Raw genomic sequence first — 113,936 nt, forward strand, 5'->3', positions numbered from 1 at the left:
ATTCGGGCGGAATTGGCCGAGCGCGGCATCGAGGCCAAGATCGTGCGCAACGGCTCGCGCGGCGCCTATTTCCTCGAGCCGATGGTCGAAGTGGCAACAGCTAATGGCCGCGTCGCCTACGGGCCGGTGAAGCCCTCCGACGTCAAAAGCCTGTTCGACTGCGGGTTCCTCACCGGCGGCCACCACAAGCGCTGGCTGGGTGCGCCGGACAAGATCCCGTTCCTGGCCAAACAGACGCGGCTGACCTTTGCGCGTTGCGGCGTCACCGATCCGCTGTCGCTCGATCACTACAAGGCGCATGGCGGGCTGAAAGGCCTGCAGAATGCAGTGGCCATGACGCCGGCCGACGTCGTCAAGCAGGTGACCGAGTCCGGGCTGCGCGGTCGTGGCGGCGCCGGCTTCCCGACCGGCATCAAGTGGAAGACCGTGCTCGATACGTCGGCCGACCGCAAATACATCGTCTGCAATGCCGATGAAGGCGATTCCGGCACGTTCGCCGACCGCATGATCATGGAAGGCGATCCGTTCGTGCTGATCGAAGGCATGGCGATCGCCGGCATCGCCACCGGCGCGACCAAGGGCTTCATCTATATCCGCTCCGAATACCCGCATGCGGTGGCGGTGATGCAGAAGGCCGTCGAGATCGCCCGCAAGGCCGGCGTGCTCGGCATCAATGTGCTCGGCTCGGCCAATTCATTCGACATGGAAGTCCGCGTCGGCGCCGGTGCCTATGTCTGCGGCGAGGAGACCGCGCTGCTCGACAGCCTCGAAGGCAAGCGCGGACAGGTGCGGGCCAAGCCGCCACTGCCGGCGCACAAGGGCCTGTTCGGCAAGCCGACGGTGATCAACAACGTCATCTCGCTGGCCTCGGTGCCGGTGATCATGGACAAGGGCGCCGCCTTCTACAAGGATTTCGGCACGGGCCGTTCGCGCGGCACCATCCCGATCCAGATTGCCGGCAACGTCAAGTATCCCGGTCTCTACGAGGCCGCATTCGGCATGACGCTGGGTGAGATCGTCGACGATATCGGCGGCGGCACGGCGACCGGGCGTCCGGTCAAGGCGGTGCAAGTGGGTGGCCCGCTCGGCGCCTATTTCCCGCGCGCCCTGTTCGACACGCCGTTCGACTACGAGGCGTTTGCCGCCAAGGACGGACTGATCGGCCATGCCGGCATCGTCGTTTTCGACGACAGCGCCGACATGCTGAAGCAGGCACGCTTTGCCATGGAATTCTGCGCCATCGAGAGCTGCGGCAAGTGCACGCCCTGCCGCATTGGCTCGACGCGCGGCGTCGAGGTGCTGGACCGGCTCGCCCAGAACGTCGAACCGGAAAAGCAGATCGCGCTGGTCACCGACCTTTGCAACACGATGAAGTTCGGCTCGCTTTGCGCTCTCGGCGGCTTCACCCCATATCCAGTGATGAGTGCACTCAACCATTTCCCGGACGACTTTCGGCCGACGCCGGTCGCCGAAGCAGCGGAATAGGAGCGGACAGGCATGAACGCGGCATTCGACATCAAATCGCTGGTCCAGGAAATCGACTACGGCACACCCGCCTCTGAAGCGGAACAAAAGGTAACGCTGACCGTCGACGGCAAGTCGGTAACGGTGCCGGCGGGGACCTCTATCATGCGCGCTTCGATGGAAGCGGGCGTCGAAATCCCGAAACTCTGCGCCACCGACATGCTGGACTCGTTCGGCTCCTGCCGCGTCTGCCTCGTCGAGATCGATGGGCGCGGCGGCACGCCGGCCTCGTGCACGACGCCGGTCGGCGAAGGCATGGTCGTGCATACACAGAGCGACCGGCTAGACGCCATTCGCCGCGGGGTGATGGAACTCTACGTCTCCGACCACCCGGCGGCGTGGGGCGAGAAGGCCGGCACCGGCGCCAGCGAGTTCGACAAGGTCGCCAGGACGGTCGGCCTGACCGAGAACCGCTATGGTGTGGACGGCCGCAACCACGTCAAACAGGAAAACGGAGTGGCGCCCGGCCATGGCTCGCTGACCATCGACTACATCGCCCGCGATGAATCGAACCCGTATTTCACCTACGATCCGGCGCAGTGCATCGTCTGCTCGCGCTGCGTGCGCGCTTGCGAAGAGGTGCAGGGCACGTTTGCGCTGACCATAGAGGGACGCGGCTTCGAATCCAGGGTCTCGGCCGGCATGCACGAGGCGTTCGTCGATTCCGAATGCGTGTCGTGCGGGGCCTGCGTGCAGGCCTGCCCGACCGATGCGCTGAGGGAAAAGACCGTGCTGGCGAAAGGCCTGCCCGAGCGCTCGACCGTCACCACCTGCGCTTATTGCGGCGTCGGCTGCTCGTTCAAGGCCGAGGTCAAGGGCGACGAGGTCATCCGCATGATGCCCTACAAGGCAGGCAAGGCTAACCACGGCCACTCCTGCGTCAAGGGCCGCTTCGCCTATGGCTACGCGACGCATAAGGACCGGATCCTGAAGCCGATGATCCGCGAGCGGGTCAGCGATCCGTGGCGCGAAGTGTCGTGGGAAGAGGCGCTCACCCATACGGCGAATGAATTCCGCCGCATCCAGTACCAGTACGGCCGCACCTCGATCGGCGGCATCACCTCCTCGCGCTGCACCAACGAGGAGACCTACCTCGTCCAGAAGCTGGTCCGGCAGGGCTTCCGCAACAACAATGTCGACACCTGCGCCCGCGTCTGCCATTCCCCGACCGGCTATGGCCTCGGCCAGACCTTCGGCACCTCCGCCGGAACGCAGGACTTCGATTCGATCGAGCAGACGGACGTGATCCTGCTGATCGGCGCCAATCCGACCGATGCGCATCCGGTGTTCGCCTCGCGCATGAAAAAGCGCATGCGCCAGGGCGCCAAGCTGATCGTGCTCGATCCGCGCCGCACCGACATCGTGCGCTCGGCCCATGTCGAGGCGCAGTTCCATCTGCCGCTGAAGCCGGGCACCAACGTCGCCATGCTGACCGCGCTCGCCCATGTCATCGTCACCGAAGGCCTGTTCGACGAGGCTTTCATCCGCGAGCGCTGCGACTGGGACGAGTTCCAGGACTGGGCATCGTTCGTGGCGCTGCCGGAAAACAGCCCGGAGGTTGTCGGCCAGCTCGCCAATGTCGATCCCGATGACATACGCGGCGCAGCGCGGCTCTACGCCCGCGGCGGCAACGGCGCGATCTATTACGGCCTCGGCGTGACCGAGCACAGCCAGGGCTCGACCACCGTCATCGCCATTGCCAACCTCGCCATGGCGACCGGCAATATTGGCCGGCCGGGCGTCGGCGTGAACCCGCTGCGCGGCCAGAACAATGTGCAGGGCTCCTGCGACATGGGCTCGTTCCCGCACGAGCTTCCCGGCTATCGCCACATTTCAGGCGACGCCGTGCGCGCCATCTATGAGAGCCTGTGGGGCGTCAAGCTCGACGACGAGCCCGGCCTGCGCATCCCCAACATGCTGGACGCCGCCGTCGACGGCTCGTTCAAGGGGCTCTATGTGCAGGGCGAGGACATCCTGCAGTCGGACCCCGACACCAAGCATGTCGCCGCCGGCCTTGCCGCGATGGAATGCGTGGTCGTGCACGACCTCTTCCTCAACGAGACGGCCAACTACGCGCATGTCTTCCTGCCCGGCTCGACCTTCCTCGAGAAGGACGGCACCTTCACCAATGCCGAGCGCCGCATCAACATGGTGCGCAAGGTGATGGAGCCGAAATGCGGCTATGCCGACTGGGAAACGACGCAGGAGCTCGCCAAGGCGCTCGGCCTCGGCTGGAACTACACGCATCCGTCTGAGATTATGGACGAGATCGCCAAGACGACACCGAGCTTTGCCGGCGTTTCCTTCGACCTTCTCGACCGGGTGGGCTCGGTGCAGTGGCCCTGCAACGAGAAGTCGCCGGAAGGCACGCCGATCATGCATATTGGCGGCTTCGTGCGCGGCAAGGGCAAGTTCATCCGCACCGAATACGTCGCGACCGACGAAAGGACCGGACCGCGCTTCCCGCTGCTGCTGACCACCGGCCGCATCCTGTCCCAATACAATGTCGGCGCGCAGACCCGGCGCACCGACAACGTCGTGTGGCATAGCGAGGACCGGTTGGAGATCCATCCGCATGACGCCGAAAATCGCGGCCTGCGCGACGGCGACTGGGTGCGGCTGACCAGCCGCTCCGGCGAGACGACGCTGCGCGCGCTGATCACCGAGCGGGTGTCGCCGGGCGTCGTCTATACGACCTTCCACCATCCCGACACCCAGGCCAACGTCATCACCACCGACTTCTCCGACTGGGCGACCAACTGCCCGGAATACAAGGTGACCGCGGTGCAGGTGGGCGCGTCCAACGGCCCGTCGGAATGGCAGCGCGACTATGACGAGCAGGCAAAGCAAAGCCGCCGCATCGCGAAGTTGGAAGCGGCGGAGTAGTCCTTGACCGCGCGCCGCAAAGCCATTGCGCAGATCTCGCGCCTCGCGCGCCGCGCGGGCGGCACCGCGGCCGCCAACCGGATGGTGCCGGAAGAGACGCCGGTGGCGTTCTCCTTTGCCGGCACCACGCATGCGGTGATGATGGCAAGCCCGGCTGATTTCGAGGATTTCGCGCTCGGCTTCTCGCTGACCGAAGGCATCATTGCCTCGCCGGACGAAATCGAAGCCATCGAGGTCGAGGATCACGGCGCCGGCATCGATATCCAGATCAGGCTGAAGGACAGCGCCAACACCCGCTTCGAGGCGCGGCGCAGACGGCTGGCCGGCCCGGTCGGCTGCGGGCTGTGCGGCATCGAATCGATCGAGGAAGCAATGCGCTCGGTCGAGCCTGTCGGTGCGTCGAAACTTACACTTCAGGCCGATGACATCGTCCGCTCAGTCAAGCTTTTGTCGAAGCTGCAGCCGCTGCACGCCGAAACCGGCGCGGTCCACGCCGCCGGCTGCTATATGCCCGGCAAGGGCATCGTCATGGCGCGCGAGGATGTCGGCCGCCACAATGCGCTGGACAAGCTGGCCGGCGCGCTGGCCAGGGCCGGTATCGACGGCGCCGGCGGTGCGGTCGTCGTCACGTCGCGCGTTTCGGTCGAGATGGTGCAGAAGACCGCGGCGATCGGCTCGGCCGTTATCATCGCCGTCTCGGCACCGACGGCACTTGCCATCCGCACCGCAGACGACGCCGGGATGACGCTGGTGGCGCTGGTGCGCGGCGACGATTTCGATATTTTCACCCATCCTGACCGCGTGGTTTCCGGAGTTGCCAAGCATGTCGCATGACGAAGGCCACCTCATGAGCACCAGCGAAAAGCTGGTTCGCATGGCCAACCAGATCGCCGCCTTTTTCCACTCCAAGCCGCGCGAGCAAGGCATTGCCGGCGTCGCCGAGCACATCAACAAGTTCTGGGAGCCGAGGATGCGCCGGCAATTGTTCGAGATGCTGGACAGCGGCGACGAAGGGTTCAACGAGCTTGTGATCGCGGCCGCGCCCAGGATCAAGCGGCCGGGCGCGCCGGAGGGCGCAGGTTTTAGCGTCGGCGGAGCAAAGGCCGAGACCGCCGGGTCACGGAAGTAGCTTTACGAAGGCCTATTCGCTTTCACCCTCCAGCGCCGGCACCGACACCCCGGCAAGCTCCGCTGCCAGCAGCCGCGCAGCACCGGCGCGCGCGATCCTCAGCATCAGCGCCTTGCGCGTCGCCGCCGCCATCCGGTGTTCGGGCGCATCGCGCAAAATCTCGGCACCATAGCCGTCCGAGAGAATGAAGCCGCATTCCTCCGGAAAGATTTCGGAAGGCACGCCGGGATGCGTGGCGAAGAAGAAGCGGTCGGAATGCAGCCGGTAGTCCGGCCATTTGCGGTCGACCCTGAAATCCTCGACCGAGGATTTGATCTCGATGATCCAGATGTCGCCCTGGCGGGTCAGCGCTACGAGGTCGGCGCGGCGCCCGGTGGCCAGCGACAGTTCGGGCAAGACATGCGCGCCCATCTGTTTGAGCAGCCGCTGCACGCCACGCCTGACCAGCATGGCGCGCTCCGACTGGCGGCCGTCGATGAGCGGGTTGAGGGGTAGAGGTGAGATGATCGGCATGGCCGCACCATGCCAGATTTTGTTCACGGTTTGAACCCGGTTTTTGCGGGCGACTGTATGGTTGACAAACCCAAGGTGCGGATTCGTTAAGGACGAGACAGGCCGGCACCGATTTGACTCGCTAATCCCTGACTAAAGCGTACTGAAGGAACGTCGCTGGCCAATTTGAACGGGCGCCTGGCGCTTGGAAGAGTCGATCACGCTTTCGCCCCACAAGGGAAAAGCAAATGTCACACGACACTTCAATCGATTCCAGGCAGCTTTCAATGCTCGCTACCGTGCTCAAAGGCTACTGCGACGAAGCTGGAATCCCCGAATGGCACCCCGCACGGCAACACTTCGGGCGGCGTCTCATGAGCCTGTTCCAATCCGGAGTAATTGAGCCTGACGCTCTGAAAGCCAAGATGAACGATGGCTATGAAGATTGGCTAGGCGAGATCGGCGCAACCGGTCCTTTCATACCGCCCAAACTATCGTCCGAAGACCGTCTCGTAGGCGACAATATCTTGCCCGGATCGGATCGTAGAGGCAGACCAGCAGGCTGACGCTACCCACCCTTAGGGGTCCCTTAGGGGGGACACGAAAACGCCGCTCGACCGGAAGGGAGCGGCGTTTACCAAGTGTGGTGTCCTACTCTAGACGAAACCCCGATTGGTCGGGGCCGTCGGATTCGCACCGACGTTTCCAGCTTGTTCGCTATCATTTTGTAGATAGTGATCGCCCATCGTCCTTACAAGCGCCATCGGCGCTACCCAGCCGTAGGGGAATGGCTAGGCGATTACCTGGCTGACAAACCTATCTGCAAAATACTGTGGAGCGGTCGCCACAAGGCCCGCTCTTCCACAAGGCGGGCCGCTCGCGTTATGAATGCGGTTCCTACTGGTGAGGGGAGCTATGTTTTCGCGAGGCGTCGCGGTTGATCTAATATTCACCGCTGCATGCCCGATAGTGGTCGCAGCGTAATCAAAAAGGTGGCGAAGCATGGTTACTGAGAATGCAAGTTTGACGGTCGAGCAGACTAGGCTCAATAGGATGCTCACGCGGGGCGTCGTATTTTCCGTCATTTGGCTCGCCGGTTTCGGGTCTTCTTATGCACTCTATCAGGGGCTTCTGGCGCGACGGATGATAAAAATGAATCCCGTACTTCGGGGAAATGGCCGCGCCTGGTGGTGCATCATTGTGGGAGGGCTTGGGGCCGCAGTCTTATGTGCGATAGTTGGCGCCGGCATTTTCAACGCCATGACACAACCCTAGGTCTGCCGATCCGGTGTGGGGCCATATTGATGTGTAGGTCCCGTTCAATGAGTGCTTCCGGCGTCATCCTCCCATCGTTGGCCGTCATTTTCCGCCCGCAAGTTTGAAGCTTGCTGATTCATATCCTGTTCTGTCGCCGGGCCGCCCCAGATATGGCAACTCAGATTTGCCATTGTCATCGACCCAGCCCTCTAGCTAACCGGAATCATGCCCTCCAGAGCAATGATCCTCGTCTTTGCGCAGCGTTCGCGGATGACTTTGAGGCGGCCGTATTCCGGAGAGTCGTACCATGCCAGGAGGGACGCCATATCAGGGAATTCGACAATGACGAGGCGATGAGGTTCCCAATCGCCTTCCAGAACTTTGGTGGCTCCGCCGCGAGCGATGTACCTGCCCCCGTAGCGGGCTTCGGTTGCCGGCACGTCACGGCGGTATTCCTCGAAAACGGCGGCGTCGGTGATGTCGACATCGGCAATGAGATATGCGGCCATTGACTTTACTCCCCTTGGGAAAGGCAATTGAAACAGGTCTATTAGCGGTCCCGCAACTAAGCCACCGGTACTACGCCTCGGAAACGGACTCGCGTTCTCCCGGATTGGGGCGCTTAACTGTCTTGGTGGGGGCAGCTCTGGGAGGAGACGAACCATGCCGATGTATCTCACGCGATTCAGCTACAGGCCCGAAACCTGGGCGCGCTTGATGGATAATCCCGAGGATAGACGCGAGGCTGCCCGTTCTTACATCGAGTCGGTCGGCGGCAAGCTGCACGGGTTCTGGTATGCCTTCGGAGAGTACGATGGCTGGAACCTGTGGGAGGCGCCGGACAATGTATCCATGGCATCCGTCATGCTCGCCATCGGTGCGGGAGGCGCGCTCAGCTCGTACGAGACCACCGTCCTGTTAAGTGTCGAAGAGACGATGGAGGCGCTGGGGAAAGCCAAGTCGATCCGGTATCGCCCACCGGGATCGTGACCGCCGCCCGCGCTTTGCGGAGTGTCGAAGGCTGGGCAACGCTTGCTCTGGAACGGCGCACGTTCCTACACCTTTGCGCAAAAAATGTCCGCTGCACCCTCTTGGCAGCGCCGGCAGCTTGCGCTTTCAATGTCGGCCACGGGTTTTGTTACGAGGAGCACAGCATGACGGAAGATGACGACCGGAAATCGGCGACGCCGGAGGAAATCCGCTCGGCCATCAAAGGATGGGCGGTGCTTGGGGCAATCATCGTTGCCGTGTTTGGTGCCGCCTACGTCATGATCGATAGTTGAATGGCCGACGCTCCTGGTCGCCCCGATGGACGCCTGAAAAGATCGGCACGGTCCTTGGTGCATTGGTGGTGATCGGCACGTTCGGGCTTCTGGCCTGGACCGTACTTCGCGGCGTCCTTTATTAGACCCGGCCCGTCAGGATTATCTCCTGCAGCGGCCGCGTCTCAGGCCGATCTCCTCGAAGGGGCGGATGGTCTTGGCCGGCAGGCCAGAGCGCCGGGCAGCGCCACCGACGTTCACGGCGATTTCCTCGTCTCCGGCTCTTGTTCTTGCCCATTGATTTTGCAGCATAATCCTGCGGGGGCTGTTGCCGAAATGCCATAGTCGCAGGTTTACCAGCACGCAAGCCCAAGGATATAGGCATCGCCCGCTTGGCAAGCAAAGCAAATGCCAGCATGAATGAAGATGAAAAAAGCGGCCGACTCGAGCCGCTGTTGTTTGGGCAGGCATCGGACCTTTTCATGCGCATGAAGTCACTTGCAATCGTCGCGGCCCTGGCGCTGTCGACGGCTGTCGCCGGTTGCAGCACCATCGGCTCGCAGATCTTCACCAACAATTACGGCGCGGTGACCGACGCCGGCTATCACCTGCCGCGCGTTCCGATCGAAAAGGTGCCGTTCAAATACCGCCGGCAGATCGTCGATTACGACACCAAGGAAAAGCCGGGCACCATCATCGTCGATACGCAGAACAAGTTCCTCTATTTCGTCATGGGCGACGGCGAAGCGATGCGCTACGGCATCGGCGTCGGCCGTGAGGGTTTCGAATGGCACGGCACCGCCCATATCGCGCTGAAGCGCGAATGGCCGACCTGGACGCCGCCTTCGCAGATGATCAGGCGCCAGCCGGAGCTTGCCAAGTTCGCCGGCGGCATGGAGCCGGGATTGAAGAACCCGCTCGGCGCGCGCGCCATGTACCTGTTCAACAAGGGCGGCGACATGGGCTACCGCCTGCATGGCAGCCCGGAATGGAATTCGATCGGCAAGGCGATGTCGTCGGGCTGCATCCGGCTGATGAACCAGGACATTATCGACCTCTACGACCGCACCTCGGTCGGCGCCAAGGTCATTGTGATATAAAACCCTTATACGCGGACCGTCTAGGCAACAACACAGACGTCGCAAACAGAAAACCGGGCACTTTGGCCCGGTTTTTTGTTGTCTATCGACGTTGACGATGAAACGGCGCGTCAGGAGACCTGTTCGACGTGCTGCACTTCCGGCACAAAGTGCCGGAGCAGGTTCTGGATACCGTGCTTCAGCGTCGCGGTCGACGACGGGCAGCCGGCGCAGGCGCCCTTCATGTGCAGGAACACGGTGCCGTTCTCGAAACCGCGGAAAGTGATGTCGCCGCCGTCCTGGGCCACCGCCGGGCGCACCCGCGTATCGAGCAACTCCTTGATGGTGACGACCAGCTCCTCGTCGGCCTTGTCGTAGAATTCGCCGGTCTGGCTGGTCTCGGCGGCGGGGCCGCCTTTGGCCATCACCGGCGCGCCGGACATGAAATGCTCCATGATGGCGCCGAGGATAGCCGGCTTCAGATGCTGCCAGTCGGGGCCGTCCTTGGTCACGGTGATGAAATCGTAGCCGAAGAAGACGCCGGTGACGCCGGGGATCTCGAACAGCCGGCCGGCCAGCGGCGAAGCCGTCGCGGCACTGTCGGCATCGCGGAAATCGGCGGTGCCTTCTTGCAGCACTTCCTTGCCGGGCAGGAATTTCAGCGTCGCCGGGTTTGGCGTCGACTCGGTCTGGATGAACATGGCCGTCTCCGTGCCCGTTTCGGGCAGCTAGTTTGGAATAATTCTAATTAGGCTTTATCCGCCCGACATTCAAGCGAAAGGCATCGCGGGAACGGCTGGCGGGCGGAATGTTTTGCTAACTCGCTGAAACGATTGGAGATGTGTTGAGATTCAGGTCAGGCCGAGTCGAAAATGGTGGGTTCCGAGAACCGGAGCGGAGCGTACTTTTGGGTACGTGAGCACCGGAAGCGGAGGAAGCCGCCATTTGCAGGCCGGCCTCACCTGAATATCAGCACATCTCAGGCGAGGCTGTCGATCTCCTCGTCCGACAGGTTCTGCGGCACCACCGTGACCGGGATGGGAAAGGCGGCGCCCTTGCCGGCGACCGCGCCGACCAGCGGCCCGGGTCCTTCCTTGCCGGCGCCTGCCGCCAGCACCAGGATGGCGATGTCCTGGTCTTCCTCGATCAGCTTGTGGATCTCTTCGGTCGGCTTGCCCTCGCGCACCACCAGCTCCGGCTCGATGCCGAGCTTCTGGCGCACCTTGTTGGCGTAGCTGTCCAGTGCGGCGCGCGCCGTGGCGTTCGCCTCCTCGCGCATGATCTTCTCGACGCCCAGCCAGTGCTGGAAATCATCCGGCTCGATGACATAGAGCAGCACCAGCACGCCGCCCGTGCTTTGCGCCCGCTTCGAGGCGTAGGCGACGGCGCGCTCGCATTCGGGCGTGTCGTCGATGATCGCCAGGAACTTGCGGCGATGACCGGCTTCGCGGCTGAGGCGTTTGGAGACCATATTCACCCTGTTCGATGGTTTCGGTCGCAATCTGCCACCGCCACAGCCCGCCCGCAAGCGACCGGCGGCTGTGGCGATATTGGTGCAGCTCAGCCCTGCAGCAGACCGATAATGTCGCGCACGGTCTTCATCGTCGCTTCGGCCAATGCGCCGGCACGCTCGCCGCCATCCCGCAGCACCGCGTCGACATAGGCGCGGTCGCCGGAGATGCGGCGCATCTCGCCGGCGATCGGCGCCAGCTTTTCCACCGCAAGGTCGGCCAGTGCCGGCTTGAACACCGAAAACTGCTGGCCGCCATATTCCGTCAGCACCGCCTCTTTCGATATTTCGGCGAGGCCGGCATAGATGCCGACGAGGTTTTCCGCTTCCGGCCGGCCGGCAAGCCCGTCCAGTTCGCCGGGCAAAGCCTCCGGATCGGTCTTGGCCTTGCGGATCTTCTTCGAAATGGCATCGGCATCGTCGGTCAGATTGATGCGCGACAGGTCCGACGGGTCCGACTTCGACATCTTCTTCGAACCGTCGCGCAGCGACATGATGCGCGCCGCTGGGCCGCCGATGACCGGCTCGGTCAGCGGGAAATAGCCGTTCACCGTCTCCTCGCCGACCTGCATCTCGACGCCGACGCCAAGCGCTGCGATGCGGTCCGAAAAGTCGTTGTTGAATTTCTGCGCAATGTCGCGGGTCAGTTCCAGATGCTGCTTCTGGTCGTCGCCGACCGGCACATGGGTGGCGCGGTAGACGAGGATGTCGGCGGCCATCAGGGAGGGATAGGCGAGCAGGCCGAGCGAGGCGTTCTCGCGGTCCTTGCCGGCCTTGTCCTTGAACTGCGTCATGCGGTTCATCCAGCCGATGCGCGCCACGCAGTTGAAGATCCAGGCAAGCTCGGCGTGCTGCATCACCCGTGACTGGTTGAAGACGATGTGCTTGGTCGGATCGATGCCCGAGGCGAGAAACGCCGCGGTGATCGAACGCGTCTGGTCCTGAAGATCCTCATGGACGAGCTGTGCGGTCAGCGAATGCAGGTCGACGACGCAATAGATGCAGTCGGAGGTGTCCTGCAGGGCGACGAATTTCTTGATGGCGCCGAGATAGTTGCCGAGATGCAGATTGCCGGTTGGCTGAACGCCGGAAAAGACGAGCGGCTTGAAGGGGGACTGGTTGAGGTCGGTCATGGTGTTTCCCTGGCTTGTGGAGGGCCGTTTCGCGCGCGGCGAAAGTCTTGCGACGGCGCGCTTATGGACGAGAGCGAGGAGACGATCAAGAGGGGCGTTGGCCAGGGCGCGCAGGGCTTTGGCCTTGGCCGAACAGAAGGCTGTTTGAGGGGATGGCGCCGACCAGAAACAAAAACCCGCCTCGGCGGGCGGGTCGCTGGAGCCAATTAGCACCATACCGAAATTAGTAGCATAGCTGCCGGCACAAAGCAAGAACAAAATTGGCGCTGACGAATTTTCCGCCTCATGAATCCGGAGATTGCTCCTTGACCGGCTGGGATCCCTTCCGGCCGATATTGCGGCGGATCATGCCGAAATCTGCGCCGCCGATGGCGAAGGCGGTGACGAAGTAGAGCAGCGCCCCGCCGGCGACCAGCGCAAGCAGGGTTACCGCCTTGATCACCAGCGGCGAGCCGGAAGCCAGCCTTGCGGCGAACCAGTGCTCGGCAAAATAGAGCGCCGCCGCCATCACCGCCGCCGACAGCACCAGCCGCGGGATGCGTTTCATGAGCGGCACGTCGCGGCCCCAATGGCCGCGCCGGATCAGTACGGCGAGCAGCATCGCCGCATTGACCCAGCCGGCGACGGCGGAGGCAACGGCAATGCCGGGCGCGCCCATCGTCGGAAACAGCGTCAGTGCCGTCGTAATGTTAATCGCCACCGAGATGGCGGCGAAAATCATCGGCGTGCGCGTGTCCTCGCGGGCGAAATAACCAGGGGTGAACGCCTTGATCAGCACGAAGGCCGGCAGGCCGAGGCCGAAGATCGCCAGGATTGCCGCGACCGTCGGCGTCGAATTGTTGGCGGCAAAGGCGCCGCGCTCATAGACCAGCCGCACGATCGGCTCGGACATGACCAGCAGTGCGGCGGCCGCCGGCAAGGTCATGAACAAAGTGAACTCGACCGAGCGGTTCTGCAGATTGGCCGCCTCGACCAGATTGCCCGATTTCAGCGCCCGCGACAGTTCCGGCAGAAGCACGATGGCGACGGCGACGCCGACGACGCCCAACGGCAGCTGGTAGACGCGGTCGGCATAGGCCAGCGACGACACGGCGCTGTCCTGCGCCGACGCGATCGCCGTACCGATCAGCTGGTTGATCTGGGTGATGCCGCCAGTGATCGCCGCCGGCAGCGCCAGGATCAGCAGCCGCTTGACGTTCGGCGTCATCTTCGGCCGCCGGAAGCCTATCGAAATGCCGGCATGGCGCACCGCCGCCCAGACGATCGCCAGCTGCACCAGGCCGGCCGCCAGCACACCCCAGGCCAGACCGAAACCGACGGTGCGCGCATCCGAACCCTTGTACCAGGCATAGGCAAGCACGGCGATGAGGATGACGTTGAGGAACACCGGCGCCACCGCGGCAGCGAAATAGCGGCGCAGCGAATTCAGCATGCCGGCCATCATGGCGCCGAGCGACATGCAGATCAGGTAGGGGAACATGACGGTCGCCAGTGCCACCGTCGTCTCGAATTTTCCCGGCGTGTCGGCAAAGCCCGGTGCCACCAGGTAGCGCACGATCAGCGGCATCGCCAGTTCCATGGCGATGGTCAGCGCCAGAAGCGCCGTGAACAAGACGCCGAACACCTCTTCGGAAAAGCGCTTGGCGCCGTCGGTGCCGTGCGTCTCGATCTCCTTGGCGAACAGCGGCACGAAGGCGGCATTGAAGGCGCCTTCGGCGAACAGCCGGCGAAAGGTGTTGGGGAACTGGAAGGCGGCGTTGAAGGCGTCGGCGATCGGCCCGGTGCCGAGTGCGGCAGCCATCAGCATCTCGCGGCCGAAACCGAGGGCGCGGCTCATCAGCGTGCCGGAAGCGACCGTGGCGAATTTCTTGACAAGGCTCATGCGCTTGAAGACTGCCTGTGCGATTGGGGCAAATGGAAGGTAACAGTCACTCGGCGGCCGTTTTGGTCTTGCCGCGCTCGGACGCCGTGCCATCGAGCACCGCGATCAGCCTGTTGCGGATGGTCGCCGTACGCGACGGGCTGTCGATCTTCTGGCCGGTAAGATCGGTGACGTAGAACGTGTCGATGACCTTTTCGCCGAAGGTGGTGATGTGGGCCGAGGCGATGTCGAGCGACAGGTCCGACAACATGCCGGTGATCTCCGACAGAAGCCCCGGCCTGTCCAGCCCCTCGACCTCGATCACCGAGAAACGGTTCGACAGGGTGTTGCGGATCTCGGCGCGTGGCGGGATGCGAAAAACCTTCGCGCCGCGCCGTGGTTTGGTGCGCTTCTCGATCATTTCGGGCAGCCAGCTCTTGCCCGACAGCACGTCCTCGATCAGCCGGCCGACGCGCTCGGCACGGCGGCGCTCGTCCTCGTCGCGGTCGAACTCCCTCGAGATCAGGATGGTGTCGAGCGCGCGGCCGTCCGAAGTGGTGAAGATCTGCGCGTCGACGATGTTGCCGCCGGCCGCAGCACAGGCGCCGGCAATCACCGAAAGCAGGCGCGGATGGTCCTGCGCCAGCACGGTGATCTCGGTCACCGCCTCGAACTGGTGGGTTTTCACCATTGTGGCGAGCTTCTTGCCGGCATGGTCGGCCTCGCGGATGAATTCGGCATGGCGGAGCTGGTCGGGAAGATCGACCGCCAGCAGATAGTTCTCGTAGTGCTGGCCGACATAACGCTTGCGGGCCTTTTCCGGCCAGTCGGCAAGCGCCTCGGCCAGTTGCTCGCGCGCCGCCGCAGTCCGTTTGGCGCGCGACACCTCCGAAAACCCGCCGGTCAACAAAAGCTCGGTCTCGTAGTAGAGCGTGCGCAGCAACTGGCCTTTCCAGCCGTTCCAGACCCCCGGCCCGACGCCTCTGATATCGCAGACGGTAAGCACAAGCAGCATCTTCAGCCGTTCGACCGACTGCACGATGGCGGCAAAATCCTCGATCGTCTTGCGGTCGTTGAGATCGCGGGTCTGTGCGGTCATCGACATGACGAGGTGGTTCTCGACCAGCCAGGCGACCGTTTCGGTGTCGGCCGGCGAGAGCCCCATATGCGGGCAGATGCGCCGGGCGATCCTGGCGCCGGCTTGCGAATGGTCTTCCGGCCTGCCCTTGGCGATGTCGTGCAGCAGCACGGCGACATAGAGCGCCTCGCGGCTCTTCTTCAGCCCTGGCATCAGCGAATGGGAAAGCGGATGGACCTTTTCACCGTCGCCGCGTTCGATCTCGGCCAGCACGCCGATGCAGCGGATCAAATGCTCGTCCACGGTGTAGTGGTGGTACATCGAGAACTGCATCATGGCGACGATCTTGCCGAAGTCAGGGATCAGCTTGGCAAGCAGTCCGGCCTCGTTCATGCGCCGCAGATTGAGCTCGGCGTTGCGGTCGGAGGTCAAGATGTCGAGGAACAGCCGGTTGGCCTCCTCGTCGCGCCTGAGCGCCTTGCCGACGAGGCCGAGCGAGCGGGTCAAAAGCTTCAGCGCATCGGGGTGGAATTCCAGGCCGTGCTTGTCGGCAAACCAGAACAGCCTGAGCAGGTTGACCGGGTCGCGCTCGAACACCTCGTCATCGGCAATGTTGATGCGGTGGTTGTCGACGATGAAATCAGCCGTGCCGGCGAGCTTGCGCTTGCGCCGCGAAAAGGTGAGGAAAATGCGGTTGAAGCCCGGCACATGCTTGGCCTGCTCCTCCTCGAGCGCGGCGCAGAAAATGCGGGTCAGGTCACCGACGTCCTTGGCGACCAGGAAGTAGTGCTTCATGAAGCGTTCGACCGCCGACAGGCCGGGATGGGTGGTGTAGCCGAGCCGCTCGGCGATGTCGCGCTGGATGTCGAAATGCAGCCGCTCCTCGGCCTTGCCGGTGAGGAAATGCATGTGGCAGCGCACGGCCCACAGGAAGTCCTCGGCCTTCTGGAATTCCCGGTATTCGGCGTCGGTAAAGACGCCCTTGTCGACCAGTTCCTCGCCGGTGCGCACCCGGTAGAAATATTTGGCGATCCAGAACAGCGTCTGCAGGTCGCGCAGGCCGCCTTTGCCGTCCTTGACGTTGGGCTCGACCAGGTAGCGGCTCTCGCCGGCCTTGGCGTGACGCTCGTCGCGTTCGGCGAGCTTGGCCTGGACATATTCGGGCCCGGTGGTGCGCACCACCTCGTGGTCGAAGCGCTGCAGAAGCTCGTCATAGAGCTTTTGCTCGCCCCACAGGAAACGCGCCTCCAGGATCGAGGTGCGGATGGTGATGTCGGTGCGCGACAGCCTGAGGCATTCGTCGATGTTGCGGGTGGCGTGGCCGACCTTCAGGCCGAGGTCCCACAGCATGTAGAGCATATATTCGACGATCTGCTCGCCCCATGGCGTCTGCTTGTAGGGCAGCAGGAACAGCAGGTCGATGTCGGACCCCGGCGCCAGCGTGCCGCGGCCATAGCCACCGACGGCGACGACCGCCATGCGCTCGGCCGATGACGGGTTTTTGACTCGATAGACATGGGTGGCAGCGAAATCGTAGAGCGCGCGGATGATCTCATCCATCAGATGCGACAGCCGGGCGGCGCAGGCGGTGCCGCTGCCGTCGTCCATCAGCATGCGTTCGGCGATCGCGCGGCCGTCGGCGAGCCGGCTTTTGAGCAGCTTGAGAACGCCGCTGCGCGCGGCCTTGCCCGAACCATCGCCTGCCGTGGCCGCGGTCAGTTCGGTCATCTCGCGGCGCAAGGCTTCGCCGTCGATTAGTTCCTCGAGCTTCAGGGATATTCTTGCCATAAATGCCGTTCGGCCTCGCCGTTTCGGCGGCGTCTATAGCGCGTTTTCGCGGCGCTGGGTATGGGGCGGACGGACGCGTTCTCCACGGCCGCCGACAGGACGATCATCTCGCGCCCGCGGTCGGTTCGGCTAGGGCTTAGGCGCGAAAAATAGAAAACAGCCCTTGACCTTCCAGTTACTGGAAGCACTACCTCCGCCCCAACATCGAAATACAGGGGCTTTCGGCATGACGCATTCCGATCACCATCATCACGCCCATGGCAATTGCTGCTCGGCAAAGGGCGCCTCCTCTGCTGCAGACGCCGTCGTCCGCGATCCGGTCTGCGGCATGACCGTCGATCCGGCCGCCGGCAAGCCGACGGCCGAGCATGGCGGCCATCGCTATCATTTCTGCAGTGAAAGCTGCCGTTCGAAATTCGTCGCCGAACCCCAGAAATATCTGACCGCAACCGATCCCGTCTGCGGCATGAGCGTCGACCGCGCCACGGCCAGGCACTTCTTGCGGCACGAGGGCCAAGGCTTCTATTTCTGCTCCGCCGGTTGCCAGGCGAAGTTCGAGGCCGAGCCGGCAAAATATCTCGGCGACAGGCCGGCGCCGCAGGCGATGCCCAAGGGCACGCAATACACCTGCCCGATGCATCCCGAAATCATACGCGACAAGCCCGGCTCCTGCCCGATCTGCGGCATGGCGCTGGAGCCGATGGGGGTGCCGACCGGCGACGAGGGTCCGAACCCCGAACTGGTCGACTTCACCAGGCGCTTCTGGGTGAGCGCGGTGCTGTCCGTGCCGTTGCTGGTCATCGCCATGGCACCGATGCTCGGCCTGACGTTCCAGGCCTTCATCGATGACCGTGCGAAGGTCTGGCTGGAACTGGCGCTGGCCAGCCCGGTGGTGCTGTGGGCGGCATTCCCGTTCTTCCACCGCGGCTGGGATTCGATCCTCAATCGCAGCCCCAACATGTGGACGCTGATTTCGCTCGGCGTCGGTGCCGCCTATCTCTACAGCGTCGTCGCCACACTGTTTCCAGGCCTCTTTCCGCACCAGTTCCGCGGCCATGACGGCACCGTGCCGGTCTATTTCGAGGCGGCGGCGGTAATCGTCGCGCTGGTATTCCTCGGCCAGGTGCTGGAATTGCGCGCCCGCGAGAAAACCGGCTCGGCGATCCGTGCGCTGCTCGACCTCGCGCCGAAGACGGCGCGGCTGATCGGCTCGGACGGTTCCGAAAACGACGTGCCGCTCGAAACCGTCAAGGCCGGCGACCGCTTGCGTGTCCGGCCTGGCGATGCCGTGCCGGTCGACGGCATTGTGCTCGAAGGGCGTTCTTCCATCGACGAATCGATGATTACAGGTGAGCCGCTGCCGGTCGAAAAGACCGAAGGCGACAACCTCACCGGCGGCACGCTCAACAAGAACGGCTCGCTGATCATGCGCGCCGAAAAGATCGGCGCCGAGACGACGCTGGCGCGCATCGTCGAGCTGGTCGCCAAGGCGCAGCGTTCGCGCGCGCCGATCCAGGGGCTGGCCGACCGCGTCTCGTTCTACTTCGTCCCGGCCGTCGTGCTGGTTGCCGTCATTGCGTTTATCGCCTGGGCGATCGTCGGACCGGAACCCAGCCTGGTCTTTGCCATCGTCTCGGCGGTCTCGGTGCTGATTATCGCCTGTCCGTGTGCGCTCGGCCTTGCGACGCCGATGTCGATCATGACCGCCACCGGGCGCGGCGCGCATGCCGGCGTGCTGATCAAGGAAGCGGCGGCGCTCGAACGCTTTGCCTCGGTCGACACCCTGATCGTCGACAAGACGGGAACGCTGACCGAAGGCCGGCCGCGACTGACCGACGTCGTTGCCGTCGAAGGCATGGCACAGGACGAGCTGTTGGCGCTCGCCGCTGGGCTGGAAAAAGGCTCGGAGCATCCGCTGGCCGAGGCCATCGTCGAAGGCGCCCGCGAACGCGGCTTGAAGGTTGCCGACGCGAGCGGTTTCGATGCAATCACCGGCAAGGGTGTTTCTGGCACGGTCTCGGGACAGAAAGTGGCGCTCGGCAATGCCGCAATGATGGCCGATCTCGGCATCGATACCGCATCGGTCCAGGCCAGCGCCGAGGCGCTGCAGGCCGACGGCAAGACGGCGATGTTCGTTGCCGTCGGCAACAGGCTCGCCGGTCTCGTTGCCGTTGCCGACCCGATCAAGGCGACCACCGCCGAGGCGATCAAGGCGCTGCATGACAGTGGGCTGAAAATCGTCATGGCGACCGGTGATAACGAGCGCACCGCCAAGGCCATCGCAGCCAAGCTCGGCATCGACGCGGTGCGTGCCGGGCTCTTGCCCGAACAGAAGAACGCGCTGGTCGAGGAGTTGCGTGCCGGCGGTGCCGGCGTCGCCATGGCCGGCGACGGTGTCAACGATGCGCCGGCACTTGCCGCCGCCGATGTCGGCATCGCCATGGGCACCGGTGCCGATGTTGCGGTCGAAAGTGCGGGAATTACGCTGGTCAAGGGCGATCTCAACGGTATCGTCAGGGCTCGCACGCTGGCTCGCGCAACGATCCGCAACATCCGCCAGAACCTGTTTTTCGCTTTCCTCTACAATGTGCTTGGCGTGCCGGTAGCTGCCGGCGTGCTCTATCCGCTCACCGGCACGCTGCTGTCGCCGATGATCGCGGCGGCGGCGATGAGCCTGTCTTCGGTCTCGGTCATCGCCAACGCATTGCGGCTCAGGACGTTGAAACTCTGAGTAAACCTTCCAGATAGACCCTGTTCGAAAAAGGAGACGATGAATGACCTTGGCCAAGAAGATCGTGCTTTTGATGATGGCGGCGGGAATGCTGCTTGCCGTTTTCCTCGAAAGCGTTCCGGCACAAGCCGAGGAGATGAAGCACGACATGGGCGCAATGGGCGCGCAAAGCCCCTCGACCGAGGGCTACAAGGCGGCGATGGACAAGATGCATACCGACATGATGGCGATCGAATATTCCGGCAATGCCGATGTCGATTTCGCCCGCGGCATGACCCCGCATCACCAGGCGGCCATCGACATGGCCAAGATCGAGCTCGCCAATGGCAAGGATCCGGAAATGCGCAAGCTGGCCGAAGCAGTGATCGCCGCGCAGCAAGCCGAGATCAAGCAGATGCAGGACTGGCTCGCCGCCCATCCGGTGAAGTAGGCGTCACGCTATCAGAGCGAATCCGGGGAAGAGGCTTCACCTGGATTCGCTTTGGCGGCTATGATGTCGCCTGACTGGAGCATGCCATGCCATCGACGATACGAACGACCACCCTGCCGTGCGGCGAAGCCGTGCGGGTGCTCGGCCAGGGCACCTGGAAGATGGGCGAAGACGCTCGCCGCCGTGCCGACGAGGCCAATGCCCTGAAGCTCGGGCTGGATCTCGGCATGACGCTGATCGACACCGCCGAAATGTATGCCAGCGGCGGCGCCGAGGAGGTGGTGGCGGAGGCCATCGCCGGGCGCCGCGACGAGGTTTTCCTGGTCTCCAAAGTGCTGCCGTCCAATGCCTCGCGCACCGGCGTGAAACGGGCCTGCGAGAACAGCCTGAGGCATCTCGCCACCGACCGCATCGATCTTTATCTGCTGCATTGGCCGGGCAGCGTGCCTTTGATGGAAACGGTAGAGGCGTTCGAAGCGTTAAAGGCAGCCGGCAAGATCCGCCACTGGGGCGTCAGCAATTTCGATACCGGCGAGATGGAGGAGCTGGTCCGGTTGCCGGCCGGCGGCAATGTCCAGACCAACCAGGTGCTCTACAATCTGTCGCAGCGCGGCGTCGAGTTCGATCTCGCCCCGTGGAGCCGGCAACGCGGCATGCCGCTGATGGCCTATTCGCCGGTCGATCAGGGGGTATTGGCGCGCAACGCCAGGTTAGATGCCATCGCCGATCGCCACGGTGCGACGCCGGCGCAGATCGCGCTTGCCTGGGCGATGGCGCAGGACGGGGTGATCGCGATTCCCAAAGCTAGCCGCCCGGAGCATATCCGGCAGAATGTCGCGGCGTTGGACATCGAGCTCACGAGCGAAGATTTCGCCGAAATTGACCGCGCCTTCCCGCCGCCGAGGCGGAAGTCGGGCCTGGCGATGATTTGAGGGGGAAGCTGCCGATCTCCCCCCTCGTGGGGGAGATGCCCGGCAGGGCAGAGGGGGGCGTGAAGGATCGCTAACCTTTCGGTCAAAACCTATGCGCGCAGAAGACCTACGCAACCATGCACGTGCAATCGATGGACAGGTCTGAGGGACAGCGCCCCCCTCTGTCCTGCCGGACATCTCCCCCACGAGGGGGGAGATTGGCGGTTTCGGCGACGCCGCTCCGATTGCAGAAGCACTACTTCCCAGCCATCCCCTTCAGCCGGTACAGCGCTTCCAGCGCCTCGCGTGGCGTCATCTCGTCGGGATTGATCTCCGCTAGCGCTTCACCCAGCCCATTACTCTTCGCCGGCTTCGACGCTTCCCGCTTCGCCGCCACGGAAAACAGCGGCAGGTCGTCGACCAGGCGGTTGGCCTTGCCCGAAACCTCGCCGGCTTCAAGCTGGTGCAGCACTTCCTTGGCCCGGCCGACGACGGCTTCCGGCAGGCCGGCCAGCCGCGCCACCTGGACGCCGTAGGAACGGTCGGCGGCACCCTTGCCGACCTCGTGCAGGAAGACCACGTCGCCTTCCCATTCCTTGACCCGCATGGTGACGTTGGAGAGCCGCGGCAGTTTTCCGGCGAGCGCCGTCATCTCGTGGAAATGCGTGGCGAAGATCGCCCGGCAGCGGTTTTTCTCGTGCAAATATTCGACCGCCGCCCAGGCGATCGACAGGCCGTCGAAGGTGGCGGTGCCGCGGCCGATCTCGTCGAGGATGACCAGTGCGCGTTCGCCGGCCTGGTTGAGGATCGCCGCCGTCTCGACCATCTCGACCATGAAGGTCGAGCGACCGCGCGCCAGGTCGTCGGAGGCGCCGACCCGCGAAAACAGCCGGTCGACGACGCCGATATGGGCTGATGCCGCCGGCACGAAGGAGCCGGTCTGGGCAAGGATGGCAATCAGCGCGTTTTGCCTGAGGAAGGTGGATTTGCCGCCCATATTGGGACCGGTCAGCAGCCAGATCGCGCCGGCCTTAGCATCGCCTTGCGGCGACAGATCGCAATCATTGGCGACGAACGGGCCTTCGCCGGAACGCCGCAGCGCCTGTTCGACCACCGGATGGCGTCCACCGGCAATCTCGAAGGCAAGGCTCGCATCGACCAGGGGGCGGCACCAGGCCTCGCTTTCGGAAAGCAGGGCAAGTGCGGCCGAAACGTCGAGCACGGCGAGCGCTTCGGCGCCGGCGCGGATCCTGTCGGCCTGGCCGACGACTTCCGCCGTCAGCGCCTCGAAGGCGGCAAGCTCGATCGCCAGCGCCCGGTCGGCGGCGTTGGCGATCTTGGTTTCCAGTTCTGCGAGTTCCGTGGTGGTGAAGCGCATGGCGTTGGCCATCGTCTGGCGATGGATGAAGCGCGCCTTGGCGCCGTCGCTGCCGGTCATCAGCGCATGGTGATTGGCGGTGACTTCGATATAGTAGCCGAGCACATTGTTGTGCCTGATCTTCAGCGAGCGAATGCCGGTCTCGTCGATCAGCGAGCGTTCCAGCCCGGCGATGACCTTTCGCGACTCGTCACGCAACGCCCGCATCTCGTCGAGTTCGGCGTGGTAGCCGGAACGGACGAAGCCGCCGTCGCGCTTGAGCAACGGCAGCTCGTCGCCGAGCGCCTGTGCCAGATGCGTCGCCAGCTCACCGGGCAGTGCCTTGATAGCTCCCAACGCCGCGGTCAGTTCGCCCGGCAAGGCGGTTTGCCCGAACAGTTCGGCGATGGCGCCGGCCGCTTCGAAACCGGCGCGCAGCGCGCCGAGGTCGCGCGGGCCGCCGCGGTTGAGCGCCAGCCTGGACAGCGCGCGCGGCATGTCGGCGACGCTCTTCAGGCTTGCCCGCACCGCCTGGCAGAGGCGCGTCTCGGAGCGGAAGAACGACACCGAGTCCAGCCTTGCTGCGATTGCCGCCGGGTCGGTCAGCGGCGCCATCAGCCGGTCGGCGAGCAGCCTTGCGCCGCCACCGGTCACCGTGCGGTCGATCGCCTTGAACAGCGACCCGTCGCGGCTGCCGGACAGCGTGCGCAGCAGCTCCAGATTGGCGCGCGTCGCCGGGTCGATGAACAGGGTCGAGCCCTGCTCCTCGCGCTGCGGCCGCGACAGCGGCGGCCGCTCGGCTTTCTGCGTCTTCTCGACATAGGCGACGACGCCTGAGATCGCCGACAGCTCGGCGCGCGAAAATGTGCCGAAACTGTCAGGCGTCGCCACCTCGAAGAAGCGGGCGATACGGCCGGCAGCGGATGCCGAATCGAACAGCGACGGCGGCTGCGGGCTGGCGACGCGGCCGAGCACGTCAAATACCGGTTTCAGCTCCGGGTCGTAAAACACCGGCTCGGCGACGATCAGCTCGCGCGGGTCGACACGGAAGACATCGGCGAGCAGCCGGTCGGCGGTGGTTTCGGCGACGCGGAAGACACCGGTCGAGATCTCGATCCAGGCCAAGGCGAAAGCGTGATCACTGCTGCCGCCCTTGACCCGTCCCAGCGCCATCAGAAAACTCGATTCCGACGGCGCCAGCAGTTTGTCCTCGGTGATGGTGCCTGGCGTCACCAGCCGGACGACGTCGCGGCGCACCACCGATTTGCCGCCGCGCTTCTTCGCCTCGGCCGGATCCTCGATCTGCTCGCAGACGGCGACGCGGAACCCCTGGCCGATCAGCTTCTGCAGATAATCGTCGGCGGCATGCACCGGCACGCCGCACATCGGGATGTCGAGCCCCTGATGCTTGCCGCGCTTGGTCAGCACGATGCCGAGCGCCCGGCTCGCCTTCTCGGCATCGTCGAAGAACAGCTCGTAGAAATCGCCCATGCGGTAGAACAGCAGCGAATCCGGGTTCGCCGCCTTGATCTCGATATACTGCTCCATCATCGGCGTCGCCGGCGCGAAGGCCGGCGTGGCGTTGTCGCTTCGAATGGGCGTCTCGTCGTTCAAGAAGCTGCTTCCAAAATTTTCCAAGCCATGCTTGGCGGTTTACAGCGGCGAAGTGTAGCCTTAATCCCGAACCTTCCACAAAAGAAAGCATGCGCACCTATTGCAAGCGGTGCCGTACGGGCGAGGAAACCAAAAGTACCATGGCCAAGAAAACCGAAAGCAACGGGCCCTCCGTCAGCGCCCAGGAGGCATTGGAATTCCATGCAATGGGGCGTCCGGGCAAGCTGGAGATCGTCGCTACAAAACCAATGGCGACGCAGCGCGATCTCAGCCTTGCCTATTCGCCGGGCGTCGCCGTGCCGGTTCTCGCCATCGCCGAGGACCCGAGCCGCGCCTTCGACTACACGGTTCGCGGCAACATGGTCGCCGTCATCTCCAACGGCACCGCCATCCTCGGCCTAGGCAATCTCGGCGCGCTGGCCTCGAAGCCGGTGATGGAAGGCAAGGCGGTGCTGTTCAAGCGCTTCGCCGACGTCGATTCGATCGACCTCGAGGTCGATACCGAGGATGCCGACGAATTCATCAACTGCGTGCGTTTTCTCGGGCCCTCCTTCGGCGGCATCAACCTCGAGGACATCAAGGCGCCGGAATGCTTCATCATCGAGCAGCGGCTGCGCGAGCTGATGGACATACCGGTCTTCCATGACGACCAGCACGGCACCGCCATCATTTCGGCCGCCGGCCTGATCAACGCGCTGGAGGTCACCGGCCGCGACATGAAGACCACCAAGATGGTCTGCAACGGCGCGGGTGCTGCCGGCATCGCCTGCATCGAATTGATGAAGGCGATGGGCTTTGCGCCAGAAAATATCATCCTGTGCGACACCAAGGGCGTCGTCTTCCAGGGCCGCACGGAAGGCATGAACCAGTGGAAATCGGCGCACGCCGTGAAAACCGGCGCGCGCTCGCTGGCCGAGGCGCTGGACGGCGCCGACGTGTTCCTCGGCCTCTCGGCCAAGGGCACGCTGACCACCAAGATGGTGCAGTCGATGGCCAAGAACCCGATCATCTTCGCCATGGCCAATCCCGACCCCGAAATCACGCCGGAAGAAGTCGCCGAGATCCGCACTGACGCCATCATGGCGACCGGACGGTCCGACTATCCCAACCAGGTCAACAACGTGCTTGGCTTCCCCTACATTTTCCGAGGCGCGCTCGACGTGCGGGCGACCACCATCAACGACGACATGAAGATCGCCGCCGCCCGGGCGCTGGCGGAACTGGCGCGCCAGGACGTGCCCGACGACGTCGCCGCCGCCTACCAGGGAAACCGGCCGAAATTCGGCCCCAACTACATCATCCCGGTGCCGTTCGATCCGCGGCTGATATCGGCGATCCCGATCGCGGTCGCCAAGGCGGCGATGGACTCCGGCGTCGCCCGCAAGCCGATCCTCGATCTCGACCGCTACGCGCAGGAGCTTTCCGCCCGCCGCGACCCGATCGCCTCGACGCTGCAGCGCATCTACGACCGGGTGCGCCGCCAGCCCAAGCGCATCGTCTTTGCCGAGGGCGAGGAGGAGCAGGTGATGCGCGCCGCCGTCTCCTATGTGAACCAGCGGCTCGGCACCGCCATCCTGCTCGGCCGCGACGACATCATCAAGGAAAACGCCAGGAACGCCGGCATCGACCTCGGCAAGCAAGGCATCGAGATCATCAATGCGCGGCTGTCGCGGCGCAACTCGGTCTACACCGATTATCTCTACGAGCGCATGCAGCGCAAAGGCTTCCTGTTCCGCGACTGCCAGCGGCTTATCAACAACGACCGCAACCATTTCGCCGCCTGCATGGTGGCGCTGGGCGATGCCGACGGCATCGTCACCGGCGTTACCCGCAACTATTCGACGGCGCTCGACGACATCCGTCGCGTCATCGACGCAAGGCCCGGCCACTGCGTCATCGGCGTGTCGATCGTACTGGCGCGGGGTCGCACCGTGCTTGTCGCCGACACCGCCGTGCACGATATGCCGAATGCTGTCGAGATCGCCGACATCGCCGAGGAGGCCGCCGGCTTCGCCCGCCGCATGGGCTACGAGCCAAGGCTCGCCATGCTCGCCTATTCGACCTTCGGCCATCCGCAGGGCGAGCGCTCCGAGCGCGTCCAGGAAGCGGTGCGCATCCTCGACAAGCGCCGCGTCGATTTCGAGTATGACGGCGAGATGGCCGCCGACGTGGCGCTCAACGCCCGCGCCATGGCGCAGTACCCGTTCATCAGGCTGACCGGCCCCGCTAACGTGCTGGTCATGCCGGCCTTCCACTCGGCCTCGATCTCGACCAAAATGCTGCAGGAGCTCGGCGGCTCGACCGTCATCGGCCCGCTGCTGGTCGGCCTGAACAAGCCGGTTCAGATCGTTTCGCTGAATGCGAAGGATAGCGACATAGTGAATATGGCGGCGATTGCGGCGTACAGCGCGGGGGCTTGAGAGAGCGCGTAGCGGCAGCGCCTCTTCCTTCTCCCCTTGTGGGAGAAGGTGGCCGAGCGAAGCTCGGTCGGATGAGGGGTGTTCCAGCCTGGCGCCGGCAGCACTCCGTCCAACACCCCTCAACCGTCTCGGCGCTTCGCGCCGATCCACCTTCTCCCACAAGGGGAGAAGGGAAAGAGGGGTCGCTACACCAGCCCTGCCTGCTCGGCCTCGCGGCGCAGATTCTGGCGTGGCCTTGGGCCGATCTGCTGGATGACCAGCCCGGCCGCCAGCGAGCCGAGATCGCCGCACTGCTTCAGGCTGCGGCCTTGCGTATAGCCGTAGAGGAAGCCGGCGGCGTAGAGATCGCCGGCGCCGGTGGTGTCGACCAGCTCGCGAATCCTGGTCGCCTCGATGGTGACGGTCTCGTCGCCGCGGACGATGACCGAGCCCTTCTCCGAGCGGGTGACGGCCGCGATCTTGCAGTCCTTGCGGATCTGCGCCAGCGCCTCGTCGAAGGAAGCGGTCTGGTAGAGCGACTTGATCTCGTGGCTGTTGGCAAAGACGATGTCGACGGTGCCGGAGCGCATCAGGTCGAGGAACTCGTCGCGGTAGCGGTCGACGCAGAACGAGTCCGACAATGTCATCGATACTTCGCGCCCGGCGGCGTGGGCGAGCTTGGCCGTCTGCCGGATCGCTTCCTTGGCGCGCGGCGGGTCCCATAGATAGCCCTCGAAATAGGTGACCGCGGCGCCCGATGCCTTGTCGGGTTCGACGTCCTCTGGGCCGAGCTCGATGCAAGCGCCGAGATAGGTGTTCATCGAGCGCTCGCCGTCCGGCGTGACGAAGATCATCGAGCGCGCCGTCGGCGGTTCGCCGTTGAGTGGCCTGGTGTCGAAGGCGACGCCCTGGGCATGGATGTCATGCGCGTAGATTTCGCCGAGCGCGTCGTTGGAGACCTTGCCGAAGAAGGCGGCGCGGCCGCCGAAGGAGGCGACGCCCGCCGCCGTGTTGCCGGCGCTGCCGCCCGAGGCTTCAATGGCCGGGCCCATGCGGCTGTAGAGCAGTTCGGCGCGCCGCGTGTCGATCAAATTCATCGCGCCCTTGATTATGCCGTTGGTTTCCAGGAACGCCTCGTCGCACTGGGCGATGATGTCGACGATGGCATTTCCGATACAAAGCACGTCATAGTCCGGCATCAATTCATGTCTCCGCCAAAAAACCACCGGCTTTCTGCCACGCCGGGCGCGGGCGGGTCTAGCGGTTTGATGCGGCTTTGCCTAGTCGCCAATGCGGCGATCCGACGAATGTCAGTATAGCGACCATCGTTGGATGGCGGCCGAAGCATTTCCCGCGTGCCTGGCTTACAAGCATGATGAGCGATGCCCAGAGGTTCCCGCCGGCCATGTCCATGAAAACCGACACCAGGATCGAGCTGGTGCTGCTCGCCATATTGGCGCTGCTGTGGGGCGCATCCTACAGCTTCATCAAGATCGGCGTCGCGACGATCCCGCCGGTGACGCTGATCGCCGCGCGAACCCTGATCGCGGGTGGCATCCTGTTCGCCCTGATCCGCTGGCGCGGGCTGGCCTTGCCGGGTGATGCCGCAAGCTGGCGCCGGTTTGCATTCCAGGCATGCCTCAACAGCGTCGTGCCGTTCACGCTGATCGCTTCGGCCGAGCGCTCGCTGGACGCCGGGCTGGCCACGATCCTGAATGCGACCTCGCCGATCTTCACCTTCTTGCTGACCGCCCTCGTCACCCGCCACGAACCGGCGACCATGCGCAAGCTGTTCGGCGTCGCGGCGGGAATAGCCGGAATATGCCTCGTTGTCGGCGCCCCGGCGCTTGGCGGCCTCGGACAGCAATTACTGCCGCAACTTGGCGTGGTCGCGGCGACGATCTGCTACGCCGGCGCTGCCGTTTTCGGCCGCGGCTTCAGGGGGCTCGACCCGATGGTGCCGGCCGCCGGTTCGATGCTCTGCGGCGCCGCGATGCTGATCCCGTTGAGCCTTGCGTTCGACCGGCCATGGACCCTGGCGCCATCGACAGCTTCGGTCCTTGCGCTGCTCGGCCTTTCGGTGTTTTCGACCGCGCTGGCCTTCTCAATCTATTTCCGCCTCCTCCATACGCTGGGCTCCGTCGGCACTACCTCGCAAGCCTATTTGCGGGTGCCGATCGGCGTCGCTATCGGAGCCGTGTTCCTTGGCGAAAGCCTTGGTCCGAGCGCGTGGTGGGGAATGGCCCTGGTCGTCGCCGGCGTGGCGGCGATGACCATTCCCCAGGCGAAGGTCGCGCGCTAGGCGCTTGCAGCCTGCGCTGTCGCCGCCTATTCCGGAGATATCAGCCACGAGCACGTTTGACATGCAATTGGAAACGCCGTGATCCTCGACGCCGCCCGCGCCACCTTGAGCCGGCTGTTCTCGCCCGAATTCCGTTCCGTGTTCGTGAAGACGCTGGGGCTGACCTTGCTGGCGCTGGCGGCGCTGTGGTTCGGGATCAAGAGCCTGTTCGACTGGCTGGCCTGGCCGTGGATCGATGCATGGCTGCCCAGCCTGCCATCCTGGGCCGGATGGCTGGGCGCCGTCGTCGCCGGCGTCGGCCTTGCGCTGGGGCTGGCGCTTTTCATCGCGCCGGTGACGGCGATCATCGCCGGCCTGTTCCTCGACGACGTCGCCGAGACGGTCGAGCGAACCGACTATCCCGACGATCCGCCCGGACGCGCCGTGCCGGCGCTGCGCTCGCTGGTGCTGGCGATCAGGTTCTTCGGCGTCGTCATCCTCGGCAACATCGTCGCCCTGCTGCTTCTGCTGGTGCCGGGCATCAACATCGCCGCTTTCTTCGTCGTCAACGGTTATCTGCTCGGGCGCGAGTTCTTCGAGTTCGCCGCCATGCGCTTTCGCCCGGAGGCCGAGGCCAGGGCGTTGCGCAGAAAGCACGCGGTCACCGTGTTCCTGGCCGGGCTGGTCGTCGCGGCCTTCCTCGCCGTGCCGCTGCTCAACCTTCTGACGCCGCTGTTCGCCGCCGCCATGATGGTGCATCTGCACAAGGCGATCTCGGCGCGGGAAAGGAGCTAGCGCAGCAGAAAGCCGCGCCCCAGCTCGTCGTCGTCCTCGACGATGAATTCGGCTCGGCCTGAGTAATAGGCGCGGCCGCCGACGCGGGCGATGATGGCATCATGCGGCCCGGCTGTGGCCGTGCGCGCGACGGCGCCGGAAAAGCGCGAGCCGGCGATGCTCTCGAACAGCCGCGTCCGGCCAATCTCGATCTGGCCCTTGGCGTGCATGGCCGCCAGCCGCGCGGTGACGCCCGAGCCGGTCGGCGAACGGTCGACCTCGGCCTCGGCGAAAACGCAGATGTTTTTGGTCGGCGTATCGGAGAACGCATCCCGTCCGTCGGTCAGGATGGTGCCGTAGAGAAAGGCGAGATCGGCATGGTCGGGATGCGACAGCGGCAATTCGGCCTTGAGCTTGTTGGTCAGCGCGGTCGCCGCATCGACGAAATCGCGGACGCGGTTCCTGCCGAATTCCAGCCCGAACTGACGGCAATCGGCGAGCGCATAGAAGGCGCCGCCATAGGCGATGTCGAAGCCGACCGGACCGTAGCCCGGCAGCTCGATCCGCCGGTCGCGGGCGAACAGAAACGCCGGCACGCTTTCGAAGGACACCGCACCGGCCTTGCCATCCCTTACCTCGACCGCAGCCGAAATCAGCCCGCATGGCGCCTCGATATTGACGGTCGTCAGCGGCTCGCGTGGCGCCACCAGCCGCTCGTCGACGGCGTAGCGGCCGAGCGCGACGATGGCGTGGCCGCACATCGTCGAATAGCCCTCATTGTGCATGAACAGCACCGCGAGGTCGGCGCCCGGCAGGTCGGGCTCCACCAGTAGCGCGCCATACATGTCGTAATGGCCGCGCGGCTCGAACATCAGGATCTTTCTGAGATGATCGAGATGGTCGCGCACATAGGCGCGCTTTTCGAGGATCGTGCCCTTGGGAATGTTGGGGTAGCCGCCGGTGACGATCCGCAACGGCTCACCGCCGGTGTGCATGTCGACGACGGTGAGCGTCATTCGCCGGCCCCGACCTAGGCTGAAGATTTGGCAAACAGCGCCTGCAGCTTGCCGAACGGCATGGCGGCGCGGGTGAAGCCGAAGGTGCCGTCCTGCTGGATCTCGCGCGCCGCGGTCTCCAGCATGCCGAAGGCGAAATTGGTGAGCCATGGGCCGAGCGAGACGCGCTTTACCCCCGCCATGGCAAGGTCGGCGATGGTGAAGCCGGGCCTGGCCATGACGTTGACCGGCTTGGTCAGCGCCGAGCAGACGGTTCGCACCATCTCAATGTCGCCCAGCCCCGGCGCATAGAGCACGTCGGCGCCGGCCTTCTCGAAGGCCTGCAGCCGCTTGATCGTATCGTCGAGGTCGGGCTTGCCCCACAGAAAATTCTCGGCCCGCGCGGTGAAGACGAAATCGCGTTTCAGCGCCCGTGCCGCTTCCGCCGCAGCCGCGACGCGCTCGACGGCATGCGTAAAATCATAGATCGGCTTGTCGGGCTCGCCGGTATGGTCCTCGATCGAGCAGCCGGCGAGGCCAGCCGCCTCGGCGGCGAAGATGGTCTCGCCGGCACTTGTCGCGCTATCGCCCTTGCCCTTTTCGAGGTCCGCCGAAACCGGCAACCCGGTCGCCGCCGACACTTCACGGCAATGATGGATCATCGCTTCGAACGTCACCGCGCCATCGGGCAGGCCGCGCGAAAAGGCAAAGCCGGCGCTGGTCGTGGCCAGCGCCTTGAAGCCGAACGAGGCCAAGAGCTTGGTCGTGCCGACGTCCCAGGAATTGGCCATCACGAAGATCGAGGCATGCAGGTCGCGAAGAATCTTGCCCTTGTCCATGGATGCTCCCCTCTAGTGCAGAATGTGAGGCAAATTCTAGCCCGGCGGAAGGCGCCGGGCAAACAAATGCGGTTGGCTCAGAAGCGTTTGGCGTTCTCATCTGCCAATCGGTCCAGCGCATCGGAATCCTTGACGTAGTGCGAAGCGTTTTTGTCCCAATGGTAGGTGACGGAAATGTCGCGCGAAGACGCCTCTGGCGGTGGCTGGCCGTCGCAGCTTTCATCGCCCGGCAGCGTCGCGTCGGTCACCGTGACCTTGATGGCTGCATAGGGCTGGCCGTCGGTGATCGCCTGGAAGGCCGCATTCTGCGTTCTCCTATGGGTGCAGACGTTTTCGTCGAACGTATAGATCATGTCGATCAGCTCGAACCTGTCGTTACGGACCATGATCAGCGGCGTGATCCCATAACCCTGGCTCGAATTGAAATGGATGCTCATGCTGATGATGGCGTCGTCACCAGGCCCGATCGGCAGCTTGCCCGGATCGCGAAGAGAGGTGATGCGGTCGACGGCGACATTGACGGCGTCGAGCAGCGCCGGCTTGCCGGTGATGTCGTAGAGTGCCAGCACGGCATAGCCTTCGGCACTGTCGGGCGAGTCGCCGAGGTCGAACAGCATGGTCAGCCGCTCCTTGCCGCCGACCTTGATGGCGAGCACGCCGGCATTGGAAAGGCCCGACGCCGCCGGCGGCGAGCCGTCGTAGTCCGGTCCAGCGATGTGACGCATCTCGATCGGCATCGAGCCCCGGAAAAAGCCGTCCTTGTCCGCGGCCAGATCGGGAATGACCATCCTGGCGAGGTCGAGATAGGTGACATCGCCGTGGCCGGGGACAGCGCTGCCGAGCTCCGGGAAGCTGACGGCCTCAGCGCTGGCCGCCGTCCAAAGACAGGGCAACAGCAGGCAGGCAAAGAGGAAACGAAGCAGGGAGAAGGTCATGCGCGCGCTCGTTTATGTCGGGCGCGCGCAAGCTAGCACAAGCAGCTGCAACATACAGCGCAGCTTGAACAAAGGCGATCAGTGGATCGGCACCAGCCCGGCTAGTTCACGCATGTCGTCGAACAGGATGCCGCCGGCTTCGATCAGTCCGTCGCGGTCGGAAAGCGGGTCGCCGTGATAGGAATAGACGCGCATGCCGGCGGCGATGCCGGCTGTCGTCCCGGCGACGCTGTCCTCGATGACGATGCAGTCGGCGGGCGCGAAGCCCATCGTAGCTGCCGCATGCAGGAAAAGGTCGGGGAACGGCTTGCCACGCGAGACCATGGTCGAGCTGAACAGCGCATGCTCGAACAGCGGCAGCAGCCCGGTCTGGCCAAGCGTGATGTGCATTTTGGACACCCGTGCCGACGAGGCGACGCAGGTGGCGATGCCGGCTGCGTGCACGGTTTCGATGAACTCGCGAACGTAGGGGATGGCCTCGACACCATGCGCGAACAGGTCCGGCAGGCCGGCGTTCCAGCACTCGACGAAATCGGCGCCGAGGCTGACGCCGGTCGCCTCGACTTCCTTCTGCACCGAGACCATGCTGCGGCCGGAGAAATTCTTGCGGCAATATTCGAAGCTGGTCGGAAAGCCGGCCGCGGTCAGCCATTCGGCGAGGCGCCGGTTGGCCAGGTTCTCGGTATCGACCAGAACCCCGTCGCAATCGAAAATGACGAGTTTGGGTATTTTCATCACGCCGTGCCGGTCGATCCGAAGCCGCCCGAGCCGCGCGTTGTGCCGCCGGCCAATGTGCGCTCCTCGACGGTCGCCTGCGTCACCGGGGCGAAGACGATCTGGGCGATCCGCATGCCGCGCGTTACCGCGAAATCCTCGTCGCCGAGATTGATCAGCAGCACCTTGACCTCGCCGCGATAGTCGCTGTCGATGGTGCCCGGCGTGTTGAGGCAGGTGAGCCCGTGCTTGAAGGCGAGGCCGGAACGCGGCCGGACCTGGCCTTCGACGCCCTCCGGAATTTCCAGGATCAGCCCGGTCGGCACCAGCGCGCGCTTTCCCGGCAGAATCAAGAGCGGCCTGTCGTCCGGGACGGCGGCGCGCAGGTCCATGCCGGCGGCGCCCGAGCTCTCATAGGCAGGAAGCGGCAATCCCTCGCCATGCGGCAGCCTGACGAAGCCGACAGCCGGACCGATGACGGAGGTAGGATAAAGTGCTGCGCGCATGAGGCTGATCCTATCGTCGCGAACGCCGGTTCAGTCAACTCGGCGGCAATGCTATCAACGGCTTTCTTTCAGCACAGTTCCGCTTCAGCGCAGGTCCATCGGAACGATCGTGGTCTCCTTGATCTCCTCCATGACGAAAGAGGCCGAAACGTCCGACAGCGCCACCTTGGCGATCAGCCGCTGGTAGAGCCGGTCATACGCCTTCACATCGGCGACACGGGCGCGCAGGACATAGTCGAGATCGCCGGACATGCGGTAGGCGCCGGTGATCTCGGCAAAGCCGGTCACCGCCGCCCGGAATCGTTGCAGCTAGTCGGGATCGTGGTTCGAGGTGCGGATCAGGATGAACACGGAAAGGCCGAGCCCAAGCTTGTCGGCGTCGACCAGCGCCACCCGGCCGGTGATGACGCCGTCTTCCTCCAGCCGCTTGACCCGGCGCCAGCAGGCATTGCGTGACAGCGATATTCTTGCCGAGAGCTGGTCGACGGACAGAGTTCCGTCGCGTTGCAGCTCGGCCAGCAATCTCCGGTCTATTTCGTCGATTTCCGGCATCATGTGGGATGTTTGTCCCAAAATTTGGCTTGAGACAAGGACAATTTGAGACCGATGAACCGAACAGCCGTGGCAGGATACTCGTGGCCGGCTCTTCATGCCGGCAGGAGGGATCGACATGACAGCACGGCTTGCAAGACTTTTCACCTCTCACCCGGCCGCGGTCGGCGAGAGCTATTTCGGCCATATGGCTTTCGCCGCATGGTTCTCGTCGCGATTGTTCATGGCGGCCTTTGCCGCGCTTATTCATGCTTTCTTGCCGTTTCTGTTCGAGACCACGGCAAGCGGCATCATCCGTGAACTCTATGAGCGGACGCACAACAGGGGACGGTGAGCCGTAGAGGCGCCGATCGCGGCGAGGCCGCTGGACAGCGCCTACCCTCAACGGATCCCGGCAGCGCAATCCCGATCAAGCGCCGCCATCGTCGAAATGCCGAGCCAGGCTTGCATCCACGCGCCAATCCGCCATTTTGAGGAGCGCGGCGCGACAGCCTGGAGCAGCCACGATGGATATCGTCTTTTCCTCGACCACCAAACTGGCCGCGGCCATCCGCGACCGTACGGTTTCCGCAATAGAGGTGCTGGACGAGCACCTGGCGCAGATCGACAGGCACAATGCGGCGGTCAATGCCGTCATAACCCTCGATCGGGACGGTGCACGGCAACGCGCCGGCAAGGCCGACGAAGCGCAGGCGCGCGGCCAGGCACTTGGGCCGCTGCACGGTGTGCCGTTCACGCTGAAGGACACGCACGAAACCGCTGGCATGAGAACCACCGTCGGCTTCCCGCCCTTCGCCGACTATGCCCCGAGAGCAGACAGTCCGGTCGTTGCCCGGCTGAAGGCGGCAGGCGGCATACTGGTGGGCAAGACGAATGTGGCGACAATGCTCGGTGACTGGCAGTCGAGCAATCCGCGGTTCGGCCGCACCGGCAACCCCTGGAATCTCCAGCGCACCGCCGGCGGCTCCAGTGGCGGTGCGGCGGCGGCGCTCAGCACCGGGATGACGCCGTTCGAGGTCGGCACCGACATGCAGGATTCAATCCGGCTGCCCGCTGCATTTTGCGGCGTCTACGGCCTCAAGCCGACCGAGCACCGCGTCTCGCTCGCCGGCGCCTTCCCCGATCCAGGCGGGGCGCCGCGCAGCGTGAGGCTGATCTCCTGCCTCGGACCGATGGCGCGCAGCGTCGAGGACCTGGCGCTGATCTACCGCGTCATTGCCGGGCCGGATGGAAGCGATACAGACCTTGCGCCGGTACCGGTCGAAACCATGCCGGAGCTGGATCTCAAAAATTTGCGCATTGCCGTCGCGCCGTCCTTTCCGGGCTTTCCGGTGGCCGGCGAGATCAGCGGGGCGGTCGAAAGCCTGGCTAAAGAGCTTCAGGCCGCGGGCGCCATCGTCGAGGAAGCCAAATTGCCGGAGCTCGACCTGCACGACGACCTGAAGCAAGGCGGTGCGCTGATCGGCATGATGCTGGAGGCGGCGCAGCCCGGACCACCGGAGAAGCCGACGCCGGTCTCGCGCTGGTTCGAGGCGCTCGCCCGCCGCGACCGCTCCATCCTGGCGTGGGAACGGTTCTTAGACGGCTGCGACGCCTTGTTGTGCCCCGTCGCCATGGTCACCGCGTTCCCGCATTGCGAACCGGGAACGCCGATCGAGGTCGACGGCGAGAAGCAAAGCTACTGGATGCTGCCGGCCTATGGCGCGGTGTTCAACTACAGCGGCCATCCGGCACTGTCGCTGCCCTGCGGACAGGACAGCAATGGCCTGCCCATCGGACTACAGCTTGTTGGCAAACGCTGGTCGGAGTCGTGCCTGCTCGGGATCGCCAGGGCAATCGAGCCGCTGACCGGCGGCTTTCGCCGCCCGCCCGGCTATTGAGTAAACCGCCCCAGCCCGTAGGAATCAAGCAGCGGATCGCGCTCGCCGTCGAGGACTTCGCGGGCGGCGAACAGGCCGACGGCCGGGGCCAACGTGATGCCGGAATGCATGACCGCGACGTAGACGCCGCTCGTGCCTGCGGCGCGGCCAATGATTGGAAAGCCATCGACCGGCGTCGGCCGGTAGCCAATGGTGTGGAAATCGAGTTCCAACCCATCCGCGCCGCGCAGCATCGCCTTCATCGCCGCAAACAGGTCGCGGGCGGTCGCCGCGGCATCCATGCCGGGATCGGCGCCACCGAAATCCGAGCCGGCGATGATGCGGCCTTCCGCCGTCTGGCGCATATGCAGGCGATCGCCGATCACCAGGCCGTTGAGCAGCTTTTCGGTGGGGCGCGAATGCACGACCAGGCCGGGTGGCGTCTCGATCGGCAGTGCTATCCCGGCTGTTGCCGCTAGTGCCGGAGAGCCGGCTCCGGCCGCGATCACCACCTCGTCGGCAGCAATCCGCCCGCCGGATGTATCGACGCCGGCAATCCTGCCGTTGGCCTGCACAAGCGCGGTCGCGGTAACTCCCGTCAGCAGCCGCGAGCCGCGCCGCTCGGCGTCAACCAGCAGTGCTTGCGTGGCAGCGACCGGCTCGGCAACGCCTTCCCCAGGCACATAAAGGGCGAAATCGGGAAGCTCGGTCAGATTGGGCTCGATGCGCGCCGCTCCGGCACGGTCGACACGCTCGATGCCGTAGCCCCAGGCGGCGTGCTCGGCCGCATAGGCCTCAAGTTCGGCACGCGGCAGGTCCCAGCACAGGCCGCCGCACCACTGCAACGGGATACCGGGCACCTCGTTCGCCAATCGCGTCCATTCGGCCATCGATCGAGTCCGTAGTCGGAAGTAAGGCTGCGGATTACCCCAGCTGGCATTGATCCAAGCAAAGGAATTCGGCGTCGCGACGCCGCCCGCGCCGCTGCCGGCAATGACCGTCACCTTTGCCCCGGCCCTGGTCAGGTGCCAGGCGATGGAGGCGCCGATGATGCCGGCGCCGATGACAATCACTTCTTTCGCCGCTGTCATGCTTCACTCCTCGGTCCAACGCGACCACTGCGATGCCATTGCCCGTGGGTTCTGCCAAGAGCACTCGGTATCAAATATGCCTCTTGACTTTAATACGTACGTACGTATTGTATCGCTATGGCCAGACATTCACTTCGCGAAAAACTTCTCGACGCCGGGTTCAAGACCATCTGGAATTCCGGCTATTCGGCCGCCGGCGTGCGCGACATCGTCGCCGCGGCCGATGCGCGCCCGGGGTCCTTCACCAATCATTTTGCGTCCAAGGAGGCGTTCACGGGCGAGGTGCTGGACCGCTATTTCGCCTATGTGAGCGGTTTGGTGGAGCAGGCCCTTGCCCGGGACGGCACGCCCCCGGTCGGGCGCTTGCGCCGCTATCTCGAAATCATCACGTCGAAGCTGGAGGCGCATGATTGGGCACGGGGCTGCATGATCGGCAATCTCAGCCTCGAGACAGCAGCTCACAGCGAGGCGTTGAGGCTGCAACTCGTCGCCATTTTCGAACGCTGGCGTAAGCCCTTCGCCGAATGCATCGCCGAGGGCCAGGCGGCCGGCGACATCACCGACGCGTTCGATGCCGAGGATCTCGCCGATTTCCTGTTGAGTTGCTGGCAAGGCGCGATGCTGCGCATGAAGGTGGAGCGCAGTCCCGAACCGCTCGAGCGTTTCAAGAACATCGTCTTCAAAACAGTCTTCGCAAAAAGGAGCTGATCCGATGAACCCTAAACTCGAAAAGCGCACAATGTTGCCGCGCTCGCAAGTCGCGGTACTCGATTCCACCATCTCCTATGTCGAGGCAGGTACGGCCGGCCCGACGGTGCTCTTCCTGCACGGCAACCCGACGTCGTCCTACATCTGGCGCGACATCATCCCGCATGTGGCGCCGTTCGGCCGCTGCATAGCGCCCGACCTGATCGGCTATGGGCAATCCGGCAAGCCGGACATCGACTATCGCTTCTTCGACCACATCCGCTATCTCGACGCCTTCATCGAGACGCTTGGCATCACCGACATGATGGTCGTCGCGCAGGATTGGGGCACCGCGCTCGCCTTCCATCTCGCCGCACGGCGGCCGCAGCAGATCCTCGGCCTCGCCTTCATGGAATTCATCCGCCCGTTCGAGAGCTGGGACGATTTCCACCAGCGTCCGCAGGCGCGCGAATTGTTCAAGGCAATGCGCACGCCTGGCGTCGGTGAGAAGCTTGTCCTGGAAGACAACGTCTTCGTCGAAAAAGTGCTGCCGGCTGCTGTGCTGCGCACGATGAGCGATGAGGAAATGGCCGCCTACCGGGCGCCGTTCCCGACGCCGCAATCGCGCAAGCCGATCCTGCGGCTGCCGCGCGACCTGCCGATCGAAGGCCAGCCCGCCGATGTCGCCGCCATCAGCGAGAACGACCATCGGGCGCTCCGGCTCTCCTCCTACCCGAAGCTGCTTTTCTCAGGCGATCCGGGCGCCCTCGTCTCGCCGCAGGCGGCACGGGAGTTCGCGGCAGGCCTGAAGAACTGCCGGTTGATCGATCTCGGACCCGGCGCGCATTATCTGCAGGAGGACCATGCCGACAGGATCGGCGCCGCGATTGCCGAGTGGATTCCCGAGGTGGCCTCCCAGAGCCGTGCGGCCGAACCGGCCTGACGCCGGGACGTGAACCGGCGGCTGCGGCAGCCGGAGAGGTCGACAGCACTGCACTCCGCTGCTAGAAGCCCGGCCTCACACGGAAATCCTGAAAAATGTCCGAAATGATTACAGAAGCGGTATCGCGCCGCCGCACTTTCGCGATCATTGCCCACCCCGACGCCGGCAAGACCACGCTCACCGAAAAGCTGCTCTTGTTCGGCGGCGCCATCCAGCTTGCCGGCGAGGTCAAGGCCAAGAAGGACCGCATCCAGACCCGGTCGGACTGGATGAAGATCGAACGCGAGCGCGGCATTTCGGTGGTGACGTCGGTGATGACCTTCGAATACGAGGACACCGTCTTCAACCTGCTCGACACGCCCGGCCACGAGGATTTCGCCGACGACACCTATCGCACGCTGTCGGCGGTCGACAGCGCCGTCATGGTGATCGACGCCGCCAAGGGCATCGAGCCGCGCACGCTGAAACTATTCGAGGTCTGCCGGCTGCGCGACATCCCGATCATCACCTTCGTCAACAAGATGGACCGCGAAAGCCGAGACCCATTCGACATCCTCGATGAGATCGAGCAGAAGCTGGCACTGGATACAGCGCCGATCACCTGGCCGATCGGCCGCGGCAAGACCTTTTCCGGCACCTACCATCTGGCGCTGAACGCGGTGCGCAAGGGCGACGCCGAGAAGGAGCGCACGCCCGTCAACGGTCCCGATTCCAACCGCGTTGCCGGCCTGCTGCCGGAGAACGAGCGCGAGGCTTTCATCGAGGAGCTGGAGCTGGCACGCGAGGCCTGCCGCCCGCTCGACCTGGAAGCTTTTCGCGAAGGCCATCTGACCCCGGTCTATTTCGGCTCGGCGCTGCGCAATTACGGCGTGCGCGACCTGATCGAGGCGCTCGGCGCCTATGGGCCGCCGCCGCGCGCGCAGGAGGCCGACAGCCGCAAGGTCGAGGCGACCGAGGACAAGATGACCTCCTTCGTTTTCAAGATCCAGGCCAATATGGACCCCAACCACCGCGACCGCATCGCTTTCGTCCGCGTCTGCTCCGGCAAGCTCGAGCGCGGCATGAAGGCCAAGCTGGTGCGCACGGGAAAACCGATGAGCCTGTCGGCGCCGCAATTCTTCTTCGCCCGCACTCGCGTAACCGCCGACGAGGCATTCGCCGGCGATGTCGTCGGCATCCCCAACCACGGCACGCTGCGCATCGGCGACACGCTGACGGAGGGCGAGGAGATCCTGTTTCGCGGCGTGCCGAATTTCGCGCCTGAAATCCTGCGCCGCGTTCGCCTCGGCGATGCCATGAAGGCCAAGAAGCTCAAGGAGGCGCTGCACCAGATGGCCGAGGAAGGCGTCGTGCAATTGTTCTCGCCGGAGGACGGCTCGCCAGCCATCGTCGGCGTCGTCGGCGCCCTACAGCTCGATGTCCTGAAAGAGCGGCTGAACTTCGAATACACACTGCCGGTCGATTTCGAGATGTCGCGCTTTTCCGTCTGCCGCTGGATATCGGCCGACGACAGGGCCGAGCTCCAGCGCTTCATCGAGGCGCATCGCGGCGACATCGCCCGCGATCTCGACAACGATCCGGTGTTCCTCGCCCAGCACGCTTTCTCGCTTAACTACGAGGCCGAGCGCTGGAAGGCGATCCGCTTCGCCGCGGTCAAGGATTATCAGGTCCGCGACAGAGCGGCTTGACGCGCCCCTTCCCTTCTCCCCTTGTTGTGGGAGAAGGCAAGAGCGCGTTCGTTCACCCCTTGGCTGCCTCTTCGATCTTGGCGATGCCGATCTTGCTCATCTGCATCATCGCCTGCATGACGCGGCCGGCCTTTTCCGTGTCGGGGTCCAGCAGCAGCCTGGGCAACTGCTCGGGAACGACCTGCCAGGAGAGGCCGAATTTGTCCTTCAGCCAGCTGCACTGGCTGGGCTCGCCACCGCCAGCGATGAGCCTGTCCCAGAAATAGTCGACCTCCTCCTGCGTCTTACAGTCGATGGAGAGCGAGACCGCCTGGGTGAACTTGAATTGCGGCCCGCCGTTGAGCGCCTGGAACTGAACGCCGTCGAGCTCGAATGAGACCATCAGCACCTTGCCCTCATTATCGCCGCTGCCCTTGGGCCAGCGCAGCACGCTCAGCACCTTCGAATTCTTGAAGATGGAGATGTAATGGTTCATGGCCTCCTCGGCCTGGTCGTCGAACCACAGGCAGGGGGTGATCTTTTGCATTCTCTTGCTCCTCGGGCTGGTTTTGGCTTTGTTTTCATTCGCAAAACGGCTGGCTGGCGATTGATGCCCGGTCCCGCCGTCTGCCCAAGGACGCTCGAGCAAAACACGATCCGACAGCACCTCTGACTTTTTTACGGTCTGGGCCGGCTGCGTCTTCGGCTGGCCGCTCGTTCCCCACCCTGGCGCAGCGCAAAATTGTGGCCAGACCAGAGCGTGGCGTCTATAAGGCCTGCGGCTCATTCCGGTTTTCCGCACCTTTGGGCGCGGCGCAGACAGCAAGGACAGTTCAATGCCCGCCTACCGTTCCCGCACGACCACCCACGGCCGCAACATGGCCGGCGCCCGCGGCCTTTGGCGCGCCACCGGGATGAAGGATTCGGATTTCGGCAAGCCGATCATCGCCGTGGTCAATTCCTTCACCCAGTTCGTGCCCGGCCATGTCCATCTGAAGGATCTCGGCCAGCTGGTTGCCCGCGAGATCGAAAAAGCCGGCGGCGTCGCCAAGGAGTTCAACACCATAGCCGTCGATGACGGCATCGCCATGGGCCATGACGGCATGCTCTATTCGCTGCCGTCGCGCGAATTGATCGCCGACTCGGTCGAATACATGGTCAACGCGCACTGCGCCGACGCGATGGTCTGCATCTCCAATTGCGACAAGATCACGCCCGGCATGCTGATGGCGTCGCTGCGCCTCAACATCCCGACCGTCTTCGTCTCCGGCGGGCCGATGGAGGCCGGCAAGGTGGTGCTCGCCGGCAAGAGCCAGGCGCTTGACCTGGTCGACGCCATGGTGGCGGCCGCCGACGACAAGATCTCCGACGAGGACGTCAAGATCATCGAGCGCTCGGCCTGTCCGACCTGCGGCTCCTGCTCTGGCATGTTCACCGCCAATTCGATGAACTGCCTAACCGAGGCGCTCGGCCTCTCGCTGCCGGGCAACGGCTCGACGCTGGCCACGCATGCGGACCGCAAGCGCCTGTTCGTCGAGGCCGGCCATCTGATCGTCGATCTTGCCCAGCGTTATTACGAGCAGGACGACGACACCGCGCTGCCGCGCAACATCGCTTCGAAGGGCGCCTTCGAGAACGCCATGACGCTCGACATCGCCATGGGCGGCTCGACCAACACCGTGCTGCACATCCTCGCCGCAGCGCATGAGGGCGAGGTCGACTTCACCATGGAGGACATCGACCGGCTGTCACGGCGGGTTCCGGTGCTGTGCAAGGTGGCGCCGGCTAAGGCCGACGTCCACATGGAGGATGTCCACCGCGCTGGCGGCATCATGGCGATCCTCGGCCAGCTGGATAGCGCCGGGTTGATCAACCGCGACCTGCCGACAGTGCACACCGCAAGCCTCGGCGAAGCGCTGGACCATTGGGATATTTCGCGCACCACCAGCCAGAATGTCCGCGATTTCTTCCTGGCCGCACCCGGCGGCGTGCCGACGCAGGTCGCGTTCAGCCAGGACCGCCGCTGGGACGAGCTCGATCTCGACCGCGAGAAAGGTGCTATCCGCTCGGCCGAACATCCTTTCTCAAGGGATGGCGGCCTTGCCGTACTGAAAGGCAATCTGGCGCTCGACGGCTGCATCGTGAAGACGGCGGGTGTCGATGAATCGATCCTGAAATTCACCGGCCCGGCAAGAGTGTTTGAAAGCCAGGACGCCAGTGTCAAGGCGATCCTGTCGAACGAGATCAAGGCCGGCGATGTCGTGGTCATCCGCTATGAAGGGCCGCGCGGCGGCCCCGGCATGCAGGAAATGCTCTACCCGACCAGCTATCTCAAATCGAAGGGTCTCGGCAAGGCCTGCGCGCTGATCACCGACGGCCGTTTTTCCGGCGGCACCTCCGGCCTGTCGATCGGCCACGTCTCGCCGGAAGCAGCTGAAGGCGGGCTGATCGGACTGGTCATGGAAGGCGACACGATCGAGATCGATATCCCCAACCGCACCATCAGGCTTGCTGTCGACGACGCCGAACTCATCGCCCGTCGCGCGGCGATGGAGGCCAAGGGAACCGCTGCCTGGAAGCCCGAGGAAAAGCGCAAGCGCAAGGTAACGACGGCCTTGCGCGCCTATGCGGCGATGGCGACAAGTGCCGCCAAGGGGGCGGTGCGGTACGTACCGGAATAAGTGTGATTCTTCGGGGATGACGGCGGATGGATTTTGACCTTGTGGTGCGCGGCGGAACGCTGCCCGACGGCAGGATCGCCGATATCGGCATCGTCGGCGAAACGATCGCAGCGATAGAGCCCGAGCTGAACGTCAGCGCCGGCACGGCGATCGATGCTCATGGCAATCTGGTCTCGCCGCCCTTCGTCGATCCGCATTTCCATATGGACGCCACGCTTTCGCTCGGCATTCCGCGCATCAATGTCTCGGGCACGCTGCTGGAAGGCATCTCGCTGTGGGGCGAGTTGAAGCCGCTTCTGACCCACGAAGCGGTGCGCGACCGTGCGCTCGCCTATTGCGACTGGGCGGTGTCGATGGGCCTGCTCGCCATCCGCACCCATGTCGATGTTTGCGACGACCGCCTGCTGGCGGTCGAGGCGCTGCTCGACGTGAAGAAGACGGTTGCCCCCTATATCGACCTGCAGCTGGTCGCCTTCCCGCAGGACGGGTTTTACCGCTCGCCGACGGCGCGCGACAACACCATCCGGGCGCTCGACATAGGCGTCGATGTCGTCGGCGGCATCCCGCATTTCGAGCGCACAATGGCCGACGGCACGCGCTCCGTCACCGAGCTCTGCGAGATCGCGGCTGAGCGCGGCCTGATGGTCGACCTGCATTGCGACGAGACTGACGATCCGCTGTCCCGCCACATCGAGCAACTAGCCTATGAGACGCAGCGCCTGGGATTGCAGGGCAGAGTGGCCGGCTCGCACCTGACCTCGATGCATTCGATGGACAATTACTACGTCTCGAAGCTATTGCCGCTGATTGCCGAGGCCGGCGTTTCGGCGATCCCCAATCCGCTGATCAACATCATGCTGCAGGGCCGCCACGACACCTTTCCCAAGCGACGCGGCCTGACGCGGGTCAAGGAAATGCTGGCGCACGGAATCCGCGTCGGCTGGGGCCAGGATTGCGTGCTCGACCCCTGGTATTCGCTGGGCACCGCCGACATGCTCGACGTCGCCTTCATGGGCCTGCATGTCGCGCAGATGTCGAGCCCGGCCGAGATGGCGCGCTGCTTCGACATGGTCACCAACATCAATGCCGCCATTATGGGCCTCGACCACCTTGGCCTCGCCGTCGGCAAGCGCGCCAGCCTGGTCGTTCTCGATGCCGGCAACCCGGTCGAGGCGCTGCGCCTGCGCCCCGAGCGTCTCTGCGTCATTGCCAGGGGCAAGGTGGTGGCCGAGCGGAGCCGGCAGGACACCCGGCTTTCGATCGCCGGAAGGCCGGGCACAGTGAACCGGCGCCACGCTTAAAGCGCGTCGCGCTCGACCGGCCTCATGCGACGCGCTTTAAGTTCCTGTTTTGATGCATGTCGTTGTCGCAAAACCACTGCACACTTTTGCGCGACATGCATTAGTCCAGCCGATTTTCGGCGCTGGTCTTACCGAATTCTCGATTTTCGCCTCGTCACGGCCGCTGCTTGCGACTACGACGCGGGTCACCGCAGCCACGGCGAGGAACCGGTAACGGAATGGCGCAGCCCGCATCCCAGAATTCGACGATCAGGAACGTGCTGCTGGCCGGCATCCTGCTGATGCTCGCCGGCGATTTCCTGTTTGCGCTGAACGACGCGATGGGCAAGTGGCTGGTCGCCAGTTTTTCAGTCGGCCAGGTCGTGCTGATCCGCTCGATCGGCGCGTTTTTCATACTCGGGCCGATGATTGCACACCAGGGTGCGGCCAGGCTGTTTCGCATGGAGCGGCCGGAGCTGCAGCTGCTGCGCGTGGTGATGACGACGCTCGACACGGCGCTGTTCTACGCGGCGGTCGTCTATCTGCCGCTCGCCGATGTGATGAGCTTCTACATGGCCGGGCCGATCTATGTGGCGGCGCTGTCGCACTTTTTGCTCGGCGAAAGGGTCGGCTGGCGCCGCTGGGCGGCTATCCTGGTCGGTTTCTGCGGCGTGCTGATCATGCTGAAGCCGTCCTCGGCCGCGTTCTCGCTGTCGTCGATATTTGCGCTCGCCGGCAGCATTTCATTTGCCTTCGCCATCATCCTCAATCGGCGGCTGCGCGGCACCAGCGATACGTCGCTGGTCACCTGGCAAACCATCGGCACGCTGCTGGTCGGCGCTGCATTGACGCTCGGCAGCTGGAAGACGCCGTCCTCGCTCGATTTCGGCGCCATGCTGCTTCTCGGTATTGTCTCCTGCGGCGCGCATCTGATGATCACCCGGGCGTTGAAGCTGGCGCCGGCCTCGACCTTGGCGCCGCTGCATTACAGCCTGCTGTTGTGGGCAGTGGTCTTCGGCCTCGCCTTCTTCGGCGATGTGCCGGGGCCGCCCATCCTGATCGGCTCGGCCATCGTCGTGCTGGCCGGCCTGTTCATTTTCCACCGCCAGAAGGTGGTCGACACCGTGCCACCCGAAAATGTGCCGAAGGGTGTGAATTAACCCCGGCGCACCGCAGCGAGATGCCGCGAAAATTCCGGCGTTTCCATCAGCGTCTTGCAGCGCGCAAACCGGCCGTCGGCATAGGCGCGAAAGTCGTCGGCCGGATTTTTGTTGGCAAGCTGGATCAAGCCCCACAACGTCCACAACAGGTCGCACATCGCCCTGTAAATGACGATGCGGCCGCGCTCCGCCGGTTTCGGCTCGCCGCCGAAATAGGCCAGCATCATTTCCTCCTCCTGCGCGGCGTCGAATTGCCCTTCGACGCTGAGGTCGCCGAGATCCCAGAGCGGATCGTTCATGCCGGAATATTCCCAGTCGACGATCCACATCCTGGCGCCAGTATCGAGAAAGTTTTCGCAGAGCGGATCGCAGTGGCAGGCGACGATCGGCAGGGGATGAGCCGCGAGTGCCGAGCGCACGGTTTCCGCTTCGCGGACCACATCGTGGTAGCCGGAAGGCAGGGCGACGTCCTTGGTCGACAGCACTTTCAGATAATCGTCGATCATCGCAAACAACTCGAAGCGGAAGGGGAACACCGCGCCGGATGTGTGCAGTTTGCGAAAGGCCTTGCCGGCGCGTGCCGGGCTGCCCGGTCGGGTCTTGAATTTTTCCGGCGACATCGTCTCGGCGCCCGCGATGAAGCGGGTCACCAGCACGCCGGTCTCGGCATCGACATGCAGCACTTCCGGGCTGACGCCGGCCTTCGCCGCCTCCCGCGCCGCCACTGCCTCGTTGGCGCGGTTGATATATTCCTCGGTACCCTGGCCGGGGATACGCAGGCAGAAATCCTTACCCCTGAAGACGAGGTTGGTGAGGCCACCGAGCCGTTCCAGCGGGCCGTCATAGCCGGCCAGCATCGGAATGGCCGCAAGTGCGGCGCGGGCCTGGTCATTCGCCATGGCGTTCGCTCCTTTCCCCGTGTTATTGCGACGACGACGGTTCCACAGTTTTCGCCGTTTGGCTATGATCGCGTTGCGGATCGATACCAGGCGACGGAAAGCGATGACGGACAGCAAACAGCAGAGCGCACTCGCCGCAGCCTATGCGGCGAAGCGGCCGGAAGACGTAGCCGCGCTCTACGACGGCTGGGCCGGCACTTATGACGCCGACATGTCGGCGGCCGGCTACCGCCATCCGACCATCTGCCTTGCCTTGCTGGCCCGCCATCTGCCGCGCGGCGCGGCACCTCTGCTCGATGCCGGCGCCGGCACCGGGCTCATCGGCGAATGGCTTGCCATCACCGGTTATCCGCAGGTCGAGGCCCTCGACATCTCGGAAGGCATGCTGGCGCAAGCCGCGCGCAAGGGTGTCTATTTGGCGCTGCACTGCCTGGCGCTTGGCGGACCGCTGCCCTTCGTCGACGATGCCTATGCCGGGATCATCTCAGCCGGCGTCTTCACGTCCGGCCATGTCGGGGCCGAGGGTCTGGACGAGCTGATCCGCATCTGCCGGCCGGGCGGGGTGATCGTGCTGACAGTGAAGAACACGCTGTGGGATTGCGGGTTTGCCGCCCGGATCGCCGAGCTCGAGGCGCAAGGCACCGTCACCCGCGCCGAAGAGACGCCGCCCTATGTTTCGATGCCAGGCGAGGCCGATACCGTGCCCAGCCGGGGGCTGGTGCTCATCGTGAACTGAGGCTGAAACCGGAAGGCTCTACGCCTTCACCTTTGCTCCCGTCGAATCGTAAAGCGGCTCGAGATGGATCTTAGCCGGCGTCCGTTCCATTGCGACCACGAGCTCGTAGTCGCCGGAGGCTAGGAAATCATCGCTGACGCCATCGGCATTGCGCACATAGCCGTAGCCGATGTTCTTGCCGATGGTGTAGCCATAGCCGCCGCTGGTGAGATAACCGACCGCGTCGCCGTTGCGCAGGATGGTCTCGCGCCCGAGCAGCACGACATCCGGATCGTCGACAGTGAAGCCGGCAAAGCGTTTCCTGAGCGTCGAGCCATCGAGCTTTTCAAGCGCCCGCCGGCCGAGGAAATCGGTGTTCTTCCTGAGCTTCACCGCCCAGCCGAGGCCAGCCTCCTGCGGCGTGTCGTTGGGTGTGATGTCGGCGCCCCAGGCGCGGTAGCCTTTTTCCAGCCGCAGCGATTCCAGCGCCCGATAGCCGACCGGGCGAATGTCGTGGACCGCGCCCGCCATCATCAGCGCATCGAAAACCTCGCCCGTCGCCGCGATCGGTGCATGCAGTTCCCAGCCGAGTTCGCCGACATAGGTGACGCGCAGTGCCCGCACGGCGTGGCCGGCAATGGCGATCTCGCGAACGTGGCCGAACGGAAAGGCGGCGTTCGAGACGTCGGCATCGGTCACCGCTAACAGCACGTCACGGGCGCGCGGCCCCATCAGCGACAATGTGCCGAAATCCTCGGTGACGTCGGTCAGCGTCACGTCGAACTCTCTGCCGATATGATCGGCAATCCAGGAGAAATCATGCGTGCGGAAACCGGTGCCGGTGACGATGTAGAATTTCTCGTCACCGAGCCTCGCCACGGTCAAATCGGCCTCGATGCCGCCGCGCGTGTTGAGGAGTTGCGTGTAGGTCAGCCTGCCGACCGGCTTGGCGACGTCATTGGCGCAGATCCAGTCCAGCGCCTTCAGCGCGTCCACTCCGGTCATTTCATATTTGGCAAACGACGATTGGTCGAAAATGCCGATCTTTTCGCGCACATGGCGATGTTCGTCACCGACGGGTGAAAACCAGTTCTGCCGGCCCATCGAATAGACGTCTTTCGGCTCGACGCCTTCCGGCGCGAACCAGTTCGGCCGCTCCCAGCCGAGTTTCGAGCCGAACACGGCGCGATGTTTTTGCAGCCGCTCGTATAGAGGCGAGACGATGCGAGGCCGGCCGCTGACATATTCCTCATGCGGGAAGCCGATCGTGTAGTGCTTGCCATAGGCTTCCAGCGTGCGGTCGCCGACCCATTTCCTGTCGCGATGCAGATCGGAGAAGCGGCGGATGTCGACCACCCACAAATCGAGCGGCGCCTCGCCGTCGACGACCCATTGCGCCAGCACCCAGCCGGCGCCGCCGCCGGACGCGATGCCGAAGGCATTGAAGCCGGCGCCGACGAACATATTGGGGCATTCCGGCGCCACGCCGAGGATGAAATTGCCGTCCGGCGTAAAGCTCTCCGGCCCGTTGATCATCTGCTTGACGCCGGCATTGGCGAGCGCCGGGACACGCTCGATCGCCTGGCTCATATGCTGCTCGAAATGATCGTAGTCATCGTCCAACAGCCGGAACTCCCAATCCTCCGGCACATCGCCGCCCGGCAGACCGGTCGTCCACGCCTGCGGGTTCGGCTCGTAGCCGCCCATCACCAGCCCGCCGACCTCCTCCTTGAAATAGGTGCGGCGGTCGGGGTCGCGGATCGTCGGCGCGTCGGTCGCCAAGCCGTCGATCCTCTCGGTGATGATGTACTGGTGCTTCACCGGCTGCAGCGGCACGTTGATGCCGGCCAGCGCACCGACCTGCCGCGCCCATTGCCCGGCGCAGTTCACCACCTTGTCGCAGGCGATATCGCCCTTGCTGGTCTTCACCGCGGTGATGCGGCCGTCTCTCATTTCGAAGCCGGTGACCCGCACCCCCTCGAATAATTTTGCGCCATGCATGCGCGCGCCCTTGGCCAGCGACTGGGTGATGTCGGAAGGGCTTGCCTGACCGTCGGTCGGCAGCCAGGAGGCGCCGACGAGGTCGCCGGTTTCCAGCAGCGGCCACATTTCCTTGACCTCTGCCGGCGACAGCAGATGCATGTCCATGCCGAAGCTCTTGGCCGTCGTTGCCAGCCGCTTATACTCGGTCCAGCGGTCGGCATTGGTGGCGAGGCGCAGGCAGCCGGTCATCTTCCAGCCGGTGGCGAGGCCGGTTTCGGCTTCCAGCCCCTTGTAGAGATCGACCGAATATTTGAGCACGCGCGTGATCGACGCCGACGACCGCAGCTGGCCGACCAGCCCGGCAGCATGCCAGGTCGAGCCCGAGGTCAGCTTGCCCTGTTCGAGCAGCACGATTTCGGCCTTGTGGTCGCGCGCCAGATGATAGGCCGTCGAACAGCCGATGATGCCACCGCCGATGACGACGATCCCGGCCTGGGCGGGCAAGGTCATGTCCGCGTCCCGTATTTTGTCCTGTAGTTTTCCAGGGCCGCTTCGAGCCGCGCCAGGTTTTCGTCGGCGTAGGCGGCGTAGTCGACGCCGGGCGCATCGAGGTAGAGCTCGGAAACCATGCCCCACATCGCCTCGCGCAGCAGCGACGCGCATTGCATGGCGGCGTGCGAGCGCCGTATCGCTTCGTCCGGCTCCTTCATGAAATAGGCGGTCAGGAAGGCGAAGGACTCCTCGTCGCTCATGCCGGCGTTCGACGCTGCGCCGGCAAGGTCGAACATCGCGGTGTTGAAGCCTGCATATTCGAAATCGATGAGCCACAGCCTATGACCGTCGTCGATTATATTAGCCGGCAAGAGGTCATTATGGCCGAAGACGATCGGCAGCAGCTTTTGCGCGCGCTCGAGCTCGTCCGCCAGCGTCAGCAGGCGCGGCAGTTCGCCCAGCTTGCGGCTGCGGCCTTCCTCCAGCGTGCGCGCATAGTCGCGAATGACGTGGAATACCCAGAACATGAAACCGGCGCCGGAAACATGACCGGGCATCTCCCGGTGGAAACCGCGCAGCAACGCGGCAACGCGGCCGAGATCGGCGCGCACATCCTGCGCGACATAGGCCTTGGCGCCGAGATACTCCGTCACCATGACGCCGGGTCCGGTATAGTGGACGGCCGGAGCGAAGCCTGCCGCGTGCGCTGCCCGCGCGGTCATCATCTCGCGCTCGCGAAAGACGTGGTGGAACGGATAATCCTGGCCGATGCGCACGACATGCCGCCCGGCCGCGTCCTTGACCAGATAATTGGCATTGCTCAACCCGCCCGGCAGCGGCGCGATGTCGATGCTGCCGGTCCAGCAAGGCAGCGCACGGATGCGGTCTTCGACAGTCACGATCTCGTCCAACATTGGGTCAATTTTCTACGCATGTCACGGCTGGCCAGCGATGACAATCGGACGGAGGAATGGCGGCAACGCGAAGATCTCGTCGGTGCAGATCTCGGGATCGGTATCCCGCACCGCACCGACGAGCCCCTTTGTGCCGGGTTCTTCGACGCCGGCATCCGCCCCCGCGGATCCTGAATTTCGGCACCCTTGCACCCGACGATCTCCCGGGCGTTCGGGCAGGCGATTTTTCGTGCGGCTCAGCCGTCGTCCTCCGTTCCGAGCCTGTCACAGCGATAATGTCGCGCCACGCTGGAGACGTTGTCAACGCGGAATTGTGGTATTTTCTGGTTTTTTGCCCGAACTTTGCTAAATTCCTTGGAGTTAGTGGCATTTATGCCGTAGAAACGGTCAATGGTGCAACAATCCGACCGGATGGAACCGATGCTCCACTCGAAGCGGCATGGCGAAATCCTGCGCCTCCTCAAGGAGGAAGGCACCGTCACCATTGCCAGCCTGGCCGACCGGCTGGGCGTCTCGCTGGAGACGGTACGCCGCGACGTCAAGCCACTGACCAGCGACGGTTCCATCCTCAAGATGCACGGCGCCGTCGGCCTGCCGTCGATTGCCGGCGAAGCGCCGTTCGAGCGGCGCATGCGCGAGAACGCCGATGCCAAGCGGGCTATTGCCCGCATGGTCGCCGCCACGATCCGCGACGGCGAGTCCATCATGCTCGACACCGGCACCACCACCTCTTTCCTGGCCCGGGAACTGCTCGGCCACCGGCGGCTGACGGTCGTCACCAACTCCTCCGACATCGCCCGCACGCTTGCCACCGTCAACGGCAACAAGGTCTATATGGCCGGCGGCGAGCTGCGCAGCGATTCCGGTGCTGCCTTCGGCGTCTCGGCCATCGAATTCGTCAGCCGCTTTTCGGTTAGCCATGCGGTGATATCGACCGGTGCGGTCGATGCCGTCACCGGCGTCATGGACTATGATTTGGAAGAGGCCGAATTCGCCCGCATGGTGCTGTCGCGCGGCCAGCGCTCGCTTGTCGTCACCGACCACAGCAAATTCGGCCGCCAGGGCCTGGTTCAGGTCTGCGGCTTCGGCGGCTTTTCCGAACTCGCGACCGACCGGCCGCCGCCGCACGACATCGCCGCCGTCCTCGCCCAGGCCGGCGCGCGGCTCAGCATTGCGGACGGCGGAAGCGAGGGCTGAGCTCTATCGGGAGATCGGCACCAGCATCCCACTTCCCAGCGCCGCCTCTGCCGTGTTTAGTCCAGCCATGGCTTTCACCATCCGCCAATTGCAGTTCTTCATCGCCGTCGCCGAGCAGGGCACAGTGTCGGGCGCCGCCCAGAACCTGTCGATCTCACAATCCTCGGTCACCGAAGCGATCAAGGAGTTGGAGCACGATCTCGGCGTCGAACTGTTCGAACGCCACCCGCGCGGCTTGAACATCACCCACAAGGGTCACCAGTTCCTGCGCCATGCGAGGAAGATCCTCGCCGACGTTTCCGATGCGCGCCGCGCCTTCTTCGGCGAACAGATTGCGGCAAGCGGGCGGCTGCAACTTGGCGTCACTTCGCTGGTCGCCGGCTATGTGCTGTCCGATCTTCTTGCCCGCTATCGCCGCGCCTATCCGGGTGTCGAAGTCTCGGCGATCGAGGACAATGGCGACTATCTCGAGCACCTGTTGATTGGCGGCAAGCTCGACATTGCCGTCATGGTCACCTCGAACCTGCGCGACCGCACGGCACTGCAGTCCGAAATCCTCGAAGTCTCGGCCTACCGGCTGTGGCTGCCGCTCGGCCATCCCTTGGCCGGTGCCGACATCATCGGCATCGGCGACATCGCCTCGGAACCGCTGATCATGCTGACCGTTGACGAGATCGAGGAGAATACCGGAAAGCTGCTGACGGCAATCGGGGCCAAACCGCATGTCGCCTTCCGCACCCGCTCGGTCGAAGCGGTGCGCAGCCTCGTCGCCACCGGCGCCGGCGTGGCGCTGCTGCCCGACCTTGTCTACCGGCCATGGTCGCTGGAAGGCGACCGCATCGAATCGCGCGATATTTCGGGGTCGTTGCCGGTCGTCCAGGTCGGCATGGTCTGGCGGCGCGGCTCCGGCCTGCCGCAGGCGGCGCGCGACTTCATCGGACTTGCCCAGTCGCAGCGCATGGTGCGCCAACGGCCCGAGAAGATCGCCCGCTAATGTATCGGAAAAACCGATATCGGCTTTCTGATAAATGAATTTGCGAAACCGGAAATTTCGCAGCACTTTTCGGTCAGGGAACAAAGCTGCCGGAGCACGGCTCTTCAGAGCCGCGCATCCAACGTTAAACGGGCGCATGATCTTCTTCCGAAAAACCGAAACCGGTTTCGAGGTCATGCAAAATGGGAGATCGACGATGAATTCATTGCTGAAATCATGCACTGCCTTGACGGTCGCGCTGACCTTCTCCGGCCAGGCCATCGCCCAGGTCAAGGAGCTCGGCAAGGGCGAAGGCGAGGTCAATATCGTCGCCTGGCCGGGCTATATCGAGCGCGGCGAAACCGACAAGGCCTACGACTGGGTCACGTCCTTCGAAAAGGAAACCGGCTGCAAAGTCAACGTCAAGACCGCCAACACCTCCGACGAGATGGTCTCGCTGATGAACGAGGGCAGCTTCGACCTGGTCACCGCCTCGGGCGATGCCTCGCTGCGTCTGGTCGCCGGCAAGCGCGTCCAGCCGATCAACACCGACCTCATACCGAGCTGGAAGACGGTCGACGACCGGCTGAAGGATGCGCCCTGGTTCACCGTCGGCGGAGTCCATTACGGCGTCCCCTATCAGTGGGGGCCGAACGTGCTGATGTACAACACCGAAGTGTTCAAGGAGGCGCCGAAGAGCTGGAACGTGGTCTTTGAGGAAATGAAGCTTCCCGACGGCAAGTCGAACAAGGGCCGCGTCCAGGCCTATGACGGGCCGATCCACATCGCCGACGCCGCCAATTACCTGATGGCTCACAAGCCGGAGCTCGGCATCAAGGATCCGTACGAACTGACCGAGGACCAGTACAAGGCTGCGCTCGACCTGCTGCGGGTCCAGCGTACGCTGGTCGGACGCTATTGGCACGACGCCGCCATCCAGGTCGACGATTTCCAGAACGAAGGCGTCGTCGCCTCCGGTTCGTGGCCCTACCAGGTCAACACGCTGATCGCGGCCAAGAAGCCGGTCGCCTCAACCATCCCCGAGGAGGGCGTTACCGGCTGGGCCGACACCACGATGATGGAGGCCGATGCTGCCCACCCGAACTGCGCCTACATGTGGATGGAGCATTCGCTGTCGCCGAAAGTGCAGGGCGACGTCTCCGCCTGGTTCGGCTCGCTGCCGGTGGTGCCTGCCGCCTGCAAGGGCAACGAACTGCTCGGCGAAGAAGGCTGCAAGACCAACGGCTACGACAATTTCGACAAGATCAAGTTCTGGAAGACGCCGGTCTCGAAATGCGCCACCCAGAACGATCAGTGCGTGCCCTATTACCGCTGGGTGTCGGACTATATCGGCGTCATCGGCGGGCGGTGAGTTCGTCTCACCTACTAAGCTCGGCGCTGCCCCTCACCCTTACCCTCTCCCCGTGAAGAACGCGGGGTCGCCAGCGTTGGAGCGCCTCCCTCCCCCCGTCCGCTATACGGGGAGAAGGTGCCGGCAGGCGGATGAGGGGCGGCACAACCGCCTGAAATTTAATGAGCCTGACAGATCAGGACAGCCCATGACCTCCGCCGTTTCCTTCCAAAAAGTCTCCCGCCATTTCGGCAGCGTGCGTGCCGTCGACGCGGTCGATCTCGACATCGTGCCGGGCGAGTTCTTCGCCATGCTCGGGCCTTCCGGTTCGGGCAAGACGACGTGCCTGCGCCTCATCGCCGGGTTCGAGCAGCCGACGGCGGGCTCGATCTCGATCTTCGGCGAACGCGCCGAGGGCGTGCCGCCCTATCGCCGCAACGTCAACACCGTGTTCCAGGATTATGCGCTGTTCCCGCATCTCAACGTGCTCGACAACGTCGCCTATGGGCTGATGGTCAAGGGCGTCGGCAGATCGGAGCGGCAAAAGGCGGCGGAAGAGGCGCTGGCGCTGGTGCGGCTTCCCGGCTACGGCGCGCGTCGCCCTGGTCAACTTTCCGGCGGCCAGCGCCAGCGCGTCGCGCTCGCCCGGGCGCTGGTCAACCAACCCAAGGTGCTGCTGCTCGACGAGCCGCTCGGCGCGCTCGACCTCAAGCTTCGCGAAAACATGCAGGAGGAGTTGAAATCGCTGCAGAAGGCGCTCGGCATCACCTTCGTGTTCGTCACCCACGACCAGGGCGAAGCGCTGTCGATGGCCGACCGCGTCGCCGTCTTCAACGACGGCAAGATCATGCAGATCGGCACGCCGGAAGACATCTACCAGCGCCCCAAGACCCGCTTCGTCGCCGATTTCGTCGGCTCGTCCAACGTGCTGCCGCCGGATTTCGTCCAGCGCTATGCCGGCCAGCATCGCTGGGGCAGCCTGCGGCCCGAATCCATCCGTATTGGCCGGGCCAACGGCGAAGGCGTTGCCGCCCGCCTCGTCTCGACCAATTATCTCGGCGCCACGACAAGACTGGCACTCGATGCAGAGGGCTTGCGGCTGCATGCCATCGTGCCGGCGGGTGCTGCCTTGCCCCGGGAGGGCGAGGCGGTGGTGCTCACCTTCAACCGCGAGCATTTGCATTTGATGGACGAGCTGGGATGAGGGCCGGGTTTGAAGCGGGGTATGCGTCCGAGGTTGGCGCCCTACGGCACCCCCCTCTGTCCTGCCGGACATCTCCCCCGCAAGGGGGGAGATTGGCCGTTACCACTGGCTTCGCCAATCTCCAACATTGCAGAACTGGCGGGGCAGACAAGCTGCTGATCTCCCCCCTTGCGGGGGAGATGTCCGGCAGGACAGAGGGGGGTGTGAAGGATCTCGGCCTTTCCACCATTGATCCAATCAACACGATAGGCGCGTCATGACCATCGCCGCGCTCAACTCCAGTCCCGCCCCCGCCATCCTGCCGGGAAGCGGCGGCTTGCGCGGCGCGCTGTCGGATCTCTTCTGGCGCCGGCCGCAACTCCTGCTTCTGCTCATGCTGCTGCCGCCGGTTCTGTGGCTCGGCATCGTCTATATCGGCTCGCTGTTCGCGCTGCTTTTGCAGAGTTTCTTTTCGATCGACGAGTTCTCCGGCCTGATCAACCGGCAGTTCACGCTAAAGACCTATGGCGACCTGCTGCAGGCCGCCAATCTCGACATCATCCTGCGCACGGTGACAATGGCGGCGCTGGTGACGTTCGCGTCGGCGGTCATCGCCTTTCCCATCGCCTATTATGCGGCGCGCTATGCGCGCGGCCGTTGGAAGGCGCTGTTTTATCTCGGCGTCATGCTACCGCTGTGGTCGAGCTACCTGGTCAAGATCTATGCCTGGAAGCTGATCCTGGCCAAGGAAGGCATCCTGACGTGGCTGCTGGCCAAATTGCATCTTCTATGGCTGCTTGATGCCTGGCTATCGCTGCCGGTCGTCGGCGGCAACTCGCTGTCGGTCTCCTCAACCGGCACCTTCATCGTCTTCGTCTATGTCTGGCTGCCCTTCATGATCCTGCCGGTGCAGGCCGCACTCGAGCGCGTGCCGGGCAATTTGGTCGAGGCCTCGTCCGATCTGGGAGCCTCGCCCGGCCAGACCTTCCGCAACGTGCTGTTCCCACTGGCGCTGCCCGGCATCGTCGCCGGCTCGATCTTCACCTTCTCGCTGACGCTCGGCGACTACATCATCCCGCAGATCATCGGTACCTCGCGGCTGTTCATCGGCCAGGCCGTCTATTCGCAGCAAGGCACTGCCGGCAACATCCCGCTTGCCGCCGCCTTTACCGTGGTGCCCATTGTCATCATGGGCTTCTATCTCTGGGGCGCCAAGCGTATGGGGGCTTTCGATGCGCTCTGACCGTGGCCCATCCGCGCCTCTCGGCCTGAAGCTCGCTGCCACCGGCGGCCTGCTCTTCCTGCACCTGCCGATCCTGCTGATCTTCGTCTATGCCTTCACCATCGAGGAGAAGAGCTTCGTCTGGCCGCCGCCGGGCCTGACCACGCAATGGTTCGCCGTCACCTGGAACCGGCCCGACGTCTGGCAGGCGCTGTCGCTGTCGGTGCGCGTCGCGGCGATCTCGACCGCCATCGCGCTGGTCCTCGGCACGCTGTGCGCCGCGGCCGTGTCCCGCACAAAATTCTTCGGCCGCGAAACCATCTCGCTGCTGGTCATCCTGCCGATCGCGCTGCCCGGCATCATCACCGGCATTGCGCTGCGCTCGGCCTTCGCGCTGGCCGAAATCCCGTTTTCGTTCTGGACGATCGTGCTCGGCCACGCCACCTTCTGCGTGGTCGTCGTCTACAACAATGCCGTCGCCCGTTTCCGCCGCACGTCCGGCTCGATGATCGAGGCGTCGATGGATCTCGGCGCCGACGGTTTCCAGACCTTTCGGCATGTCGTGCTGCCCAACATCGCAACCGCGCTGCTGGCTGGCGGCATGCTCGCCTTTGCGCTGTCCTTCGACGAGGTCATCGTCACCACCTTCACCGCCGGCCAGCAGCAGACGGTGCCGATCTGGATGCTCGAAGAGTTGATCCGTCCGCGCCAGCGTCCGGTCACCAATGTAGTGGCGATGGTCGTGGTGCTGGTGACGCTGCTTCCCATCCTCGCTGCCTATTACCTGACCCGCGACGGCGACCAGATCGCCGGTTCGGGCAAATGATCTCGTTCATAAGGGAGAGACTTCCATGGACACGCAGATGCTGATCGGCTCGAAATTCGAAAAAGGCACCGAGACCGAGGAACCGATCCTCAACCCGAAGACCGGGGCGACCATCCTCAATCTGCCCGAGGCCAGCCCAGCGCAGATCGAAGCGGCAGTGCTTGCCGCCGAAAAAGCCTTCGTCACCTGGTCGCGCACCACGCCGGCGCAGCGCGCCGGTTATCTCCTGAAGATCGCCGATCGCATCGAGGCTGCTGCACAGGATTTCGCGGCGCTCGAGGCGCTGAACTGCGGCAAGCCGATCAATGCCGTGCTCAACGACGAGATCCCGGCGATCGTCGACTGCTACCGCTTCTTTGCCGGCGCGGTGCGCTCGATGCCCGGCCAGGTCGCCGGCGAATACATTCCCGGTCACACCTCGATGGTCCGCCGCGACGCCATCGGCGTTGTCGCGTCGATCGCGCCGTGGAACTATCCGCTGATGATGATGGCCTGGAAGGTGGCGCCGGCGATTGCCGGCGGCAACACCGTCGTCTTCAAGCCGTCGGAACAGACGCCGCTGACCGCGCTGAAGCTGGCTAAAATCCTTGCCGAGATCCTGCCGGAAGGCGTCGTCAACGTCGTGCTCGGCCGCGGCGACAGCGTCGGCAACACGCTGATCAACCATCCGAAGGTCAACATGATCTCGATCACCGGCGACGTCGCCACCGGCAAGAAGGTGCTGCAGGCCGCCGCCAAATCGGTCAAGCGCACGCATCTCGAGCTCGGCGGCAAGGCGCCGGTCATCGTCTTCGATGACGCCGATCTCGGTGCGGTGGTCAACGGCCTGCGCGCCTTCGGCTATTACAATGCCGGCCAGGACTGCACCGCCGCCTGCCGCATCTATGCCGGCAAGAAAATCTACGACAAGCTCGTCGCCGACCTCTCCGCTGCGGTCTCGACCATCAAATATGATCGTCCTGACGATACTGAAAACGAGATCGGCCCGTTGATCTCGCGTCGCCAGCGCGACCGCGTCTCAAGCTTCGTCGAGCGCGCCTCTGAGCTCAAGCACATCGAGATCACCACGGGCGGCAAGCCTGGCGAGGGCTCCGGCTTCTTCTACCAGCCGACCGTCGTTGCCGGCGCGCTGCAGGAGGACGAGATCGTGCGCCGCGAAGTGTTCGGCCCGGTGGTCTCGGTCACCCGCTTTTCCGAAGTCGACGAAGCAGTGAACTGGGCCAATGACTCTGACTACGGCCTGGCGTCGTCGGTGTGGACCAAGGACGTTTCGCGCGCCATGGCGACGGCGGCCCGGCTTCAATATGGCTGCACCTGGATCAATACCCATTTCATGCTGACCAACGAGATGCCGCATGGCGGATTGAAACAATCCGGCTACGGCAAGGACATGTCGCTTTACGCGCTGGAGGACTACACCGCCGTCCGCCACGTCATGGTTGCGCACGGGTAGCGCCCGCGAGGAGACGGGGCCTATTCTTCCGCCTCCTCCGCCTCGCCTGTGGCCGGCGCCACGAGCAGCACAGCGGCGCCTAGGAGCGCGGCAATAAAGGAGCCGGCGAGGATGCCGACCTTGACCGCGTCCTGCAGAGCGACGTCGCTGGCGAAGGCGAGCAGGCCGATGAACAGGCTCATGGTGAAGCCGATGCCGCACAGCAGCGAAATGCCGACCATATGCAGCCAGCCGGCATTGACCGGCAGATCGGCGAAGCCAAGCCGGATGGCAAGCGCGGAAGACCCGAACACGCCGACCAGCTTGCCGGCGACGAGACCGGCGGCGACGCCGAGCGTCAGCGGCTCGGCCAGCGCGGCAGCGCTGAGACCGCCGAGCGAGACGCCGGCGTTGGCAAAGCCGAAAATCGGGATGACGAAAAAGGCGACGACTTTGTGCAGGCCGTGTTCGAGCCGGTGCAGCGGCGAATGGTCGAGATCGTGGCCGCTGCCCGGCGAGATCTTCAATGGGATGGTGAGGGCCAGTGCAACGCCGGCGAGCGTCGCATGGACGCCCGATTTGAGCACCAAAACCCACAGAACGATGCCGAGCAAGACGTACGGCAGCAGCGTCAGCACGCGCATGCGGTTGAGCACCACCAGCAGCGCGATGACGGCAAAGGCGGCGCCGAGATAGGCGAGCGAGAGGCCGCTGGTATAGAACACCGCGATGATGAGCACGGCGCCGAGATCGTCGATGATGGCGAGCGCGGTGAGGAATATCTTCAGCGAGCCCGGCACGCGGCTGCCGAGCAGCGACAGCACGCCGAGCGCAAAGGCGATGTCGGTGGCGGTCGGAATCGCCCAGCCGGACAGAGCGGCTGGATTGTTGCGGTTGATGGCGACGTAGACCAGTGCCGGCACTGCCATGCCGCCGGCGGCGGCGATGCCGGGCAGCACGCGGCGCGGCCAGGTCGAGAGCTGGCCGTCGAGCATCTCGCGCTTGATCTCGAGGCCGACCAGCAGGAAGAACACCGCCATCAGGCCGTCATTGATCCAGTGCGAGACGCTGAGCGGTCCGAGATAGGCATGGAGGGCGGAGAAATAGGCCTCGCCCAGCGGCGAATTGGCGACGATCAGGGCAAGGGCCGCCGCAGCCATGAGGATGAGGCCGCCGGCCGCCTCGCTGTCGAGGAATTCGCGCAGCATGGAGACCAGCCGCTTTTCGTCCTGCATGTCGCCTCCGTCGTAGCAGCGGCAAGGTCCGACACCGCCAAGCGATGATGCGCAAACAGGGCTGGCCGGGCAAGCCTGTAGTCAGAGCCTTTTAGCGCGGCGCGCGCTTGGCGAGGATGCGTTGCAGCGTGCGGCGATGCATGTTCAGGCGGCGTGCGGTTTCCGAGACATTCCGGTCGCACATTTCGTAGACGCGCTGGATGTGTTCCCAGCGCACGCGATCGGCCGACATTGGATTTTCTGGCGGCGCTGCGCGTTCGCCCGCCGTGCGGGTCAGGGCTGCAAAGATATCGTCGGCATCGGCCGGCTTCGACAGATAGTCGATGGCGCCGAGCTTGACCGCCGTCACTGCAGTGGCGATGTTGCCGTAGCCGGTGAGGATGATGGCGCGGGCATCGTCGCGCTTCTCGCGGATCGCGGCGACGACGTCGAGGCCGTTGCCGTCGGCCAGCCGCATGTCGACCACCGCATAGGCGGGCGGATTGGCGCGCGCCTTGGCAACCGCCTCCTCGACGCTCTCCGCCGTCTCGACCACGAAACCCCTGGTTTCCATGGCGCGGGCAAGCCGCGTCAGGAACGGCTTGTCGTCGTCGACGATCAGCAGCGAGGTGTCCTCGCCTTCGACCATTGCGCCAATCGTTTCGTCAGTACTCATCGTGCTGAAAATCCTGCTGCCTGATTTTTACGCAAATATAGTTTCGCAACGCTATTGTCCAATTTAGGCGGTGTCGAACATGGTGGCCGAAGCCTGCTCGGGATTGAGGAAGACGCTGCGCGGCCACGATATCTGCACGATAGCGCCCTCGCCGGGCTCGCTCGAATTGCGGAAATCGAGCGTCGCGCCGGAGCGTTCGAGCAAGGTCTTGGCGATGAACAAGCCGAGGCCGAGGCCGCCGCCGGCTTCGGTGCCCTGGCGCGTCGACATATAGGGTTCGCCGATGCGGTCGATGATCTCCGGCGGAAAGCCCGGCCCGTCGTCGATGATCGAGAAGCTGACGGCGGCCTCATTCCATTTCCAGCGCACTGTCACACTTTTGCGGGCGAAGTCGACGGCGTTCTCGACCAGATTGCCGAGGCCGTAAATAACGCCGGGATTGCGCCGGCCCACCGGTTCCGGGCCGATGCGCTCGCCCGGTCGAAGCTTGATCGAAATGCCGAAATCGCGGTGCGGCGCCGTCACTTCCTCGACCAGCGAGGTCAGCGGCAGACGCGAGAGGTGCACCTCGCTCTCGGAGGAAAGGCTGGTCAGGCGCTTCAGGATTTCGCGGCAGCGCTCGCTCTGCGAACGCAGCAGCTTCACGTCCTCGCCGTATTTCGGATCTTCGCCAAGCGCCTTCTCCATCTCCTTGGCGACAAGCGTGATGGTGGCGAGCGGCGTGCCGAGCTCGTGCGCGGCGGCCGCCGCGAGGCCGTCGAGGGCCGAGAGATGCTGTTCTCGCTGCAGCACCAGTTCGGTGGCGGCAAGCGCGTTGGCAAGCAGCCGCGCCTCCTCGGCCACCCGGAAGGCATAGATCGCGGTAAAGGCGATGGAGCAGAACACCGCCATCCATATGCCGGCGACATAGATGAACGGCATCGCCAATGGCGCGCCCTCGTACCAGGGCAGCGGCAGGTGGTAAAAGACCAGCAGCGTCGCCGCCACGATCACCAGCGCGCCGAGCATGGCCGTCAGCCGCAGCGGCAGCGACGTCGCAGAGACGACGACGGGCACGGTCATCAGCAGCGAAAACGGATTGGTGAGGCCGCCGGTCATGTAGAGCAGGCCGGCAAGCTGCAGGCTATCGAAGGTCAGGATGGCGAAGGCCGAGAACGGGGTAAGCCGATGCGCCGCCGGATAGCGGAAGGTCAGCAAAAGGTTCATCCAGGCCGAACAAGCGATCAGCGCAAAACACATGCTGACCGGCAGCGGAAATTTCAGCCCGTAAGCGACGACTAGCACGGTCAGGCTCTGGCCGACGATGGCAAGCCAGCGCAACCTGATCAGCGTGTTGAGGCGCAGCCGCTGGCTTTGCTGGAAGTCGGGTGCGTGCAGGATGTTTATCATGGCCAATGATTATAGAGGGGAAACAGCCGGAGGTCTTTTCCGAAAAACTGCCGAAGCTTGCCTTCCGTTCGGGATGACAGCCTCGAAGCATCAGGTACCGCGCGGCTTGGCGCGGCTGGTGGCGGCGGCGAGAAGCGGGTTCTCCGGCCAGACATGCCTGGGATAGCGGCCGCGCATGTCTGCCCGCACATCGGCCCAGGAGCCGCGCCAGAAGCCGGGCAGGTCGCGCGTCGTCTGGATCGGCCGATGCGCCGGCGACAGCAATTCGAGCGTCAGCGGCACGGTGCCGTTGGCGATCGCCGGATGCCGGTCGAGGCCGAACAGCTCCTGCACGCGCGCCGCCAGCACCGGCCATTCGCCGTCATAGCGGATCGGCAGCCGACTGCCCGACGGAGCGTCGAAGTGGGTCGGCGTCAATATGTCGATCTTGCGCTGCAATTCGTGCGGCACCAGCGTTATCAGGCCTTGCGAAAGCACGCTGGGATCAATCGCCGCAAAGGATGCGGCACCGGAAAGGAACGGCAGCAGCCAGTCGTCGAGGCGCTCGACGAGTGCGGCATCGGAGACATCGGGCCATGGTGCGCCAAGGCCGCGGTGCAGCCAGCCGAGCCGCTGCCGCAACGTCTCCGCCTCCCTGGTCCACGGCAACAGGGACAGCCCGTGTTCGCGCAAGGCGTCGAGGATGGCGCGATCCGCGTCGGCACCGGTCGGCGCCGGCAGCATGCGTTCGGACAACATGATGGCGCCGAGGCGAACCGTTTCGCGCACCCGCACCGCGCGCCTGTCGCGGTCGAAGCTCACCTCGCGGCGCGTCTCGATCTTTTCGGCCAGCGTGGCACGGATATCGGTCTCATCGATGGCTGCCGCAGCCGTGATGCGTGCGTTCTGCGCCTTGCCCTGCAGGTCGGCGACGACGAGCCAGGTCTCGCCGGCCAGCGGGTCGGAGGCGTCGAGCATGGCGCCCGAGCCGTTGGCAAGCACGAAGCGGCCACGCTCGCCGCGCGCCTTGGCGACCCGATCCGGCCAGGCATGGATGAGGAAGGCGCCGGCATTACCCTCCCCCTTGAGGGGAGGGTCGGCGAGTGAACCTTGCGCAGCAAGGCGAGGGAGACGGGGTGGGGTCGGCGATGGCGTGCCCGACCCGGGGGGGGGGGGCCCCGCCGCGCCGGGGGCGCGGGCGCCCGCGCGGGGGGGGGGGGGGGGGGGGGCCGGGCCCCCCCCCCCCCCCCCCCCCCCCCGCCCCGCGCCGCGCCCCCCCCCCCCCCACACGGGGGAGGGTAATGCCTGTTTCGCCAGCCGCTCGGCAAGCCGCCGCGCGGTGATGGCGCGCGGCGATCTTTCGGATCGGAACCGCATCAGCCGCCGTTCGAGATCGGCACCGTCGCCGCCAAGGCCACGCTCGGTCAACAGCACGGCGAGCATCGCCGCCTCGAGCGCCTGTCCGGTCCTTGCCGCCTCGGCGACCATGTGGGCGAGCCGAACCGGTAGCGCCAGCCTGCGCATCGCGGCACCGGCTTCCGTCAGGCGTCCTGCCGCATCGACGGCATCGAGCGCGCGCAGCAGCGCCCTCGCCTCGGTGAGCGCCGGAGCCGGCGGGGGGTCGAGGAAGGACAGGCTGGTCGGATCGGCGACGCCGAACGCGGCGCAATCGAGCAACAGGCCGGAAAGATCGGCCTCGAGGATTTCCGGCGGCGTGAAAGCCGGCAGGGCCGCCGTCTGCTCGGCCCGCCATAACCGGATGGCGACGCCCGGCTGCGTACGCCCGGCACGGCCGGCGCGCTGGTCGGCGGAAGCGCGGGAAGCACGTACCGTCTCCAGCCGCGTCAGGCCGCTCGCCGGCTCATAGCGCGGCAGCCGCGATAGGCCGGAATCGATGACGACGCGCACGCCGTCTATGGTGATGGAGGTTTCGGCGATCGACGTCGCCAGCACGACCTTGCGGCGGCCGGGCGGCGCCGGCTTGATCGCCGCGTCCTGCGCCTTGTTGTCGAGCATACCGTAGAGCGGCACGATGTCGGTGTCGGCGCCGACCTTGCCCGCCAGCCGCTCGGCGGTGCGCTCGATCTCGCGCTGGCCGGGCAGGAAAGCGAGCACGCTGCCCTCCTCCCCGGCAAGCGCCGAGCGGATCGTCCTGGCCATCACATCCTCGATGGTGACGCCGGCCGGCCGCTCGTCATAGCGGATGTCGACCGGGAAGGCGCGGCCTGCGCTCTCGATCACCGGCGCGCCGGACAGCAGTTTTGCGACACGCGCACCGTCGAGCGTCGCCGACATCACCAGCGATCTGAGGTCAGGCCTCAGCGCACTTTGCACGTCGAGCGCCAGCGCCAGCCCGAAATCGCCGTCGAGCGAGCGTTCGTGGAACTCGTCGAACAACACCGCCGCGACACCAGCCAGCTCGGGATCGTCGAGGATCATGCGAGACAGCACGCCTTCGGTGACGACGAGGATCCTGGTCTTCGCAGAAGTGCGGTTTTCCATGCGCATGGCGTAGCCGACCGTCTCACCGGGTTCTTCGCCAAGCAATTCGGCCATGCGGCGGGCGGCAGCGCGGGCGGCGAGGCGGCGCGGCTCGAGCAGAATGATCTTTCCGACGCCGAGCCATTCAGCGTCGAGCAGCGCCAGTGGAACCAGCGTCGTCTTGCCGGCGCCAGGCGGCGCCACCAGTACGGCGCTGTTACCATGGCCGAGCGCTTCATTGAGCGCCGGCAAGACAGCGGAGACCGGCAGTTCCGGCAAAGGTTTTGTGGTCATTGTCCCAAGGATGTGCAGCCAGTTGGCGCCGATCGCATATCAGCGGTGGCGGTCGCGGCGCAACCTCGGCGCCGACTCAAAGCCTGGTCCGCGAAAACGGGTTCCAGCGCACGGTGCCGAGCCGCACCTCCTCGCGCACCATCGTCAGCAGGCCGGAACCGCCGACCACGGCGAGCCCGACCAGCGACAGAAAATCCGGATATTCCCTGAAGAACAGCGCACCTAAAACCACCGCCCAGACGATCTGCGAGTAATGCGTTGGCGCGATGCGGTTGGCCGGTGCGTATTTGACCGCCAGCAGATGCAGCAGCTGACCGCCGGCGGTAAAGGCGCCGGCCAGCACCAGCCAGGCCCATTGCCTGCCATCCGGCAGCGTGAACGAGGTGGCGGCCGCACCGACGCCGTTGAAGAGCAGGCCGTAGCCGATCAGCACGCCGAGCATCGTCGTGCGCTTTTCCTGCGCGGCCAGCGAACGCATCAGGACGACATTGGTGGCGGCCAGGAAGGCGATGATGAACGCCGCCAGATGACCAAGCTGCAACTCGCGAAACCCAGGCCTGACGACCAGCATGACCCCGGCAAAGCCGGCGACGACCGCCAGCCACCGCCATGGGCCGACCTTCTCCTTGAGGACCAGCGTGGCCAGGATGGTGACGAACAGTGGCGCCAGGAAGATCAGCGCATAGACTTCCGCCAGCGGGATGGTGGTGAAGGCGTAGACGCTGAGCACGCCCGAGGCGATGCCGGCCCAGGCGCGGGCCTGTACCGCCCACGGCCGGGTCGTGCGCCAGAAATCGCGCCAGCGCTCGCCTGCCGGCCTGGCAAAGAGCAGAAAGCAGCCGGCAAACAATGTCGAGAAGAAGCCGATCTCGAAGACGTTGAACTGCCCGCCCAGGCTTTTGACAACGGCGTCGCTGCACGAATAGCTTGCATAGGCGATGAGAGCGAGCAGAATTCCGTTGGGCACGTTTTTCCGTTTCCGGGAGAGATGAGAGTGAAGATACTGGCGCTTGGCGCGCATCCGGACGACATCGAGATCTTCATGTTCGGTACGATGGCGGCCTATGCCGCGCAAGGCGCAGAACTCTTTTTTGCCATAGCCACGGATGGCGCCAGGGGCGGCTATGGCGATCCGGCCGCGCTGGCCCGCACGCGCCGCAAGGAGGCGACGGCGGCGGCCGGCCTGCTTGGCGTGACGCCGCGCTTTCTCGATTTTCCCGATGGCGCGCTGGTGGCGGATGCCGCGCTGATCGGCGCGCTGACAGCACTGATCGGCGAGATAGGGCCGGATCTGGCGATCACCCATGCGCCGAACGACTATCATGGCGACCACCGCGCGCTGTCCGATGGCGTGCGCATAGCCGCCTCATTCTCGGTGCCGGTGCTGCACGCCGACACGTTCGGCGGCACCGGGTTTTCGCCAACGCACTATGTCGATATCTCCAGGCATTTCGATCTAAAGGTGGACGCCATCCGGGCGCACCAGTCGCAGGATCCCGAGCGTTTCGTCGACGCGGCGCGCACGCAGAACGCCTTTCGCGCCGGCCAGGGCAACGGCCCAGCCGGATCGTTCGCCGAGGCCTTCCGCTTCGAGCCCGTCTTCCCCTTCGCCGATATCCGCGCGCTGCTGCCGCCGGCCCCAGTGATCCGTCCGGTGGCGATCAGCAACAAGACGGTGACCTAGGCAGGTCGCCGCAACTTCTCACGTTGCTTTCCTATCCAGCATGCTGCGATGCAGCAACGAATTCGCTTGCCTTGTTTAGTAAAAATTGCATCACTAAACAAATTACTAAACATCCGGTGCGCCGCCGCGTCGTTGTGTTTAGGCCCCGGAGGAGGGGTTTAGAGGGCTCTTGAAACCGTCATCCGGACGCGTTTCGCAAATGGGAGGAAGGCATGAAATCGACCTTGAAACTGACGTTGGGACTGGCATCGACACTCTTTGCGTCGACAGCCGTTTCGAACGTCGCGCAGGCAGAAGATCTGACGCTTTGCTGGGCAGCCTGGGACCCGGCCAACGCGCTTGTGGAATTGTCCAAGGACTTCACCAAGGAAACCGGCATCGGCATGAAATTCGAATTCGTGCCGTGGACCAACTATGCCGACCGCTTTCTCAACGAGCTGAATTCGCACGGCAAGCTGTGCGACCTCATCATCGGCGACAGCCAGTGGATCGGCGGTGCCGCCGAGAACGGCCATTACGTCAAGCTGAACGACTTCTTCGACAAGGAGAAGATCAGCATGGACGATTTCGTGCCGGCGACCGTCGTTGGCTATTCGGAATGGCCGAAGAACTCGCCGAATTACTGGGCGCTGCCGGCTATGGGCGACGTTGTCGGCTGGACTTACCGCAAGGACTGGTTCTCCAAGCCCGAGCTGCAGAAGGAATTCAAGGAAAAGTACGGCTGGGATCTCGGCCCGCCGACGACCTTCGACCAGCTGAAGCAGATCGCCGAATTCTTCCAGAAGCGCGAGATCGACGGCAAGACCGTCTATGGCGCGTCGATCTACACCGAGCGCGGCTCGGAAGGCATCACCATGGGTGCCATGGACGTACTCTACAGCTTCGGCTTCCAGTACGAGAACCCGAAAAAGCCCTACGAGATGGAAGGCTTCGTCAACTCCGACAAATCGGTAAAGGGCCTGGAATTCTACAAGGCGCTCTACGATTGCTGCACCCCTCCCGGCGCCTCGAACAGCTACATGGGCGAAGGCGTCGATGCCTTCAAATCCGGCCAGGTGGCGATGCACATGAACTTCGCCTTCACCTGGCCAGGCCTGCAGAAGGACGAGAATGTCGGCGGCGACAAGATCGGCTATTTCGTCAATCCCAAAGGTCCGGACGGCGACCAGTTCGCCCAGCTCGGCGGCCAGGGCATCTCGGTGGTCTCCTATTCCGACAAGCAGGAAGCCGCGCTCAAATACATCAAATGGTTCGCCAACAAGGACGTGCAGTCCAAATGGTGGTCGCTCGGCGGCTATTCCTGCCTCAACGCGGTCGTCAAGGACCCGGCCTTCCCGGCCAGCCAGCCCTACGCGCAGACCTTCCTCGACTCGATGGCCATCGTGAAGGACTTCTGGGCCGAGCCGAGCTATGCCCCGCTGTTGCAGGCATCGCAGAAGCGCTTCCACGACTATGTGGTTGCCGGGCAAGGCTCGGCCAAGGATGCGCTCGACGGCCTCGTCAAGGACTGGACCGAGGTCTTCCAGGACGACGGCAAGATGTAAACGGCTCCTCCCGAGCCCATGACCGAACCGTCCCGTGCCACCCTTGGCACGGGACACAGTTCAGATAAATTCCATTGTCGAGACGATCCAAGTGACCGAAGCAGGACTGACCATGCCCAATCGGACGGCGGACAGCGTTGCCCGGGCTACGCCTGAGCCGTTGGCCCGCAAGGTCCGGGGCATCAGCGACAAGGGCCTCGCCTGGCTGTTCATCTCGCCGACGATCCTGTTGCTTCTAGCCATCAACATCTTTCCGCTGTTCTGGGCAATCTATCTGTCCTTCACCAATTTTCGCGCCAATCGGCCCAACGAGGTTGTGAAAAACCTTGGGCTGGCGAACTACAAGCGCATCCTGGCTGACCAGGACATCTGGATCGCCATGCAGACGACGGCGCACTTCGTGTTCTGGACCATCCTGCTGCAGACGCTGATCGGCTTCACGCTGGCCTGGCTGATCGACCGCAAGTTTCGCGGCCACGCCTTCTGGACGACAATCATCCTGGTGCCGATGATGTTATCGCCGGCGGTGGTCGGTAATTTCTGGCGCTTCCTCTACGAGCCGCAGATCGGGTTGTTCGCCTACGCCGTTTCGTTCGTAACCGGAATCCCGGCAACGCAGATCAGCATGCTCTCCAACGTGTCGCTGGCGCCATGGTCGATCATCATCGTCGACACCTGGATGTGGACGCCTTACGTGATGCTCATCTGCCTCGCCGGCCTGCGCTCGATCCCCGAATACATCTACGAAGCGGCCGAGGTCGACCGCGCCTCCAACTGGCGGCAGTTCTGGTCGATCACACTGCCGATGGCGCTACCCTTCATCATGCTGGCGGTGCTGTTTCGCGGCATCGAGAACTTCAAGATGTTCGACATGGTCAATTTGCTCACCGGCGGCGGGCCGGGATCGACCACCGAAGTGGCCTCGATCACGTTGAAGCGGCAGGCCTTCGAAAGCTGGCGGACGGGCTATTCCTCGGCCTTCGCCATCATCCTGTTCGTCGCGGTGTTCGGGCTGGCCAACATCTACGTCAAGGCGCTCAACAAGGTGAAGCAGAGATGAGCCTGACGTCAGCCCATTCCGTTGTCGCGCCGTCGGCCACGTCGAAGCGCGTCGCCGGCACGATCATCGTCGCCTACGCGCTGATCTCGATCGTGCCGCTGCTGTGGATCTTCGCCACCAGCTTCAAGACGCCGCCCGATTCCATCGCTTACCCACCGAAGATCCTGTTTCAGCCGAGCGTTGAGGGCTACTGCAACCTGTTCACGACGCGCACAAGGCAGACGCCGGAATACATCAACTCGCTTGGGCCGGCGACGGGCCTGTGCGACGAGACGGTGCGCAAGCGCAACATGGTGATCGCCGGCCCGTCGAACTTCATGCCGCGCTTCGTCAATTCGCTGATCATCGCGTTCGGCTCGACGTTTTGCGCGGTGTTCCTCGGCACGCTGTCGGCCTATGGTTTTTCGCGCTTCAAGGTGCCGCTAGCCGACGACCTTCTGTTCTTCATCCTGTCGACGCGGATGATGCCGCCGATCGCCGTCGCGATTCCCATCTACCTGATGTATCGCGAGCTTGGCCTGTCGGATACGGCGCTCGGCATGATCCTGCTTTATACGGCGGTCAACGTGTCCTTGGCGGTATGGCTGCTGAAAGGCTTTATCGACGAGATCCCGCGCGAATATGAAGAAGCGGCGATGATCGACGGCTATACGCGGCTGCAGGCGTTCTGGCGCACCGTACTGCCGCAGGCGACCACCGGCATTGCCGCAACAGCCATCTTCTGCCTGATCTTTGCCTGGAACGAATATGCCTTCGCCGCGCTGCTGACTTCGGGCACGGCGCAGACCGCGCCGCCCTTCATCCCGACCATCATTGGCGAAGGCGGCCAGGACTGGCCGGCGGTCGCTGCCGGCACGACGATCTTCCTGGTGCCGATCCTTGTCTTCACCATCCTGCTTCGCAAGCAATTGTTGCGCGGCATCACCTTCGGCGCGGTGCGCAAATGAACCTGACCACTAAACGCAAATCGCGCTGGCCCGTCTGGGCCAGGCGCGGGCTGATGGAAAACGTCGCCACCGCGATCATCGCGATCGGCTTCCTGATGCTGTTCCAACCCTTCGCGCTGGCGCTCTACACCTATTCCTTCATCACCATGCTGGCCGGCACGGCGATGTTCATCATCGTCTCGAAATTTCCGGAGTAGACGATGGCCGAGATCAAGGTCGAACATCTGAGGAAGGCATTCGGCGATTTCGTCGCCGTGCAGGATTCCAACTTCGTCGTCGAGGACGGCGAATTCTTCGTCATGCTGGGGCCGTCGGGCTGCGGCAAGACGACGACGCTTCGTATGATCGCCGGGCTCGAACTGCCGACCGGCGGCAAGATCCTGCTTGGCGGCGAGGACGTCACCATGCGGCGTGCCCGCGAGCGCGACATCGCCTTCGTCTTCCAGCTGTTCGCGCTCTATCCGCACATGAATGTGCGGAAGAACATCGGCTTTCCACTGCTGGCGCAAGGCATGCCAGGCGCTGAAATCCGGGCCAGGGTGGAAGAGACGGCGAAGCTGTTGCGGATCGACCATCTGCTCAACAAATCGGTCTCCGGGCTAGCCGGCGGCGATCGCCAGCGCGTGGCGCTCGGCCGCGCCATCGTACGGCGGCCAAAGTGTTTTCTGATGGACGAGCCGCTCGGCACGCTCGACACCGAATTCCGCGACCTGATGGTCCATGAGCTGCGCGAACTGCACAACCGCATCCACGCCACCACCGTCTATGTCACGCACGACCAGATGGAAGCGATGTCGATGGCCGACAAGATCGCGGTGATGAACCATGGCGTCATCGAGCAGTTCGGCACGCCTCGCGAGATCTACGACCGGCCGGCGACGATGTTTGTCGCCGACTTCATCGGCTCGCCGCCGATGAATTTCCTCGGCTTCGGCGGCGGCCTTTCAAAGGGTGCCAGGGAAATTGTTGTGCAAGGCGCGAAGGTGGCCGTGCCGGAGGTGCGCGAGGATGTCGCGCCGGCCGAGATGGCGCTTGGCATCCGCCCGGAGCACATCCGCTTCGACGACGCTTCGAAGCTGCGCGGCGCCATTTACGGCACCGAATATCTCGGCACCACGCAGATCGTGGCGGTCGAGACGGCAGACGGCATCATCAAGGCCAGGGTGCCGGCCGAAATCCGGCTCAATCCGGGCGATCATGTCGGCCTGGCGCTGAGCAGCGCGCGGCTGTCGCTGTTCGCAAAAGGATCCGGCCGTGCGGTGCGCACCGAAATCCATGACTCGGCCTCCCAGGGGAGGGCGCATCATGGCTGATGTTCACATCAAAGGCGTGTCCAAGGTTTTTGGCGAGCATGTCGCCGTCGACAATCTCGACCTGCATATCGCCGACGGGGAATTCGTCGTGCTGCTCGGGCCGACCGGCGCCGGCAAGACGACGACGCTCAGGCTGATCGCCGGGCTGGAGCGGCCGGAAGCGGGCTCGATCCATATTGCCGGCCACGACACGACGACGCTGTCGCCGGCCGAGCGCGACACCGCTTTCGTCTTCCAGCAATATTCGCTCTATCCGCATCTGTCAGTCTACGACAACCTCGCCTTTCCGCTGCGCTCGCCGGCGCGGAAAATGCCGGAGGACCAGATCCGCCGCCGCGTCGAGGATGTGGCCAAGATGGTGCGCATCCACCACAAGCTGAATAATCGCTCGACCAAACTCTCGGGCGGCGAGATGCAGCGCGTCGCCATCGGCCGCGCTTTGGTGCGCAAGCCGTCGATCTACCTGATGGACGAGCCGCTGTCGTCGCTCGACGCCAAGCTGCGCGCCGATCTCAGGCTCGAGCTGAAGCGCATCCAGGCCGAACTCGGCGCCACCATGCTCTACGTCACACACGACCAGATCGAAGCGATGACCATGGCCGACCGCATCGGCATCCTCGCCGACGGCGTGCTGGTGCAGATTGGTTCCCCGCGCACGATCTATTCTGAGCCGGCAAACCTTCACGTCGCGGCAAGGCTCGGCCAACCGGCCATCAATTTGTTGCCGGTCGGCTTGCTGCCGGATGGCGGCGCGCCGACGGGAACCAAGACAATCGGTGCGCGTACCGAACATCTTTCGATCGAGAAGGCCGCGAACGGCCATGCCGACGGCGTCGTCGATTGGGTCGAGCATCTCGGCGACCAGAACCATCTGCACGTGACAGTGGGGACCAAGAAGCTGGTGACGCTGACCGACCCCGACACCGACCTGGCGCAGGGCGACAAGATCATGATCCGCTATCGCTCGCCGCTGTATTTCGGCGCCGATGGGCGACGGCTGATGTGAGCGCTGCGCGAGTGTTTTCCTGGCACCTTTCAACCGGCAATTTCGGGCACCGGACTGGACCAATTCGATGAAGCATTTTTTCAATCGCAGGGATACGATCGTAACTGAGGCCCTGGACGGCTTTCTCGGCACGACCGGCGCCGGCGTTCTCGCTCGCCTCGACGGCTATCCCGAGATCAAGGTCATTCTCCGCGCCGACTGGGATAAGACCAAGGTCGCGGTCATTTCCGGCGGCGGGGCCGGGCACGAACCCGCACATGCCGGCTTCGTCGGCATGGGCATGCTGACGGCGGCGGTTTCGGGCGAGATCTTTGCTTCGCCGAGCGTGGAAGCAATATTGGCCGCCATCCGCGCGGTGACCGGTCCCGCCGGGTGCCTACTGATCGTCAAGAACTATACCGGCGATCGCCTCAACTTCGGCTTGGCCGCCGAGAAGGCGCGCGCCGAAGGCTTCCGCGTCGAGATGGTGATCGTCGCCGACGACATTGCCCTGCCGGACATTGCCCAGCCGCGCGGCGTTGCCGGCACCTTGTTCGTGCACAAGATCGCAGGCTATCTGTCGGAAGCCGGCAACGATCTGGCGACGATTGCCGCTGCGGCGCGCGCCGCGGTGGCGGATATCGTTTCACTCGGCATATCGCTGTCGTCCTGCTCGATCCCCGGCCAGAGCCATGACGAAAGATTTGGCGCCGACGACGCTGAACTCGGCCTCGGCATCCATGGCGAACCGGGCGTTGAGCGGATTGCGGTACAAAGTGCCGAAAGACTGGTTGCGATCATGTCGGAGCGCCTTGCCGCGCGGCTCGATCCGGCCAGCGACTACGCCTTGCTGATCAACAATCTCGGTTCGGTGCCACCGCTGGAAATGTTGCTTGTCGCCAATGCGGTATTGGCATCACCGCTGGCACGAAAGGTGACGCTGACGATCGGGCCTGGGCAGCTTATGACGGCGCTCAACATGAACGGCTTTTCTCTGTCGCTGATCCGGCTCGATGCGCCGCGCGAAGCGGCGTTGCGGGCGCCGGTAGGTCCTCACGCCTGGCTGCCGGCAAGAGCGGTTGGCCCAATGAGCATCGTGCCGATGGCAAAAGCCGGCAGCCTTGGCAACGCGTCGAAAGCCAGCCAGGACGCGCGCACCGAGCGGCTGGTGGTCGCGGTCTGCGAACGGCTGATCTCGCTTGAAGGCGCGTTGAACGGACTGGACGCCAAGGCTGGAGACGGCGACACCGGATCGACTGTGGCGGCCGGTGCGCGCAGCGTGCTAGGCCGCATTGCGACACTGCCGCTCGCCGACCCTGCCGCAACGCTCGCCGCCGTCGGCGACATCCTGAGCGCCAGCATGGGCGGCTCCAGTGGCGTGCTGCTGTCGATCTTCTTCACCGCCGCCGCGCAGGCGCTGCAGTCTGGCGAAACGCTTCCCAAGGCGCTTCTCGCTGGCCTGGATCGGGTGTCCTTCTATGGTGGAGCGAGGATCGGCGATCGCACGATGATCGATGCCCTGGAACCCGCCTTGAGGGCGCTGGATAAGGGGAGTCTGGAAGATGCGGCGGTCGCGGCGCAACGCGGAGCCGAGGCCACCGCTGCCATGCGCAAGGCCAAGGCCGGGCGGTCCGCCTATATTGGCAGCCAGCTCGACGGCGTGGTCGATCCGGGCGCCTTTGCCGTCGCCGAGGTCTTCACTGCCCTCGCTGCGTTGCTCGAACCCGCTTGACTGGGGAAAAGAATGCTTCAATTGCCGGATATGCAATTTTCTCGTACTGCCGGCAGCGCAGGGGCCAGGAGCATGGGTGACATGGCGGCAGCGAATATTTCTAGGCTGATCGAGGCAGCGGCAAACACCATCGCCGCCCATGCCGAAGAGCTGACCCGGCTCGACCAGGCGATCGGCGACGGCGACCATGGGCTCAACATGAAACGCGGCTTCGAGGCCGTGCGGGCCGAGGCCGACGCGTTTGCGGCAAAGCCGTTGCCCGAGGCGCTGAAGGCGATCGGCACCAAGCTAGTGATGACCGTCGGCGGAGCCTCCGGTCCCTTGTTTGGCACGCTGTTCATGGCGCTCGGCAAGGAGATTTCCGCCGTGCCGGGTCGCGCCGACCTGGCGGCGGCCTTCGGCAAGGCGATCGAAGCGGTGGCCGCCAGAGGCAAGTCGCAGGCGGGGCAAAAAACCATGCTCGACGTGCTGCAGCCGGTGCATGAGGCCCTGCTGCAGGGAAAGGCGGCAGCGGACATCGTCGAGATCGCCGACAACGCGGCCGACGCGACCGTGCCGATGAAGGCGCTGCGTGGGCGCGCCTCCTTCCTTGGCGACCGTTCGATCGGTCATATGGATGCCGGCGCACGCTCGACCGCGCTTCTGGTGCGGGCCGTAGCCGAGACAATCGAGAGGCGCGCATGAGCAATGTCGGCATCGTCATCGTATCGCATTCGCCGCTGGTCGCCGAAGGCACCGCCGACATGGTGCGGCAGATGGTCGGCAACGAAGTGCCGCTTGCATGGTGCGGCGGAAACGGCCATGGCGGGCTGGGAACCAATGTCGAGGCGATCATAGGCGCCATCGACAAGGCCTGGTCGGAGGCGGGTGTCGCGATCCTCGTCGATCTCGGCGGTGCCGAGACCAATAGCGAGATGGCGGTCGAGATGATCGGCGAACCGCGCGCCCAGAAGATCATCGTCTGCAATGCGCCGATCGTCGAAGGCGCGGTGATGGCGGCAACCGAGGCTTCCGGCGGCGCCTCGCTCAAGGAAGTGGTGGCGACGGCGCACGAACTGTCGCCATCGTGAATGAACGGGAATTTTGACAAGCATGTCCGCAGCAGCCGAAGCCAGCGTCCTGATCACCCATGAGGTGGGACTGCATGCGCGTCCTTCGGTGAAGTTCACCAAGCTTGCCAAGACGTTTTCGGCCGACGTCGAGATTGCGCTCGCCGCCAACGGACCGTGGCTCGACGCCAAGAGCATCGTCAAGGTAATGGCTGCGAAAGCGCCGAAAGGTACTGTCCTGCATATCAGAGCCAGAGGGGACGGCGCCGGTGAGGCGGTCGGCGCGCTGGTCGAGCTGGTGCGGCGCGATTTCGACGAAGGCAAGGACCATGCCCGAACCGCTTAGGCTGCAGGGCATTTCGGCATCGGCCGGCTATGCCGAGGGGCCGCTGTTCGATCTGGACCAGGCTGCTGTGCGTTATGTCCGCAAGGCGACTGCCGCGGACGAGAAGGCGGCGCTTGAAGCCGCCATCTCCATTGCCGCAGGCCGGCTCGCGACATTGATCGAAACCAGCGACAGCGAGGCGGCCGGGATCCTCGAATTCCAGCTCGCCATGCTGGAGGACAACGCGCTGACCGGTCCGGCCTTTGCGCACATCGTCGAGGGCATGGCTGCTGATGTGGCTTGGCGAACAGCGCTCGACGCCGAGATCGCCGGCTACGAAACATCCGACCAGGACTATTTCCGGGCGCGCGCGGCCGACATGCGCGATATACGCGACCAGGTGCTACGCGCGCTGACCGGGGGCGGCGACATTGCCGCACCGGCGGGTGCGATCTTCTACGGCGAGGATATCGCACCGACGCGCTTCCTCGAGACCGACTGGAGTGCCGGCGGCGGCATAGCACTTACGGCCGGAAGTGCTGCAAGTCATGTCGCAATGCTGGCACGCTCACGCGGCGTGCCAATGGTGGTGGGGCTTGGGCTCGTGGCGCGTGGGGTGGCCGGGCCCGGTGCTTCGCCGGCTTACCTTGCCGGAATGGCTCTGCTCGATGCCGAACATGGCGGCATCGTGTTGGCGCCTTCGAAAGCGGAGATCGATGCATTCCGACGATCGTCGTTGGCTTTCGCAGCGCATCGCGGCAAAGCGGCAGCCTATCTGACAAGGCCGGCAGCAACGAAGACCGGCATAGCGGTCCGCGTGCAGGTGAATATTGCCGATCCATCCGATGTCGACAGCATCGATGCTGCGGCGTGCGACGGTGTCGGGCTGATGCGGACCGAATTCCTGTTCGGCAAGACGCTGCCGGACGAGGAGACCCAATATCGCGCCTACCGCAAAGTGCTGGAATGGGCAGGCGACAAGCCGGTGACGATCCGTACCGTCGATGCGGGCGGCGATAAGCCTGTGCCGGGCCTGACCGTCGAGGAAGGTAATCCATTCCTTGGCCTGCGCGGGATCAGGCTGTCGCTGGTGCGCCCAGAGGTCTTTCGCGTGCAGATCCGCGCCTTGCTACGCGCCGCCATGCACGGCAATCTGAAGGTGATGTTCCCGATGATCGCCGTTCCGGAAGAGTATGAACACGCCACCGCGCTGTTCGCGGAAGAGCAGGCTGACCTTTTGGCGCGCGGCATCGCGCAAAAAATGCCGCCGCTTGGCATCATGGTCGAGGTGCCATCGGTGGCGATTGCGCCGGAGGCATTCGCCAAGGCCGCCTTCTTCTCGATCGGTTCGAATGATTTGACCCAATACGTGATGGCCGCCGCTCGCGACAATGCGTCGGTCGCACATCTGAATTCGGTCAGGCATCCGGCCGTACTCCGGCTGATCGCCTCGGTTGCCGCCTTCGGCCGCGAGCATAATGTTCCGGTCAGCCTGTGTGGCGACGCCGGCGGCGACCCCGCCTCGATCCCGGCGCTGCTTGAAACTGGGCTGCGTGACCTCTCCGTCGCTCCCGCCCAACTCGCGATGGCCAAGGCGGCCATCGCGGACGTTTCGATCTAGGCCCGGCATGTCAGACAAAGCGTCGCAATCCGGCCCCGAAGAGGCGATCCGCGCCTACAAGACGATCCTGTCGCAGGTGATCGACCAGCGCCCGTCCGGCATGCGCCAGCGCCTCGCCGATGCGCTGGGCAAGCATCGCAGCTTCGTCACGCAGATTTCCAGCCCGGCCTATTCGACGCCGATCCCGTCGAAGCATTTGCCGGCTATCTTCTCCGTTTGCCATTTCAGCCCGGCCGAACGCGATCATTTCCTTGAAGCCTACCATCGGGCGCATCCGGGAAAAATGTCGCTGGCTGCAGGCATGCGCAAGACACGCCATGTCTCGCTGATCGTTCCCGATTTCGGCGACGATAAGCAGAATGCGGCGCTCGACCGGGCGGTCAATGATTTCATCCAGAAGATCACCAGCATCGCCGGCAAGGGCAGCTGACGCTGGGCTATTTCGGGAGGACAGCCATGAAGAAATTTCTGAATTCGGTCGATACGGTGCTGACCGAGAGCCTCGACGGCTTCGTTGCCGCGCATGCCGACATCCTGGCGCTCGGCGAGGAGCACAAATTTGTCCGCCGCAAGGTGCTCAAGCCGGGCAAGGTGGCGCTGATCTCCGGCGGCGGCTCGGGTCACGAGCCGCTGCATGGCGGGTTCGTCGGGCACGGCATGCTGGATGCCGCCTGCCCCGGCCAGGTATTCACCTCGCCGACGCCTGACCAGATGATGGCGGCGGCTGAAGCCGTCAATACGGGCGCCGGCTGCCTGTTCATCGTCAAGAACTACGAGGGCGACGTGATGAATTTCGACATGGCCGCTGAAATGTCGGAAGGCGTGATGCAAATCGTGACCAATGACGACGTCGCGGTCGAAAACTCGTCCTACACCACCGGCCGGCGCGGCGTCGCCGGTACGCTGGTGGTCGAGAAAATCGTCGGCGCGGCGGCCGAACAAGGCATGCCACTGGAGTCTTTGAAGGCGTTGGGCGAGCGCGTCAACGGCGCGACTCGCTCGATGGGCGTGGCGCTGACCAGTTGCACCGTGCCGGCGGCGGGCAAGCCGACCTTCGACATCGGCGACGGCGAGATGGAGTTCGGGGTCGGTATCCATGGCGAGCCGGGGAGGCGACGCGACACATTGAAAAGCGCCGATGCTATCGCCGACGAGATCTGTACCGCAATCCTGGGTGACCTGGGCGACGGTGCCAAAGGCCAGGCGCTACTCTTCGTCAACGGCTTTGGCGGCACACCGTTGATGGAGCTTTATCTGATGTATAATAGCGCCCGCAAAATCTTCGAGAAGCACGGCGTGACGGTGGCGCGGTCGCTGGTCGGGTCCTATGTGACCTCGCTCGACATGGCCGGCTGCTCGATCACGCTGAGCATGCTCGACGACGAAGCGGCCGTTTGGTGGGATGCACCGGTACATACGGCCGCGCTGCGCTGGGGCATGTAGCGGCGGAGAATGCCCCAGAAATAGTCGGTGATAAGACCGACATCGGCAACGCCGCACATCGCCAGACAGTTGCCCTCCTCACCCTGCGTAAGATAAAGAATCTGCGGTTGGGGAGTTTGAGCATGCGTTACAATTGGGATCGCGCGCCGACGGGTTTCGAGCGCCATGGAAAGGTGCTGGCAGCCGCCTTGCTGATCGCCGGCGGGGTCGGACTTATGCTCGCTGCCCTCCCGCTTTAGGGACAACAAACTCGGGTAGCGGACTACTTCTCAGCCCGTTGCCTCAGTGCGCCCGGCCAGTCACGGCGATGAAACGGCGGTCGCGCCCTTCAAATCCCTGGCTGAAGCGCTGCACGAGCACCGCAAGCACGCCCGGTTTTCCATCCGGGGTGAATGCGTAAGATTCCGACAGGCTGTAGGAAGTCGGGCAATTCCTCGAACCGGGCACCGCCTTGTCCTCATGCAGCAGCTTGATCGGCTTGCCGTCCTGACCCTGCAGCGTCAGGCGAAAGCCGAGCGCCTTGCCGGTCGTTTCGCCTTGCTGCGTCGCGTCGAAACTCGATGAACAATCCGCTGTGCTGTCGGCAAGGATCTGCTCGAGCTGGATGGTCGAGATGCCAAGCTCGTCATAGGCCGGCGAAAGCCATTTCTGCGAAACCTGCTCAAGGCGCGCAATGTCATTGTAGGCGACCAAGTCGTCGGGAAAGGTAAATTTGTCTAAGCCCGTCCGCTCGCCGCGCGGCGCTATGGCATATTTGGCCAGCAAGGGCGCCGCCTGCGCCGCGGCACGCTCCCTCGCCTGCGCAAGCGTCAGTGTCGCATCCTCCGTCTCGTCGACGATGACGATCGGCTTGCCGCCGACGAACTCATCGGTCCGCGTGTCGATGATGTCGATCTCCGACCAGCCCGAATCCGAAGCACCGGCATCGAGCGTGCCGTACTGTTCGAAGGCGAAGTAGTTGCCGTCTGGCGAAAAGCCGATTATGCGCCGTGCCGCCGCATCGCCGGCCTGAGCAGCTGAAGCGAGCACCAACGCCAGCGTCGCAATCACGGCAAATCCAAGCTCGTATCGCAGTTTCATCGCGCCCTGCCCCCAATGTTGAAAATTCGGCCGATCAGCCCCGCAGACCACGACGACCTGCATTTGCGGCCGAATTAGAACGACGGCAAACGAAACGCACAAATACATGGTTACACAAACCAGCATACGCTATTTCAAGGACAGCAAACATTCCTGGGGAGGAAGCTGGATGGCGTCACGCTACCATGAGGTCTATGACGACTGGAAACGCGACCCGGAAAAATTCTGGGCCGATGCGGCGAGTGCAATCGACTGGTTCTCGCCTTTCGAGACCGTTTTCGATGCCAATGCCGGCGTCTATGGCCGGTGGTTCAACGGCGCCTCGTGCAACACCTGCTTCAATGCCGTCGATCGTCATGTGGCGGGCGGCCGTGCCGACCAGATCGCGTTGATCCATGACAGCGCGATTTCGGGTACAATCAGGAAATTCACGTATGCCGAGTTGAAGCGCGAGGTGGTCGCGCTGACCTCGGTGCTCAAGAATCGCGGCATTCAAAAAGGCGATCGCGTCATCATCTACATGCCGATGGTACCGGAGGCAGCCTTCGCCATGCTTGCCTGTGCGCGGATCGGCGCCGTGCATTCGGTGGTCTTCGGCGGCTTTGCCTCGCATGAGCTCGCCACGCGCATCGACGACGCCAAGCCGAAGCTGATCATCTCGGCGTCCTGCGGACTGGAGCCAGGGCGCGTCGTTGCCTATAAGCCGCTGCTCGACAAGGCGATCGAGATGTCGCGGCACAAGCCGGAAAGCTGCCTCATCCTGCAGCGCGACCAATTGCGCTGCGAGCTCAGGGAAAACTACGACATCGACTATGCCGACGCCGTGGCGCGTGAACGGGCCGCCGGCGCCAATGTCGACTGTGTTCCGGTGCTTGCCACCGATCCGCTCTACATCATCTACACCTCGGGCACGACCGGCCAGCCGAAGGGCATCGTGCGCGACAATGGCGGCCATATGGTCGCGCTGAAATGGTCGATGGAAAACGAGTTCGGCGTCAAGCCGGGCGAAGTGTTCTGGGCCGCTTCCGATGTCGGCTGGGTGGTCGGCCATTCCTATATCGTCTACGGCCCGCTGCTGCATGGCTGCACAACCATCCTGTTCGAGGGCAAGCCGGTCGGCACGCCCGATGCCGGCACCTATTGGCGTGTGATCGCCGAGCACGGGGTGGTCGCGCTGTTCACCGCGCCAACCGCCTTTCGCGCCATCAAAGGACAGGACCCGAAAGGCGAATTCGTCCCGAAATACGACCTGTCCAAATTCCGCACGCTGTTCCTCGCCGGCGAGCGCGCCGATCCGGAAACCATCAAATGGGCGGAGCAGAAATTGAACGTGCCGGTGATCGACCATTGGTGGCAAACCGAGACCGGCTCGCCGATGACCATCAACCCCGCCGGACTGGGCCTGTTGCCGGTCAAATACGGCTCGCCCGGCGTGCCGATGCCCGGCTACGACATCCGCGTGCTGGACGATGCCGGGCATGGGGTCAAGCGTGGTACGCTTGGCAATGTCGTGGTGAGATTGCCGTTGCCCCCCGGCTGCCTGCCGACGCTGTGGAATGCCGACGAGCGGTTTCGCCAAGCCTATCTCGAGGAGTTCCCCGGCTTCTACAAAACCGCGGATGCCGGCATGATGGACGAGGACGGCTATCTCTATGTCATGGCTCGCACCGACGACATCATCAATGTCGCCGGTCACCGGCTATCGACCGGCGCCATGGAGGAGGTTCTGGCCGCGCATCCCGACGTCGCCGAATGCGCTGTCGTCGGTATTGCCGATGCTATGAAAGGCCAGGTTCCACTCGGCTTCGTCGTGCTGAATGCCGGGGTCGACCGCGACGCCGGCATCATCGAAAACGAGGTTGTCACGCTGGTGCGCGAACGGATCGGCCCGGTCGCCGCCTTCAAGACGGTGGTGACGATCAAGCGCCTGCCGAAGACGCGCTCCGGCAAGATCCTGCGCGGCACCATGCAGAAGATCGCCGACAAGGAGGAATGGGCCATGCCGGCAACGATCGACGACCCGGCCATCCTCGACGAGATCACCGCCGCGCTGAACCGCCGCGGCATCGGCCTGTAAGGACGCCGAAGCCGAGTTGTGTCCGAAGCTCCGGTATGGAACGACCGGCGCCGGACATGGTATCCACGCACAGCGCGTCATGTTGCTTCGGAATCGAGGCGCACCACAGCCATGCGAGATGCCATACGTGACCCTGTTCCAGCGATCGAGAAAGTCCCAGGCCGCGGCGCGCCGGCGGCTGGAGATCGATATGCGGGGCACCGTCGTCTATGCGATCGGCGACGTGCATGGCTGCTACAAGGAACTCCGCGCCCTGGAGCAGAAGATCCTGCTCGATTCGGTGCCCTTCGAAGGACGAAAGCTGATCATCATGCTCGGCGACTACGTCGATCGTGGGCCTCAGTCGGCGCGTGTGCTCGATCATCTGCTGGCGCCGCCACCCCAAGGTTTCCAGCGCATTTGCCTTGCCGGCAACCACGAAGTCGTGATGCTGAACTATCTCGACGGGATCATTTCGCGAGAGTCGTGGCTGGCGATAGGCGGCCTGCAAACGCTGTTTTCCTACGGCGTCGATCCGTCGCGCATGGCCGATCTCTACGGTTCAAGCGAGGAGGTCGACCGGCGCATTCGGGAGATCATTCCCGCCGGCCATATCAGCTTCATGCGCGCGCTGCCGGTCATGGTCTGTTCGGCAAAATTCGTGTTCGTTCATGCCGGCATCAGGCCCGGCATCGACCTCGCCGCGCAGGACGAGGACGACCTGCTCAACATCCGCTCGGAGTTCTTTGACGCCGCGCATCTTCTCGACCGCTATGTCGTGCACGGACATACGCCGGTCGACATTCCGAAGCTCGAGGGACGCCGGCTTGGCATCGACACGGGCGCTTTCCAAAGCGGCCGGCTGACCGCAGTCAGGATCGTAGACAACCGCGCCAGACTGATATTTTCCTAGAGCGGAATGCGATCAAATTGAATCGGGCATTGCCCAGCCGCCTGGCCGATCGCTTTCGTGTTGGCTTTAAAACACCGCGAGGTACTTCAGCAGTGAAATAATGCCGATAATGATCACGACAATTTGGGCAATCTGACGAGTGCGACCATCAAGCGGCAACCGGTTGACCAGATAAAGCACCAGAATGATTACAAGGAAAGTGATCAGAATGCTGATCAAAGGAGTGCTTGCCATTGTCCCTCACTGTATGAAACGTAGAAAAACAAGCCAGCACACCGCGGCGCCGTGTGAAGATTGCCCATGCTTATTCGAGCCGTAGCACCTGGCAAGTGATTCGAACAGCCTGGCTGGCGGTGTCGAAAGCTGTCTGACACGCCATGGAACCTTGACCTCTTTAAATCGTTTTAAATTCGAAGAGGGAATATCAACCATCCCTTCAAAGGAGATTTATGAACAAGATATTATCGGGTTGGCTCGCGGCCACGTTGTCAGTTTCATTCGTGACGGCAGCCGGGTCAGCCGGCGCAGCTCAACTGTTCTTGCCGCAAACACCTTCCGTTTCGTCCGATGTGGCGACGGTCGACTACAAGCCGTGGATGAAGCGGAAATTCAACCGCAATCGCAATTTTTCGCGCAACGATGGCGTGAACTGGAACGGTCATCGCGGCTATCGTGAATACCATCGCGGCTATCGCCGCCATGGTGACTACTGGTTTCCGCTGGCGGCCTTCGCTGCCGGCGCGGTGATCAGCGGCGTGATCATCAACAACAACCAGAACCGGGTCAGTCGCGGCGATTCGCATGTACAGTGGTGCTATGACCGATACCGGAGCTATCGAGCTTCAGACGATACATTCCAGCCTAGCTATGGCCCTCGGCAGCTGTGTAATTCGCCGTACTGAGACGTAAGGTTTTTTACCGCATCAAAAACCCCGCATCGCGCGGGGTTTTTCGTAGCGGCGCCAAGGCGGCGATGGAAAGGCGAACGTAGCGTGGATCTCGGCTTGAGTGTCTATTCCAGACGGAATTCGACAGCGTGCGCTTCAGCCTCCGTAATAAGGCCGCCGTCGACGGCGGCTTCGAATGCTTTGGCAAAATACTGATCATCGGAAGTCTGGTGATCCTGGCCCGAAAGATCGACCGGATACGCGCCGATCACCCGGCCCGTAATTTTCTCGATTACCGTCACGGTCCGCTGCATCGGTTTTTCTCCAATTAAACAGAACCTATAGCACATAGAATAGGAACATCAGCGGCAGCCGCTCGCGAGCGGCTTCGAAACATTCGAGCTACACCCACCTGATGGGACGATCTTCGAGGCACTATTCGGATAACCGCTTAAAGCCTCCGCCAAGCGACCAAGCTATGCTGCTTTCGGCATCCGCGACGTGAATGTCGCTCTGGTAACGGCGATCATCGTGCCAGTGTTGCCCGTGACGGTGTCAATGCGTGCTTCAAGCTGTTTGACAAGTGCCTCCACGATCGCTGTCCCCAGTCCCGCACATGGAATGTCGCCAACGGGTTTGCCCCACCCGTTGTCCGATACGGTCAACTTCCAATCCTCAGCATCGGTCTCATAGGTCACCAAGATCAGCGCATCGACCTTTTCTGTCGAGAATGCATACTTGATGGCGTTGAGAACGAGCTCGGTTACGATCAGGCCAAGGCTCACCGCCTTCTGGGAATCTATCCTTCCATTTTCCGCCATGACGTTGACGGCAATAGCCTGTGTTTCCCCGATCATCGAAGCGGCCAAACTGCTGCAAAGCTTCGACAGATAAGAACCAACCTCGATTTCGTCGGCACCGGTTGAGGCATGGAGATGCCGCTGCACTTCGGCCACCGACAGCACGCGTTGATGGGCATCCTTCAGGTGCTGCCGCGTTTCATCTGAGGTGACGGACCGAGCCTTCAGCAGCAAAATGCTGGCGATGATCTGTAGGCTGTTGGCGACCCGGTGCTCCATTTCGCGCAGCAGCACATCTTTCTGGCGCAGCAAGTCTTCGGTGCGGCCGAGAAGCTCTTCCTTTTCCCTTTCGATGGCGCGGCGCGCCGTGATGTCATTGAAGGCGAGCAGGATGGTCGCGGCTGAACTGTGGTCGTAAAGGACCTTTCGCGCGTTGAGCAGCATCGTGCGCCGGCCGATATCGGGGAAATCATGCTCGACCTCGAAGCCGTCCATGGCGGTCTTCTCGGGAATGATCGTCTCCAAGAGCAGGTGAAGCGCTGGAATGTCCCACTGGCCGTCGCCCAGCGCGTAGAGCAGCGAGCCGTGCGTCTGCTCGGGGTCGACCCTGAAGGTCTGATAGAAGGAGCGGTTGGCCGCCAGCACGCGAAAGTTCTCATCGAGAACGAGGAAGGGTTCGACGATCGTATTGACGATGGCCTGCGCCAGCGTCTGCGCGTCTTCGATATTCGCAATGGGGTGGAACATAGGCTTCGAGGCCAATCCAGGGGCCGTGTCCCCTTGATTTTCTTTCTACCGGTTTGCCAGCCACCTGTCGCGAATTGAATCGGCCAAACGCAGCAGTGAGTGGCGGTCCGTGTGCCCAATTGTTTTAGGAATGGCCTTGGGGCACCCGAGGCACTAACACCGGCTCGATGATTCCAGCACTCGACCTTCCGGAAGATACTTTCGAACTCGACGATGATGCGCTGTTGGATGCTGTGCAGCGGCAGACGGTGCGCTATTTTTGGGAAGGCGCCCATCCCGTCAGCGGTCTTGCCCGCGACCGGCAGAAGACCACAGGTGATCCTGCCAACGATCTGGTGACGATCGGGGGGTCCGGTTTTGGCATTGCAGCTATCATCGTTGCGGTCGAACGGGAATGGATCGACCGCGCTGCGGCTTTACCGCGACTGCATGGCATGCTCGATTTCCTGGAAAACTCGCCGCGCTACCACGGCGTTTTTCCGCATTTCGTCAATGGCCGTACCGGTGCGACAATTCCATTCGGTCGCAAGGATGACGGCGCTGATCTGGTCGAAACCACTTTCCTGTTTCAAGGTCTGATCTGCGCCCGTGAGTACTTCGCCGAGATGGCAACCGAGGAAGTTCTCCTTCGCCAGCGCGTGAACGCGCTGTTGTCACAGGCCGAATGGAATTGGTTTACACGCGGCGCTCGGCAACTGATGTGGCACTGGAGCCCGAACCACGGCTGGGCGATGGACAGCCCGATCAGGGGTTGGAACGAATGCATGCTCACCTTCGTGCTGGCGGCGGGATCAACTCGCCACTCCATTGATCCGGGCATCTATCACGAAGGCTTTGCTGGTGGATCCGACTTTCGAAACGGGCGCGATCATTACGGGATCGTCCTGCCATTGGGAATGGATTCTGGTGGTCCGCTCTTCTTCTCGCAATATTCCTTCTGCGGGCTCGATCCACGAGGCCTGAGCGACCGATACGCCGACTACTGGCAACAGAACCTCCGTCATACGCAGATCAATTATCGGCACTGCGTTCGCAATCCCCATAGCCATCTGGGATACGGCCCTGACTGCTGGGGTCTGACCGCGAGCCATGGGCCGCGAGGATACATCGCAAGTGCACCTGACAGGGACTTTGGCGTAATCACCCCGTCCGCTGCCCTGTCGAGTTTCCCTTATGCTCCGGAGGAAGCGATGCGCGCACTGCGCGGTTTCCTGACCAAGCCTCGAAACCGCATATGGGGCCGCTTCGGCTTTGTCGACGCGTTTTGCGAAAGCCGCAACTGGTACTCCCGAACCTATCTGGCCATCAATCAGGGGCCAATCATCGCGATGATCGAGAACCATCGTACAGGGCTGTTGTGGCGGCTGTTCATGCGGGCGCCGGAAGTGCGCAGAGGCTTGGAGAAGCTTGGCTTCATCAGCAAGCATCTCAGAACGTCAACACCCCAATAAATCTTTGCGACGCCGGTGATTCCGCTGGGGTGCAAAATGGCCGAAACGCGCGGACTGCACTCAGGCAGCCGCCTTGGTGCGCGCTTCCGATTTTTCCAGATAGTAGCTCGAATATTTGTCGAAGAATTTTTCCGAGCCGCCGATCGCGCCATACTTGGCCAGCTTCTTCAGTTCGACCTTGTTCAGCACCGCGCCAATTATCTTCTTGGCGATGTAGGGCTCCGAACTGAGCACGGATTGCACCATCGCACGCGGCGTGCGTCCCCACTCGGTGACCAGCACGAAGCCGTCGACAAGCGGAGCGAAGGCCTTAGCGTCGACGACAGGCCCGAGCGGCGGCAGATCGACGATAATGTATTCGAAGGTTTCCTTGGCGTTATCGATGAAGCGCCGCATGCCGGCCGAAGACAGAAGCTCGCTGGTATGCGAAAACTGCCCACGCAGGACGGCCGGGATGATAGCCAGCTTGGTCTGCCGGTCGATCTTGCCGACCGACTGCCATGTCTGCCCGCTCACCACAGCTTCCATCAGGCCCTGCTCGGCCTCCATACCGAGGCTGCGGCTGAGGCCGGGATTGCGCAGGTCGCCGTCGATCAGCAGCGTTTTCGATCCGTTGACGGCAAGCAGCCCGGCAAGATTGGCCGCCACCGTCGATTTGCCTTCGCCGGGAAGCACCGAGACCACGCCGATGACCCGGCTGCCCTGGCCCTCCATGACGACGTCGAAGGCGATCTTTGCGTTGCGCAGCGTCTCGGAGAACATCGATGCCGGTGCGTCGACGGTTACCCGCATCCGCGCACGTTTTTCGGCCGCCGACAATGTTTTGGAGGGCTGGGATTTGGAGGACTTGGCGGTCTTGGATTCAACGACTTTGACGTCAGGCTGACCGCCATTGCGTTGGTCATCCTTGCCAGCCTTGCCGATGACCGGGAGATAGCCGAGGAATTTGAGGCCGACACGGTCGCGCACATCCTCGCCGGTCCTGAAGAAGCGTTCCCTGAATTCATTCAGACCACCAACCCCTGCCCCCATCATTATGCCAAGCGCCAGCGAAAGCCCCAGCACGATGGCCGTTCGCGGGGTTGCGGCCGACTGCGGCATCGTCGCGTCCGAGATGACCCGGATCTTGCCGACCGGGAAGGATTGCTGCTGGGCTGCCTCCTCATAGCGGTTCAGGAACGTCTGGTAGAGCGTCGACAGCGCCGTCGCCTTTTGGTCCAGCTCACGCAGCTTGACCTGCGACTGGTTGTCGATGGAGCTCTTGCCAGCCGCCAAGGCGACATTTGCGCGGAGCGCGGTTTCGCGCGCCAGAGCGACCTCGTATTCGTTGCGGTAGCTTTCGGTCAGTTGCTTCAGCTCGCCGAAAATCTGCGCCGATATGTCGGCCTTCTCCTTGGCGAGCGCGACGGCCTGCGGATGTTGCGGGCCGAAATTGGCTTCGACGTCCTGCTGCCGCTTGGCGACGGTGAGATAGCGGTTCTTCAGCGTCGTGATGACGGAGCTGCTCGGCTGGTCGTTCGATATCGCGGCGTCCTTGAACGCATTGTCCGAGCCGCTTTCGACGATCGACTTGTACTGCTGATAGCGGGCGCCGGCCCGTGCGGTATCGGCCTGCGCGACGATCAGCTGGGTGTTGAGATCGGACAATTGCTTGTCGCTGATCAGCTGGCCGTCATTGACGGCCAGTCCATGTTCGGCCCTGAACTTTTCGACCGCCAGTGCGGCCGCCTGGGAGCTCTCGCGGAGCTCGGTCAGCCGGCCTTGCAGCCAGACCGCCGCCCGTTCGGTCGCGTCGAAGCTGGCATCGAGCTGATCGGCGAGATAGGCGTCGGCATAGGCCTTGGTGATGGCGGTCGCAAGCGCCGGATCCGTCGCCTGGAAGGAGATGCTGATGACAAAGCTTCGGCCGATCCGCTCGGCGTCGAGTTGGTTCTGCAGCTTGAAGATTGCGTAGTCGCGGGGCGACGACGATGCGGTGATCGCGTCACGCGTCGCAGCATCAAGCTGAGTGACATCGGTTGTGCTAGCGGCGCGCTTGGGGCGGACAGACTGGATGATACCGCGCACAAAGCTTGCGACCTTCGACAGGGCCGACGTCGGAGGGTTCATGAAAGCGTCGTTCTGATCGAGCTTCAGCTTGTCGACGACCACCCCCGCCAGCCTGGCCGACTGCAAAATTTCGATCTGGCTTAGAACGGCGGAGTCGGTCTGCATGCTGACCGACGCCGCCGAAATGTCGTCGACGACCTTGTTCAATCCTTCGTCGATCAGCACGCTGCTCGTCGCCACATAGGTAGGAGGCGTCGTCTGCAAATAGAGCACGCCGAGAAAGAGACCGATGACGGCGCAGGCGGCAACCACTTTCGCCTGCCGCGCGGCCATGCCAAGCAGGCGCTCGATGTCGATGAAGTCTTCGGCGTTTGCCGCATTTGAAGCCGGCAATGGCGTCCTCTTGTCGACAGGAAAATTGGCATAGTTCATCTTCGGTCCAATTCTAGTTTGCAGGCGCTACCGCCTCGAAGGTCGGGACATAGGGTGCAAACCTTGCGCCGGACAGTGCGCGTTACGCGCGGCGCAACGGCCTGTCCTGCGTCATCAGCCGCACCCACAATGCCTCGAAAAAATGGACATTATGCGGCTTCTTCCCGACGCTGATGCGACCGGACGAATTCCTGCAGCATCTCGAAGATCGGGCCCTTCATGTCCTCCCGCGCCAGCGCGAAAGCGACGTTGGCCTGGATGAAGCCCTCCTTCGAGCCGCAGTCGAACATGCGGCCGTCGAAAGGCTGGGCGAAGAAGGCCTGGGTCTGTGCGAGACGCACCATTGCGTCGGTCAGCTGGATCTCGTTGCCGGCGCCGCGTTGCTGGCTGGCCAACAGCGAGAATATCTCGGGCTGCAGGATGTAGCGGCCGTTGATGTAGAAGTTCGACGGCGCATTGGCAGGAGCCGGCTTTTCGACCATGGCCGTCACCTCGAAGCCGGTGCCGACATCCGCGCCGCGCCCGACAATGCCGTATTTGCTGGTCTCGGTCGGATCGCAACGCTCGACGGCGATAACGTTTGCGCCAGTCTGCGCATAAAGATCGGCGACCTCGGCGAGACACCCGCGCCCGCCGAAGGACACCATGTCCGGCAAAAGCAAAGCGAAGGGCTCGTCGCCGATGACTTCGCGCGCGCACCAGACGGCATGGCCGAGGCCTTGCGGCGACTGCTGGCGGATGAAGCTCGTCGCGCCGGCGACGGGAAGCAGGCTTTCAAGCGATTCGAGTTGCGCCTTCTTGCCGCTCTGCTCCAGGGTTCCGATCAGTTCAGGATGCAGGTCGAAATAGTCCTCGATCACCGCCTTGTTGCGGCCGGTGACGAAGACGATGTGCTCGATGCCGGCCTCGAATGCCTCGTCAACCGCATATTGCACGACAGGCCTGTCGACCACCGGCAGCATTTCCTTCGGCATGGACTTGGTCGCCGGCAGGAACCGCGTTCCGAGCCCCGCCACCGGTATGACTGCCTTCCTGACTTTTTTCATTGCATGTTCCTTCTGAGGAGATCTATTTCAACCCTGTCGCAGGCGGCGAAACTTGTCTTCATTCGCCCGCAACCCTTCACCTCCCCGCCACCACGGCAAACTGTGCCGCTACCCTTCGCAGCCGGACGGCGATCGGCATGCCCATATGCCGAACCGCCGCCGGATCGCTGAGCGCCGTCCATATCGCCTTGAGCGGCGACCGCGCCTTGATGTGCTGGACCAGCGACAGGAATGATGCCGCCCGCCGCAGGCTGCGAGCGCGCCTGGCGAACGCCGCCTCGGCCGCAGCATCCATGGAATGGCCCGCTGCGAATGTGGCATCGGCCCTGCGCATCGCCTCGACGTGATGAAGTTCGAGCACCCGGGAGATGGAACCCGTGCGAATGTGGTAGATATAGCCCGTCGTCGGCTCGACCACGCATTTGCCGCCCTTGGCCAGAGCACTGGCCAGGAGGATATAGTCTTCGCCAATGATCAGGCTTTCATCGTAACGAAGCCCGTTCTCGTTCAGGAACCGGCGCTGGAAGATCGGCTTGAGGTAGCCGAGATTGAACCTCGATTCGAAGAGGACATTGCCGCCGACGAAATCCGCCAGCGAGATTTCACCGAGCCCTTCCAGATAGTCGGCCGGGAACATCGTCTCTTCGGCAACGCCATCCTCGCGAACGACCTGCAGATTATCGACCGCGATCTCGGCGCCCGCTTTCTCCGCGCGTTCGATCATGGTGCAGATTCGCCCGGGATAGACCGCGTCGTCCGAATCGAGGACCGCGACCCACCTGCCGCGAGCAAGCTCAAGGCCGGCATTCCTGGCGCCACCGGGGCCACGGTTTTGCTCAAGCGCGACAACGCGTACGATGTCTTCGGGATAGGATCTCGCCAGGTCGAGCGTCCGGTCGCGCGACTTGTCGTCGACGACGATGACCTCGACGCTGACATTGCGCTGGGCGACGGCGCTGGCAATCGCCCGATCGATGGTCGCCTCGGCATTGTAGGCGGCAATCACGAAGCTCACGTCAGGCTGCACGCTTGCCCCCTTGCTGCGGCGAAGACAGGCCGTATTGGCGGATTTCACGAACCCCGACGAGGCCGCTGACGACGCCGACATGCATAATGCCGCGAAGCAGGCTGCGGTTCCGGCGGACGGGGTCGATGGCGACCGGAATTGCCGACAGGAAACTGTAGCCGGCCTTTGCCGCGGCAATGCCGACTTGCTTGAGCCGGGCAAGGCCGTGTGCGTTGCGCCCCAGAAGATGACCGTGCGTCTGCCCGACGCGGAACCGGCGGCGGCCGAGCCAGTCGAATGCCGCCCTGGCAGGTGGCACCGCTTCGTCGACCCAAGCCTCCGGCGAAAAGGCGATGCGGCCGCCGGCCTTGACCATCTGGTCGAAGAATTCCGTATCTTCGCCGCCGGTCTGGCCACGTGCCAGGCTGAAGCGCCGGCCGCGCAGGCTCTCAGCGCCAATCCTGAGCAGGACGTTGCAGGTGTAGCCGGTGCGGATTTCGCCGCTCACCCAGACCGGCAAGGTCGAGTGGAAATCGCCTTTGCGCATCCAGGCGGGCGCATCCGGCTGGTAACGGGCTTGCACCGGCCCAAGCACCGTCGCAGCACCACTTGCTTCCGCCGTCGCCACCAGTTCGGCAAGCCAGCCAGCGGTGGCCGTCTCGTCGTCGTCGATAAAGGCGACGAAATCCGCCGCACTGGCACCGAGGCAAGCGTTGCGCGCGATCGAGATGTTGCGGGCCGGGGCGTGCCGGTAGGTCACCGGCAGCTTCAACTCCCCCGCCAGCTTGGCGACCAGCGTTTCAGCCGTCGGCGTATCGTCGTTGTCCGCGATGATGACACCGATGTCGAACCCCGTGGGCATATCCATGGCCGCTATGGAGCGAAGCGTGTCGGCAAGCTCCGGCCGGCGAAATGTGCAGACGCAGATATCGACGCTTCGATTTTTCCTGACCGGGTCCATCACGCTACCCCGCGCTGCGGTCGCGCTGCGAGCAGTTGCAGCCAGAAACCGACCGACCAGCCGAAATGCATGACCATTGCCGAGACCCCGGCAAGCGCAATGTCGGGGTTGCGCTGGCTGACGGCGGTCCAAAAGCCGTAACCGAGGCAGACCGACGCCCACAGCAAAAGCGGCACGGCCGCCAGCCAGTGGACGAAGGAAAAGGCGGCGAGAAGAACCACGGGGAACACCAGAAGCGGCACCATCTGCCGGATCTTCGGGATCATGCGGTGCTTGAGAACGTTCTTCGCCCGGCCACGGCCATAGCCGAGATACTGAAAATAGAGGCCCTTCAGCGAGGAGCGCGGGTAGTAGACCATTTGCGTCTTGCCGGTCATCCAGATCCGGTAGCCGGCCTGGCGGAGCCGATAGTCGAGTTCGGCATCCTCATTGTGGCTGAAGGTTTCGTCATACCCGCCGACCGCGGTGAAGGCCGATATCCGCATCAGTGCGTGGTGGCCATGATCGACCCATTCCCCCGCCGAAAGATGCCGGTGCTTGGAGCCGCCGGTGCCGAGCCTGGAGTTCTGCGCCGCTGCCGCCGCTTTCTGCACCATGCCGCTGCCACTGGTCAGCATCGAGACGACGACCGAATCCGCGCCGGTAGCCTGCGCTTCTTCGACCAGCCGGTCGCAATAATCCGCGGGATAGCCGCCGTGCGCGTCGATGCGAATGAGATAGTCGACGCCTTCACCGAATCTGGCGACGGCGAGATTGATCGCCGCGCTTTGCAAGCGCTTTTCATTGTGCAGCAGGATCACCCGCTGATCTTTTGCGGCGATGTCCGCGACGATCGTCCTGGTGCTGTCCGTGCTGCCGCCATCGGCAACGATGATCACGGCGCCCAGCCTCTCGGCCGTAGGGTGGAGCTCTCGAAGCAACGCGCCGATATGGGCCGCTTCGTTCAGGCACGGAACCACGATCATGCAGGATGGAATTTCGGTTTGCGTCATCGGCAGCCCTTCTATGCCAATGCTTCGGCAGCATATGGACCGGGAGCCGCAGTCAGCCCGCGGAGCTTTTCGACGAGCGCCCGGCAATCGGCGCGGTCGTAGCTCCAGGTGCGCGGATTGCGGGCGAGAACACGCGCCTTCAATGTCTCGAACCGATGCTGCTCCATCGTGCCGACGGCGGCTTCGAGCGCCTCGGGCGTGGCTTCTGGCAAAAGAACCCCTATGCCTTGCCGGTCGAGGAACCGGCCGGTTTCGGTGGTCCCCATCGAAATCGGCACGGCTCCGAAGCGGCAGCCCTCATAAAGCCGGTTGGGCAATAGCCATTCGGAGTTCAGGCCCTGCTCAAAAAAGTCGATGGCCCAGGAAAAGTGAACCTCGCGGTAGATCGCCGCCATATCCTCGGGATTGCGGTAGGGACCGCCAAACGAGAGCCAGGGCTCCGATTCGACGAAACCGTGGAAATCGGGAAATTCGGACAGCGCCGGCCGGCCCCTGAGGACGATTTCAAAGCGGCCGTCGAGGTGGCGCGAGAAGTCGGCCAGAAGCTCCAGGGAACGGCGGCAGCGGAGCGCCCCGAACCAGCCGATCCGCCAAGGCGGCGCAACGGGGTTCTCCGGCGCCGCGCGGTCATCCAGCGAGGCCGCGGCCGGCTCGAAATACTTGTTTTCGAGCAGTTCGACCGGGGCGGCAATCTGTCCGAACGGCTTGAAGTAGTTGGCGATGAAGGCCGGAGAACTGGTCACCAGAAGCTTCACGTCCCTGGCCAGGAAGCGTTCTGCGCCGCGCATCGCCCAGCCCAGCGGATCGTCGCGAAGCAGCAGGCGATGGATGTCCAGGCACTCATAGACGATCGGCACCGTTGCCTGGAAAGCCGACCTGGCGCGGCGGGCAAGCGCCAGCATTTCCAGATTGCGCGCGATAATGAGGTCGGGCCGTGGCATTGAGCCCAGCTTCGAGCCGGTCGAGACCACCGCCTTCATGATCGCGGCCAGACGCTGGGCGAATCGGCCATCACGCGTCGGGCCGAGATCGATCGGCTGCAAGCCCTCGACATCAGCAACTGCGCTTGCCGTACGACGAAAGCCCGCCAGCGTAACCTGGGCGCCGCCTGCCTTGAGCATTATGATCCGCCGGCGCACTGCCGGGTCGGAGACGTCGTGTACCAAGTACAAGACATGCAGCATGAAAACTCGACCGCTGTTGGCCCGCCCGCGCCGATGCTAGTACAGCTCTTGCTGCATCGCAACATTTTTGGTTGCAGCGTAGCAAAGATCCACGTTTTTTGTTGCACTGCAAAATCGATGGGTTAATCTCGCTCTGCTTGGGCCGCATGGACCGCGCGTTGGCCTGCCATCAGGCTGCGCGCCAATAATCACGACGCGAGGACCATCCTTGGCGTGCAGCATTTTCGGCCAACCCGCCCCTCGGCATCCGTCGACCGAACCGCGGGACTACTCACGAAATGAGGTCATTCCATGAAGATCGCGGTTGAAAACACCGTCTGCCTGAATACCGGGGATGCAGCGATCCTCCTGGCGATCCGCCATGTTTTCAAGACGATCGTGCAAGACGATATCCAGTTCTACGTCTTCGACAGCCAGCCGGAGGTGGCGGCGAGGCTCTACACGAAGAAGGACTATCCGGATCTCGAATTCCACAAGCTGCTGTCGGAATCGCTGTTCCGCTACAAATACGGCAGCGGGCTGAAGAACCTGTTCAAGCCGATCTACAATCGGCTCGTCCTCTATGCTCTGCGGCGGTTCGGCATCCGCGGCGTTCTCGGGCGCTTGTTCAGCTCAAGCAATCGCCGTGGTCTCGACATCTACAAAGACGCCGACCTCGTGGTCACAACAGGCGGAACCTATCTCGTCGAGACGTACAATCTGGAGCGGCGGCTCAATCAATTCCGGATTGATGCGATTCTGGGCAAGGACCCCGTCTTCTTCACGCAATCGCTCGGCCCGTTCAGCAAAAGTTACAATCGCCAGGAGTTGAGCCCGATCTTCGACCGGAGCCCACTCATCCTGCTGCGCGACGAACGTTCGAGAGACCACATTGTGGACATGGTGAAAGACCCCGGCAAATGCCACGTCGTGGCCGACGCCGTCTTTGCCCTGGCCGACACCGACAGGATCGGAAAAATTCTGGCCCCCGGCCAGTCGACAACCGTCACCGGCCGCGTCGCCATTTCCGTCCGTCACTGGAACTATGTCAGCGACGGCGAGGGTGGCATGCGCCGCTACATCGACTCGATCCGCGAGATCGCGACCATCCTGGTCAGGGACCACGCCAAGGAGGTCACCTTCGTCTCCACCTGCCAGGGCGTGCCGGAATACGCCCATGACGATTCCAAGACGGCGCGGACGATTGTTGCCGAACTCGATCCGGCGATCGCCAAGCATGTCAGCGTGGACGCTTCGTTCCACACGCCGGAGCAACTGATGGCACTGGTGAAGGGCTTCGACTTCGTCGTCGCAACGCGCATGCACATGATGATCATGTCGCTCTGCGTCGGCACGCCGGTGCTGCCGATTGCCTATGAATTCAAGACCAAGGAACTCGCCAAGCGGATCGGCGTCGCCGACCTGCTGCTCGACATCGACACGGTGACGCCCGAGGAAGCGAGCGAGAAGCTCGGCAGACTTACCGCCAATCTCGACCTCTATCGCAGGACGAGCCTTCAGGCAGTGCTTGAGGAGCATGCGTCGGCGATGTCGGCAGGTGAGCTTTTGAGGCCGGTGATTCCCGGCCTAGCGGGCGTTGCGCATGGCGCTGGAAAGCGTGCTGAACAGGGCGCTGCGCGACTGGCGAAGGGCAAGCATGAGGACCAGGCCGATCGAATAATTGAGGGCAACCGCCAGGACCACCGCGAGCAGGTCTGACTGGCCGGTCAGCGATGCCGGCAACTCGCGGTAGACGGACCAGGCAAGCAGCGACGAGGCGATGAAAAGCCCCTGCATGACCAGGAAGTCGGCTGCGGTCACCGGGCCGACCCGGTGGACAAGAACGGCAAGTACCGGGACGCGCAGCACATAGCCGCTGATCGCGTAGGCCGCCGCGACGCCGACGGCGCCCCAGTGCAATCCGATGATGAAGGCGGCGACCGTCGTCAGCGACGAGTAGATGCCCCAGTGGAACATGGTCTTGGTCTTGCCCTGGCAGATGAAGATCCATCCGGTGGTGCTCGAGACGGACTGGATCAGGCTGGCAATGCCCAGCCAGGCGAAGATCGGCGCCACCGCCGTCCAGCGCTCGCCGAAGAGAAGCCCGACGACCTGGTCCGACGTCAGCGTCAGCGCCGCGATGCCAGGCATGGTGATGGCCGCCAGCATCCAATTGGTTCGCACATAGATGTCGCGAAACCGCGCCTTGTCCTCATGGATGCGGCTCAGCAGCGGCACCATCACGCGTGTCAGCGGCTGGTTGATGTTCTGCAGCGGAAACAGCAGGAGCTTGTAGGCGCGGTCATAATAGCCGAGCTCGATCGCGCCCGAATATTTTCCGATCAGGATGTTGTCGAGATTGCGCGAGAAGAAGTTGGCCAGATTGAAGCCGGTCAGATTGGCGCCGAAGGACAATATGTCGGTATCGACCTTCAGATCCGCCCGCGAAGGCGTCCAGCGCGCCACCTGCCACGCCGCGGCGAGCGCGACAACTGCCGATACCGCCGGGCCGATGACCAGCGACCAATAGCCCAGCCCCGCATAGGCGGCGATTGCGGTAGTCGCAAGTCCGGCAGCGGCGGTAATCACGTCGTTCAGCGCGAGCTGGCCAAAGCGCAAATGGCGGTTCATCAGCGCCAGCGGCACCGCTGCGAGACTGCCAAGAAGCAGCGGCAAGGCAGAGCCGATGGTGATCCCGACCATGCGTTGATCGCCATAGAAGGCAGCGATGGCGGGCGCCAGGCATGCCACCATCACGGCACTGCCCAGCCCCACCAGCGCACTGATCCAGAATACCTGGTTGAGCTGCTCGGTGCTGATCTCCTTGCGCTGGACCACGGCCTGCTGCAGGCCAAGGTTTTGAAGCAGCCCGACAAAGGCCACGATCGGCCCGACGGAAGCCACCAGGCCGAAATCCTCGGGCACGAGCAGACGCGCAAGCACGATGACGGAGAGAAACTGGATCGCCATCTTGAAGCCTTGCGCGCCGATCGTCACCACGCCGCCGCGCAGGGCGACGCGAGCGAACTGGGGGGGCGGGTTGGCGTTCATGCCGGGCGCCTGGCTTCGGCCAGTTGGGCAACGATCTGCGCAAAACGTTCGTTGAGTACGTCCGCGTTGAAATCCTGCTCTATCTTGCGGCGCGCCGCACGTGCGATGCGCTCGCATTTGTCCGGGTTCTCGGCCACCCAGACAAGCTTGCGGGCCAACGCCGCGACATCTCGCTCCGGTGCGAGGAAGCCTGTCTCCTGATCCTCGATCAGCTCGGGAATGCCCGAGTGATAGGTGCTGACCACGATCAGCCCGGCGGCCATAGCCTCCATCAGCGCCACCGGAATACCCTCGAGATCGCCGTCTCGCGCGGCAACGCTGGGCAGGAGGAATACGTGGGCATTGCGCAGGCGCTGCTTGACCTCGGCGTGCGGACGCGGCCCGAGGAAAGTCACCCGGTCGACAATGCCGAGATTTGCGGCGAGCTTTTTCAACTCTTCCAGCAATTCGCCGCCGCCAATCACCGAATAGACCCAGTCGCGCCGCGGCAGGCTGGCGAGGGCGCGAAGGGCGAATTCGATGCCCTTCTTTTCGGTCAGCCGGCAGACCGAGATGAAGGACAGCGTGTCCCTGTCCCAGGAACGCCAATGGTAGCCGATCTCACCAGGCCGCACGCCCATATGGTGAACCATGACTTGCGCGGAGGGTGCGCCGACGCCGATCAGGGCGTCGCGGAAAAACGCGTTCACCGGCAGCTGGAGTACGCCCTTGTCGAAGACAACCTTGTAGCGCGTGAGCGTGTCGTCATGCAGCGGTTCACCAACATCGCGGCCGTGGAATATGGTCACCAGCGGAGCGGAAATCCGGCCTCGTTTCATGGCCCGGGCGACACGCATGCCGTTATTGCCGAAATGCGCGACGATCACATCGGCGTTCTGCAATTTGCGCGCAAAAGCGATGTCGACAGCGGTCGAGAGCTTATCCCAGAACCTGCCCGACCATCTCCTGAGCGTCGGGCGAAAGCGCCCTAGCCCCCCCCACCAGCAGACGACCTTGCCAGGGAGAGCCTGCCAGCGGCGATCGTCGATGTTGCTGTCCTTGCCGAAGGACGTCTCGTTGCAGACGACGCCGACTTGCATGCCGCGCTCGAGGCACCCTTCAATCTGGTCGAGGACGAAGGTCTCCGACAATGAGGGGAACTTATCAACTACGAAGCAAATCTTCATCGAATGGACGATCTTTCGAGGCCGGTCGGCGATCTGCTCGCGCGGATGAGGGCTGATGCCCGTCGCCGCCATGCGAGGCGCTTCAAGCGTCTGGTGTTGCGCGTGTCGTTGTCCCAAAGCAGCTCCCACCCCGGTCAGGCGCGAGAGCCGGCTTTTGGGCGACGTACATGGTTTTGGACGAAATGCATCAGGCGGCACGCTCCAACGCGCCTTGCCTGGCGCGGTCGAGAACGCCGAGAAAAGTCGCGAACTGGCTGTCGGGGTTCATTTGCGGCCGCTCCGAAAACAGCTGCGCCGCCGCCGACAGACGGTCGTACTCGGCCTTGTCGGTCCATAGCCGCCTGACCGCAGCGACCCAGTCGTCGAGCGGTGCGTCGTAGTCGAGCACCACGCCGCCGGCGCCAATCGCTTCCGGCAGGCCGCCGCGGCGGGATCCGACGACCGGAATACCGCTGCAATGGGCCTCGGACGCCACCCGCCCCCACGCCTCTTCCCATTTGCTGGGCGCCAGCAGGATCTTGGTGCGGCCATAGACGGTCTTCATGTCGCTGGTGCGGCTTTCCAGCCGGACGTTGCGCAGCGGCGCGATGATCTGTTCGATCTGCGCCCGGTGGTCGTCGTCGAGCTTCCAGCTTTCGACGAACAGAAACGGGATTTCGGGGCATTGGCCGGCGATGCGCACGGCGAGTTCGAACCCTTTTTCATTGTAAGGATTGATCAGCGTGACGAATTCGGCGGTGGTCGGCGTGCTGTAGAGCCCGGGATTGATGGTCGGCGGGATCACGGTCGAGTCGATGCCGAACTTTTCCTTATAGGTGCGCGCTGTGAATTCGGAATTGGCGATATAAAGCGCCGAATGCAATTCGCGCAGGTCGCCGGCCAATTCGTGGAATTCGACGTTCCGCAGATAGACCACCAGGGGCACGCCGAGCGCCTGCAGCGCCTTTCCGATCGGCACCGATTTGTGGCACTGCACGACGGCGACATCGGGATCGAGCCGTTCGACCGCGAAGCGGGCCGCCTCCCAGGGAAACCATGCCCGCACGACCGGATAGCCGGGATAGCTGTCGATGACCGCACGCTGGCGAAGCAGTTTCATCTTGGCGCGCGCCTTGAAACCGAACATGCCGTCACCGAACAGCGCCGCCAGAACCGAGGCGTCATGACCGTGCTCGCGCAGCTGCTCGACCAGATGGTGCGTGCTCGACTGAACGCCACCGCTGAACTGGGGCGTGTAGCCGTTGCCGCCTGCAAACAGAACTTTCATGAACCTGGCTCCTTGCTGGACCGCCCTGGCGTCACGCCGCCATTCTGCCGATGCTGTGGTATTCGATGCCGTGGCGGGCGATGACCTTGGGGTCGTAGAGGTTGCGTCCGTCGAAGATGACGGGCGTGGTCAGCGCGTTCTTCAGCGCATCGAAGGACGGCGCGCTGAAGCTCTTCCACTCGGTCACGATCAAGAGCGCGTCGGCGCCTCGCAACGCGGCCTCCTTGGTGCCGCACAGTTGCAGGTCGTCCCGCAGCCCGTAGATCGCCTGGCATTCCTGCATCGCCTCCGGATCATAGGCCTGGACATTGGCACCGGCGGCCCAGAGCGCTTCCATCAGCGTGCGGGCCGGGGCCTCGCGCATGTCGTCGGTATTGGGTTTGAAGGCCAGGCCCCACAGAGCAAATGTCTTGCCCTTGAGATTGCCCTTGAAATAGCGGTCCACCTTCTCGAACAGGACCGACTTCTGCTGGTTGTTGCGCTCCTCGACGGCACGCAGCAGCTTGGCGTCGAACTTGACGGCCTCGGCGGTCTTGATCAGGGCACGCACATCCTTCGGGAAGCACGAGCCGCCATAGCCGAGGCCCGGATAGATGAAGTGGTAGCCGATCCGCGGGTCGCTGCCGATGCCCTTGCGGACCTCCTCGATGTCGGCGCCCAGTTGCTCGGCCAGGTTGGCCATTTCATTCATGAAGCTGATCTTGGTCGCCAGCATGCAATTGGCCGCGTATTTGGTGAACTCGGCACTGCGCACATCCATCACGATCATCTTTTCGTGGTTGCGGTTGAACGGCGCGTAGAGCTCGCGCATCACCGCCTCGGTCTCCTCGTTGCTGGTGCCGACGATGATGCGGTCGGGTTTCATGCAGTCGCTCACAGCGGACCCTTCCTTGAGGAATTCCGGATTGGAGGCGACGTCGAAAGCCAGATCCTCGCGCCCGCGCGCCTTCAGCGTTGCGGCGATCCTGGCCTTTATCCTTTCGCAGGTGCCGACGGGCACGGTCGACTTGCCGACGACGATCTTGGGCTCGTCCATCTCACGACCGATGGCCTCGGCGACGGCCAGCACATATTTGAGGTCGGCCGAACCATCCTCGCCCGGCGGCGTGCCGACGGCGATCATCTGGATCTGGCCATGCTTGATCGCCGCGGCGGCGTCGGTGGTGAACTTGATGCGGCCGGCGGCATGGTTCTCCTTGACCATGTTTTCGAGCCCCGGCTCGAAGATCGGGACATGACCCTGGTTGAGCCGCTCGACCTTTTTTGCATCGATGTCGACACACACCACCTGATGGCCGACTTCGGCAAGCACCGCCGCCTGTACAAGACCGACATAGCCGATTCCAAAGACAGTCAAATTCATTCGGTTTCATTCCTGTTCAAGGCTTCGGGCCTGTTCGAGCTTCGGGCTTCGGACCATCTTCGGCCCGGCCGGTTTAGATGCGCGTCTAGTTTGTCTTGCATGCCAGCGATTCCGGGAATTGGCAGGGCTGGCCGAGTGCGGTGAATGCAACGCGATCCACCTGCATGGTGAGCTTGCGGCCGGGATCGGAGAACGGCCCCATCCAGCCCTTCATCGTATCGCTGCCCCACAGGCTGAAATAGATCCTTTGCGAATGGGTGGGCAGCTTCGCCGGATCGGTGATCTCGTGGACAAGCTTGCCGTTGACGTACCAGCGCAGCCGGTCCTTTTCCCAGACGAAGGCGTAGTCGTTGAAGGCCTTGTCGGTGCCGCCGGCGACGTCGACCAGTTTCTCGTTCTTGCCTTTGCCGGCTATGTAGGCGTTGACCTGAACTTTGGACGTGTCCTTGGTCAGCACCTCGAAGTCGATTTCATCATGCGGCTGCTTGTCGGCATCGCCGACGAAGCTGAAGAATGCCGCGTTGACGCCGGAGCCCGTGTCGGTCTTCATTCGCGCCTCGTAGGTGCCGTAGCCGAAGCGCTGCTTGGTCTGGATCTCGGCGCAGGCGAATTCGCGATCCTTCAGCTTGCGCTTCTCGAAACCGAGCGTCAGCATGCCGTCGGAAAGCCCGATCAGGCTTTTGGACCAGGTGCAGTTCTGATGCTTGCCGTTCGTCCAGCCGTCGGAAATGTACCAGCGCGCGCGACTGAGGCTGTTGAAATCATCGACAAAGGACGGCGCGGTTGGGAGATCTTGGGCGCGGACGGGCACCAGGCCCGCAACCATGCTGACGAGAACGAGCAGCAGAAACGCGCCGTCTGAACGGAGCCGCCGCAGCTCGCCTGGGATCGGGCGCGTGGACGGGGTGCCGCGGGTCGCCGGGGCGGACGTGCTTTTAGGATCTGCATTCATATCAAACTCACCTTGTGCTGTGCGCCCCCAAAGCGATCGTTCGAACCGTGACGAAACAACCTGATCTTGACCTCTGTCGCTCCCAAGCTCCGTGTTGTGCCTAAAACCATTGCGCCGAACCGGGGTGTTCGCTCAGCCTGTGCCGGAATCGGCGGGCTTCACAAAATCGGTCCTTATGTCGGGACGGTTCTGCCGCTTCTCCTCGAAGATTTCATCCAGCGAATGACGGAGATCCTTCATCATCTGCATCTGGCGCGACAGCGCTGCGATGCGCCGCTCGCAATTCAGGATCGACCTCGTCAGTTCGCCGACTTCGGAAGACCTGCGAGAGGAGACTGCTCCGTTCTCCATGGCCTCGACGAGAAAGGCGGCATTGGTAGCCGTTGTCCTGTAGCGGTTCTCAAGGCCGCTCTTCTCCGCCTCGACTTCGGCCGCGATCTGGTCCAGCAGCTTTGCCAACCGATCGAGGCGCGAGGTGTCGGTCTGCGTGTCGCGCGCCGGATCTCTCGATCGGAAGCGAAAGATCGAGGCCATGCACTCAGCGTCCCATCATCGTCGAGCTGGTGAACGGCCTTGGTGCCCGTCCACATTCAAAAGACATTTCTCGCATCGTCCAGCTCCTCCGACAGGGGATGTCTCGGGCCAGTTCGGTTGGCCGTCCAAAATTGCTGCACCGCAACATAGATTGCCATTCCCTGCGCGGATAGGCAACCACCTAGATCGTAAACTCATGAATCTCGTTGAAACGGTGCGAGCCGACAGAAGGGTAAGGGAGTAGCTACCGCCGTCGCACGTTGACGGGCCTAGCTTTCGCCGGCCGTGCTGGTTCCGGCCATGAGGAAGCGCAGCGGCGGCACATGCTGACGCTTCGCGGTGAGGCCAGCGCGGCGAAACAGCGCATCCAGCTTGTCGGAGGCGACGCCGCGGACGACGGCTGTGAGGTTGGACGGGCCGGCCAAGGCGTAGGCCGCGGCCGGCGCCAGCCCACGCTCAGCCTTCACGTCTAAAAACTTCCGCAACCGGTATTTGTCGCGGATGTGCCGCTCGTGCCTTCTCACCGCAGCCTTCGATGCCTCCGGCAAACTGTCGATCGCCAGCAGTGCCAGGTCGGCATCGGCCAGATGCTTCAGGTCCTGGGTCTTGTGCCGTCCGCTCAGCGAATCGGCGCGCACGATCGCGCCGTAGCCACAGCATTTGATAACCTTGAAGCGCGCGCCATGGGCAACCGCGCGCGCATAGAGTTCATAGTCTTCACCCAGGCGCAGCTTCTCGTCGTAGCGCAGCCCATGCCGATCGAGAAAGGCGCGGCTGATCACGGGCTTGAGGAAGCCCAGTTCCCCTCGTTGCACACGGCGCCTGGAGATGTTGGCGTCGATGAAACCCTCGAAGTCGAGGAATTCCGGCTCGGGCGAGAACGGTGGAGCGACGATTTTCGAAACATCGGTTGCCGCGTCGTCCCTGACAAGCATGATGTTGTCTGCAGCGAAGTCCCAATCGGTGCTGGCGAACAGTCTGTGAAACCTGCCTTCGAAAAAGAAATCATCAGCGTCCAGGATGCTGATGAACGGCGACCTGGAACCCGCTATCGCGGCGTTGCGGGCAAAGGATGGGCCGCGATTGACGTCGAAGCGGATGACGGAAAGGCGGCCCGTGCCGTCGCCGGCCGCGTGGGCGACTTTCGCGGTATCGTCGGTGGACGCGTCGTCGACGACGACGACTTCCGCAACCTCCGGCTCGCGTAACGCCGATGCGATGGCAGCCGGGATTGTCCGCGCCGCATTGCGGGCGGCGATGATCACGCAGACCTGGGATGATGTCATGGACAATGCCTCTCGATTGCAGAAGTCGTTGCGGATTTCCTCGCCCCGTCCGCTCAATGCCCCACCGCCCATCTGAAATGCATCGGCCCAAATGCCTATGCTGCAAGTGCGAAGCAAGCATCGCCAAAATCATCGGCGCCGTCCAGTTTTTCATTTTGCTGGGTGTCATGGCCCGGTTCGGCAGGCGGCGAGCCTCAATCGGGATAGCTCCAGAAATGCGCCGCTTGGCAGAGCCGTTCCTACACGCTCAGGATCAACCCCCAATGGCGCGCCCCAATGGCGCGCTCAGTTGGCCAGCCGGTCACTGCCGAGCAGGTCGCGGCAATGGAGAGTGGCCGCTTGATTGAGGCCGGAAGCATCGAGGAGTTGAAGAAACGGGATGCCGACTTGCGGCGCGTTGCTGGAGGCAAGGCCCGAAATCAGTGAAGGCCTCTCCTGGCACTGAGTTTCTCGCCTTCGGCCGCCTCATTCGAACTCAGCTTTCGTTCTGTGTCGCGAATCTTGTCCGCCGGGGTCGGGGCATTTCTGGCGACCATGGCAAAGACCAGCAGAAAATAACCGAGTTGGATGACTATGGCACAGCCGACGACGCGAAACAGCGTCGTGCCGAGCGAGGCGCCGCCCAAATAGGACCAGACGATCACGATCGCCAGCGCAAAACACATTCCGATAATGAACTTTGGCAGTGACATACCCGATAGCCCATCAACCGGCTCGGGAAAAAATGTCGACAAGCCCACCCCGAGCACCTCCCTTAAACTCTGCGAGCTTATTTAGGTTGCCCGCTTCTGGCCGGTTGCTTCCGGCCTAGCCCAATCTGTCCATGGTCCGACAGAAACAATTTGCAACTCTATTGAGCCGCGCAATAGTCGGCAAGGGCAGCTGCGGAATAATTTTAGACGAATCCTCGGGATCGACTCTGCCATGGTGCAATGCACACGTCGGCATCACCACCGATTGCCGGATATCGACTCTCTCTAGTAAGAGTTATGATATCGACTAGTATTTCATCATGACATCAGTCGATATTTTGAAATTCTAAATGACGGCAAAGCTCCGTAGCAGCGTATAAAGAGCGAATCGCCTAAAATCAGCCCCAAAATTGGACTAGCTTTTCCAAATTTGCCCATAATCTGTCTCTTTTGCGACATAAAGGCGAAATTTTGTGCAGGACGAGTTTATTATTTAGTCAGTTCATGACGCGACTATTACAGCCGACTGGGAAATTGTGTGTTGCGCTGCAACATTTTTTTGGTATCGTGCGCTAAACCATCCGTTCAACGTATGGAGTTTACGCATGAGGGACGTAGCCAAGCCGGCCGATGCGGATTTTTCGCAGGCCGGCCTCGATTTTCCGCCACCGATCGGCGGCCTGCTCAAACGCAGCTTCGATATTGCCGGTTCGCTGATCGGCCTGGTCGCTCTCAGCCCGCTGTTTGTGATGATAGCGCTGCTTGTCAGGTTTTCCGATGGCGGGCCGATTTTCTATGGTCACAGCCGGATCGGCCGCGGAGGACGGATTTTTCCGTGCCTCAAGTTCCGCACCATGGTTCCAGACGGCGAGCGGGTGCTTGCTGCCTATCTCGCCGCGAATCCGGAGGCCAACGCCGAATGGATAGCGACCCGCAAGTTGAAGAACGACCCGCGGATCACGCGCGTCGGGGCGGTGCTGAGGAAGCTCAGCCTCGATGAGTTGCCGCAGATCATCAACATCCTGCAGGGGGATATGAGCCTGGTCGGGCCTCGTCCCGTGGTGCGCGATGAGCTGGAGATCTATGGCAATTCGGCCGTCTATTACCTGAAATCGCGCCCCGGCCTGACCGGGCTCTGGCAGGTCAGCGGACGCAACGATGTTTCGTATGACAGCCGCGTCGCATTCGACAGGCACTATGTCGAGAACTGGTCGATGTTCGAAGACATCCGCATCATCATCAAGACCGTACCTGCGGTCTGGATGTCGCGAGGCTGCTACTGACGGCCGCTTGCTGGCCGTGCATCGAGGAGCGACTGTCCAGAATTCGGGCCTAGAACTCAGGCCCCTAACTCAGGCATCGGCAGCTCATCGGGCGGGGCAAACCAGATCGGAAACGCTCAGTTGAAAGCAGATATAATCGATATCTTTTGCACCGGCATTCTCTCCAGACACATGCGGCGAGTACGGCTTTTGACGACTTGCCTCACAATGGCGACCGGCTTGACGCTGTCGCTAGCCCTGCCACAGTTCGCCTTCGCCGACGACTATCGGCTTGGAGCACAGGACAAGCTGACTATCCGCGTGGCGGAATGGCAGACCGTCGAAGGCACGTTCCGTGACTGGTCGGCCATCAATGGAGAATACACGGTCGGCCCCGCTGGAACCTTGTCGGTTCCCTTCGTCGGCGAGATGCCCGCATCCGGCAAGACGACTTCGGAGATCGCGGCATCGCTCGGCGAGGCGCTGCAACGCAAGCTCGCTCTGGCCGACAAGCCGGAGGCTTCCGTCGAAATGGCGCAGTACCGGCCATTCTACATCTCTGGTGAGGTACAATCGCCCGGCCAGTACCCTTGTGTGCCTGGGTTGTCCGTGCTGAAAGCGATGAGCATTGCCGGCGGAGCCCGGCGGAACCCGGAGAGCGGGCAGCGCTTCGACCGCGACCTGATCAATGCCAAGGGCAATTTCGACGTACTACAAGACCAATTGGTCAGGCTGACCGTCAAGCGCGCCCGCGTCGAAGCGGAACTGGCGGACAAGCCGACATTCGCGGTGCCGAAAGAGGTGGCCGACGATCCGAAGCTGCCCAGCATTGTTGCCGATGAAACGGCGATCCTGGCGGCCGACCAGAAGAAACTCAAGCTGCGCTTGCAGGCGCTCGACGATTTGAAGGCGCTGCTGCAGAGCGAGATCGATTCGCTGCAGAAAAAGATCATCAACCAGCAGAAGCAGGTCGATCTGGCGAAGGAGCAGCTCAACGGCATCGGCTCGCTGGCGCAAAAGGGCCTGGTCGTCAACACGCGGGTTTTGAACTCGCAGCAAACCATCGCCGACCTTGAAGGCCAGATCCTGGATTACGAAACGGCAATTCTCACGGCCAAGCAGTCGATCAGCAAGGCCACCCAGGACGCCATCGATCTCGAGAACACCCAGAACTCCAGCCTCGCGACCGACCGGCAACAGACGGAAGCCGATCTCAACGAGGTGACGCTGAAGCTGAATATGGAAAAGGCCTTGATGTCCGAAGCCTTGTCGGGCAGCCCCATGCCGCAATTCTACGGCAATAACGAACCAGCGGCCTTGTCATTTTCCCTGGTGCGGGTGGTCGACGGCAAGACCAGCGAAATCACCGCCGATGAAGACACACCGGTGCTGCCAGGTGACGTGATCAAGGTCAAACCGGCGCCCCTGGCCATCCAGTAGCTTCTTTCCACCGGAGCGAAGAAGCACCAACCCCGCAGGCAGCGGTCTGCGGGGTTTTTGCGTTTGGGATCTTGTGGATCAGAAAACAAAGTGGCCTTCGGGCAACGAACCGCCTGGATCCGCCCGCGCTAGCCTCGCACGGCGTCCGGTTCCTCGAGATGGTTCACGGCGCTCCACCGGGAAGGAGCGACGGCCGGCGCCCTCACCAGCTTGAAGTAGCTGTAATACAGCAGGAACGAACCCATGATGTAGGGGTTGAGGGTCTCGACCTCGACGAAGGAGCGGATGAACAGAAGCACCATGATGCCGGAAAGAATCACGGAGTCGGCTTGCCATGTCCTGAATATCAGCGCCGAGACGTGACCCCAGAGCGTGCGCAGGATGATCAGCGAAAGCAGTGTCGCCCCGACGAAGCCGAGTTCCACCAAGGTCTCGATGTAGGTGTTGTGGAAGTGGAAGCCGCTTCGGGCGGCGATGTAGAATTCGTTCCACAGCCGCTCGGCCTCGGAGAAGCCCTGGACCCAATAGGCCGCGTAGCCAACGCCGAGTATGGGCGATTGCTGCGCGGCATTCCAGCCCTGTTGCCAGAGGTAGGTTCGTCCGGTGAGCGTTGAATCCTTGCCGAAAAGGCCAAGGACAAAGTCCATCAGCCCGAGATTCAGCGCAATCACGGTGCAGGCGATCAGCCCGCCCGCACCGATCATGAAAATCACCCGGCGATGGCGGAGCGAAAGCAGCTTGCCTATGGAAAGCAGGGCGACCAGAGCGAGAACCGCCGGGGTCGATGCCATGGAAGTGGCCGAATGAGACACCACCAGCAGATAGCCCGATAGAAGGACAATCGGTACGATCAGCAGAAAGCTTATCCGGCCACGCCTGAGAAAGGCGAGGTAGACAACGCAGAAATAGATGCCAAGCGATGCGACAAAGCCGATCTGGTTCTTGGAGCTGAATGCGCCGACGAAATTATACGTGCCATCGAGAACGTCGTAGGAATAACTCGCGACCTTGAGCGAATAGAGCAGGACGACGAAAATCCCGATCAGGGCGCCTATGGTCAAAGTCCGGACGCTGACGGTGCGCGCGGCAATGTAGGCGCAGGCGATATGGGAGCAATATTGGACGGCCGTCCTTGCCGTCGTGCCAGGGGCCGCCGACCAGAACACCGAGAAGCAGACATAGGTTGCAAAGGCCAGCGGAAGCCAGGCGCTGGAAGCGTGCCTTAATATCTTCCGGTAGTCGACCAGGATGAGCGGCAGCCAGACCGCATAGTAGGCCAGGATCATGGCCTGGCCGAAAATGGTCGAGTAGGAGAACGCCCAGATCGAGACGGCAACGGCAAAGCTGCCATAGGCCGTGTTCTTGTCCGGATCGATCAACAGAGATTTTGGAATCTTCATCTCGGTAGCGGTTTTCCGTCCTTGCAGCTCAATGCCGATTTCATGGGCCGCTCATGGGCGGATTCATTGGATCGATGGGGGCTCGCCTGCAGGCGCTCGCATTGTGCAGTGCAATATAACCCATCCGGCGCCGCCTGTCACCCGGATGCCAACCGGGCGCGTCGTTCCAGCCGTTCTCCCAATACCGGACGAGACGATTGGGCCAGGAACGCCTACCGGTCCAATTGCCCGGTGCTGGCCCATCACAAGCTGTTCGGAGGCTGCAAGTCCGCGCTTGAACTTGTCCGCCGTTGACTTCACATTCGCCGCCGATTGGGAGGAATGCGACATGCCGATGAGTTTCGCGGGACGATTTGCCGGACGATCTGCTGTTATCACCGGCGGCGCCTCAGGCATCGGCCTGGCCGTCGCGCAAAGGATTACCGACGAAGGCGGGCGTGTTTCGGTCTGGGATCGCGATGCCGCCCAGATCGAGCAGGCCAAGGCCATTGTTCCAGGCCTGCACAGCGTGACCCTCGACGTTGCCGACCCCCTAGCGGTCGAAGCCGCCGCCGGAGAGACGATCGAAGCGTTGGGCGCGGTCGATGTCCTTGTCACCAGTGCTGCCATCACCGGACCGAACATGACGACCTGGGAGTATTCCGTGGAGGATTGGCGCCGGGTCATCGACATCAACATCAACGGCGTCTTCTTCTGCAACAAGGCGCTGGTCCCGCATATGCTCGAACGCAATTACGGCAGGATCGTCAACATCGCCTCGATTGCCGGCAAGGAAGGTAACCCGAACGCCTCGGCCTACAGCACCTCCAAGGCGGCGGTGATCGGCATGACCAAGTCGCTCGGCAAGGAACTGGCCAAGACCAAGGTGACGGTGAACTGCGTCACGCCGGCGGCCGTGCGCACCGCGATCTTCCAGCAGATGAGCCAGCAGCACATCGACTTCATGCTGTCCAAAATACCGATGGCACGGTTCGGCGAGGTCGAGGAGGTGGCGGCGCTGATTTGCTGGATCGCGTCCGAGGAATGCTCGTTCACTACGGCTGCCGTCTTCGACGTCTCCGGCGGCCGGGCGACCTACTAAGGCCGGACGGCGAAACCGCTCGATCGGAGCGCGGCGCCTCAGTCGTGAAGCTCTCGCGAGATCGGCGGGCCGATCGAAAAATCGCTGAATGTGACCTCGAAACCCTCGCGCTGCGGCGAACAGCACATCATGCCGACATCGACCGTTTTCGACGGCGGGAAATAGGCAAGCCGCACCGGTTTCCAGTGCTTGTCGGACGCGTCCAGATACTGGACGCGGATCGTCTCGGCATGGCGGGTCAGGCGGATTCTGACCCCGTCGGGGTCGGCGGGAATGCTGGCCAGCGACCAGTCGGAGGCATCGTTGGTGACGACGACGGAAAAATACATCAGCCCGTCGGTGTATTCGATGCCGGCCTTGATCCAGTGCGTCTCGCTCAGGCGGACCATAAGGCCGGCTTGGTCGTAAAGCACCTCATACTGCCCCTTGACCGTGACTTCGGCGCTGAAATCCCCCTCGACCTCACGATAGAGGAAATGGCCATTGTCACGCCAGAAGCCGTAGAACGTCTCGCGCCAGAAGTCGGTCTCCTTGCCGGTCCGCACATGCACCGTATCGTTGCCGAAGGCATGGTGCGGCGGTGGATTGAGCCAGGTCAGGTCTGTGTTCTCAGATGCCATCGATTTGCTCGCCTGCCTGGCTGGTCTGTCGCCTTTTCTTAGCCGGCAAACGTGTAAGCGGTCTTCACCGTCGTGTAGAACTCCGCAGCATAGCGGCCCTGCTCGCGCGGGCCGTAGCTCGATCCCTTGCGTCCGCCAAAAGGCACGTGGAAGTCGACGCCGGCCGTCGGCAGGTTGACCATGACCATGCCGGCTTCCGAATTGCGCTTGAAGTGCGTGGCATGCTTGAGGCTCAAGGTGCAGATGCCGGAGGTCAGGCCGAACGGCGTGTCGTTGGCCACCGCCAGCGCCTCGTCATAATCCTTGACGCGGATGACGTTGGCGACCGGTCCGAAAATCTCCTCGCGCGAGATGCGCATGGCGTTGGTGGTTTCGGTGAACAGCGCAGGCTGCAGATAGAAGCCGCGGGTTTCGCGATCGAGCCGCTCACCGCCGAAAGCAAGATCGGCACCTTCCTGACGGCCGATGGCGATATAGTCTTCGTCCTGTTTCAACTGGCTCTGGTCGACAACCGGTCCGATCTGGGTCTTGGCATCGAGAGCATCGCCGACGACCAGCTTGGCCATGCGGTCCTTGAGCGCCCCGACGAAGCGGTCGTGGATGCCGTCGGTCACCACCAGGCGGGACGACGCCGTGCAGCGCTGGCCGGTCGAGAAGTAGGCACCGTTGATGGCGCAGTCGACGGCGACGGCAAGGTCAGCATCGTCGAGCACGACAAGCGGGTTCTTGCCGCCCATTTCGAGCTGGAACTTGCGCATGTGCTCGACGCTGGCGGCGGCGACGCGCTTGCCGGTACCGACAGAGCCTGTGAAGGTGATGGCATTGAGGTCAGGGCTGTCGAGCATAGCCTGGCCGACCACCGAACCTTTGCCCATGACCAGGTTGAGCACGCCCTTGGGCAGGCCGGCGCGATGCAGGATGTCGACAATTGTCCAGGCGCTCTCCGGAACGAGTTCCGCCGGCTTGAAGACGACGGTGTTGCCGTAGGCCAGCGCCGGAGCGATTTTCCAGGCCGGGATGGCGATCGGGAAATTCCACGGCGTGATGATGCCGACGACGCCGACCGCTTCGCGGGTGATCTCGACGCCGACGCCGGGCCGCACGCTCGGCACCAGCTCGCCCGACAGGCGCAGCGTCTCGCCGGCGAAGAAGTCGAATATCTGGGCGGCGCGGACAGTCTCGCCGATGCCCTCGACCAGCGTCTTGCCTTCCTCGCGCGCCAACGCCCGGCCGATTTCATCTTTCCGCGCGGTGATCTCGTCCGACGCCTTCCTCAGCACCGCATGGCGCGCCAGCAGACCCGATCGGGACCATGCCGGAAATGCCGCTTTCGCTGCCGCGATGGCCTGCCGGGCGTGCTCGGCGCCTCCCGATGCATATTCGCCGACCACGTCGTCGAGATTGGACGGGTTGATGTTGCGGGAGCCGGCATCGCCTACCCACTCGCCATCGATGAGGTTCTTTCGAAACGGGATCATGTCGCTGTCTTCCTTGTCGTCCTTCGATCGCCGTCTATCTGGACCACCGACCGCCGCACCGCAAGGCCGAAGAAGGCAAACTTCTCCTCCTCGACCGGCATGTGATAGGTGTCGGGGGGCGGGAAAAGACGATTCTAGTATGGTGCGACGCGGATCGCACGGGAGGAAGTATCATGTCCGACAGCGCCTTGCCGCTGGTGATCAGCGCACCCGAACCGCGGACACTCGACCTGATCTTCACGCCGGCTGCGCTGGCGAAATTTCGATCGAAATACCGCATCGTCGAAACGTCGCCCGAGGGGGTGGCGGCGCTGCCAGCGGATATCCTTGCCCAGACCCGCTACATCGTCGGCCAACCGCCGATCGCGCCGGAGACGCTGGAAAAAATGAAGGCGCTGCGCTGCATCTTCAATGTCGAGAGCAACCTCATCAACAACATGCCCTACGAGACGCTGTTTTCGCGCGGCATCCATGTCGTCACCACCGGCCTGGTGTTTGCCGAACCGGTCGCCGAGCTCGGCCTTGCCATGGCGCTCAACCTCGCTCGCGGCATCGTCGACGCCGATCTCGCATTTCGTCAGGGCAAGGAGCTGTGGGGCGGCGACGGCAGCCGGACGGCGCGGCTTCTTTCCGGCGCGGATGTCGGCATCATCGGCTTCGGCGATCTTGGCCGTGCGCTCAACCGGCTGCTGGCGGGCTTTCGCACGCGGACAAAAGTCTTCGACCCGTGGCTGCCGCCGTCGATCCTGATCGAAAACGGCGTCGAGCCGGCCTCTCTCGACGACGTTCTGTCGAACAGCGATTTCGTCTTCGTCGTCGCTTCGGTGACCAGTGAAAACCAGGGTTTCCTTGGTGCCGAGGCGTTTGCCAGGATGCGCAAGGGAGCCGCTTTCATCCTGCTCAGCCGAGCCGGCGTGGTCGATTTCCCGGCACTGATGGTTGCTGTCCGCAGCGGCCATCTCGTCGCCGCCAGCGATGTTTTTCCTGAGGAGCCTCTGGCCCAGGATCACCCGGTCCGCACATTGCCGGGATTCCTGCGCTCCGCCCACCGGGCCGGCGCGCTCGACATCGCCTTCAAGCGGATGGGCGACATGGTGCTGGAAGACATGGACCTGATCGACCGCGGCCTGCCGCCGATGCGTTCGAAGCGGGCCGAGCGTGAGACCGTTTCGCGCATGCGTTCAAAACCGGTCGACAAGAATTAAGCCGTCTGCCGACGGTCGCACATGCTCAGACGGTGAAGGACCAAAACAGGCAGGCCAGTGTCGCTGCGGCAAAGACGACGAAGAACAGGCTTCTCAGCAGGATGTTGCGGCGCAGCTCGTTGATGAAGAGATGGCATCCGACGACGGCTGCGACAAACAGGAAGCGCCAGTTCGGCAGCGCCGAGAGCACATCGCGCTGACCGAAAGCAAATCTCGCGGCGAGACATCCAACGATGACCGCAAACAACACGATGACCGTCCAGAAGATCGCATCGGCGGCATGTGTCAGGACGATGCCGGCGAGCCTGATCGGCAGAACCATCATCAGCAGCGCGCTGAAAAAATACACCGCCGCGAGCGGAATGAACGTCCCTGCATCGGCGACGTCGCTCAGACGCTTGGCGCCGATCGCGCCATAGGGATAGCCATGCCTGGCCACCGCCAGGCTGAGCGCCATCAGCAAGGCCGTCAGCACGGCGGCCAGCGCGAATGAGGTCAGGGCTTTGCTCATGGGGCTCCCGTTCCGAGCGAATCGACGTCAGGACGTTGGTAGCCCATGGTTTGTAAATTGCTAGTAAGCACCGTGCAGCGGCGCGGCAGAAATCCTCGGCGCATCACTCCGCAGCTTGTAGACGCCGCCCGTCGATAATGGTCTTGATCTCGGCGCGGCAGGAGCCGCAATTGGTGCCGGCGTGAAGGGCGGCGCCGATTGCCGCAACGCTGGTGCAGCCGCCGCGCACCGCTTCCGCGATCTGGTTGGCACCGACCCCGAAACAGGCGCAGACGACGGCACCGCGGTCGACGCTGTTGCCGCTCGGTCGCCCGGCGACAATCGCCAACCGCGCCTGCCGATCGGCATGGTCGGCACCAAGTTGTTCGACCGCCCAGCCGCGCGACACCGCTACCGGGGTAGGCGCAAGATAGAGCGCACCGACCAGCCGACTGCCCGCGAAACGGGCGAAGCGATGGTGCCCGCCGGCGATGTCGTGATAGGCGAGCGTCTCGCCTTCCATGCCTAACAGGGAGGCGGCAAACGCGGTCCAGTCGCGGCTGTCCTGCAGCGCAATTTCAAGCCGCCAGCCGGCGGGGCAGCGGGCGAGGCTCCAGTAATCGGCGTCGATCGAGGCGGGCCGTTCGGCAAGCACGGCGAAGCCGAAGGCCGTGGCGGCGAACCGCTCGATGCGGGCGGCAACGTTCTTCGAGGCCGGCTGGCCTGAAATCGCATCGG

Annotated in this window: 98 protein-coding genes and 3 pseudogenes (2 of these 101 running past the window's edge); 52 read left to right on the plus strand and 49 right to left on the minus strand. The window is 63.4% G+C overall.

The annotated features are described in order from the left end of the window. The 4 genes in view from NKJ46_RS13080 to NKJ46_RS13095 are tightly spaced (at most 12 nt apart) and all read left to right on the plus strand, a layout consistent with a single transcriptional unit that may run on beyond the window. Positions 1 to 1,485 carry the 3' portion of a formate dehydrogenase beta subunit gene (locus NKJ46_RS13080; RefSeq protein ID WP_352665376.1) on the plus strand. Its footprint begins 72 nt before the window's first position, so only the last 1,485 of its 1,557 coding nucleotides appear in the window; the start codon falls outside the window, past its left edge; the stop codon is at positions 1,483 to 1,485. A 12-nt stretch (positions 1,486 to 1,497) separates the two neighbouring features. After that, entirely contained in the window at positions 1,498 to 4,410 is a 2,913-nt protein-coding gene (gene fdhF, locus NKJ46_RS13085; protein WP_352665377.1) for a formate dehydrogenase subunit alpha, read from the plus strand. Between the two features lie 3 nt (positions 4,411 to 4,413). Beyond that, positions 4,414 to 5,244 (plus strand): formate dehydrogenase accessory sulfurtransferase FdhD, encoded by an 831-nt coding sequence (gene fdhD / locus NKJ46_RS13090; protein ID WP_352665378.1) that lies wholly within the window; start codon positions 4,414 to 4,416, stop codon positions 5,242 to 5,244. Then, the gene (locus tag NKJ46_RS13095; RefSeq protein ID WP_352665379.1) at positions 5,234 to 5,539 is read left to right on the plus strand and encodes a formate dehydrogenase subunit delta; all 306 of its coding nucleotides are present in this window, start codon (positions 5,234 to 5,236) and stop codon (positions 5,537 to 5,539) included. The genes fdhD and NKJ46_RS13095 overlap by 11 nt, the downstream gene beginning before the upstream one ends. Before the next feature lie 12 nt (positions 5,540 to 5,551). Here the strand turns inward: NKJ46_RS13095 and NKJ46_RS13100 are convergent, their stop codons facing one another. Continuing rightward, positions 5,552 to 6,052 carry an MmcB family DNA repair protein gene (locus NKJ46_RS13100; RefSeq protein WP_352665477.1) on the minus strand — a complete coding sequence of 167 codons (501 nt, stop codon included), beginning with the start codon at positions 6,050 to 6,052 and terminating at the stop codon, positions 5,552 to 5,554. 1,445 nt (positions 6,053 to 7,497) lie between these two features. Continuing rightward, positions 7,498 to 7,797: a DUF1330 domain-containing protein gene (locus NKJ46_RS13105; RefSeq protein ID WP_352665380.1), complete on the minus strand. Its 300-nt coding sequence runs from the start codon at positions 7,795 to 7,797 to the stop codon at positions 7,498 to 7,500. Between the two features lie 154 nt (positions 7,798 to 7,951). Here NKJ46_RS13105 and NKJ46_RS13110 point away from each other — a divergent pair, with 154 nt between their 5' ends. Beyond that, positions 7,952 to 8,278 (plus strand): GYD domain-containing protein, encoded by a 327-nt coding sequence (locus NKJ46_RS13110; RefSeq protein ID WP_352476054.1) that lies wholly within the window; start codon positions 7,952 to 7,954, stop codon positions 8,276 to 8,278. 164 nt (positions 8,279 to 8,442) lie between these two features. Beyond that, entirely contained in the window at positions 8,443 to 8,571 is a 129-nt protein-coding gene (locus NKJ46_RS13115) for a hypothetical protein (RefSeq protein ID WP_352665381.1), read from the plus strand. 165 nt (positions 8,572 to 8,736) lie between these two features. Here the strand turns inward: NKJ46_RS13115 and NKJ46_RS13120 are convergent. Further along, a pseudogene (locus NKJ46_RS13120) lies at positions 8,737 to 8,811 on the minus strand (Cu(I)-responsive transcriptional regulator); the annotation flags it as partial. A gap of 221 nt (positions 8,812 to 9,032) precedes the next feature. Here NKJ46_RS13120 and NKJ46_RS13125 point away from each other — a divergent pair. Further along, positions 9,033 to 9,650 (plus strand): L,D-transpeptidase, encoded by a 618-nt coding sequence (locus NKJ46_RS13125; protein ID WP_352665382.1) that lies wholly within the window; start codon positions 9,033 to 9,035, stop codon positions 9,648 to 9,650. 110 nt (positions 9,651 to 9,760) lie between these two features. Here the strand turns inward: NKJ46_RS13125 and NKJ46_RS13130 are convergent, their stop codons facing one another. From NKJ46_RS13130 to NKJ46_RS13150, 5 genes are all read right to left on the minus strand, one after another. Then, positions 9,761 to 10,330 (minus strand): NifU family protein, encoded by a 570-nt coding sequence (locus tag NKJ46_RS13130; RefSeq protein ID WP_352665383.1) that lies wholly within the window; start codon positions 10,328 to 10,330, stop codon positions 9,761 to 9,763. 278 nt (positions 10,331 to 10,608) lie between these two features. Continuing rightward, positions 10,609 to 11,100, minus strand: a complete 492-nt coding sequence (locus tag NKJ46_RS13135; protein WP_352469977.1) for a universal stress protein — start codon at positions 11,098 to 11,100, stop codon at positions 10,609 to 10,611. Positions 11,101 to 11,189: 89 nt separating this feature from the next. Next, complete coding sequence (trpS, locus tag NKJ46_RS13140) at positions 11,190 to 12,272, minus strand: tryptophan--tRNA ligase (protein ID WP_352665384.1); 1,083 nt, start codon at positions 12,270 to 12,272, stop codon at positions 11,190 to 11,192. A gap of 283 nt (positions 12,273 to 12,555) precedes the next feature. After that, positions 12,556 to 14,154 (minus strand): murein biosynthesis integral membrane protein MurJ, encoded by a 1,599-nt coding sequence (gene murJ, locus NKJ46_RS13145; protein ID WP_352665385.1) that lies wholly within the window; start codon positions 14,152 to 14,154, stop codon positions 12,556 to 12,558. Positions 14,155 to 14,200: 46 nt separating this feature from the next. Beyond that, positions 14,201 to 16,999 carry a [protein-PII] uridylyltransferase gene (locus NKJ46_RS13150; protein WP_352665386.1) on the minus strand — a complete coding sequence of 933 codons (2,799 nt, stop codon included), beginning with the start codon at positions 16,997 to 16,999 and terminating at the stop codon, positions 14,201 to 14,203. A 226-nt stretch (positions 17,000 to 17,225) separates the two neighbouring features. Between NKJ46_RS13150 and NKJ46_RS13155 the strand changes: the two genes are divergently transcribed. From NKJ46_RS13155 to NKJ46_RS13165, 3 genes are all read left to right on the plus strand, one after another. Continuing rightward, positions 17,226 to 19,730, plus strand: a complete 2,505-nt coding sequence (locus NKJ46_RS13155; protein WP_352665387.1) for a heavy metal translocating P-type ATPase — start codon at positions 17,226 to 17,228, stop codon at positions 19,728 to 19,730. Between the two features lie 43 nt (positions 19,731 to 19,773). Beyond that, positions 19,774 to 20,160 (plus strand): CopM family metallochaperone, encoded by a 387-nt coding sequence (gene copM / locus NKJ46_RS13160; RefSeq protein ID WP_352665388.1) that lies wholly within the window; start codon positions 19,774 to 19,776, stop codon positions 20,158 to 20,160. Between the two features lie 86 nt (positions 20,161 to 20,246). After that, a complete protein-coding gene (locus NKJ46_RS13165) occupies positions 20,247 to 21,092 on the plus strand; it encodes an aldo/keto reductase (protein WP_352665390.1) in 846 nt (281 codons plus the stop codon). Between the two features lie 235 nt (positions 21,093 to 21,327). On the opposite strand, the gene mutS is transcribed toward NKJ46_RS13165, so the two are convergent. After that, a complete protein-coding gene (gene mutS / locus NKJ46_RS13170) occupies positions 21,328 to 23,979 on the minus strand; it encodes a DNA mismatch repair protein MutS (RefSeq protein WP_352665478.1) in 2,652 nt (883 codons plus the stop codon). A 203-nt stretch (positions 23,980 to 24,182) separates the two neighbouring features. On the opposite strand from mutS, the gene NKJ46_RS13175 reads away from it, so the two are divergent. Next, complete coding sequence (locus tag NKJ46_RS13175) at positions 24,183 to 26,462, plus strand: NADP-dependent malic enzyme (RefSeq protein WP_352488031.1); 2,280 nt, start codon at positions 24,183 to 24,185, stop codon at positions 26,460 to 26,462. Positions 26,463 to 26,647: 185 nt separating this feature from the next. Here the strand turns inward: NKJ46_RS13175 and NKJ46_RS13180 are convergent, their stop codons facing one another. Beyond that, complete coding sequence (locus NKJ46_RS13180) at positions 26,648 to 27,640, minus strand: adenosine kinase (RefSeq protein ID WP_352665391.1); 993 nt, start codon at positions 27,638 to 27,640, stop codon at positions 26,648 to 26,650. Between the two features lie 212 nt (positions 27,641 to 27,852). Between NKJ46_RS13180 and NKJ46_RS13185 the strand changes: the two genes are divergently transcribed. Together NKJ46_RS13185 and NKJ46_RS13190 are read left to right on the plus strand one after the other, a co-directional pair. Next, complete coding sequence (locus NKJ46_RS13185) at positions 27,853 to 28,743, plus strand: DMT family transporter (protein ID WP_502903397.1); 891 nt, start codon at positions 27,853 to 27,855, stop codon at positions 28,741 to 28,743. A gap of 78 nt (positions 28,744 to 28,821) precedes the next feature. Further along, a complete protein-coding gene (locus NKJ46_RS13190) occupies positions 28,822 to 29,517 on the plus strand; it encodes a sulfate transporter family protein (protein ID WP_352665393.1) in 696 nt (231 codons plus the stop codon). Here the strand turns inward: NKJ46_RS13190 and NKJ46_RS13195 are convergent. The 6 genes and pseudogenes from NKJ46_RS13195 to NKJ46_RS13220 all read right to left on the minus strand — a co-directional run bounded on the left by NKJ46_RS13195 (position 29,514) and on the right by NKJ46_RS13220 (position 34,040). Next, a complete protein-coding gene (locus tag NKJ46_RS13195) occupies positions 29,514 to 30,512 on the minus strand; it encodes a proline racemase family protein (RefSeq protein ID WP_352665394.1) in 999 nt (332 codons plus the stop codon). The genes NKJ46_RS13190 and NKJ46_RS13195 overlap by 4 nt on opposite strands. A 14-nt stretch (positions 30,513 to 30,526) precedes the next feature. Next, positions 30,527 to 31,330, minus strand: a complete 804-nt coding sequence (locus tag NKJ46_RS13200) for an isocitrate lyase/PEP mutase family protein (RefSeq protein WP_352665395.1) — start codon at positions 31,328 to 31,330, stop codon at positions 30,527 to 30,529. A gap of 77 nt (positions 31,331 to 31,407) precedes the next feature. Continuing rightward, a complete protein-coding gene (locus tag NKJ46_RS13205) occupies positions 31,408 to 32,265 on the minus strand; it encodes a hypothetical protein (RefSeq protein ID WP_352665396.1) in 858 nt (285 codons plus the stop codon). A 78-nt stretch (positions 32,266 to 32,343) separates the two neighbouring features. Further along, on the minus strand, positions 32,344 to 33,000 hold the full coding sequence (locus NKJ46_RS13210; RefSeq protein ID WP_352665397.1) for an HAD family hydrolase: 657 nt from the start codon (positions 32,998 to 33,000) through the stop codon (positions 32,344 to 32,346). After that, on the minus strand, positions 33,000 to 33,485 hold the full coding sequence (gene dut, locus NKJ46_RS13215; RefSeq protein WP_023676369.1) for a dUTP diphosphatase: 486 nt from the start codon (positions 33,483 to 33,485) through the stop codon (positions 33,000 to 33,002). The genes NKJ46_RS13210 and dut overlap by 1 nt, the downstream gene beginning before the upstream one ends. A gap of 84 nt (positions 33,486 to 33,569) precedes the next feature. Continuing rightward, positions 33,570 to 34,040, minus strand: a pseudogene (locus NKJ46_RS13220) (Lrp/AsnC family transcriptional regulator). Positions 34,041 to 34,155: 115 nt separating this feature from the next. Between NKJ46_RS13220 and NKJ46_RS13225 the strand changes: the two are divergent. Both NKJ46_RS13225 and NKJ46_RS13230 read left to right on the plus strand, forming a co-directional pair. Continuing rightward, positions 34,156 to 34,371, plus strand: coding sequence for a DUF6356 family protein (locus NKJ46_RS13225; RefSeq protein WP_023717932.1), 216 nt, complete (start codon positions 34,156 to 34,158; stop codon positions 34,369 to 34,371). Between the two features lie 172 nt (positions 34,372 to 34,543). Continuing rightward, entirely contained in the window at positions 34,544 to 35,917 is a 1,374-nt protein-coding gene (locus NKJ46_RS13230) for an amidase (protein ID WP_352665398.1), read from the plus strand. Here NKJ46_RS13230 and NKJ46_RS13235 read toward each other — a convergent pair. Beyond that, the gene (locus NKJ46_RS13235; protein ID WP_352665399.1) at positions 35,911 to 36,987 is read right to left on the minus strand and encodes an NAD(P)/FAD-dependent oxidoreductase; all 1,077 of its coding nucleotides are present in this window, start codon (positions 36,985 to 36,987) and stop codon (positions 35,911 to 35,913) included. The two genes, NKJ46_RS13230 and NKJ46_RS13235, sit on opposite strands and share 7 nt — an antisense overlap. A gap of 117 nt (positions 36,988 to 37,104) precedes the next feature. Here NKJ46_RS13235 and NKJ46_RS13240 point away from each other — a divergent pair, with 117 nt between their 5' ends. The 3 genes from NKJ46_RS13240 (at position 37,105) to NKJ46_RS13250 (ending at position 40,305) form a co-directional block, all read left to right on the plus strand. Then, positions 37,105 to 37,695, plus strand: coding sequence for a TetR/AcrR family transcriptional regulator (locus NKJ46_RS13240; RefSeq protein ID WP_352665400.1), 591 nt, complete (start codon positions 37,105 to 37,107; stop codon positions 37,693 to 37,695). Positions 37,696 to 37,699: 4 nt separating this feature from the next. Further along, entirely contained in the window at positions 37,700 to 38,617 is a 918-nt protein-coding gene (locus NKJ46_RS13245; protein ID WP_352665401.1) for a haloalkane dehalogenase, read from the plus strand. A gap of 95 nt (positions 38,618 to 38,712) precedes the next feature. After that, positions 38,713 to 40,305, plus strand: coding sequence for a peptide chain release factor 3 (locus tag NKJ46_RS13250; protein WP_352464310.1), 1,593 nt, complete (start codon positions 38,713 to 38,715; stop codon positions 40,303 to 40,305). A 52-nt stretch (positions 40,306 to 40,357) separates the two neighbouring features. On the opposite strand, the gene NKJ46_RS13255 is transcribed toward NKJ46_RS13250, so the two are convergent. Continuing rightward, positions 40,358 to 40,831 (minus strand): VOC family protein, encoded by a 474-nt coding sequence (locus tag NKJ46_RS13255; RefSeq protein WP_352665402.1) that lies wholly within the window; start codon positions 40,829 to 40,831, stop codon positions 40,358 to 40,360. A gap of 289 nt (positions 40,832 to 41,120) precedes the next feature. Here NKJ46_RS13255 and ilvD point away from each other — a divergent pair, with 289 nt between their 5' ends. The 3 genes from ilvD to NKJ46_RS13270 all read left to right on the plus strand — a co-directional run bounded on the left by ilvD (position 41,121) and on the right by NKJ46_RS13270 (position 45,405). Next, positions 41,121 to 42,965 (plus strand): dihydroxy-acid dehydratase, encoded by a 1,845-nt coding sequence (gene ilvD, locus NKJ46_RS13260; RefSeq protein WP_352665403.1) that lies wholly within the window; start codon positions 41,121 to 41,123, stop codon positions 42,963 to 42,965. 26 nt (positions 42,966 to 42,991) lie between these two features. Further along, a complete protein-coding gene (locus NKJ46_RS13265; RefSeq protein WP_352665404.1) occupies positions 42,992 to 44,266 on the plus strand; it encodes an amidohydrolase family protein in 1,275 nt (424 codons plus the stop codon). 218 nt (positions 44,267 to 44,484) lie between these two features. After that, on the plus strand, positions 44,485 to 45,405 hold the full coding sequence (locus NKJ46_RS13270) for a DMT family transporter (protein WP_352665405.1): 921 nt from the start codon (positions 44,485 to 44,487) through the stop codon (positions 45,403 to 45,405). On the opposite strand, the gene NKJ46_RS13275 is transcribed toward NKJ46_RS13270, so the two are convergent. Continuing rightward, positions 45,402 to 46,304 (minus strand): phosphotransferase, encoded by a 903-nt coding sequence (locus tag NKJ46_RS13275; protein WP_352665406.1) that lies wholly within the window; start codon positions 46,302 to 46,304, stop codon positions 45,402 to 45,404. The two genes, NKJ46_RS13270 and NKJ46_RS13275, sit on opposite strands and share 4 nt — an antisense overlap. Before the next feature lie 103 nt (positions 46,305 to 46,407). Here NKJ46_RS13275 and NKJ46_RS13280 point away from each other — a divergent pair, with 103 nt between their 5' ends. Next, positions 46,408 to 47,040, plus strand: coding sequence for a class I SAM-dependent DNA methyltransferase (locus NKJ46_RS13280; protein WP_352665407.1), 633 nt, complete (start codon positions 46,408 to 46,410; stop codon positions 47,038 to 47,040). A gap of 18 nt (positions 47,041 to 47,058) precedes the next feature. Here NKJ46_RS13280 and NKJ46_RS13285 read toward each other — a convergent pair whose 3' ends face one another. Further along, positions 47,059 to 49,512 carry a GcvT family protein gene (locus NKJ46_RS13285; protein ID WP_352665408.1) on the minus strand — a complete coding sequence of 818 codons (2,454 nt, stop codon included), beginning with the start codon at positions 49,510 to 49,512 and terminating at the stop codon, positions 47,059 to 47,061. Then, complete coding sequence (locus NKJ46_RS13290; protein WP_352665480.1) at positions 49,509 to 50,393, minus strand: phosphotransferase; 885 nt, start codon at positions 50,391 to 50,393, stop codon at positions 49,509 to 49,511. Before NKJ46_RS13290 ends, NKJ46_RS13285 begins: the two co-directional genes overlap by 4 nt. Before the next feature lie 435 nt (positions 50,394 to 50,828). Between NKJ46_RS13290 and NKJ46_RS13295 the strand changes: the two genes are divergently transcribed. The 7 genes from NKJ46_RS13295 to NKJ46_RS13325 all read left to right on the plus strand — a co-directional run bounded on the left by NKJ46_RS13295 (position 50,829) and on the right by NKJ46_RS13325 (position 58,613). Next, on the plus strand, positions 50,829 to 51,605 hold the full coding sequence (locus NKJ46_RS13295) for a DeoR/GlpR family DNA-binding transcription regulator (protein WP_352665409.1): 777 nt from the start codon (positions 50,829 to 50,831) through the stop codon (positions 51,603 to 51,605). A 67-nt stretch (positions 51,606 to 51,672) separates the two neighbouring features. Further along, complete coding sequence (locus tag NKJ46_RS13300; protein WP_352665410.1) at positions 51,673 to 52,599, plus strand: LysR family transcriptional regulator; 927 nt, start codon at positions 51,673 to 51,675, stop codon at positions 52,597 to 52,599. 196 nt (positions 52,600 to 52,795) lie between these two features. Further along, on the plus strand, positions 52,796 to 53,950 hold the full coding sequence (locus NKJ46_RS13305) for an ABC transporter substrate-binding protein (RefSeq protein ID WP_352665412.1): 1,155 nt from the start codon (positions 52,796 to 52,798) through the stop codon (positions 53,948 to 53,950). Between the two features lie 187 nt (positions 53,951 to 54,137). Further along, positions 54,138 to 55,133: an ABC transporter ATP-binding protein gene (locus NKJ46_RS13310; protein ID WP_352665413.1), complete on the plus strand. Its 996-nt coding sequence runs from the start codon at positions 54,138 to 54,140 to the stop codon at positions 55,131 to 55,133. A 256-nt stretch (positions 55,134 to 55,389) separates the two neighbouring features. Then, the gene (locus NKJ46_RS13315; RefSeq protein WP_352665414.1) at positions 55,390 to 56,355 is read left to right on the plus strand and encodes an ABC transporter permease; all 966 of its coding nucleotides are present in this window, start codon (positions 55,390 to 55,392) and stop codon (positions 56,353 to 56,355) included. Then, complete coding sequence (locus tag NKJ46_RS13320) at positions 56,345 to 57,160, plus strand: ABC transporter permease (RefSeq protein WP_352665415.1); 816 nt, start codon at positions 56,345 to 56,347, stop codon at positions 57,158 to 57,160. The genes NKJ46_RS13315 and NKJ46_RS13320 overlap by 11 nt, the downstream gene beginning before the upstream one ends. Before the next feature lie 25 nt (positions 57,161 to 57,185). Beyond that, the gene (locus tag NKJ46_RS13325) at positions 57,186 to 58,613 is read left to right on the plus strand and encodes a gamma-aminobutyraldehyde dehydrogenase (protein WP_352665417.1); all 1,428 of its coding nucleotides are present in this window, start codon (positions 57,186 to 57,188) and stop codon (positions 58,611 to 58,613) included. 20 nt (positions 58,614 to 58,633) lie between these two features. Here the strand turns inward: NKJ46_RS13325 and nhaA are convergent, their stop codons facing one another. From nhaA to NKJ46_RS13350, 5 genes are all read right to left on the minus strand, one after another. Continuing rightward, positions 58,634 to 59,827, minus strand: coding sequence for a Na+/H+ antiporter NhaA (gene nhaA / locus NKJ46_RS13330; RefSeq protein WP_352665418.1), 1,194 nt, complete (start codon positions 59,825 to 59,827; stop codon positions 58,634 to 58,636). A 91-nt stretch (positions 59,828 to 59,918) separates the two neighbouring features. Next, the gene (locus NKJ46_RS13335; RefSeq protein ID WP_023676342.1) at positions 59,919 to 60,482 is read right to left on the minus strand and encodes an ActR/PrrA/RegA family redox response regulator transcription factor; all 564 of its coding nucleotides are present in this window, start codon (positions 60,480 to 60,482) and stop codon (positions 59,919 to 59,921) included. A gap of 63 nt (positions 60,483 to 60,545) precedes the next feature. Next, complete coding sequence (locus NKJ46_RS13340; RefSeq protein WP_352665419.1) at positions 60,546 to 61,871, minus strand: ActS/PrrB/RegB family redox-sensitive histidine kinase; 1,326 nt, start codon at positions 61,869 to 61,871, stop codon at positions 60,546 to 60,548. A gap of 90 nt (positions 61,872 to 61,961) precedes the next feature. Further along, positions 61,962 to 64,625, minus strand: coding sequence for an ATP-dependent helicase HrpB (hrpB, locus tag NKJ46_RS13345; RefSeq protein ID WP_352665421.1), 2,664 nt, complete (start codon positions 64,623 to 64,625; stop codon positions 61,962 to 61,964). 76 nt (positions 64,626 to 64,701) lie between these two features. Continuing rightward, positions 64,702 to 65,592, minus strand: a complete 891-nt coding sequence (locus NKJ46_RS13350; protein WP_352665422.1) for a DMT family transporter — start codon at positions 65,590 to 65,592, stop codon at positions 64,702 to 64,704. A 27-nt stretch (positions 65,593 to 65,619) separates the two neighbouring features. On the opposite strand from NKJ46_RS13350, the gene NKJ46_RS13355 reads away from it, so the two are divergent. From NKJ46_RS13355 to dhaK, 14 genes are all read left to right on the plus strand, one after another. Beyond that, positions 65,620 to 66,309 (plus strand): PIG-L deacetylase family protein, encoded by a 690-nt coding sequence (locus NKJ46_RS13355; RefSeq protein ID WP_352665423.1) that lies wholly within the window; start codon positions 65,620 to 65,622, stop codon positions 66,307 to 66,309. A 212-nt stretch (positions 66,310 to 66,521) separates the two neighbouring features. Next, positions 66,522 to 67,853 carry an ABC transporter substrate-binding protein gene (locus NKJ46_RS13360; RefSeq protein ID WP_352665424.1) on the plus strand — a complete coding sequence of 444 codons (1,332 nt, stop codon included), beginning with the start codon at positions 66,522 to 66,524 and terminating at the stop codon, positions 67,851 to 67,853. 112 nt (positions 67,854 to 67,965) lie between these two features. Beyond that, positions 67,966 to 68,913, plus strand: a complete 948-nt coding sequence (locus NKJ46_RS13365) for a carbohydrate ABC transporter permease (RefSeq protein ID WP_352665482.1) — start codon at positions 67,966 to 67,968, stop codon at positions 68,911 to 68,913. After that, positions 68,910 to 69,860 carry a carbohydrate ABC transporter permease gene (locus NKJ46_RS13370; protein WP_023717959.1) on the plus strand — a complete coding sequence of 317 codons (951 nt, stop codon included), beginning with the start codon at positions 68,910 to 68,912 and terminating at the stop codon, positions 69,858 to 69,860. The genes NKJ46_RS13365 and NKJ46_RS13370 overlap by 4 nt, the downstream gene beginning before the upstream one ends. Further along, on the plus strand, positions 69,857 to 70,057 hold the full coding sequence (locus NKJ46_RS13375; RefSeq protein WP_352665425.1) for a hypothetical protein: 201 nt from the start codon (positions 69,857 to 69,859) through the stop codon (positions 70,055 to 70,057). Before NKJ46_RS13370 ends, NKJ46_RS13375 begins: the two co-directional genes overlap by 4 nt. Before the next feature lie 3 nt (positions 70,058 to 70,060). Next, positions 70,061 to 71,173, plus strand: coding sequence for an ABC transporter ATP-binding protein (locus tag NKJ46_RS13380; protein WP_352665427.1), 1,113 nt, complete (start codon positions 70,061 to 70,063; stop codon positions 71,171 to 71,173). Further along, positions 71,166 to 72,179 (plus strand): ABC transporter ATP-binding protein, encoded by a 1,014-nt coding sequence (locus tag NKJ46_RS13385; RefSeq protein ID WP_352665428.1) that lies wholly within the window; start codon positions 71,166 to 71,168, stop codon positions 72,177 to 72,179. Before NKJ46_RS13380 ends, NKJ46_RS13385 begins: the two co-directional genes overlap by 8 nt. 67 nt (positions 72,180 to 72,246) lie before the next feature. Next, a complete protein-coding gene (locus tag NKJ46_RS13390; protein WP_352665429.1) occupies positions 72,247 to 73,890 on the plus strand; it encodes a dihydroxyacetone kinase subunit DhaK in 1,644 nt (547 codons plus the stop codon). Between the two features lie 81 nt (positions 73,891 to 73,971). Next, complete coding sequence (gene dhaL / locus NKJ46_RS13395; RefSeq protein WP_352665431.1) at positions 73,972 to 74,574, plus strand: dihydroxyacetone kinase subunit DhaL; 603 nt, start codon at positions 73,972 to 73,974, stop codon at positions 74,572 to 74,574. Continuing rightward, the gene (gene dhaM / locus NKJ46_RS13400) at positions 74,571 to 74,960 is read left to right on the plus strand and encodes a dihydroxyacetone kinase phosphoryl donor subunit DhaM (RefSeq protein ID WP_352665432.1); all 390 of its coding nucleotides are present in this window, start codon (positions 74,571 to 74,573) and stop codon (positions 74,958 to 74,960) included. Before dhaL ends, dhaM begins: the two co-directional genes overlap by 4 nt. A gap of 22 nt (positions 74,961 to 74,982) precedes the next feature. Further along, positions 74,983 to 75,285, plus strand: coding sequence for an HPr family phosphocarrier protein (locus NKJ46_RS13405; RefSeq protein WP_292659371.1), 303 nt, complete (start codon positions 74,983 to 74,985; stop codon positions 75,283 to 75,285). Beyond that, entirely contained in the window at positions 75,269 to 76,885 is a 1,617-nt protein-coding gene (gene ptsP / locus NKJ46_RS13410; protein ID WP_352665433.1) for a phosphoenolpyruvate--protein phosphotransferase, read from the plus strand. Before NKJ46_RS13405 ends, ptsP begins: the two co-directional genes overlap by 17 nt. A gap of 7 nt (positions 76,886 to 76,892) precedes the next feature. After that, positions 76,893 to 77,315, plus strand: a complete 423-nt coding sequence (locus NKJ46_RS13415) for a hypothetical protein (protein ID WP_023717968.1) — start codon at positions 76,893 to 76,895, stop codon at positions 77,313 to 77,315. A gap of 26 nt (positions 77,316 to 77,341) precedes the next feature. Further along, positions 77,342 to 78,328 (plus strand): dihydroxyacetone kinase subunit DhaK, encoded by a 987-nt coding sequence (dhaK, locus tag NKJ46_RS13420; RefSeq protein WP_352665434.1) that lies wholly within the window; start codon positions 77,342 to 77,344, stop codon positions 78,326 to 78,328. A 282-nt stretch (positions 78,329 to 78,610) separates the two neighbouring features. Here dhaK and NKJ46_RS13425 read toward each other — a convergent pair whose 3' ends face one another. Beyond that, entirely contained in the window at positions 78,611 to 79,408 is a 798-nt protein-coding gene (locus tag NKJ46_RS13425; protein WP_352665435.1) for a DUF2259 domain-containing protein, read from the minus strand. Positions 79,409 to 79,577: 169 nt separating this feature from the next. On the opposite strand from NKJ46_RS13425, the gene NKJ46_RS13430 reads away from it, so the two are divergent. Together NKJ46_RS13430 and NKJ46_RS13435 are read left to right on the plus strand one after the other, a co-directional pair. Beyond that, positions 79,578 to 81,485, plus strand: coding sequence for a propionyl-CoA synthetase (locus tag NKJ46_RS13430; RefSeq protein WP_352665436.1), 1,908 nt, complete (start codon positions 79,578 to 79,580; stop codon positions 81,483 to 81,485). Between the two features lie 190 nt (positions 81,486 to 81,675). Beyond that, positions 81,676 to 82,377, plus strand: coding sequence for a metallophosphoesterase family protein (locus NKJ46_RS13435; RefSeq protein WP_352665437.1), 702 nt, complete (start codon positions 81,676 to 81,678; stop codon positions 82,375 to 82,377). Positions 82,378 to 82,443: 66 nt separating this feature from the next. On the opposite strand, the gene NKJ46_RS13440 is transcribed toward NKJ46_RS13435, so the two are convergent. After that, entirely contained in the window at positions 82,444 to 82,611 is a 168-nt protein-coding gene (locus NKJ46_RS13440; RefSeq protein WP_352665438.1) for a Thivi_2564 family membrane protein, read from the minus strand. A gap of 215 nt (positions 82,612 to 82,826) precedes the next feature. Here NKJ46_RS13440 and NKJ46_RS13445 point away from each other — a divergent pair, with 215 nt between their 5' ends. After that, positions 82,827 to 83,279, plus strand: coding sequence for a BA14K family protein (locus NKJ46_RS13445; RefSeq protein ID WP_352665439.1), 453 nt, complete (start codon positions 82,827 to 82,829; stop codon positions 83,277 to 83,279). 110 nt (positions 83,280 to 83,389) lie between these two features. Here the strand turns inward: NKJ46_RS13445 and NKJ46_RS13450 are convergent, their stop codons facing one another. Next, positions 83,390 to 83,578, minus strand: a complete 189-nt coding sequence (locus NKJ46_RS13450) for a hypothetical protein (protein ID WP_352665441.1) — start codon at positions 83,576 to 83,578, stop codon at positions 83,390 to 83,392. Positions 83,579 to 83,740: 162 nt separating this feature from the next. Next, positions 83,741 to 84,811 carry a sensor histidine kinase gene (locus tag NKJ46_RS13455; protein ID WP_352665483.1) on the minus strand — a complete coding sequence of 357 codons (1,071 nt, stop codon included), beginning with the start codon at positions 84,809 to 84,811 and terminating at the stop codon, positions 83,741 to 83,743. Positions 84,812 to 84,978: 167 nt separating this feature from the next. Between NKJ46_RS13455 and NKJ46_RS13460 the strand changes: the two genes are divergently transcribed. After that, a complete protein-coding gene (locus NKJ46_RS13460; protein ID WP_352665443.1) occupies positions 84,979 to 86,262 on the plus strand; it encodes a glucoamylase family protein in 1,284 nt (427 codons plus the stop codon). 60 nt (positions 86,263 to 86,322) lie between these two features. On the opposite strand, the gene NKJ46_RS13465 is transcribed toward NKJ46_RS13460, so the two are convergent. The 6 genes from NKJ46_RS13465 to NKJ46_RS13490 form a co-directional block, all read right to left on the minus strand. After that, positions 86,323 to 88,743: a polysaccharide biosynthesis tyrosine autokinase gene (locus tag NKJ46_RS13465; protein WP_352665444.1), complete on the minus strand. Its 2,421-nt coding sequence runs from the start codon at positions 88,741 to 88,743 to the stop codon at positions 86,323 to 86,325. Between the two features lie 149 nt (positions 88,744 to 88,892). Beyond that, complete coding sequence (locus tag NKJ46_RS13470) at positions 88,893 to 89,789, minus strand: UTP--glucose-1-phosphate uridylyltransferase (RefSeq protein ID WP_023676320.1); 897 nt, start codon at positions 89,787 to 89,789, stop codon at positions 88,893 to 88,895. 76 nt (positions 89,790 to 89,865) lie between these two features. Then, a complete protein-coding gene (locus NKJ46_RS13475) occupies positions 89,866 to 90,816 on the minus strand; it encodes a glycosyltransferase family 2 protein (RefSeq protein ID WP_352665445.1) in 951 nt (316 codons plus the stop codon). Beyond that, positions 90,806 to 91,756, minus strand: a complete 951-nt coding sequence (locus tag NKJ46_RS13480; RefSeq protein ID WP_352665447.1) for a glycosyltransferase family 2 protein — start codon at positions 91,754 to 91,756, stop codon at positions 90,806 to 90,808. Before NKJ46_RS13480 ends, NKJ46_RS13475 begins: the two co-directional genes overlap by 11 nt. After that, on the minus strand, positions 91,756 to 92,748 hold the full coding sequence (locus NKJ46_RS13485; protein ID WP_352665448.1) for a glycosyltransferase family 2 protein: 993 nt from the start codon (positions 92,746 to 92,748) through the stop codon (positions 91,756 to 91,758). The genes NKJ46_RS13480 and NKJ46_RS13485 overlap by 1 nt, the downstream gene beginning before the upstream one ends. A gap of 11 nt (positions 92,749 to 92,759) precedes the next feature. Then, complete coding sequence (locus NKJ46_RS13490; protein ID WP_352665450.1) at positions 92,760 to 93,932, minus strand: glycosyltransferase family protein; 1,173 nt, start codon at positions 93,930 to 93,932, stop codon at positions 92,760 to 92,762. A 291-nt stretch (positions 93,933 to 94,223) separates the two neighbouring features. Here NKJ46_RS13490 and NKJ46_RS13495 point away from each other — a divergent pair. Further along, a pseudogene (locus NKJ46_RS13495) lies at positions 94,224 to 95,276 on the plus strand (polysaccharide pyruvyl transferase family protein); the annotation flags it as partial. A gap of 222 nt (positions 95,277 to 95,498) precedes the next feature. On the opposite strand, the gene NKJ46_RS13500 reads toward NKJ46_RS13495, so the two are convergent. The 8 genes from NKJ46_RS13500 to NKJ46_RS13535 form a co-directional block, all read right to left on the minus strand. Continuing rightward, entirely contained in the window at positions 95,499 to 96,962 is a 1,464-nt protein-coding gene (locus tag NKJ46_RS13500; protein ID WP_352665451.1) for a lipopolysaccharide biosynthesis protein, read from the minus strand. Then, entirely contained in the window at positions 96,959 to 98,200 is a 1,242-nt protein-coding gene (locus NKJ46_RS13505) for a glycosyltransferase (protein WP_352665452.1), read from the minus strand. Before NKJ46_RS13505 ends, NKJ46_RS13500 begins: the two co-directional genes overlap by 4 nt. A 115-nt stretch (positions 98,201 to 98,315) precedes the next feature. Next, on the minus strand, positions 98,316 to 99,395 hold the full coding sequence (locus tag NKJ46_RS13510; protein WP_352665453.1) for a glycosyltransferase: 1,080 nt from the start codon (positions 99,393 to 99,395) through the stop codon (positions 98,316 to 98,318). 31 nt (positions 99,396 to 99,426) lie between these two features. Then, positions 99,427 to 100,758 carry a UDP-glucose dehydrogenase family protein gene (locus NKJ46_RS13515; protein ID WP_352665454.1) on the minus strand — a complete coding sequence of 444 codons (1,332 nt, stop codon included), beginning with the start codon at positions 100,756 to 100,758 and terminating at the stop codon, positions 99,427 to 99,429. Positions 100,759 to 100,843: 85 nt separating this feature from the next. Then, entirely contained in the window at positions 100,844 to 101,710 is an 867-nt protein-coding gene (gene exoK, locus NKJ46_RS13520; RefSeq protein WP_502903398.1) for an endo-1,3-1,4-beta-glycanase ExoK, read from the minus strand. A gap of 132 nt (positions 101,711 to 101,842) precedes the next feature. After that, complete coding sequence (locus NKJ46_RS13525) at positions 101,843 to 102,244, minus strand: hypothetical protein (protein ID WP_352665455.1); 402 nt, start codon at positions 102,242 to 102,244, stop codon at positions 101,843 to 101,845. 269 nt (positions 102,245 to 102,513) lie between these two features. After that, the gene (locus NKJ46_RS13530; RefSeq protein WP_352665456.1) at positions 102,514 to 103,530 is read right to left on the minus strand and encodes a glycosyltransferase family 2 protein; all 1,017 of its coding nucleotides are present in this window, start codon (positions 103,528 to 103,530) and stop codon (positions 102,514 to 102,516) included. 419 nt (positions 103,531 to 103,949) lie between these two features. Further along, complete coding sequence (locus tag NKJ46_RS13535; RefSeq protein ID WP_352665458.1) at positions 103,950 to 104,270, minus strand: exopolysaccharide production repressor protein; 321 nt, start codon at positions 104,268 to 104,270, stop codon at positions 103,950 to 103,952. Positions 104,271 to 104,827: 557 nt separating this feature from the next. Between NKJ46_RS13535 and NKJ46_RS13540 the strand changes: the two genes are divergently transcribed. Next, positions 104,828 to 105,505: a sugar transferase gene (locus NKJ46_RS13540; protein WP_352665459.1), complete on the plus strand. Its 678-nt coding sequence runs from the start codon at positions 104,828 to 104,830 to the stop codon at positions 105,503 to 105,505. A 207-nt stretch (positions 105,506 to 105,712) separates the two neighbouring features. Beyond that, on the plus strand, positions 105,713 to 106,924 hold the full coding sequence (locus NKJ46_RS13545) for a polysaccharide biosynthesis/export family protein (RefSeq protein WP_352665460.1): 1,212 nt from the start codon (positions 105,713 to 105,715) through the stop codon (positions 106,922 to 106,924). 128 nt (positions 106,925 to 107,052) lie between these two features. On the opposite strand, the gene NKJ46_RS13550 is transcribed toward NKJ46_RS13545, so the two are convergent. Next, positions 107,053 to 108,324 (minus strand): O-antigen ligase family protein, encoded by a 1,272-nt coding sequence (locus NKJ46_RS13550; protein WP_352665461.1) that lies wholly within the window; start codon positions 108,322 to 108,324, stop codon positions 107,053 to 107,055. A 328-nt stretch (positions 108,325 to 108,652) separates the two neighbouring features. Here NKJ46_RS13550 and NKJ46_RS13555 point away from each other — a divergent pair, with 328 nt between their 5' ends. Then, positions 108,653 to 109,405: an SDR family NAD(P)-dependent oxidoreductase gene (locus tag NKJ46_RS13555; protein ID WP_352665462.1), complete on the plus strand. Its 753-nt coding sequence runs from the start codon at positions 108,653 to 108,655 to the stop codon at positions 109,403 to 109,405. A 38-nt stretch (positions 109,406 to 109,443) separates the two neighbouring features. On the opposite strand, the gene NKJ46_RS13560 is transcribed toward NKJ46_RS13555, so the two are convergent. Next, positions 109,444 to 110,025 carry a DUF1349 domain-containing protein gene (locus NKJ46_RS13560; RefSeq protein WP_352665463.1) on the minus strand — a complete coding sequence of 194 codons (582 nt, stop codon included), beginning with the start codon at positions 110,023 to 110,025 and terminating at the stop codon, positions 109,444 to 109,446. Positions 110,026 to 110,063: 38 nt separating this feature from the next. Beyond that, positions 110,064 to 111,500 (minus strand): aldehyde dehydrogenase family protein, encoded by a 1,437-nt coding sequence (locus NKJ46_RS13565; protein WP_352665486.1) that lies wholly within the window; start codon positions 111,498 to 111,500, stop codon positions 110,064 to 110,066. 176 nt (positions 111,501 to 111,676) lie between these two features. Here NKJ46_RS13565 and NKJ46_RS13570 point away from each other — a divergent pair, with 176 nt between their 5' ends. Next, the gene (locus NKJ46_RS13570; RefSeq protein WP_352665464.1) at positions 111,677 to 112,708 is read left to right on the plus strand and encodes a hydroxyacid dehydrogenase; all 1,032 of its coding nucleotides are present in this window, start codon (positions 111,677 to 111,679) and stop codon (positions 112,706 to 112,708) included. Between the two features lie 25 nt (positions 112,709 to 112,733). Here NKJ46_RS13570 and NKJ46_RS13575 read toward each other — a convergent pair whose 3' ends face one another. Together NKJ46_RS13575 and NKJ46_RS13580 are read right to left on the minus strand one after the other, a co-directional pair. Next, positions 112,734 to 113,219 carry a hypothetical protein gene (locus NKJ46_RS13575; protein WP_352665466.1) on the minus strand — a complete coding sequence of 162 codons (486 nt, stop codon included), beginning with the start codon at positions 113,217 to 113,219 and terminating at the stop codon, positions 112,734 to 112,736. A 103-nt stretch (positions 113,220 to 113,322) separates the two neighbouring features. Beyond that, on the minus strand, positions 113,323 to 113,936 hold the final stretch of the coding sequence (locus tag NKJ46_RS13580; protein WP_352665467.1) for a nitrate reductase. 2,218 nt of this gene lie beyond the right edge of the window; the window shows 614 of its 2,832 coding nt (coding positions 2,219-2,832); its start codon lies off the right edge, out of view; it ends in the stop codon at positions 113,323 to 113,325.

Source organism: Mesorhizobium sp. M0166 (assembly GCF_040322255.1).
GTDB lineage: Bacteria > Pseudomonadota > Alphaproteobacteria > Rhizobiales > Rhizobiaceae > Mesorhizobium.

What these genes read in the sequence shown, in the direction of transcription:
- NKJ46_RS13105 (WP_352665380.1), bottom strand. Translation starts at nt 7,797, where the DNA reads ATGGCCGCATATCTCATTGCCGATGTCGACATCACCGACGCCGCCGTT.
- NKJ46_RS13430 (WP_352665436.1), top strand. Translation starts at nt 79,578, where the DNA reads ATGGCGTCACGCTACCATGAGGTCTATGACGACTGGAAACGCGACCCG.
- NKJ46_RS13200 (WP_352665395.1), bottom strand. Translation starts at nt 31,330, where the DNA reads ATGGACAAGGGCAAGATTCTTCGCGACCTGCATGCCTCGATCTTCGTG.
- NKJ46_RS13525 (WP_352665455.1), bottom strand. Translation starts at nt 102,244, where the DNA reads ATGGCCTCGATCTTTCGCTTCCGATCGAGAGATCCGGCGCGCGACACG.
- NKJ46_RS13510 (WP_352665453.1), bottom strand. Translation starts at nt 99,395, where the DNA reads ATGAAAGTTCTGTTTGCAGGCGGCAACGGCTACACGCCCCAGTTCAGC.
- murJ (WP_352665385.1), bottom strand. Translation starts at nt 14,154, where the DNA reads ATGAGCCTTGTCAAGAAATTCGCCACGGTCGCTTCCGGCACGCTGATG.
- NKJ46_RS13540 (WP_352665459.1), top strand. Translation starts at nt 104,828, where the DNA reads ATGAGGGACGTAGCCAAGCCGGCCGATGCGGATTTTTCGCAGGCCGGC.
- NKJ46_RS13135 (WP_352469977.1), bottom strand. Translation starts at nt 11,100, where the DNA reads ATGGTCTCCAAACGCCTCAGCCGCGAAGCCGGTCATCGCCGCAAGTTC.
- NKJ46_RS13115 (WP_352665381.1), top strand. Translation starts at nt 8,443, where the DNA reads ATGACGGAAGATGACGACCGGAAATCGGCGACGCCGGAGGAAATCCGC.
- NKJ46_RS13480 (WP_352665447.1), bottom strand. Translation starts at nt 91,756, where the DNA reads ATGGACCCGGTCAGGAAAAATCGAAGCGTCGATATCTGCGTCTGCACA.
- NKJ46_RS13415 (WP_023717968.1), top strand. Translation starts at nt 76,893, where the DNA reads ATGTCAGACAAAGCGTCGCAATCCGGCCCCGAAGAGGCGATCCGCGCC.
- NKJ46_RS13440 (WP_352665438.1), bottom strand. Translation starts at nt 82,611, where the DNA reads ATGGCAAGCACTCCTTTGATCAGCATTCTGATCACTTTCCTTGTAATC.
- NKJ46_RS13250 (WP_352464310.1), top strand. Translation starts at nt 38,713, where the DNA reads ATGTCCGAAATGATTACAGAAGCGGTATCGCGCCGCCGCACTTTCGCG.
- NKJ46_RS13315 (WP_352665414.1), top strand. Translation starts at nt 55,390, where the DNA reads ATGACCATCGCCGCGCTCAACTCCAGTCCCGCCCCCGCCATCCTGCCG.
- nhaA (WP_352665418.1), bottom strand. Translation starts at nt 59,827, where the DNA reads ATGCAGGACGAAAAGCGGCTGGTCTCCATGCTGCGCGAATTCCTCGAC.
- NKJ46_RS13505 (WP_352665452.1), bottom strand. Translation starts at nt 98,200, where the DNA reads ATGGCGGCGACGGGCATCAGCCCTCATCCGCGCGAGCAGATCGCCGAC.
- NKJ46_RS13270 (WP_352665405.1), top strand. Translation starts at nt 44,485, where the DNA reads ATGGCGCAGCCCGCATCCCAGAATTCGACGATCAGGAACGTGCTGCTG.
- NKJ46_RS13455 (WP_352665483.1), bottom strand. Translation starts at nt 84,811, where the DNA reads ATGTTCCACCCCATTGCGAATATCGAAGACGCGCAGACGCTGGCGCAG.
- NKJ46_RS13195 (WP_352665394.1), bottom strand. Translation starts at nt 30,512, where the DNA reads ATGACGCTCACCGTCGTCGACATGCACACCGGCGGTGAGCCGTTGCGG.
- dut (WP_023676369.1), bottom strand. Translation starts at nt 33,485, where the DNA reads ATGCGCGCAGCACTTTATCCTACCTCCGTCATCGGTCCGGCTGTCGGC.
- NKJ46_RS13490 (WP_352665450.1), bottom strand. Translation starts at nt 93,932, where the DNA reads ATGCTGCATGTCTTGTACTTGGTACACGACGTCTCCGACCCGGCAGTG.
- NKJ46_RS13175 (WP_352488031.1), top strand. Translation starts at nt 24,183, where the DNA reads ATGGCCAAGAAAACCGAAAGCAACGGGCCCTCCGTCAGCGCCCAGGAG.
- NKJ46_RS13435 (WP_352665437.1), top strand. Translation starts at nt 81,676, where the DNA reads ATGCGGGGCACCGTCGTCTATGCGATCGGCGACGTGCATGGCTGCTAC.
- exoK (WP_502903398.1), bottom strand. Translation starts at nt 101,710, where the DNA reads ATGAATGCAGATCCTAAAAGCACGTCCGCCCCGGCGACCCGCGGCACC.
- NKJ46_RS13320 (WP_352665415.1), top strand. Translation starts at nt 56,345, where the DNA reads ATGCGCTCTGACCGTGGCCCATCCGCGCCTCTCGGCCTGAAGCTCGCT.
- copM (WP_352665388.1), top strand. Translation starts at nt 19,774, where the DNA reads ATGACCTTGGCCAAGAAGATCGTGCTTTTGATGATGGCGGCGGGAATG.
- NKJ46_RS13235 (WP_352665399.1), bottom strand. Translation starts at nt 36,987, where the DNA reads ATGACAGCGGCGAAAGAAGTGATTGTCATCGGCGCCGGCATCATCGGC.
- mutS (WP_352665478.1), bottom strand. Translation starts at nt 23,979, where the DNA reads ATGATGGAGCAGTATATCGAGATCAAGGCGGCGAACCCGGATTCGCTG.
- NKJ46_RS13310 (WP_352665413.1), top strand. Translation starts at nt 54,138, where the DNA reads ATGACCTCCGCCGTTTCCTTCCAAAAAGTCTCCCGCCATTTCGGCAGC.
- NKJ46_RS13340 (WP_352665419.1), bottom strand. Translation starts at nt 61,871, where the DNA reads ATGATAAACATCCTGCACGCACCCGACTTCCAGCAAAGCCAGCGGCTG.
- NKJ46_RS13575 (WP_352665466.1), bottom strand. Translation starts at nt 113,219, where the DNA reads ATGAGCAAAGCCCTGACCTCATTCGCGCTGGCCGCCGTGCTGACGGCC.
- NKJ46_RS13185 (WP_502903397.1), top strand. Translation starts at nt 27,853, where the DNA reads ATGAAAACCGACACCAGGATCGAGCTGGTGCTGCTCGCCATATTGGCG.
- NKJ46_RS13295 (WP_352665409.1), top strand. Translation starts at nt 50,829, where the DNA reads ATGCTCCACTCGAAGCGGCATGGCGAAATCCTGCGCCTCCTCAAGGAG.
- NKJ46_RS13375 (WP_352665425.1), top strand. Translation starts at nt 69,857, where the DNA reads ATGAACCTGACCACTAAACGCAAATCGCGCTGGCCCGTCTGGGCCAGG.
- NKJ46_RS13335 (WP_023676342.1), bottom strand. Translation starts at nt 60,482, where the DNA reads ATGAGTACTGACGAAACGATTGGCGCAATGGTCGAAGGCGAGGACACC.
- NKJ46_RS13180 (WP_352665391.1), bottom strand. Translation starts at nt 27,640, where the DNA reads ATGCCGGACTATGACGTGCTTTGTATCGGAAATGCCATCGTCGACATC.
- NKJ46_RS13230 (WP_352665398.1), top strand. Translation starts at nt 34,544, where the DNA reads ATGGATATCGTCTTTTCCTCGACCACCAAACTGGCCGCGGCCATCCGC.
- NKJ46_RS13100 (WP_352665477.1), bottom strand. Translation starts at nt 6,052, where the DNA reads ATGCCGATCATCTCACCTCTACCCCTCAACCCGCTCATCGACGGCCGC.
- NKJ46_RS13405 (WP_292659371.1), top strand. Translation starts at nt 74,983, where the DNA reads ATGTCCGCAGCAGCCGAAGCCAGCGTCCTGATCACCCATGAGGTGGGA.
- NKJ46_RS13570 (WP_352665464.1), top strand. Translation starts at nt 111,677, where the DNA reads ATGTCCGACAGCGCCTTGCCGCTGGTGATCAGCGCACCCGAACCGCGG.
- NKJ46_RS13485 (WP_352665448.1), bottom strand. Translation starts at nt 92,748, where the DNA reads ATGACGCAAACCGAAATTCCATCCTGCATGATCGTGGTTCCGTGCCTG.
- NKJ46_RS13445 (WP_352665439.1), top strand. Translation starts at nt 82,827, where the DNA reads ATGAACAAGATATTATCGGGTTGGCTCGCGGCCACGTTGTCAGTTTCA.
- NKJ46_RS13545 (WP_352665460.1), top strand. Translation starts at nt 105,713, where the DNA reads ATGGCGACCGGCTTGACGCTGTCGCTAGCCCTGCCACAGTTCGCCTTC.
- fdhF (WP_352665377.1), top strand. Translation starts at nt 1,498, where the DNA reads ATGAACGCGGCATTCGACATCAAATCGCTGGTCCAGGAAATCGACTAC.
- NKJ46_RS13095 (WP_352665379.1), top strand. Translation starts at nt 5,234, where the DNA reads ATGTCGCATGACGAAGGCCACCTCATGAGCACCAGCGAAAAGCTGGTT.
- NKJ46_RS13210 (WP_352665397.1), bottom strand. Translation starts at nt 33,000, where the DNA reads ATGAAAATACCCAAACTCGTCATTTTCGATTGCGACGGGGTTCTGGTC.
- NKJ46_RS13225 (WP_023717932.1), top strand. Translation starts at nt 34,156, where the DNA reads ATGACAGCACGGCTTGCAAGACTTTTCACCTCTCACCCGGCCGCGGTC.
- NKJ46_RS13280 (WP_352665407.1), top strand. Translation starts at nt 46,408, where the DNA reads ATGACGGACAGCAAACAGCAGAGCGCACTCGCCGCAGCCTATGCGGCG.
- dhaK (WP_352665434.1), top strand. Translation starts at nt 77,342, where the DNA reads ATGAAGAAATTTCTGAATTCGGTCGATACGGTGCTGACCGAGAGCCTC.
- dhaL (WP_352665431.1), top strand. Translation starts at nt 73,972, where the DNA reads ATGGCGGCAGCGAATATTTCTAGGCTGATCGAGGCAGCGGCAAACACC.
- NKJ46_RS13530 (WP_352665456.1), bottom strand. Translation starts at nt 103,530, where the DNA reads ATGACATCATCCCAGGTCTGCGTGATCATCGCCGCCCGCAATGCGGCG.
- hrpB (WP_352665421.1), bottom strand. Translation starts at nt 64,625, where the DNA reads ATGACCACAAAACCTTTGCCGGAACTGCCGGTCTCCGCTGTCTTGCCG.
- NKJ46_RS13460 (WP_352665443.1), top strand. Translation starts at nt 84,979, where the DNA reads ATGATTCCAGCACTCGACCTTCCGGAAGATACTTTCGAACTCGACGAT.
- NKJ46_RS13240 (WP_352665400.1), top strand. Translation starts at nt 37,105, where the DNA reads ATGGCCAGACATTCACTTCGCGAAAAACTTCTCGACGCCGGGTTCAAG.
- NKJ46_RS13305 (WP_352665412.1), top strand. Translation starts at nt 52,796, where the DNA reads ATGAATTCATTGCTGAAATCATGCACTGCCTTGACGGTCGCGCTGACC.
- ilvD (WP_352665403.1), top strand. Translation starts at nt 41,121, where the DNA reads ATGCCCGCCTACCGTTCCCGCACGACCACCCACGGCCGCAACATGGCC.
- NKJ46_RS13285 (WP_352665408.1), bottom strand. Translation starts at nt 49,512, where the DNA reads ATGACCTTGCCCGCCCAGGCCGGGATCGTCGTCATCGGCGGTGGCATC.
- NKJ46_RS13110 (WP_352476054.1), top strand. Translation starts at nt 7,952, where the DNA reads ATGCCGATGTATCTCACGCGATTCAGCTACAGGCCCGAAACCTGGGCG.
- NKJ46_RS13255 (WP_352665402.1), bottom strand. Translation starts at nt 40,831, where the DNA reads ATGCAAAAGATCACCCCCTGCCTGTGGTTCGACGACCAGGCCGAGGAG.
- NKJ46_RS13390 (WP_352665429.1), top strand. Translation starts at nt 72,247, where the DNA reads ATGAAGCATTTTTTCAATCGCAGGGATACGATCGTAACTGAGGCCCTG.
- NKJ46_RS13205 (WP_352665396.1), bottom strand. Translation starts at nt 32,265, where the DNA reads ATGACCTTCTCCCTGCTTCGTTTCCTCTTTGCCTGCCTGCTGTTGCCC.
- NKJ46_RS13515 (WP_352665454.1), bottom strand. Translation starts at nt 100,758, where the DNA reads ATGAATTTGACTGTCTTTGGAATCGGCTATGTCGGTCTTGTACAGGCG.
- NKJ46_RS13380 (WP_352665427.1), top strand. Translation starts at nt 70,061, where the DNA reads ATGGCCGAGATCAAGGTCGAACATCTGAGGAAGGCATTCGGCGATTTC.
- NKJ46_RS13370 (WP_023717959.1), top strand. Translation starts at nt 68,910, where the DNA reads ATGAGCCTGACGTCAGCCCATTCCGTTGTCGCGCCGTCGGCCACGTCG.
- NKJ46_RS13125 (WP_352665382.1), top strand. Translation starts at nt 9,033, where the DNA reads ATGCGCATGAAGTCACTTGCAATCGTCGCGGCCCTGGCGCTGTCGACG.
- NKJ46_RS13150 (WP_352665386.1), bottom strand. Translation starts at nt 16,999, where the DNA reads ATGGCAAGAATATCCCTGAAGCTCGAGGAACTAATCGACGGCGAAGCC.
- NKJ46_RS13165 (WP_352665390.1), top strand. Translation starts at nt 20,247, where the DNA reads ATGCCATCGACGATACGAACGACCACCCTGCCGTGCGGCGAAGCCGTG.
- NKJ46_RS13470 (WP_023676320.1), bottom strand. Translation starts at nt 89,789, where the DNA reads ATGAAAAAAGTCAGGAAGGCAGTCATACCGGTGGCGGGGCTCGGAACG.
- NKJ46_RS13450 (WP_352665441.1), bottom strand. Translation starts at nt 83,578, where the DNA reads ATGCAGCGGACCGTGACGGTAATCGAGAAAATTACGGGCCGGGTGATC.
- NKJ46_RS13365 (WP_352665482.1), top strand. Translation starts at nt 67,966, where the DNA reads ATGCCCAATCGGACGGCGGACAGCGTTGCCCGGGCTACGCCTGAGCCG.
- NKJ46_RS13360 (WP_352665424.1), top strand. Translation starts at nt 66,522, where the DNA reads ATGAAATCGACCTTGAAACTGACGTTGGGACTGGCATCGACACTCTTT.
- NKJ46_RS13465 (WP_352665444.1), bottom strand. Translation starts at nt 88,743, where the DNA reads ATGAACTATGCCAATTTTCCTGTCGACAAGAGGACGCCATTGCCGGCT.
- trpS (WP_352665384.1), bottom strand. Translation starts at nt 12,272, where the DNA reads ATGACCGACCTCAACCAGTCCCCCTTCAAGCCGCTCGTCTTTTCCGGC.
- NKJ46_RS13300 (WP_352665410.1), top strand. Translation starts at nt 51,673, where the DNA reads ATGGCTTTCACCATCCGCCAATTGCAGTTCTTCATCGCCGTCGCCGAG.
- NKJ46_RS13555 (WP_352665462.1), top strand. Translation starts at nt 108,653, where the DNA reads ATGCCGATGAGTTTCGCGGGACGATTTGCCGGACGATCTGCTGTTATC.
- NKJ46_RS13500 (WP_352665451.1), bottom strand. Translation starts at nt 96,962, where the DNA reads ATGAACGCCAACCCGCCCCCCCAGTTCGCTCGCGTCGCCCTGCGCGGC.
- NKJ46_RS13130 (WP_352665383.1), bottom strand. Translation starts at nt 10,330, where the DNA reads ATGTTCATCCAGACCGAGTCGACGCCAAACCCGGCGACGCTGAAATTC.
- NKJ46_RS13560 (WP_352665463.1), bottom strand. Translation starts at nt 110,025, where the DNA reads ATGGCATCTGAGAACACAGACCTGACCTGGCTCAATCCACCGCCGCAC.
- NKJ46_RS13265 (WP_352665404.1), top strand. Translation starts at nt 42,992, where the DNA reads ATGGATTTTGACCTTGTGGTGCGCGGCGGAACGCTGCCCGACGGCAGG.
- NKJ46_RS13425 (WP_352665435.1), bottom strand. Translation starts at nt 79,408, where the DNA reads ATGAAACTGCGATACGAGCTTGGATTTGCCGTGATTGCGACGCTGGCG.
- NKJ46_RS13245 (WP_352665401.1), top strand. Translation starts at nt 37,700, where the DNA reads ATGAACCCTAAACTCGAAAAGCGCACAATGTTGCCGCGCTCGCAAGTC.
- dhaM (WP_352665432.1), top strand. Translation starts at nt 74,571, where the DNA reads ATGAGCAATGTCGGCATCGTCATCGTATCGCATTCGCCGCTGGTCGCC.
- NKJ46_RS13325 (WP_352665417.1), top strand. Translation starts at nt 57,186, where the DNA reads ATGGACACGCAGATGCTGATCGGCTCGAAATTCGAAAAAGGCACCGAG.
- NKJ46_RS13550 (WP_352665461.1), bottom strand. Translation starts at nt 108,324, where the DNA reads ATGAAGATTCCAAAATCTCTGTTGATCGATCCGGACAAGAACACGGCC.
- NKJ46_RS13155 (WP_352665387.1), top strand. Translation starts at nt 17,226, where the DNA reads ATGACGCATTCCGATCACCATCATCACGCCCATGGCAATTGCTGCTCG.
- NKJ46_RS13275 (WP_352665406.1), bottom strand. Translation starts at nt 46,304, where the DNA reads ATGGCGAATGACCAGGCCCGCGCCGCACTTGCGGCCATTCCGATGCTG.
- NKJ46_RS13385 (WP_352665428.1), top strand. Translation starts at nt 71,166, where the DNA reads ATGGCTGATGTTCACATCAAAGGCGTGTCCAAGGTTTTTGGCGAGCAT.
- ptsP (WP_352665433.1), top strand. Translation starts at nt 75,269, where the DNA reads ATGCCCGAACCGCTTAGGCTGCAGGGCATTTCGGCATCGGCCGGCTAT.